This window comes from Pseudomonas citri, assembly GCF_025336485.1.
GTDB lineage: Bacteria > Pseudomonadota > Gammaproteobacteria > Pseudomonadales > Pseudomonadaceae > Aquipseudomonas > Aquipseudomonas citri.
In genome coordinates this window covers 1-106,593 of record NZ_JAODAB010000021.1, presented here as the reverse complement: position 1 = coordinate 106,593, position 106,593 = coordinate 1, and the positions used below count along the sequence as shown (strand labels likewise).

General features: G+C 61.1%; 96 protein-coding genes and 3 pseudogenes. 35 read left to right on the top strand and 64 right to left on the bottom strand.

From position 1 onward, the window contains the following. Positions 1-34 precede the first annotated feature (34 nt). From N4Q37_RS20820 to choW, 13 genes are all read right to left on the bottom strand, one after another. A complete protein-coding gene (locus tag N4Q37_RS20820) occupies positions 35-1,180 on the bottom strand; it encodes an aromatic ring-hydroxylating oxygenase subunit alpha (protein ID WP_260961475.1) in 1,146 nt (381 codons plus the stop codon). Positions 1,181-1,314: 134 nt separating this feature from the next. Next, positions 1,315-2,418, bottom strand: coding sequence for a mandelate racemase/muconate lactonizing enzyme family protein (locus N4Q37_RS20815; protein WP_260961474.1), 1,104 nt, complete (start codon positions 2,416-2,418; stop codon positions 1,315-1,317). A 124-nt stretch (positions 2,419-2,542) separates the two neighbouring features. Then, complete coding sequence (locus N4Q37_RS20810; protein ID WP_260961473.1) at positions 2,543-3,424, bottom strand: DMT family transporter; 882 nt, start codon at positions 3,422-3,424, stop codon at positions 2,543-2,545. Between the two features lie 202 nt (positions 3,425-3,626). After that, positions 3,627-4,499, bottom strand: coding sequence for a glycine betaine ABC transporter substrate-binding protein (locus N4Q37_RS20805; protein ID WP_260961472.1), 873 nt, complete (start codon positions 4,497-4,499; stop codon positions 3,627-3,629). Positions 4,500-4,611: 112 nt separating this feature from the next. Beyond that, positions 4,612-5,937: an NAD(P)/FAD-dependent oxidoreductase gene (locus tag N4Q37_RS20800; RefSeq protein WP_260961470.1), complete on the bottom strand. Its 1,326-nt coding sequence runs from the start codon at positions 5,935-5,937 to the stop codon at positions 4,612-4,614. A gap of 16 nt (positions 5,938-5,953) precedes the next feature. Next, positions 5,954-6,847, bottom strand: coding sequence for a dihydrodipicolinate synthase family protein (locus N4Q37_RS20795; RefSeq protein ID WP_260961468.1), 894 nt, complete (start codon positions 6,845-6,847; stop codon positions 5,954-5,956). Positions 6,848-6,851: 4 nt separating this feature from the next. Further along, on the bottom strand, positions 6,852-8,348 hold the full coding sequence (locus N4Q37_RS20790; RefSeq protein WP_260961466.1) for an aldehyde dehydrogenase: 1,497 nt from the start codon (positions 8,346-8,348) through the stop codon (positions 6,852-6,854). A 316-nt stretch (positions 8,349-8,664) separates the two neighbouring features. After that, positions 8,665-9,642: a LysR substrate-binding domain-containing protein gene (locus N4Q37_RS20785; protein ID WP_260961465.1), complete on the bottom strand. Its 978-nt coding sequence runs from the start codon at positions 9,640-9,642 to the stop codon at positions 8,665-8,667. A 180-nt stretch (positions 9,643-9,822) separates the two neighbouring features. Continuing rightward, complete coding sequence (locus N4Q37_RS20780) at positions 9,823-10,956, bottom strand: hybrid-cluster NAD(P)-dependent oxidoreductase (protein ID WP_260961464.1); 1,134 nt, start codon at positions 10,954-10,956, stop codon at positions 9,823-9,825. Positions 10,957-10,965: 9 nt separating this feature from the next. Then, positions 10,966-12,222: an aromatic ring-hydroxylating oxygenase subunit alpha gene (locus N4Q37_RS20775; protein WP_260961463.1), complete on the bottom strand. Its 1,257-nt coding sequence runs from the start codon at positions 12,220-12,222 to the stop codon at positions 10,966-10,968. Positions 12,223-12,359: 137 nt separating this feature from the next. After that, complete coding sequence (locus N4Q37_RS20770; protein WP_260961462.1) at positions 12,360-13,289, bottom strand: LysR substrate-binding domain-containing protein; 930 nt, start codon at positions 13,287-13,289, stop codon at positions 12,360-12,362. Positions 13,290-13,341: 52 nt separating this feature from the next. After that, on the bottom strand, positions 13,342-14,565 hold the full coding sequence (gene choV / locus N4Q37_RS20765; RefSeq protein ID WP_260961461.1) for a choline ABC transporter ATP-binding protein: 1,224 nt from the start codon (positions 14,563-14,565) through the stop codon (positions 13,342-13,344). Further along, positions 14,562-15,410, bottom strand: coding sequence for a choline ABC transporter permease subunit (gene choW, locus N4Q37_RS20760; protein WP_260961460.1), 849 nt, complete (start codon positions 15,408-15,410; stop codon positions 14,562-14,564). The genes choV and choW overlap by 4 nt, the downstream gene beginning before the upstream one ends. A gap of 386 nt (positions 15,411-15,796) precedes the next feature. On the opposite strand from choW, the gene N4Q37_RS20755 reads away from it, so the two are divergent. Continuing rightward, positions 15,797-16,495 carry a TetR/AcrR family transcriptional regulator gene (locus N4Q37_RS20755; protein WP_260961459.1) on the top strand — a complete coding sequence of 233 codons (699 nt, stop codon included), beginning with the start codon at positions 15,797-15,799 and terminating at the stop codon, positions 16,493-16,495. Beyond that, entirely contained in the window at positions 16,492-17,277 is a 786-nt protein-coding gene (locus N4Q37_RS20750) for a pyrroline-5-carboxylate reductase family protein (RefSeq protein WP_260961458.1), read from the top strand. The genes N4Q37_RS20755 and N4Q37_RS20750 overlap by 4 nt, the downstream gene beginning before the upstream one ends. Before the next feature lie 43 nt (positions 17,278-17,320). Here N4Q37_RS20750 and N4Q37_RS20745 read toward each other — a convergent pair whose 3' ends face one another. Genes N4Q37_RS20745 through N4Q37_RS20735 form a run of 3 tightly spaced genes read right to left on the bottom strand, consistent with a single transcriptional unit; the run spans position 17,321 to position 20,962 of the window. Then, positions 17,321-17,704 (bottom strand): VOC family protein, encoded by a 384-nt coding sequence (locus tag N4Q37_RS20745; protein WP_260961457.1) that lies wholly within the window; start codon positions 17,702-17,704, stop codon positions 17,321-17,323. Positions 17,705-17,741: 37 nt separating this feature from the next. Then, positions 17,742-18,866 (bottom strand): S-(hydroxymethyl)glutathione dehydrogenase/class III alcohol dehydrogenase, encoded by a 1,125-nt coding sequence (locus tag N4Q37_RS20740; RefSeq protein WP_260961456.1) that lies wholly within the window; start codon positions 18,864-18,866, stop codon positions 17,742-17,744. 59 nt (positions 18,867-18,925) lie between these two features. Then, entirely contained in the window at positions 18,926-20,962 is a 2,037-nt protein-coding gene (locus N4Q37_RS20735) for an NADH:flavin oxidoreductase (protein WP_260961454.1), read from the bottom strand. 199 nt (positions 20,963-21,161) lie between these two features. Here N4Q37_RS20735 and N4Q37_RS20730 point away from each other — a divergent pair, with 199 nt between their 5' ends. The 5 genes from N4Q37_RS20730 (at position 21,162) to N4Q37_RS20710 (ending at position 25,070) form a co-directional block, all read left to right on the top strand. Continuing rightward, a complete protein-coding gene (locus N4Q37_RS20730) occupies positions 21,162-21,911 on the top strand; it encodes an electron transfer flavoprotein subunit beta/FixA family protein (protein ID WP_260961452.1) in 750 nt (249 codons plus the stop codon). Continuing rightward, positions 21,911-22,846 carry an electron transfer flavoprotein subunit alpha/FixB family protein gene (locus N4Q37_RS20725; protein WP_260961451.1) on the top strand — a complete coding sequence of 312 codons (936 nt, stop codon included), beginning with the start codon at positions 21,911-21,913 and terminating at the stop codon, positions 22,844-22,846. The genes N4Q37_RS20730 and N4Q37_RS20725 overlap by 1 nt, the downstream gene beginning before the upstream one ends. Before the next feature lie 208 nt (positions 22,847-23,054). Next, a complete protein-coding gene (locus tag N4Q37_RS20720; RefSeq protein ID WP_260961450.1) occupies positions 23,055-23,945 on the top strand; it encodes a glycine betaine ABC transporter substrate-binding protein in 891 nt (296 codons plus the stop codon). Between the two features lie 206 nt (positions 23,946-24,151). Further along, a complete protein-coding gene (locus N4Q37_RS20715) occupies positions 24,152-24,796 on the top strand; it encodes a dimethylsulfoniopropionate lyase (protein WP_260961449.1) in 645 nt (214 codons plus the stop codon). A 34-nt stretch (positions 24,797-24,830) separates the two neighbouring features. Continuing rightward, entirely contained in the window at positions 24,831-25,070 is a 240-nt protein-coding gene (locus tag N4Q37_RS20710) for a transcriptional regulator (RefSeq protein ID WP_260961448.1), read from the top strand. A 51-nt stretch (positions 25,071-25,121) separates the two neighbouring features. Here the strand turns inward: N4Q37_RS20710 and N4Q37_RS27950 are convergent. Further along, positions 25,122-25,658: pseudogene (locus tag N4Q37_RS27950) on the bottom strand (methyl-accepting chemotaxis protein); the annotation flags it as partial. Positions 25,659-25,982: 324 nt separating this feature from the next. Then, positions 25,983-27,065, bottom strand: a pseudogene (locus N4Q37_RS27945) (HAMP domain-containing protein); the annotation flags it as partial. Between the two features lie 273 nt (positions 27,066-27,338). On the opposite strand from N4Q37_RS27945, the gene N4Q37_RS20700 reads away from it, so the two are divergent. After that, on the top strand, positions 27,339-28,376 hold the full coding sequence (locus tag N4Q37_RS20700; RefSeq protein ID WP_260961446.1) for a GlxA family transcriptional regulator: 1,038 nt from the start codon (positions 27,339-27,341) through the stop codon (positions 28,374-28,376). A 78-nt stretch (positions 28,377-28,454) separates the two neighbouring features. Here the strand turns inward: N4Q37_RS20700 and N4Q37_RS20695 are convergent, their stop codons facing one another. The 3 genes from N4Q37_RS20695 to N4Q37_RS20685 all read right to left on the bottom strand — a co-directional run bounded on the left by N4Q37_RS20695 (position 28,455) and on the right by N4Q37_RS20685 (position 30,235). Then, positions 28,455-28,640, bottom strand: a complete 186-nt coding sequence (locus N4Q37_RS20695; protein WP_260961445.1) for a hypothetical protein — start codon at positions 28,638-28,640, stop codon at positions 28,455-28,457. A 238-nt stretch (positions 28,641-28,878) separates the two neighbouring features. Next, positions 28,879-29,280, bottom strand: coding sequence for a hypothetical protein (locus N4Q37_RS20690; RefSeq protein ID WP_260961444.1), 402 nt, complete (start codon positions 29,278-29,280; stop codon positions 28,879-28,881). Positions 29,281-29,512: 232 nt separating this feature from the next. Continuing rightward, a complete protein-coding gene (locus N4Q37_RS20685; RefSeq protein ID WP_260961443.1) occupies positions 29,513-30,235 on the bottom strand; it encodes a pirin family protein in 723 nt (240 codons plus the stop codon). Between the two features lie 233 nt (positions 30,236-30,468). Between N4Q37_RS20685 and N4Q37_RS20680 the strand changes: the two genes are divergently transcribed. Both N4Q37_RS20680 and N4Q37_RS20675 read left to right on the top strand, forming a co-directional pair. Then, on the top strand, positions 30,469-31,419 hold the full coding sequence (locus tag N4Q37_RS20680; protein ID WP_260961442.1) for a GlxA family transcriptional regulator: 951 nt from the start codon (positions 30,469-30,471) through the stop codon (positions 31,417-31,419). A 183-nt stretch (positions 31,420-31,602) separates the two neighbouring features. Beyond that, positions 31,603-33,060 (top strand): ATP-binding protein, encoded by a 1,458-nt coding sequence (locus tag N4Q37_RS20675; RefSeq protein ID WP_260961441.1) that lies wholly within the window; start codon positions 31,603-31,605, stop codon positions 33,058-33,060. On the opposite strand, the gene N4Q37_RS20670 is transcribed toward N4Q37_RS20675, so the two are convergent. After that, positions 33,007-35,817, bottom strand: a complete 2,811-nt coding sequence (locus tag N4Q37_RS20670) for an ATP-binding protein (protein ID WP_260961440.1) — start codon at positions 35,815-35,817, stop codon at positions 33,007-33,009. The genes N4Q37_RS20675 and N4Q37_RS20670 overlap by 54 nt on opposite strands. A gap of 223 nt (positions 35,818-36,040) precedes the next feature. Here N4Q37_RS20670 and N4Q37_RS20665 point away from each other — a divergent pair, with 223 nt between their 5' ends. From N4Q37_RS20665 to N4Q37_RS20635, 7 genes and pseudogenes are all read left to right on the top strand, one after another. Beyond that, the gene (locus N4Q37_RS20665; RefSeq protein WP_260961438.1) at positions 36,041-36,862 is read left to right on the top strand and encodes an alpha/beta fold hydrolase; all 822 of its coding nucleotides are present in this window, start codon (positions 36,041-36,043) and stop codon (positions 36,860-36,862) included. A 65-nt stretch (positions 36,863-36,927) separates the two neighbouring features. Further along, a complete protein-coding gene (locus tag N4Q37_RS20660; RefSeq protein WP_260961436.1) occupies positions 36,928-37,875 on the top strand; it encodes a LysR substrate-binding domain-containing protein in 948 nt (315 codons plus the stop codon). Then, positions 37,872-38,285, top strand: a complete 414-nt coding sequence (locus N4Q37_RS20655) for a DoxX family protein (protein WP_260961434.1) — start codon at positions 37,872-37,874, stop codon at positions 38,283-38,285. Before N4Q37_RS20660 ends, N4Q37_RS20655 begins: the two co-directional genes overlap by 4 nt. Next, complete coding sequence (locus tag N4Q37_RS20650) at positions 38,278-38,916, top strand: antibiotic biosynthesis monooxygenase (protein WP_260961432.1); 639 nt, start codon at positions 38,278-38,280, stop codon at positions 38,914-38,916. The genes N4Q37_RS20655 and N4Q37_RS20650 overlap by 8 nt, the downstream gene beginning before the upstream one ends. A 118-nt stretch (positions 38,917-39,034) precedes the next feature. Continuing rightward, a pseudogene (locus tag N4Q37_RS20645) lies at positions 39,035-40,875 on the top strand (amidohydrolase). Positions 40,876-40,963: 88 nt separating this feature from the next. Continuing rightward, complete coding sequence (ycaC, locus tag N4Q37_RS20640) at positions 40,964-41,584, top strand: isochorismate family cysteine hydrolase YcaC (protein ID WP_260961477.1); 621 nt, start codon at positions 40,964-40,966, stop codon at positions 41,582-41,584. Positions 41,585-41,821: 237 nt separating this feature from the next. Continuing rightward, the gene (locus tag N4Q37_RS20635) at positions 41,822-42,700 is read left to right on the top strand and encodes a LysR family transcriptional regulator (RefSeq protein ID WP_260961431.1); all 879 of its coding nucleotides are present in this window, start codon (positions 41,822-41,824) and stop codon (positions 42,698-42,700) included. 54 nt (positions 42,701-42,754) lie between these two features. Here N4Q37_RS20635 and N4Q37_RS20630 read toward each other — a convergent pair whose 3' ends face one another. Next, a complete protein-coding gene (locus tag N4Q37_RS20630; protein ID WP_260961430.1) occupies positions 42,755-43,225 on the bottom strand; it encodes a hemerythrin domain-containing protein in 471 nt (156 codons plus the stop codon). A gap of 202 nt (positions 43,226-43,427) precedes the next feature. Further along, positions 43,428-44,537: an NAD(P)/FAD-dependent oxidoreductase gene (locus N4Q37_RS20625; RefSeq protein ID WP_260961429.1), complete on the bottom strand. Its 1,110-nt coding sequence runs from the start codon at positions 44,535-44,537 to the stop codon at positions 43,428-43,430. A gap of 127 nt (positions 44,538-44,664) precedes the next feature. Here N4Q37_RS20625 and ltnD point away from each other — a divergent pair, with 127 nt between their 5' ends. The 5 genes from ltnD to otnI all read left to right on the top strand — a co-directional run bounded on the left by ltnD (position 44,665) and on the right by otnI (position 50,006). Continuing rightward, the gene (gene ltnD, locus N4Q37_RS20620) at positions 44,665-45,615 is read left to right on the top strand and encodes an L-threonate dehydrogenase (protein WP_260961428.1); all 951 of its coding nucleotides are present in this window, start codon (positions 44,665-44,667) and stop codon (positions 45,613-45,615) included. Between the two features lie 9 nt (positions 45,616-45,624). Next, complete coding sequence (otnK, locus tag N4Q37_RS20615) at positions 45,625-46,917, top strand: 3-oxo-tetronate kinase (RefSeq protein WP_260961427.1); 1,293 nt, start codon at positions 45,625-45,627, stop codon at positions 46,915-46,917. Beyond that, entirely contained in the window at positions 46,914-47,552 is a 639-nt protein-coding gene (gene otnC / locus N4Q37_RS20610) for a 3-oxo-tetronate 4-phosphate decarboxylase (protein WP_260961426.1), read from the top strand. The genes otnK and otnC overlap by 4 nt, the downstream gene beginning before the upstream one ends. A gap of 187 nt (positions 47,553-47,739) precedes the next feature. Next, complete coding sequence (locus N4Q37_RS20605; RefSeq protein ID WP_260961425.1) at positions 47,740-49,200, top strand: GntT/GntP/DsdX family permease; 1,461 nt, start codon at positions 47,740-47,742, stop codon at positions 49,198-49,200. Positions 49,201-49,223: 23 nt separating this feature from the next. Next, positions 49,224-50,006 (top strand): 2-oxo-tetronate isomerase, encoded by a 783-nt coding sequence (gene otnI / locus N4Q37_RS20600; RefSeq protein WP_260961423.1) that lies wholly within the window; start codon positions 49,224-49,226, stop codon positions 50,004-50,006. Positions 50,007-50,061: 55 nt separating this feature from the next. Here otnI and N4Q37_RS20595 read toward each other — a convergent pair whose 3' ends face one another. From N4Q37_RS20595 to N4Q37_RS20480, 24 genes are all read right to left on the bottom strand, one after another. After that, a complete protein-coding gene (locus N4Q37_RS20595) occupies positions 50,062-50,865 on the bottom strand; it encodes a DeoR/GlpR family DNA-binding transcription regulator (RefSeq protein WP_260961422.1) in 804 nt (267 codons plus the stop codon). Between the two features lie 240 nt (positions 50,866-51,105). Further along, positions 51,106-51,474, bottom strand: a complete 369-nt coding sequence (locus N4Q37_RS20590) for a DUF6124 family protein (RefSeq protein ID WP_260961421.1) — start codon at positions 51,472-51,474, stop codon at positions 51,106-51,108. 427 nt (positions 51,475-51,901) lie between these two features. After that, positions 51,902-53,365 (bottom strand): NADH-quinone oxidoreductase subunit NuoN, encoded by a 1,464-nt coding sequence (gene nuoN, locus N4Q37_RS20585; protein ID WP_260961420.1) that lies wholly within the window; start codon positions 53,363-53,365, stop codon positions 51,902-51,904. Positions 53,366-53,372: 7 nt separating this feature from the next. Then, entirely contained in the window at positions 53,373-54,905 is a 1,533-nt protein-coding gene (gene nuoM, locus N4Q37_RS20580; RefSeq protein ID WP_260961419.1) for an NADH-quinone oxidoreductase subunit M, read from the bottom strand. Between the two features lie 39 nt (positions 54,906-54,944). After that, positions 54,945-56,798, bottom strand: a complete 1,854-nt coding sequence (gene nuoL, locus N4Q37_RS20575; protein WP_260961418.1) for an NADH-quinone oxidoreductase subunit L — start codon at positions 56,796-56,798, stop codon at positions 54,945-54,947. Continuing rightward, positions 56,795-57,103: an NADH-quinone oxidoreductase subunit NuoK gene (nuoK, locus tag N4Q37_RS20570; protein ID WP_003180046.1), complete on the bottom strand. Its 309-nt coding sequence runs from the start codon at positions 57,101-57,103 to the stop codon at positions 56,795-56,797. Before nuoK ends, nuoL begins: the two co-directional genes overlap by 4 nt. Positions 57,104-57,107: 4 nt before the next feature. Next, the gene (gene nuoJ, locus N4Q37_RS20565; protein WP_260961417.1) at positions 57,108-57,608 is read right to left on the bottom strand and encodes an NADH-quinone oxidoreductase subunit J; all 501 of its coding nucleotides are present in this window, start codon (positions 57,606-57,608) and stop codon (positions 57,108-57,110) included. A 9-nt stretch (positions 57,609-57,617) separates the two neighbouring features. After that, entirely contained in the window at positions 57,618-58,166 is a 549-nt protein-coding gene (nuoI, locus tag N4Q37_RS20560; RefSeq protein WP_260961416.1) for an NADH-quinone oxidoreductase subunit NuoI, read from the bottom strand. Between the two features lie 11 nt (positions 58,167-58,177). Next, positions 58,178-59,185, bottom strand: a complete 1,008-nt coding sequence (nuoH, locus tag N4Q37_RS20555; RefSeq protein WP_260961415.1) for an NADH-quinone oxidoreductase subunit NuoH — start codon at positions 59,183-59,185, stop codon at positions 58,178-58,180. Beyond that, positions 59,182-61,896, bottom strand: coding sequence for an NADH-quinone oxidoreductase subunit NuoG (gene nuoG, locus N4Q37_RS20550; protein ID WP_260961413.1), 2,715 nt, complete (start codon positions 61,894-61,896; stop codon positions 59,182-59,184). The genes nuoH and nuoG overlap by 4 nt, the downstream gene beginning before the upstream one ends. A 137-nt stretch (positions 61,897-62,033) precedes the next feature. Continuing rightward, on the bottom strand, positions 62,034-63,389 hold the full coding sequence (gene nuoF / locus N4Q37_RS20545; RefSeq protein ID WP_260961411.1) for an NADH-quinone oxidoreductase subunit NuoF: 1,356 nt from the start codon (positions 63,387-63,389) through the stop codon (positions 62,034-62,036). Then, the gene (gene nuoE / locus N4Q37_RS20540) at positions 63,386-63,883 is read right to left on the bottom strand and encodes an NADH-quinone oxidoreductase subunit NuoE (protein ID WP_260961410.1); all 498 of its coding nucleotides are present in this window, start codon (positions 63,881-63,883) and stop codon (positions 63,386-63,388) included. The genes nuoF and nuoE overlap by 4 nt, the downstream gene beginning before the upstream one ends. Before the next feature lie 2 nt (positions 63,884-63,885). After that, complete coding sequence (gene nuoC / locus N4Q37_RS20535) at positions 63,886-65,670, bottom strand: NADH-quinone oxidoreductase subunit C/D (RefSeq protein WP_260961409.1); 1,785 nt, start codon at positions 65,668-65,670, stop codon at positions 63,886-63,888. Positions 65,671-65,743: 73 nt separating this feature from the next. Continuing rightward, entirely contained in the window at positions 65,744-66,418 is a 675-nt protein-coding gene (locus tag N4Q37_RS20530; protein WP_260961408.1) for a NuoB/complex I 20 kDa subunit family protein, read from the bottom strand. 10 nt (positions 66,419-66,428) lie between these two features. Then, positions 66,429-66,842 (bottom strand): NADH-quinone oxidoreductase subunit A, encoded by a 414-nt coding sequence (locus N4Q37_RS20525; protein WP_003180067.1) that lies wholly within the window; start codon positions 66,840-66,842, stop codon positions 66,429-66,431. Between the two features lie 674 nt (positions 66,843-67,516). Beyond that, positions 67,517-68,842, bottom strand: a complete 1,326-nt coding sequence (gene aceA / locus N4Q37_RS20520) for an isocitrate lyase (protein ID WP_260961407.1) — start codon at positions 68,840-68,842, stop codon at positions 67,517-67,519. 484 nt (positions 68,843-69,326) lie between these two features. Beyond that, positions 69,327-70,088: a secretin N-terminal domain-containing protein gene (locus N4Q37_RS20515; protein ID WP_260961406.1), complete on the bottom strand. Its 762-nt coding sequence runs from the start codon at positions 70,086-70,088 to the stop codon at positions 69,327-69,329. A gap of 182 nt (positions 70,089-70,270) precedes the next feature. Further along, positions 70,271-70,696: a GNAT family N-acetyltransferase gene (locus tag N4Q37_RS20510; RefSeq protein WP_260961405.1), complete on the bottom strand. Its 426-nt coding sequence runs from the start codon at positions 70,694-70,696 to the stop codon at positions 70,271-70,273. Next, positions 70,689-71,855 (bottom strand): ribosomal protein uL16 3-hydroxylase, encoded by a 1,167-nt coding sequence (locus tag N4Q37_RS20505; RefSeq protein ID WP_260961403.1) that lies wholly within the window; start codon positions 71,853-71,855, stop codon positions 70,689-70,691. Before N4Q37_RS20505 ends, N4Q37_RS20510 begins: the two co-directional genes overlap by 8 nt. An 83-nt stretch (positions 71,856-71,938) precedes the next feature. After that, on the bottom strand, positions 71,939-73,309 hold the full coding sequence (purB, locus tag N4Q37_RS20500; RefSeq protein WP_260961402.1) for an adenylosuccinate lyase: 1,371 nt from the start codon (positions 73,307-73,309) through the stop codon (positions 71,939-71,941). Positions 73,310-73,433: 124 nt separating this feature from the next. Continuing rightward, positions 73,434-74,057, bottom strand: a complete 624-nt coding sequence (gene hflD, locus N4Q37_RS20495; protein WP_260961401.1) for a high frequency lysogenization protein HflD — start codon at positions 74,055-74,057, stop codon at positions 73,434-73,436. Beyond that, a complete protein-coding gene (gene mnmA, locus N4Q37_RS20490) occupies positions 74,054-75,178 on the bottom strand; it encodes a tRNA 2-thiouridine(34) synthase MnmA (protein WP_260961400.1) in 1,125 nt (374 codons plus the stop codon). The genes hflD and mnmA overlap by 4 nt, the downstream gene beginning before the upstream one ends. A 59-nt stretch (positions 75,179-75,237) precedes the next feature. Beyond that, entirely contained in the window at positions 75,238-75,684 is a 447-nt protein-coding gene (locus N4Q37_RS20485) for an NUDIX hydrolase (RefSeq protein ID WP_260961399.1), read from the bottom strand. An 81-nt stretch (positions 75,685-75,765) separates the two neighbouring features. Further along, complete coding sequence (locus tag N4Q37_RS20480; RefSeq protein WP_260961398.1) at positions 75,766-77,991, bottom strand: NADP-dependent isocitrate dehydrogenase; 2,226 nt, start codon at positions 77,989-77,991, stop codon at positions 75,766-75,768. A gap of 481 nt (positions 77,992-78,472) precedes the next feature. Here N4Q37_RS20480 and icd point away from each other — a divergent pair, with 481 nt between their 5' ends. Beyond that, a complete protein-coding gene (gene icd, locus N4Q37_RS20475; RefSeq protein ID WP_260961397.1) occupies positions 78,473-79,729 on the top strand; it encodes an NADP-dependent isocitrate dehydrogenase in 1,257 nt (418 codons plus the stop codon). Positions 79,730-79,808: 79 nt separating this feature from the next. Here icd and cspD read toward each other — a convergent pair whose 3' ends face one another. Then, entirely contained in the window at positions 79,809-80,063 is a 255-nt protein-coding gene (gene cspD, locus N4Q37_RS20470) for a cold shock domain-containing protein CspD (protein ID WP_260961476.1), read from the bottom strand. 241 nt (positions 80,064-80,304) lie between these two features. Between cspD and clpS the strand changes: the two genes are divergently transcribed. Continuing rightward, positions 80,305-80,667 carry an ATP-dependent Clp protease adapter ClpS gene (gene clpS, locus N4Q37_RS20465; protein WP_260961396.1) on the top strand — a complete coding sequence of 121 codons (363 nt, stop codon included), beginning with the start codon at positions 80,305-80,307 and terminating at the stop codon, positions 80,665-80,667. A gap of 29 nt (positions 80,668-80,696) precedes the next feature. Further along, positions 80,697-82,967, top strand: coding sequence for an ATP-dependent Clp protease ATP-binding subunit ClpA (gene clpA / locus N4Q37_RS20460; RefSeq protein WP_260961395.1), 2,271 nt, complete (start codon positions 80,697-80,699; stop codon positions 82,965-82,967). 149 nt (positions 82,968-83,116) lie between these two features. On the opposite strand, the gene infA is transcribed toward clpA, so the two are convergent. The 4 genes from infA to trxB form a co-directional block, all read right to left on the bottom strand. After that, positions 83,117-83,335, bottom strand: coding sequence for a translation initiation factor IF-1 (gene infA, locus N4Q37_RS20455; protein ID WP_002553999.1), 219 nt, complete (start codon positions 83,333-83,335; stop codon positions 83,117-83,119). Positions 83,336-83,578: 243 nt separating this feature from the next. Further along, positions 83,579-84,286, bottom strand: a complete 708-nt coding sequence (locus N4Q37_RS20450; RefSeq protein WP_260961394.1) for an arginyltransferase — start codon at positions 84,284-84,286, stop codon at positions 83,579-83,581. Positions 84,287-84,343: 57 nt separating this feature from the next. After that, positions 84,344-85,024, bottom strand: a complete 681-nt coding sequence (gene aat, locus N4Q37_RS20445) for a leucyl/phenylalanyl-tRNA--protein transferase (protein ID WP_260961393.1) — start codon at positions 85,022-85,024, stop codon at positions 84,344-84,346. 108 nt (positions 85,025-85,132) lie between these two features. After that, positions 85,133-86,092 carry a thioredoxin-disulfide reductase gene (gene trxB / locus N4Q37_RS20440; RefSeq protein WP_260961392.1) on the bottom strand — a complete coding sequence of 320 codons (960 nt, stop codon included), beginning with the start codon at positions 86,090-86,092 and terminating at the stop codon, positions 85,133-85,135. Positions 86,093-86,349: 257 nt separating this feature from the next. Between trxB and N4Q37_RS20435 the strand changes: the two genes are divergently transcribed. From N4Q37_RS20435 to cysG, 6 genes are all read left to right on the top strand, one after another. Then, on the top strand, positions 86,350-88,815 hold the full coding sequence (locus N4Q37_RS20435) for a DNA translocase FtsK (RefSeq protein WP_390897950.1): 2,466 nt from the start codon (positions 86,350-86,352) through the stop codon (positions 88,813-88,815). 56 nt (positions 88,816-88,871) lie between these two features. After that, a complete protein-coding gene (gene lolA / locus N4Q37_RS20430) occupies positions 88,872-89,495 on the top strand; it encodes an outer membrane lipoprotein chaperone LolA (protein ID WP_260961388.1) in 624 nt (207 codons plus the stop codon). 242 nt (positions 89,496-89,737) lie between these two features. After that, positions 89,738-91,063 (top strand): replication-associated recombination protein A, encoded by a 1,326-nt coding sequence (locus N4Q37_RS20425; RefSeq protein WP_260961387.1) that lies wholly within the window; start codon positions 89,738-89,740, stop codon positions 91,061-91,063. Then, positions 91,060-91,437, top strand: coding sequence for a fluoride efflux transporter CrcB (crcB, locus tag N4Q37_RS20420; protein ID WP_260961386.1), 378 nt, complete (start codon positions 91,060-91,062; stop codon positions 91,435-91,437). The genes N4Q37_RS20425 and crcB overlap by 4 nt, the downstream gene beginning before the upstream one ends. A gap of 13 nt (positions 91,438-91,450) precedes the next feature. Next, entirely contained in the window at positions 91,451-92,731 is a 1,281-nt protein-coding gene (gene serS, locus N4Q37_RS20415) for a serine--tRNA ligase (protein ID WP_260961385.1), read from the top strand. Beyond that, positions 92,732-94,126, top strand: a complete 1,395-nt coding sequence (gene cysG / locus N4Q37_RS20410; protein WP_260961384.1) for a siroheme synthase CysG — start codon at positions 92,732-92,734, stop codon at positions 94,124-94,126. A 99-nt stretch (positions 94,127-94,225) separates the two neighbouring features. Here the strand turns inward: cysG and N4Q37_RS20405 are convergent, their stop codons facing one another. From N4Q37_RS20405 to tusD, 6 genes are all read right to left on the bottom strand, one after another. After that, complete coding sequence (locus N4Q37_RS20405) at positions 94,226-95,212, bottom strand: glutathione S-transferase family protein (RefSeq protein WP_260961383.1); 987 nt, start codon at positions 95,210-95,212, stop codon at positions 94,226-94,228. Between the two features lie 87 nt (positions 95,213-95,299). Beyond that, positions 95,300-96,301 (bottom strand): glycosyl transferase family protein, encoded by a 1,002-nt coding sequence (locus N4Q37_RS20400; protein WP_260961382.1) that lies wholly within the window; start codon positions 96,299-96,301, stop codon positions 95,300-95,302. Continuing rightward, positions 96,298-96,633, bottom strand: coding sequence for a TusE/DsrC/DsvC family sulfur relay protein (locus N4Q37_RS20395; RefSeq protein WP_260961381.1), 336 nt, complete (start codon positions 96,631-96,633; stop codon positions 96,298-96,300). The genes N4Q37_RS20400 and N4Q37_RS20395 overlap by 4 nt, the downstream gene beginning before the upstream one ends. Further along, the gene (gene tusB / locus N4Q37_RS20390) at positions 96,630-96,923 is read right to left on the bottom strand and encodes a sulfurtransferase complex subunit TusB (RefSeq protein ID WP_260961380.1); all 294 of its coding nucleotides are present in this window, start codon (positions 96,921-96,923) and stop codon (positions 96,630-96,632) included. The genes N4Q37_RS20395 and tusB overlap by 4 nt, the downstream gene beginning before the upstream one ends. Then, entirely contained in the window at positions 96,923-97,285 is a 363-nt protein-coding gene (gene tusC, locus N4Q37_RS20385; protein ID WP_260961379.1) for a sulfurtransferase complex subunit TusC, read from the bottom strand. The genes tusB and tusC overlap by 1 nt, the downstream gene beginning before the upstream one ends. Further along, complete coding sequence (tusD, locus tag N4Q37_RS20380) at positions 97,285-97,677, bottom strand: sulfurtransferase complex subunit TusD (RefSeq protein WP_260961378.1); 393 nt, start codon at positions 97,675-97,677, stop codon at positions 97,285-97,287. The genes tusC and tusD overlap by 1 nt, the downstream gene beginning before the upstream one ends. A gap of 91 nt (positions 97,678-97,768) precedes the next feature. On the opposite strand from tusD, the gene N4Q37_RS20375 reads away from it, so the two are divergent. Continuing rightward, on the top strand, positions 97,769-98,119 hold the full coding sequence (locus N4Q37_RS20375) for a hypothetical protein (RefSeq protein ID WP_260961377.1): 351 nt from the start codon (positions 97,769-97,771) through the stop codon (positions 98,117-98,119). Positions 98,120-98,177: 58 nt separating this feature from the next. Here the strand turns inward: N4Q37_RS20375 and N4Q37_RS20370 are convergent, their stop codons facing one another. Continuing rightward, complete coding sequence (locus N4Q37_RS20370; RefSeq protein ID WP_260961376.1) at positions 98,178-98,609, bottom strand: GNAT family N-acetyltransferase; 432 nt, start codon at positions 98,607-98,609, stop codon at positions 98,178-98,180. A gap of 208 nt (positions 98,610-98,817) precedes the next feature. Here N4Q37_RS20370 and N4Q37_RS20365 point away from each other — a divergent pair, with 208 nt between their 5' ends. Continuing rightward, positions 98,818-99,351: a cysteine hydrolase family protein gene (locus N4Q37_RS20365; protein WP_260961375.1), complete on the top strand. Its 534-nt coding sequence runs from the start codon at positions 98,818-98,820 to the stop codon at positions 99,349-99,351. Between the two features lie 44 nt (positions 99,352-99,395). On the opposite strand, the gene N4Q37_RS20360 is transcribed toward N4Q37_RS20365, so the two are convergent. Then, positions 99,396-100,253 carry a CAP domain-containing protein gene (locus N4Q37_RS20360; RefSeq protein WP_260961374.1) on the bottom strand — a complete coding sequence of 286 codons (858 nt, stop codon included), beginning with the start codon at positions 100,251-100,253 and terminating at the stop codon, positions 99,396-99,398. Positions 100,254-100,639: 386 nt separating this feature from the next. Between N4Q37_RS20360 and N4Q37_RS20355 the strand changes: the two genes are divergently transcribed. After that, the gene (locus tag N4Q37_RS20355; protein WP_260961373.1) at positions 100,640-101,731 is read left to right on the top strand and encodes an SMP-30/gluconolactonase/LRE family protein; all 1,092 of its coding nucleotides are present in this window, start codon (positions 100,640-100,642) and stop codon (positions 101,729-101,731) included. A 97-nt stretch (positions 101,732-101,828) separates the two neighbouring features. Here the strand turns inward: N4Q37_RS20355 and N4Q37_RS20350 are convergent, their stop codons facing one another. Continuing rightward, on the bottom strand, positions 101,829-102,485 hold the full coding sequence (locus N4Q37_RS20350; RefSeq protein WP_260961372.1) for a polysaccharide lyase family 7 protein: 657 nt from the start codon (positions 102,483-102,485) through the stop codon (positions 101,829-101,831). A gap of 255 nt (positions 102,486-102,740) precedes the next feature. On the opposite strand from N4Q37_RS20350, the gene N4Q37_RS20345 reads away from it, so the two are divergent. Then, complete coding sequence (locus N4Q37_RS20345) at positions 102,741-103,076, top strand: hypothetical protein (RefSeq protein WP_260961371.1); 336 nt, start codon at positions 102,741-102,743, stop codon at positions 103,074-103,076. A gap of 73 nt (positions 103,077-103,149) precedes the next feature. Here N4Q37_RS20345 and N4Q37_RS20340 read toward each other — a convergent pair whose 3' ends face one another. Both N4Q37_RS20340 and N4Q37_RS20335 read right to left on the bottom strand, forming a co-directional pair. Next, positions 103,150-104,913 carry an L-lactate permease gene (locus N4Q37_RS20340; protein ID WP_260961370.1) on the bottom strand — a complete coding sequence of 588 codons (1,764 nt, stop codon included), beginning with the start codon at positions 104,911-104,913 and terminating at the stop codon, positions 103,150-103,152. 607 nt (positions 104,914-105,520) lie between these two features. Beyond that, positions 105,521-105,874: a DUF6124 family protein gene (locus N4Q37_RS20335; protein WP_260961369.1), complete on the bottom strand. Its 354-nt coding sequence runs from the start codon at positions 105,872-105,874 to the stop codon at positions 105,521-105,523. Positions 105,875-106,593 lie beyond the last annotated feature (719 nt).

Genomic DNA, 106,593 nt, shown 5'->3' with positions numbered 1-106,593 from the left:
ACATCGACTCTCTTTCCGCCCCCAGGGATTGTTTTCAGGTGAATCTGGAGAGGCGACAACTATCCTGACACCGGGGGGTAACACCAAGTTGGGCACCTTCGACGAGGCGGCGATCCTGATCATTGGTCGCCATCCAGACTTTGGTTAGACGATCAATATCGTAATCAATACCTTCTTGCGCCTCTTTGGGAACGAGCCACTTCGTCGTCACGACTGTTTCACCCGGGCCAACCGGCAGTACGCGGAAGCTCAACGCATGGTCGCCCAGGAAATGGTTCCAGGTGGACGGGTAATTGAAATAGAGCAACGCGCCGATGTTCCCGACACCGCTGCGATCCAGGCGACGAGAGACCGCCGGTTGGCCATCCATTGTGTAGCTGCTGGCTCCTGGATTGAGGGGGATCCGAGTCATCCGGAACTGGCCGTCAGGATCCATCACCATGCGGCTTGCAAGCCCCGCTGCCTCGCAGGTATCACAGTGCTCTGCAAGTACAGGGTCTTCGGCGCCGACGCCTTGGACGGATGCCAGCTCGGTGTAGGAGCTCAACAGCTCGGGGTGAGTGCCGTCACAGTGGTAGCATTCGCGGTTGTTTTCAAACACCAGTTTCCAGTTACCTTTTTCTGTCAAATTGGCCTCAAAGGCAACTTTGCAGTCTTCCAGGTAGTGCGGGCCGATAAAGGGGGAAACGGCGCTGCGGAATTTTTCGAAGTCTGGAGCCGTCTTGGCTACGCAGACGTAGATGTAGCTGTGCACGATCTCGCAATGAACGGGAGAGAGGTTGTGTTCGCCTGGGTTGAATTCAGTGCCCATATTGCCGGCGAAGAGCAGTTTTCCGTCCAGGTCGAACGTCCACTTGTGGTAAGGGCATACCAACTTCGCCACTTTACCTTTAGCCTCGGTACAAACTTTGGAACCACGGTGACGGCAAGCGTTGTGGAAGGCGCGAATTTCCCCATCTTTGCCTCGCACGACAGCGACTGGATATTCGCCAATCTGAAGGGTCAAGTACTGACCTGGCTTTTCAAGCTCAAAGGTGTGACCGGCGAAAATCCACTCCTTGTACCAAATCTGCTCCAGATCTTGTTGGTACAACTCCGGATCTTTATAGGCTGCGCCAGGCAGGCCATATTGTGGTTGCCGTTGCTTGATCAAGTCTAATACATCGGTGTACTTGCGCATTTCTTGTTTGACTCCTGAAACGAAGCTTATTGCATTTGCAATGTGCAGCTTGGATTTAGTCTAGAGACGGCTTGTCCGTGAAAAAATCGATTTTTTCTGAAATGTATTGATGACTAGACGTCATCATCAGCTACTCAGAAACTTGCTACCGGAGAGCCGAACTGCTCTTTATCCGGGACGATTCCCAGGCCGGGACCTTGGGGAAGGGCGATATGACCACCCTCAATGCGAACGCCGGCCTTTTCGTCGTAATGACCTTCAATATAAGGGGCTGCAATCCATGCACCTTCGTTCAGGTCCGGGCGCACGGTTGCGCCCAAGTGGACGCAAGCTGCCGCAATGATGTCGCCACCCCAGGCGTCGTCGCTTGTGTGTGGCAGATTCCGGGCGGCGCAGATGTCGCGGAAGGTACGCATCTGGTGGAGGCCGCCGATCCGGGTGACTTTCATGCCGAAACCATCAACGAGACCTGTTCCGGCGGCGGTGATCACGGTGCTGAGATTGACGCCGTTTTCGTCCATGTAGATCGGGTGTTGAATCACTTCTCGAAGGACGGTCAGTTCTTCAATGGTGTTGCAGGGTTGTTCCAGCACGAACGGAATATCCGTGCATTCCCGGCTCAGGCGAATGGCGTCCCGGGTGTTCCAGCCGCGATTGCCATCTGCCGCCAGGCGCATGCCAGATCCACGAATCACTTCCCAGACTTTGCGCAGCGTGGCGATATCTGCATCTACGCTGCGACCGCCCAGCTTGATCTGAATGCGAGGATAGCCCTCACTCAGGCGTTCCTTGGCGATACGGGCAATTTCGTCTGGTTCGCCAACGCCGGTAGAGTAATAGGTCGGCACGCTTTCAGTGGTTACGCCGCCCAGAAGATCGGCAACACGTACACCCAGTTTTTTGCCGATCAGGTCGTGGGCGGCGATATCGATGGCGGCTTTTGCATAATGGTGGCCGTTGAGCAACGAGTCCATTCTACGGTGCAATGCTACAGGCCAGAGTTCCGCTCCAATCAGACCAGGAGCCATCTCTTCGAGGGCCGCACGAGCACCTTTGGCATGGGCCTCAGCATAGGTAGAACCAACAGGGCATGTTTCACCCCATCCTTCCAGGCCGCATTCGGACACGATGCGGACCAATGTAGTATCCAGCGACCAGACAGTGCCGCTGGACATGACACGAGGTGGATTTTTTACTGGCAAATCATGAGCGTAGATGTGAATTTCGCGGATCTTCATTTCTTACCAGTCCCTAGATTAGCGAGCGCTAAGTTATATTTGTACGGTGTGCGCAAGGAAACATCCGCTTCTGCTCTCAAAGCCTTAACGCCTTGCTCCGCTGAGTGTGATGTTCCATTTGCCTCTACGGTTTGCCAGTCATTTTGAAAGATAATAATCCGCCGGCCACTACCAATGCGGCACCTGCTACTAAGAACAAGTCGACCTTTTCCTGGAACCAGAAAACACCGATAAGAGATGCGAATACGAGTAGGGAATAGTTGAACGGTTGTAGTGTCACCGCTGGCGCATATTTCAATGCTTGTATAAGTAACATCTGCGCGATGATTCCGGTCATGGAAAGCACCATCATCATCAAGGATTGAGTTGCGGTAGGTGTCACCCATTGTGGTAAACCCAGGAGGCTGGAGGTTATTGCACCTCCTAACCCCATATACAGCATGTTGGTACCAAAACTGTCATCGCTGCCAATCTTGCGGCTTAAAATTGAAAAGCTCGCGAACATCAAGGCCGCGATCAATGGAATGCCAGCTGCCGCGCTGAAGACGCCCAGGCCTGGGCGCAGAATGATCAGGGTGCCAGTGAATCCGATCAGGCCGGCGATCAACTGCAAGCCGGTTATTTTTTCCCGTAAAAAAACTCCAGCCATGGCGATGGTTATCAACGGGAAAATAGCGTAAATGGCATGTGTCTCTGCCAAGCCCAGAAACTTCAAGGCGAGTCCAAAAATGGTAATTTCGACAATGCCAAGTATTGATCGACTGATTTGTAGTGTGGGGTGTTGACTTTTTATGGAGTTTTTCAATCCGCCATTGAGGGATGTGTACAAAACTCCAAATAGCAGGAAAAACCAGTACCGCACCATGATAAGTTGCGAAATGGGCAGGTTTTCAACGAGTGTTTTTGTGATTCCATCTTGTGCAGCGAACACAAACATCGACAGCAGAATCAGGAGAATTCCCGTGCGCGTGCCGTGTTCAGTCAATGGTTGTGTCGCTGCATTCATTGGTAACAACTCCGGTGAAAAAATGTTGAGTGGATAGGGCTGTTTACCCCAATACCACTTTGAATACGCGCGCCCATTTCACGCGTTTCGTTATTGTTCCTGGGCCGCGTTCGGCACATGAACGATCGTGGCATTTTCCAATGAACGCCTCGGCCCAGGATCAATCGACAGTTATGCAGCGGGCGGCATGGCGTCGATATCCTTACTGCAGCATCGCCGCAAAGGTCGCTTTGTTGGCTTCGTAGTAGTCCAGCACGACCTTATCGACCGCCGCATCGGAGCCGCCCGCTTCACGAGCATCGTTCATCATTTTTTCCAGATCGTTCTGCTTGAGTTTGTAGTGGCGGAAAAAGTTGGCCACTTTCGGGTTCTGTTCGGCGAAACCTTTACGGGCGACCACATGGATTTCCTCAGGACCGCCATACACGCCCTTGGTGTCGGTCAGGTAGCGCAGGGGCCACTTGGCGAACATCCAGTGGGGGCTCCAGGCGTTGATCAACGACCATTCGTTACGCTTGAGCCGACGATCCAACTCGGTGAGCATCCCGGTTTCGGAGGAGGCAACCAGCTTCCAGCCGTCGAGGTTGTAGTCTTTGATAGCCTGCTGTCCCAGTTTGTACTGGCCATTGCCGGCCTCGGACGTCAGCAGCATGCCGCCGAATTTTTCTTTCATGCCTGGCTTGTTCAGGTCGTCGATGGTGGCGACTTCGCTCTCGGGCACGATGGAGGGCACCGCAACGCCGACCTTGCCCTGATACTCGACACCCAGATCATCGAGCTTGTCCTTGTAATTGGCCCAGAGTTCTCCATGAGAGGTTGGTAGCCAGACCATCGGCACGATATCGATGGTGCCATTGGCGATCGCCTGGAAATGGATGCCGATGCTTGCCGATTGCAGTGTTACCGGTTGATTGGCCTCTTTTTCCAGGACTACCTTGGCCAGTTTGGCGGCGATCTCGGCGTCGGCCCACTTTACCCAGCCGATCTTCACCGGCTCTGCGGCCTGGGAAGAAAGGCTGATCACAGCCAGAGCCAATCCGGACAGCCAGCCGCCGATCCCGTTGTTGTGTCTCATAGGTGTACCCTCGCTTTTGATTGTTGATTTTCTCGTAGGTGCGTACAACGCAAGCCTCTGCTTCGAGGCCTGGATTCACTTCGGCAAACAGGCAGATGAATGGGCTTTCGTATCACTCTCTCCCTGCGCGCCATTCGCGCAATTTCAGATCGGCTTTGGCACCGATACTCAGGAAAGGCTGCGGTGGAAGTTTTTTCGCAGCCTCGTAGCTGGAAAGAATGTCCACGAGAATGGATTTCTGGCTCATTGCCGCCTCCGCGGCAGCGATGCCGGCGGCGCTGGATTTGGAAGCGCCCAAGCCGTTACACGCACAGGCAGAAAACAGACCCGGTTCGATCTCGCCGAACAGCGGCACGCTGTTCCAGGTCAAGGCCATCGGCCCGCCCCAGCGATATTGCATTTTCAGATCGGACAGGCCTGGGAAGCGATCGGCGAACTTGCCGTCATGCACCCGGCCGGCACTCTGTACGTCACCATCAGTGATCTCGAGACCGGCATGGTAGGAGTAGCGTGACCGAATCAATAGACGATCCCCGTCGGTACCACTTACCCGTCTGACGGTGGTGCCCATGGGCAGCGCAGGGGTCGCGGCCCAGTCGCGCTTACCCGTCAGGCGCGAGGGATCGAACGGCTCCGTCATGGAGGCGTAAGTAAAGACATGCAGCATCTGGTTGGGGAAAAGACCAAAGCTTTGAGCATGGCCGTTGGTGGCCAGGATGATGCGTTTGGCCGTTACCGAGCCCGTTCTGGTCTTGAGCAACCAGCCTCCGGACTGTTTTTCGAATGACAGCACGGCAGAGTTTTCATAAAGGTCGATGGGGCTTTTCAGGCTGTCGGCCACCGCTCGGATGTAGGCCGCGGGTTGCACCATGACCGTGCCAGGCATGTACAGGCCCGAGGTGTAGATCTTGCTCCCGGTGACGTCGTAGATACCGTTGGCATCAAGGATCTGATGCGGCTCGCCCAGCCCTTTGAGCTGTTTGGCGTAGGTCTCTATATGCGCGTCGCCTTTTTTACTGATGGCGACGCTGTAGCGTCCGCAGGGGTCCAGAATTTCCTTGCCCCATCCGAACTCCCGGGCCATGTCCGTGGCCATGCCGATCGCAGAGCGATAGAGCGTGATGTCCCGTCTGGCACGTTCGGTCGAGGTGTCACCAAAATCCTCGGAGCTGACCTCGTGGGGCAGGTCAATGATGAACCCTGAATTGCGCCCGGTCGCGCCGTCGCCCACCACACCGGCTTCCAGCACTGCCACCTTTAGCTTGGCATCCAGCTGGGACAACCGGCGCGCGGCCGACAGGCCGGCGAAGCCCGCGCCGATAACCGCTACATCCACCGTGACCGCGCCATTGAGTGGCGGCGTGGCCCTGCGGCGGGGCAGCAAGGCGACCCAGGCCGACAGGCTGTCATTTTTTGGGAATTTCTTGGCCACGTACATGCACGTACTCCAACCGTCAGGCGAGTTCCGACTCGAAAGCAATCAAAGGTTCCAGAGCGGCCTTGAGCGCGCCGATCTTGTCCTGGCTCAGGCGTGCCAACGGACGGCGGGGCTCGCCAGCACCGTAGCCGGCGAGTTCCGCTCCGGCGTAGACAGATTGCACATAGTCGCCCTGCCAGATCAGCGACATGACCGGCTCCAGTGCCCGCCAGATCTCACGGGCGCGGCTCCAGTTCTGCTTCTGGGCAGCCTTCACCACGGCGACACAGGCTTTTGGCGCCATGTTCGCACCGCCCCAAATCAGGCCGGCGGCACCGGCGAAGAGCGCATAAGGCACTAACGGATCGGCGCCGTTCATGGTCGGCAGGCCGGTGCGGATCAACGATGCCTGGGCGGCCAGATCACCGCTGCTGTCTTTTACCGAAACGAAGTTCGGAATCTCGGCCAACTGTTTGAACAGCGTTGGGGTGATTTCCACGCCGACGGCCTGGGGCACGTTGTAGCCAATGATCGGCAGCCCCGCTTCGGAAACGGTGGAGTAGAAATCAATGATGCCCTGATCGTCGGTCGGGCCTTCGAAGAACGGTGGCAGCACCATGACCCCGTCGGCGCCGCAGTCGGCGGCATGGCGAGTGCGCTCCAGTACATCGTCCGCCAATAAGGCCGAAGTCTGCACAATCACCCGGGCGCGACCGCTGATGGCTCTGGCCCCCACGGCAACCAGTTCCTTGGACTCCTCCTTGCTCAGGTACACATGCATGCCAGTGCCGGAGCTCAGGACGAAACCGTTCACGCCGGCGGCGATATAGCGTTCGATCAGGCTCTCGAAACGGGCGTGATCGATCTTGCCTTGTGCGGTGAACGGCGTGGTGATCGCCAGGTTGATGCCGGAGAAAGCGAATGCAGACATTGAATCAAACCTCTTCTTCGTCGCTGGAGAGATCCAGCCAGATGGTTTTCAGTTGGGTGTACTGGTCGTGGGCATGGACAGAGTTGTCGCGGCCCCCAAAACCGGATTGCTTGTAGCCGCCGAACGGCGTGGTGATATCGCCTTCGCCGAATGAATTCACAGTGACTGTGCCGGCCCTGAGCGCTCGGGCAACCCGCACGGCGCGCTTGGCGTTGGTGGTGAACACCGAAGCAGCCAGTCCGTACTCGGTGTCGTTGGCGATCGCCACGGCTTCTTTCAGGCTGCTGACGGTGATGACACTGAGCACCGGGCCAAAGATCTCTTCCCGGGCAGGTCTTGCATCATTGCCGGAGACTTCGAGGATGGTCGGGTGTACGTAGCGGCCAGCGCTGGTTTCGCCGCCGTAGAGCACCTTCTCGCCATGGCTCAGGTACGAACTGACTTTTTTGAAATGCTCGGTGGAGACCAGCGGTCCGATCCTGTGGGCCGGGTTCAGCGGTTCGCCGACATGCCACTCGCTGGCCAGCTTGTAGACCTGTTCAAGCAACGGTGCCTTCACCGTTTCATGCACGATGAGGCGGGAAATGGCGGAGCAGTTCTCGCCCATGTTCCAGAACGAGCCATTAACGATGTGCGCAGCCACGCCCTCGAAATCATTGATGTCGTCGAGCACGATGCAGGGGTTTTTACCGCCCATCTCCAGGGTGACTTCCTTGAGATTGCTCTCCGATGAATACTTGAGGAAGCGGCGTCCAGTGTCGGTCGAACCGGTGAACGACACGACATCGATGTCTGGATGCCGGCCGATCGGCTCGCCGACTTCAGCGCCTCCCCCTGTGACGACGTTGAATACACCTGCGGGAATACCGGCCTGGAGGGCCAATTGGGCCACGCGTAACGTGGTGAGTGAGGTCTCCTCGGCAGGCTTCACGACCAGCGAGCAGCCAGCCGCCAGCGCCGGCCCGATCTTCCAGGCCAGCATCAACAATGGGAAGTTCCAGGGCAGGACCAGACCGACCACGCCGGCCGGTTCACGCACGACTAAAGCCATGTGGGCGTCGGAAGCCGGTGAAACCTGATCGTAGATCTTGTCGATGGCTTCAGCGTGCCATCTCAGGCAATTAAGGGTTTCCGGTACATCGACCGTCACGCAATCGAATATGGTCTTGCCGCTGTCCAGGCTTTCCATGACCGCCAGTTCGACGGCATGTTCTTCGATCAATCCGGCCAACTTGAGAATGGCGTGCTTGCGCGCCGAAGGATGAAGTCTTGACCAACGACCGTCGTTAAAGGCGTCGCGCGCGGCAACTACCGCGGCATCTACATCAAGGGCAGAACAGGCGGCGACATGCGCCAGGCTTTCACCGTTGGCGGGGTTCACCGTTGCAAATGTGGCGCCTGAAATAGCAGATACTTGCTCACCGCCGATAATCGCTTTTGTGGGGAAATCCAGATGTCCGGCGATGGCCTGGTATTCTTCGTAAGTCTTAAGTTGCGTCATCGCTATTTCGCCTGTTGATAGTTTTTTTATTAGAAACCGTGCGCTACGGGCACTCGGAGACCGCCCGTAGTTTCAGGGATGAATATCCGAAATAAAGTCGAAAAATAAGTTCGAAACCAATGAAGCCGGACTTATCTGATCTGTGAGTTCATCATGCGAGACTTATTGTTATTGTCCGGTATTAGACAACCAGAGTTTGGTTCGCATAATGCTGTCCTTCACCTCTAAGAGCGAATGTCAGCCGTCGAGGTGAAGGATAGAACGAGAGGGAAAAGCAGGAAAACGACTTTTACGCGCAGCTATTGATGAGCCTGGCTCATGATCGGTCAGGCGCCAGGGATCTTGCGAATTGCTCTATCAGCCAGTCACGCAATTTGCAGCAACTGGGATCGCGGGCCTTGTCTTCATTGAAATTGAGATAGTGGAGCGTCTCCCGATGCACCAATTCTTCCCGGACCGGGCGCACGAGCAGGCCTTCCTTGATCAGGGGTGACACCAGGTAATGCCATCCCAATGCGACACCCTGGTGACGCAAGGCCAACTGGATGAGCAGGTTGTAATCGTTGGCGTTGAAGAAATGGGGGGTGTCGCTGGAGCGCTCCTTGAGGTCGATGTTGTGACAGGCAAACCACATGCGCCAGTCAACGTGCTCGGCAACCTGCGACCGGCCATAAGGGCTCAGATTGAGCAGCGCTGCGTCAGGCAAATGCTCGAGGGATGAGAGTTGTGGGTGTTTCTCCAGGTATTGCGGTGTGCACACCGGGTAAATCACGTCGCACATCAGTGGCTGGCTGTGATAACCGTCGTGACTCTTCTTCAGCTTGCAAATGATCAGGTCTGGGTGGACACCGGTTTCCATCGACAGGAAGTTCTGGGTCACCACCAGATTCAGATCGATCTCAGGATACGTCTCGAAGAAATCCGGGAGCCTTGGCGCCAACCAGAAATTGGCAAATGCATGAGAGCAGCACAACGTCACGACATGCTTTGAGTCGCTATTGCTACGAATGCGCTCGGCGGCTTCGCCAATGTTGGTGAAGGACAGCTGGACCACATCGAAGAAGATCGAACCGGTCGCCGTCAGTTCGACCGCACGTCCGGCCCGGGTGAACAGCTCGGTGCCAAGATGCTCTTCCAGCTCGCGAATCTGGCGGCTGATGGCGCCTTGGGTAACACACAGGGCTTCCGCGGCCCGGGTGAAGTTCTGGTAGCGGGCAGCCGCGACAAACGCTTTGACCGCGCGTAGCGAGGGCAACTTGATGAGGTTTTGATCGGGATCAGTCGCTTTAGCCATTACCAAATCTCATCAGTAGCTTTCGAGGACATTGGTTCTTCATTCACGCCCCGTCTCTATACAACATTTGACCAGCATTGTCAGACGAGATCGTTGAGTTGCCCAGCCAGGCTGGGCATGTATGGTGGAGGTGAGCAGGGGGGGGACGTCCAACGCAGCATGAACGTTTTCATATAGAGCCTAAAGATCGATCACCAGATCGGAAGTAGGCTTGCTGCAGCAAAGCAAACGCAGGCCCTTGTCGATTTCACGTTGCCGGATGCCGCCGTTGTGATTCATGTCCACCGTGCCTTTGAGCAGCGCGGTCTTGCAAGTACCACAAACGCCCTGGCTGCAGGAGGAAGGCACGATTGCGCCGGCTTTTTTGGCCGCCGCCAGCACGGTCTGGCTGCCCGACATGGTGAAGGTTTTCCCCGAGCGGGACAGGGACACCGTGAACACCTGTTGATCAACCGAAGAGGGCGGCTCGCTCGGCGTTTCCTCCCGCAGTGCGGCGATATCGAAGCTTTCCTGGTGGTAGTGGCCGAAATCGAAAGCCGCTTCCCTGAGCAGCGATTTGATCGCCTCCATGTAGCCCTGCGGGCCGCAGGTAAAGATTTCCCGGTCCATGAAGTCCGGCACTTGCTGGCGTAGCAAGGCCAGGTCGAGTCGACCGATCGGCTGCTGCCAGTCGACGGTATCGCCGGAGCCTTCACAAACGTTGATGACCCGCAGCTTGGTCATGCCGGCCTGCATGCGGTTCAATTCGTCGTGGAAGATGATGTCCGCGGGCGTGCGGGCGCTGTGCACGAAGACGATGTCCAGGTTGCCGGCCATGTCGGCGGCGGCGCGAGTCATCGACATCAGGGGCGTCACACCGGAACCGGCGGACAGGTACAGCAGCCGGGTGGCTGGACGGTCCACCGGAGTAAAGCTGCCCGATGGGCCGGACGCCCCTAGCTGATCACCCGGCTTGAGGTTGTCGTGCAGCCAGTTTGACACTGTGCCGCCGGGTACGCGCTTGACCGTGATGGAGAAGGCGAACGGGCGGGTGGGGGAGGATGACAGGGTATAACAGCGAGCAATGACCTGCCCGCCGATGACGGGGGAAATCGTGATGAACTGACCCGGTTCGAAACTCAGCGCGCTGAAGTCCGCACAACGAAAGATGAACGTTTTGACGTCATGGGTTTCCTGGCGCACGGCGCAACATTGCAGGGTCTTCTGTTCACCGCTGTTCCATTGGGCGCCGAACGCGCCCCAGGTCTGCGGGTCGGTAAAGCGTTGAATGGCGCTGGTATGCGCAGGCAATGCCAACGTTTCGTAAGTCGTCATGTCCATTCCTCACACGCCGTGGGCGGCCAGACGCGCGGAATACCACCGGGAGAACTGGTCGACATAGGATTCGGTGAACGCCGAGAACGGTCCGGGTGTGTAGGCCGGGTCCTGGGTTCCGCTGTGGGTAATGCCGACGAGGCTGGCGTCTTGCAGGTTGGTCGCGGCCCAGACTTCGGTCAGCGTATCCAACTGGTAATCAACGCCCTCGACCGCATCGGCGTGGACCAGCCATTTGGTGCGCACCAGGGTTTTATCCGGCGCCAGCGGGATGATGTAGGAGATGACGGCGTGGTCGCTCATGACGTGGGTCCACGAGTTGTGCGTCCACAGATGCACGTCGCCGAGGTCGCGGCGAGTCAGCTCGCCAAACAACCGGGTGCACGCCACGCGGGTATCGAGGGTCTGGGATTCGCCATTACCGGCAATGACCAGGCGCTGGGAGCGGAACTGAGTCACGCTGTCTTCACCCAGGTATTCGATGGCATCGCAGATATAGCCTTCGCTCTCCCAGTCCTGCTTGGTGTCGGCATTGCGGCGGTGATATTCGTCCAGTGCCTGAAGTGAGTCCTCGCTGAGCCCGTCGGTGCAGAAGCCAAAATCCTCCGGCAGGAAAGAAGCGGTCAGTTCAGGGTGAGTGCCGGCGCAGTGATAACACTCGCGGTTGTTTTCGATTACCAGCTTCCAGTTGCCGTTCTCGATGATTTCCGATTCGTGGGCGATCTTCGAGCGGGTGATATCGAATTGAGCGAAACGCGGCGTCATGACCTGCTCAAGGTGCTGGATGTCTTGCGGCGGCTCGTCGCTCAAACAAACGAAAACATGGGTGCCGATGACACGTGTATGCACAGGCAGCAGGCTTTTGCATTTGGAGTCAAAGCCCTGGCCCATGTGCGCGGCGTGTTTCAGGCTGCCATCCAGGTCGTAGGTCCATTGATGATAAGGGCAGACCAGCATGCCCACCGTCGACTTGCCCGCCGGCTTCAAGCGCGCACCGCGATGCCGGCAGACATTGTGAAACGCCTGCACCTGTTCATCGTCATCGCGTACCAACAGGATGGACGACTTGCCGATATCGATTGTGGAAACATCACCGGGCTCGGGAATATCGCTGGTGACACCGACCAGAATCCAATGCTTGCTGAAAAAGATATCGACGTCGGTTTCAAAGATATCCTGGCGACCAAATATGCCGCCCGGCATCCCGTGCCCGGGTATACGGTCGGTGAGAAGTTCACGGTGGGTTTTCACGGTATCGATGGCCATTCTTATTCTCGCTCAACTTCAAAGTCGGTAGTGGTGGCGGGAACAGTATCGAAAGGCGAAAAAATACCGTCAATGCGCTTTATTTTCACGCTCGCATAACTATGGGTTATGCCAAGTAAGGCAAACTTTTCAACGAGTTAGAAGTTATCGTCACGTAACCAATCGATGAGCGCATGGGTAATGGGGTCCGGCTCCCGACCGGTGGGAACGACCATGTAATAGGCGTCTTTTGGCTTGACGGTGTAGGGCGTTATTCTGACCAGCTCTCCTGCATTGATCAGATGCGTCACCAGGCGCCCCCAACCGAGGGCGATGCCGTAGCCTTGTAGGGCGGCCAGGATCGCATCGTTGTAGGCGCTGCAACGAAGCGAGTAGTTGAGCTTGGGGCGCGCATCGCCGAGTTCCCGGCACCAGCTGTTCCAGGTCATCCAGCCCTCCAGCGTCGAATCCGAGTCAATCAACGCCGTCTCCGGAAACTCATCGAGTGACGTCGGTGCCGGGTGTGCGGCAAGCCAGGCAGGCGAACAGACGGGAAACACTTCCTCATCGAACAGGAAAATGGAGCTTCCATCCTCCCATTTGCCGTTGCCGAAGCGGATCGCGAGATCGACGTCGTCGCGGTATGCCCCCGGAGACAATGAAGGCGTGATCAGGCGCAGTTTCAGTTCGGGCTGCAGCGTGCGTAACGCGAGCAGCCTGGGAAGTATCCTCATATTGGAGAAGGCCCCTGTGCAGGCAAGGGTGATTTCCTGCTCACCGATGCCTTCGGAGATCTTGTCGAATACGCTTGCCATCCGATGGATGGATTCCGCCACGACCGAATGAAGGATATAGCCTTCACGGGTAAGTTTGATTGCCCGATGCAGTCGATGAAAGAGTTTGGTTCCCAGGGTGTCCTCCAACAACCTGATCTGCTTGCTGACGGCCGCCTGGGTGACACCCAGCTCCTGGGCGGCCAGGGTGAAACTGGCAAGCCGCGCCACGGCTTCGAACTCCAATAGCGCCGTCATGGACGGTATCAGCCGTCGATAGCCTTTGACTTTCTTGTCCATCTCGCTGGGTTGCATGGGGTGGTCCGGAACTGATGCCAATTACGATTGAATGAGCGTAGCTGCCCGGTCAGGCCATCGAAGGCTCTTTGACCGATGCGGTTGGGGCCGGGTGCGAGACGTTCTGCCCGAGAAGCGCGCGATACAGCTCGGCATCGCCCAGGACGCCAGAGACCGTATGGTCATCATCTTGCACGATGAGCGGGTGGCCCGTCTCGTAGCGAATCTGCAGTGCGTCTCGCATCGTGGTATCCGGTGGCACCACGGTGACTTGTCGTTGCAGCGTGTCGATGCTGTTTGCGGGACTCCAACGTTGAATGTTCGCTGCCACGGAGCCACGTCGAATTTGAGTCAGGCGCCGGGATGGGTCCACGCTCATCCACAGATTCTGCACGGCATCCAGGCAATATTCGTCATCGGCGTACAGGCACTGATCCAGCCGGGTCATCAGGCTTTTCGCACACAGCACATTCAGCGGGTTGGTGTGGGCGACGAAGTTACGTACGTAATCGTCGGCCGGGTTCAGCACGATCTCTTCGGGCTTGCTGTACTGGATGATCTTGCCGTCTTTCATGATGGCAATGCGCGTGCCCAGCTTCAGCGCTTCATCCAGGTCATGGCTGACGAACACGATGGTCTTGTGCAGTTTGCGCTGCAGATCGAGCAGTTCATCCTGAAGGCCCTGGCGGATCAGCGGGTCGAGGGCCGAGAACGGTTCGTCCATCAGCAGGATGTCGGCGTCCATCGCCAGGGCGCGGGCCAGGCCGACGCGCTGCTGCATGCCGCCGGACAACTCATCCGGCTTCTTGTTGCGCCATTGGGTCAGGCCTACCAGCTCGAGTTTCTCGTCCACCAACTTGCGCCGCTCACTCTCCGGACGGCCCTGCATCTCCAGGCCGAAGCTGATGTTCTCGCGCACCGTCAGCCAGGGCATCAGGGCGAATTTCTGGAACACCATGGCGATGCGCTGGGTGCGCATCATCTTCAGTTCGGCGGGGGAGCAGGAGGCGATGTCGATCTGCCGGCCGTCGTGTTCGACGAACAGCTTACCGCGGCTCACGGTGTTCAAGCCGTTGATGCAGCGCAGCAGGCTGGATTTGCCGGAGCCTGACAGGCCCATCAGCACGCAGATCTCGCCTTTGTTTATTTCCAGGTTGGCTTTTTCCACGCCCACGATCAGGCCGGTCTTCTGGAGAATGTCCGGGCGGGAGAAGCCTTGGTCAAGCAAGTCCAGCGCGGGCTTCGGACGGGCGCAGAAGATGACGTCGACATCTTCGAAACGGATGATGCTCATGCGTCACCTCTCTTGACGGTTTCACGTTGTTTGCAGATGCGGTCGAGAATGATCGCCAGCAGCACGATTGCCAGGCCGGCTTCGAAGCCCATGGCGATGTCGGCGGTATTCAGTGCGTTGACCACCGGTTTACCCAGGCCGTCGGCGCCCACCAGTGCGGCGATCACCACCATGGACAACGACAGCATGATGCACTGGGTGATACCGGCGGCGATGCTGGGCATGGCGTGGGGCAGCTCGATGCGGGCCAACAGCTGGCGACGCGAGCAACCGAAGGCCTTGCCGGCGTCCATCAGTTCCTCGGGGACATCACAGATGCCCAGGTAGGTCAGGCGGATCGGCGCGGCAATGGCGAAGACCACCGTGGAGATCAACCCCGGGACGACGCCCAGGCCGAACAGCGTCAGGGTCGGGATCAGGTAAACGAAAGTGGGCACGGTTTGCATCAGGTCGAGTACCGGGCGCAAGGTTGCGTAGAACCAGGGGCGATGGGCGGCGACGATGCCCAGGGGGACACCGATGATCACGCACACGAGGGTGGCGAATGTCACCTGGGCCAGGGTTTCCATGGTCTCTTGCCAGTAGCCGAGGTTAAGTATCAGCAGGAATGAAAGGGCGACAAAGAGGGTCAGGCTTACTTTGCGCTGGATGTAGTAAGCGAGGAGGGCGAACAAGGCGATCAAGCCCAGGGGGTTGAACCAGACCAGGGCCTGGGCGAAGACCGTTATGACGCCGGAAAGGGCAAGCGATATGGCGTCGAATATCCCGGCGCCGTGTTGAGTCAACCAATCGACATAGCGGGCAATGTGTTCGCCCAACGGAAGTTTCTCTTGTGTAATCCACATATCACTGATCCGGTTGGTGGATGAAATGACGCGCGAATACAACTACCCGGGTACAGGACAGCCCCATCACGCGGTGTACTTGAAAACCTGATTGTCGTCGGGTGATGCCAATGACCTATCGAAGTTCGGGCAGGGAATGAGTCAGGGATGGAACGTGTCGCAAAGCCGGTTTCTCGCTGTTTTTCTTGTCGGCTGTCGAACGGCTTTCGGAAAGAGGTACTGCAAGTTTCATGAGGGCGGCCCGTTGTTATTCTTGGTTGGGAGACTCTGCCTAGGGGCGCATGATGCGCGAACTATACTGTAAGGTCAACAAAATGTACGCATGTGTACATTGTTCATATGGCAGAGTACATTCTCTACAGTGTTTTTGCAGAAGGTGAAGCGAGATGTCCCAGGTGGGGAAGGCACGTAAGGCCCAGGACACAGGCTGGCGGGGTTCGCCGGAAGGGTGGTTGGAAGCCGCCTACGATGTGCTCAAGGAGTCAGGCATCGATGCGGTTCGGATCACGCCGCTGGCCAAGCGCCTCGCTCTGTCGCGAACGAGTTTCTACTGGTTCTTCGAGGACCGCGAACAACTGCTGGCCGCCCTGCTGTCCCGTTGGCGGGAGACGAACACGGGCGGTTTGATCGGCCAATGTGAAGCCTATGCGGAGAGCATTTCCGAGGCGATCCTGAATGTGTTCGAGTGTTGGTTGAACCCACGACTCTTCGACTCCCAATTCGAGTTTGCAGTACGCAGTTGGGCGCTCCAGTCGAGCGAAGTGGCCCAGGAGGTTGCCGCCGCAGACGAGCAGCGGATGAACGCCCTGATGAGCATGTTCAAGCGTTTTGGTTATGACAACCAGGGGGCCGACACGCGGTCCCGAACGATTTACCTGACCCAGATCGGCTATATCACCATGAACACCAGTGAGCTGATCACGACGCGTTTTGAGCGTATTCCTCATTACGTGAGCATTTTCACCGGAAAAGCCCCCAAGCAACGCGAGCTGGATCGTTTCTATGGGAAATTCGGTTATGCCGAAAAGGAGCCAGGGGTTTTCGTGCCCTTGACCGACACTTTCGAAGAAACCTCTGAAAAATGATCGGCCAGACGCTGGGCATCATCGGTGGAACGGGCTGGTTGGGCGGGGCGATAGCGCAGGCGGTGCTGGCGAAGGCCTTGCTGCCTGCCGGCAATCTGATTATCTCCAACCGCTCGGGCAGTCATCCGCTGGCACAGCAAGGCGTTCGCCTGGTCACGGATAACCAGGCGCTGGTGGAGCACTGTGATGTCATCGTCATTGCGGTTCGACCCGAGCACTTCGCCAGCCTGGGCATCGATGCGACCGGCAAGACGGTCATTTCCCTGATGGCCGGGATCACGGCCCGGGCGATTGCCACGCAGACTTCGGCTTCGCGGGTCGTGCGGGCGATGCCCAACGCGGCGGTGGAAATCGGACAGTCCTTCACGCCCTGGTTTTGCCTGGGCGAGACGGATGCGCAGACGAGGGATCTCGTGCAGCGCCTGTTTGAATCCGTGGGGACTGCGGCTGAGGTCCAGGAAGAAAGTTTCATCGACTATCTTTCCGCGCTGTCGGGCACCGGTCCTGCGTTTCCGGCCCTACTGATGACGGCGTTGAGCAATCAGGCGATGGCTGCCGGCATACCTGCCGATATCGCGCAGCTCGCGGCAAAAAACGTGGTGGTGAACAGCAGCCAACTGCTGGCCCATCACGATGCGCAACAGATGATCGATGCCCTGGTTGCCTATCGGGGGGTGACCGCGGCCGCTCTGCAAGTGATGACCCAAGGGCATTTCGAGGGGCAGATCGGCAAGGCGCTGCAAGCAGGCGCTGCCGTTGCCCGCAAAGGGTTGCACACCTGAAAAGCCGAAGCCCCCGGTCAAGGGGGCTTCGGTAAGCGTCGGATTATTCTGCCTTGAAGCAGTAAACCGCCAGCTTGTTCCCATCCAGGTCCCGAGCGTAGGCGGCATAGGCATTTTCAGCCCAGCCACGTGGTCCCGACAGACCTTCGCAGACCCCACCGTTCGCCAGTGCCGTGGCATGGAATGCATCGACAGCGGCGCGGTTCGGCGCCTCGAAGCTCACGGTCACGCCGTTGCCGACACAGGCAGGGCTACCGTTGGCTGGTTTGAGGACGAAAAACGAAGGCTTGTCGACGCCCCAGATAGAACCGTTTTCATTGAGATCGGCGACGCGCTTGAGGCCGATCTCTTTCAAGGTGGCGTCGTAGAACGCACGGGCTTTTGCCAGGTCATTGGTGCCAACGGTTACATGGGTAAAAACGGACATCGTGGTTTCCTTCTTGTGTGAGTAATGGATCGTTGGATCAGAAATGGATGACGGTACGAATGCTCTGCCCGGTGTGCATCAGCTCGAATGCCTCGTTGATCTCTTCCAGGGGCATGGTGTGGGTGATGAAGGTTTCCAGCGGGATTTCTCCGCGACCGGCTTTTTCCACGTAGCTGGGCAGCTCGGTGCGGCCCTTCACTCCGCCGAACGCGCTGCCGCGCCATACGCGGCCGGTGACCAGCTGGAAGGGGCGGGTGCTGATTTCCTGGCCCGCGCCGGCGACGCCGATGATGACCGACTCGCCCCAGCCCTTGTGGCAGCATTCCAGCGCTGCGCGCATCAGTTGCACATTGCCGACGCACTCGAATGAGTAATCCACGCCGCCGTCGGTGAGTTCGACGATGACGTCCTGGATCGGCTTGTCATATTCCTTGGGATTGATGAAATCCGTCGCGCCCAACGACAGGGCAACGTCGCGCTTGGCCGGATTGATATCGATGGCAATGATGCGTCCGGCATTGGCCATTTTGGCGCCGATGATCGCAGCAAGGCCGATACCACCCAGGCCGAAGACCGCAACGCTGGCGCCGGCTTCCACCTTGGCGGTGTTGAGCACCGCGCCGATCCCGGTGGTCACCCCGCAGCCGAGCAGGCAAACCTGCTCCAGGGGCGCATCCTTGGGAATCTTCGCCAGGGAAATTTCCGGCAATACGGTGTATTCGGAAAATGTCGAGCAGCCCATGTAGTGGAACAGCGGCTGGCCTTCATAGGAAAAGCGCGAAGTGCCGTCGGGCATCAGGCCTTTGCCCTGGGTGGCCCGGACGGCCTGGCAGAGGTTGGTCTTGCCGGAGAGACAGAATTTGCACTGGCGGCATTCGGCGGTATAGAGCGGGATCACGTGGTCGCCGACTTGCAGCGAGGTCACGCCTTCGCCGACGGCTTCGACGATGCCGCCGCCTTCGTGCCCCAGCACGCTGGGGAAAATGCCCTCGGGATCGCTGCCCGAAAGGGTAAAGGCGTCGGTATGGCAGACGCCGGTGGCAACGATGCGAACCCGTACTTCGCCGGCTTTGGGCGCTGCCACGTCGATGGTGACCAGTTGCAGCGGTTCATTCGGGGCGAACGCGACGGCAGCCCTGGATTTCAAGGTCTGTGCTGACATGGAGAATCTCGTGTTGAAGGTGGAAATTGCCCCTGACGGTTGACGTCAGGGGCATGGCTTCAGATGTCTTTGAGCAAGCGCAGTGCATCGTAGATGGCGGCATGGGTATTGCGTGCCGACACCGCGTCGCCGATCCGGAACAGTTGGAAGCGACCGTCAGGGTTGGTCACGATGTTCTGGGTTTTCCCGGCGATCAGATCATGCTGTTCAACCGCGCCGTTGTTGCGCGAATGGGGACGCAGCTCGAAGTACAGGTCGTCGAGGGGAATGGTGCCGTGGTTGATCACCACCTGATCGACCACCCGCTGTTTGTGCACCTGGCCATAATCGCTGCCAAAGTTCGCCACCAATTGCCCGTCGCGTTTCTCTACGGAGTCGACGCGATAGGTGACGGTGAAGGTGACGTTCAGATCCTGCAGGCTGCGCATGTAGGGCACCAGGTTCATCGCCATCACTTCTGGCGCGAACGAGCGGTCCGGCGTGACGATCTCCAGTTTCGCGCCGCTGTTGGCGATGACCTCGGCCGCTTGTAGCGCCGCGTGGTCACCCGCATCGTCGAAGATCAGCACGTTCTGGCCGGGCTTTACGTCGCCGGAAATGATGTCCCAGGCCGACACCACCAGTTCATTGCCGTGCTTGAGCACTTCGGTGTGGGGCAAGCCGCCGGTGGCGACGATCACCACGTCCGGATTTTCCGCCAGCACCGTCTCGGCCTCGGCCCAGGTGTTGAAGTGGAACTTCACGCCCAGGCGTTCGCATTGCGCCATGCGCCAATCGATGATGCTGATCATCTCGCGGCGACGCTCGCTCTGAGCGGTCAAGCGGATTTGCCCGCCGGGCTGGTCGGCCACTTCGAACACAGTGACGTCATGCCCGCGCTCACCGGCGACCCGTGCCGCCTCCAGGCCCGCAGGGCCGGTGCCGATCACCACCACCTTGCGTTTGGTCGGAGCCTTGGGGATTTCGTGGGGCATGGTAGTTTCGCGCCCGGTGGCGGCGTTGTGGATGCAGTATGCGGCGCCGCCCTGATAGATGCGGTCCAGGCAATAGTTGGCGCCTACGCAGGGACGGATCTCTTCTTCGCGCTTCTCGATGATCTTGCGCACGATGTGCGGGTCGGTCATGTGCGCCCGGGTCATGCCGATCATGTCCACTTTGCCGGAGGCGATGGCATGCCGTGCGGTGGCGACGTCCGGGATCTTGGCGGCATGGAAGGTGGGGAAGCCGGTGGCCGAGCGGATCTCGCCGGCAAAATCCAGGTGCGGGGAATTGCGCATGCCCTGGATCGGAATCACATCGGTGAGGCCGGCATCGGTATCGATGTGGCCGCGAACGACGTTGAGGAAGTCCACCAGGCCACTGTCCTTGAGCATGCGGGAGATCTGGATGCCGTCTTCGGCGCCAAAGCCACCGGGCAGGTCTTCGTCACCGGTATAACGAACCCCGAGCAGGAAATCTTCGCCACAGCGCTGGCGAATGCCGCGCAGGATATCGAAGGTGAAGCGCAGCCGGTTTTCCAGTGGACCACCATAAGGGCCGTCGAGCTCGTTGGTCAGGGGCGACCAGAACTGGTCCATCAGGTGTCCGTAGGCCTGCAATTCCAGGCCATCGAGACCGGCGGCCTTCATGCGTTCGGCGGCGTCCACGTAGTCCTTGATGATGCGGTCGATGTCCCAGTCTTCCATCTTTTTTGGAAAGGCCCGGTGGGAGGCTTCCCGGCGATGGGAAGGCGAGACGACCGGCAACCAGTCGGCCTTGTCCCAGCGCGTACGTCGCCCCAGGTGGGTCAACTGGATCATCACCGCTGCGCCATGCTCATGGCATTCGTCAGTCAGGTCTTTCATCCATTTGACCACTTCATCCTTGTACGCCAGCACGTTGTTGAACACCGGCGGGCTGTCGCGGGAAACGGCGGCGGAACCTGCGGTCATCGTCAGCGCTACACCGGCCTTGGCCCGTTCGACGTGATAGGCCCGGTACAGATCCTTCGGCATGCCGTCGACCGGATAAGCGGGCTCATGGGAGGTGGTCATGATCCGGTTTCTGAGGGTCAGGTTCTTGATTTTATAGGGTTGCAGCAAGGGATCAGTGGACATGGTGTTGCGCTCCGGGAACAGAACATCAGGCTTGGTTTGACGTGACGGTATGCCAAATGTACATAGTCGTCAATTACTGAAACGCATGTGTACATTTTGCTTGCGTGGTGAAAAAGCCCGACATAAGATCCGCTCGAAACAGGGGGCGGCTCGTCCTGACCCGTTACCCCATGCATCGATCCATGAGTGCGAGGAAACTATGAAGGTGCTCGTAGCGGTGAAGCGCGCCATTGACCCGAACGTGAAAGTGCGGGTGAAAGCCGACGGTTCGGATGTCGAACTCAATGGCGTGAAGATGGCCTTGAACCCTTTCTGCGAAATTGCCGTGGAAGAGGCGATTCGGCACAAGGAAAAAGGCCTGGCGAGCGAGGTGGTGGTCGTTTCGGTGGGCACCTCTGCCGCGCAGGAACAGTTGCGCACGGCACTGGCGCTCGGCGCGGACCGGGCGCTTCTGGTCGAGACGAACGAAGTGCTCGAACCACTCAACGTGGCCAAGTACCTGAGCAAAGTCATCGACAGCGAACAGCCGCAACTGATCCTGTTCGGCAAGCAGGCGATCGACCAGGAGAACAATCAGACCGGGCAGATGGTTGCCCAGTTGACGGGAAGCGGTCAGGCCACCTTTGCGTCCGTCATCAATCATGTCGATGGCCAATGGCTGGTCGAGCGCGAGGTTGATGGCGGCAGCCAGGTTGTCGCTCTTTCGATACCCGCCGTGGTGACTTGCGATCTGCGCCTGAATGAACCGCGCTATGCCTCCTTGCCGAACATCATGAAAGCCAAGAAAAAGCCGCTTGAAGTGATCGCCGCCGACAGCCTGGGAGCGAGCGTGAAGAGCCACGCCCGGCTGCTGGGGGTGGCGCCGCCTGCGGTGCGTCAGGCCGGGATCAAGGTCGGTTCGGTAACCGAGCTGGTGGAAAAACTGAAAAACGTTTCGGGGGTGATTTGATGCGCACACTGGTTATCGCCGAGCACTCGGCAGGTCAACTGACGGCAGGCACCTTGAGCGCGGTCACCGCTGCCCAGGACCTGGGGGGCGAGATCGATCTGCTGGTGATCGGTGGCGTGGACGCGGCAGCCGTTGCGCAACAGGCCGCGCTGACGAAAGGTGTGCATCAGGTTCTGCTCGCGCAGGGCTCGCTGTTCGAAAAGCCATTGGCGGAGACCGTTCAACCGCTGGTCACCGCGCGGGTGAACGGCGGTTATACCCATGTACTGACCGATGCCAGCAGCATGGGCCGCAATGTACTGCCTCGGGTGGCGGCGAGCCTGGATGTCGGCATGCTTTCCGATGTTACCGGCGTGGTGTCGGCGGATACTTTCCAACGGCCGATTTATGCAGGTAATGCAATTGCCACGGTGCAGTCTCTGGATCCGGTCAAATTACTGACCGTTCGCGCTTCGGCTTTCGAGCAAGCCTCGTACCACGAGACTCGCTGTGCGGTGGTGGCGGTTGAAGGCGGCACACCCGCGACGAATGCCCGATTCGTCAGCGAACAGTTGTCGATCAGTGCACGGCCGGAGTTGTCCAGCGCCCGTGTCGTCGTCTCCGGTGGTCGTGGGATGCAGAGCAAGGAGAATTTTGCCCTGGTCGAGCGTGTGGCGGACAAGCTGGGCGGCGCCGTCGGTGCATCGCGCGCCGCCGTGGATTCCGGGTTTGCCCCCAATGACCTGCAGGTCGGGCAGACCGGCAAAATCGTCGCGCCAGAACTGTATATCGCCGCGGGCATCAGTGGCGCCATCCAGCACCTGGCGGGCATGAGCGGTTCAAAAGTGATCGTCGCGATCAACCAGGACGCCGAGGCACCGATTGCCCAAGTGGCCGACTACATGTTGGTTGCAGATCTTTTCGAAGCATTGCCGGCACTGGAAAAGGCGTTGTAAGTGATGCTCGATCACATATGACATTAATTTTCGCCCTGGGGCGGAGGAGGGCCGAGCGACCCGAATACTTAAAAGTTCGTATAACTAAAGCTTATTCAGACATAGCCTTAATGACCTTATGGACCAAGAGCCCGTTTTGCTCTCATGAGAAAATTTTATTCTTCTGCTGCCCTGCCAATAACTATTAATACAGTACGCGGAGATGCACATGATGACGTTATCCAGTAAAAATCTCGTCGGCTGGTTCGCCGGGTTGGCCATGGCCTCCTGCAGCCTGCTCGCCCATGCCGAGGAACCCACGCCCATCCGGATCGGATGGGTGAATTGGTCGGATACGGAAATCGCTGTAAAACTGGCGGATACGGCACTGCGAGACCATCTGAAACAACCGGTCAAGCTGGTGCTGGCCGATATCGGTATTCAGTTCCAGGCGCTCGCCAACGGCAGTATCGACCTGATTCCGATGGTCTGGCTGCCGAGTACTCACAAGTCGTTCTACGACAAATACAAAGACAGGCTGGAAGATCTCGGCACGTTGTATGAAGGTCGCATCGGCATGGCGGTGCCGACATCCATTCCGACCAGTGAGATTGCCAGTGTCGAAGACCTCAACAAGCCGGAAGTGAAGGAAAAACTGGGTGGCAAGATCCTCACTTCGGAAGTGGGTAACGGTCAGTACAAGCTGACGGAAAAAGCCATTCAGGAATATAAGCTCGACGGCTACAAGATGGTCGCCTCTTCGGAGTCCGGCATGCTGAGCGAGCTGGATCGTAACCTCAAGCGTGACAAATGGTCATTGATCAATGCCTGGAGCCCGCATTGGATGTTCTCCAAGTGGTCGCTGCGCTACCTGGATGATCCCAAGCAGATTTTCGGTGGCGCCGAGCAGATCCACGCAGTTGCTCGCAAGGGTTTCAGTGCGGAGCATCCCGATGTCGCCCGATTCTTCGCCAACTTCAAGATCCCTCAGGCTGACCTTGAGAAGTTGATGGCGACTGCACGCGACAGTTCGGCCGATAAGGTCGTGGCTGAATACTACGCGGCCAACAAGCCGCGCTTTGAGGCCATGTTCGGCGAGAAAACCGCCGCGGCCCGGTAACGCTCAGCGCTTTTCCGTACAAAGCCGAATCATGCTACGACCGATGCCCTTCATGAAAAGTGAGGGGCATCGGTCGTATCGATTGTAATGTGCAGGTCCGTACTCCTGAAAACCGCAGCCGATACAGGTCGGGGCGGGGGCGTCGGCACTCGATGGTCGATGCACACAGAGATGGGCTCAGTCTGTCGCAAGCGAGGTCGAAAGCGATGATCGATAACACGGAAAACCGGACTGCGGATCCTGTTTGGTTCGCAAGCGGGCGGTCGCTTCAGCGAGCGCTTCACCGCGTTCTGTCGGACAGCCTGCGGGTGTCGGATGGGGTGCCCGATTCGATCGGGGCGTTCGTGGCCTCCCTCAATAGTGCTGAATGGCTGATGAACGAACCCTCGCAGGCTCTGCGGGAACTGCCGGCTTCTTTGCAGCCATGTTTATCCCAGGCACTGGAAAGTGCGCCAAGGGACAGCGAGCCGCTGGTCGCGGTGCTGGATGCCCTCGGCATCCTTTTACCCCATGCCAGCTGGATAGAACGCCAGGCCGGTCCCGGTCAGGACGATAGGTTTGTGCAAAGGCATCGCCATGGCCTCATCACCGGTCCCGGAGGGCTCTTCGAGTGTCCGACCTTGAGCCTTGGGGTGGCGATCATGGCGGCGGATACTTGTTACCCCTATCACCAGCACCCTCCGGCCGAGTTCTATCTGGTCTTGTCCCAGGGCGAATGGTATCGGGAGGACGTGGGTTGGTGGAGTCCCGGGGCCGGGGGCGTTGTCCTCAACCCGGAGAATTGCGTGCATGCAATGAGATCGGCAGAAGCGCCACTGCTGGCGCTGTGGGGCTTGATTCATCCTCGTTAAAAGAGGCACACCAGGGTTGTTTGGAGAGTGGGTTATGTCAGTGACAACGATGGGTATCAAGCTCGATGCCCAAACACGTGCAAGGTTGAAAGCGGTGGCGGCAAGGTTGGATCGTTCTTCTCACTGGTTCATGAAGAAGGCGATCCTGGGGCTCATTGAAAAGGTTGAAGCCGGGGCGGGTATCGAAGAAGTCGTGGGTATCGCTTCGTTGGAAAGGGATACGTTGCGTCACAGCATCGCAAGGCGGACCCATAAAGACGATCGCCCCCAATAGGGGGGCGAACGTAAAAGCCTTGAGCCGTCCCTGGCTCCCAGGACATACCGCTTAGAACTTGAACCGTCCCACCAAGCCCCTCAGCTGACCGGAAATATCCGTCAGGCGGCCCGAACCGGTCTGCGCCGAGTGGGCAAACTCCTCGACCAACTGCGCATCGGCATGAATCTGCGCGATGTGCCGGTTGATGTCCTCGGCCACCTGGTGCTGTTCTTCGGCTGCGGTGGCGATCTGGGTGTTCTGGTCGCGGATCGAGTCCACCGAGCTGCGGATCTTGTCGAAGCTGTCGCGGGCCTGCTGGATGCGTTCCACGCTGGTCTGCGACACCTGCAGGCTGCTCTGCATCTGCTGGGTCACTTCCTGAGTACGGCGGGCCAGATTGCCCAGCAGGCTGTCGATCTCACCAGTGGAGTCGGCGGTGCGTCGGGCCAGGGCCCGGACCTCGTCGGCGACCACGGCAAATCCACGTCCCTGGTCGCCGGCCCGTGCGGCCTCGATGGCGGCGTTGAGCGCCAGCAGGTTGGTCTGCTCGGCGATCGAACGGATGGTGTCGAGGATGGTGTTGATGTTCTTGCTGTCTTGCTCGAGGGCCTGCATGGTCTGGGTCGACTGCTGCAGGTCTTCGCTCAGTTTCAGCACGCTGCCGGTGGCTTCGCCGATGTGATGCTGGCCGTCGTGCACGTCACGGTAGCCGGTGTCCGCGCTGGAAGCGGCCTGGCTGCAGGAGCGGGCCACTTCGTTGGCGGTGGCGACCATTTCGTTGAAGGCGGTACTCACCAGTTCCACCGCCTGGCGCTGGCGGCCGGCAGCTTCGTTCATGTTGGAGGCGACTTCGCTGGTGTCGGCCGCAGCGTTTTGCAGGTCGGAGGAGGCACTGCCGATTCGCTGTACCAACTGCGCGATCATGCCCAGGAACTGGTTGAACCAGCTTGCCAGGGTGGCCGTTTCGTCCTTGCCTTGTACAGAAAGTTGACGGGTGAGGTCGCCTTCACCTTCGGCGATTTCCTGCAAGCCATTTGCAACGCCGCGAATCGGTCGCACGATGACGCTGGCGAAGCTGGCGCCGACCACGGCGAAGATCGCCGCCAGTACCGCCGCGATAATGGCGATCAACCAGGTCAGGCTGGAGGCCCCTGCCATGACTTCATCGCTTTTGATCAGGCCTATGAAGCGCCAGCCCAGGGTCTTGGAGGTCACGACGTTGACCATGTAGGAAACGCCATCGATCTCGATCTGGGTCATGCCGTCGCTGCTCTTGGCCAGCGCGGCATAGTTCGGGCCGAGGTCGGCCAAAGGCTTGAAGTTGTGCTTGGCATCGCTGGCGTCGACCAGCACGTTGCCGTTCCCCTCGACCAGCATCAGGTAACCGCTTTCGCCCAGCTTGAGTTGCTTGACCAGTTCGGTCAGTTGCTTGAGCGATACGTCCAGGCCGACGACGCCGATCACATTGCCGCTGGCGTCGTTGACGGTACGCACGGTGCAGATCAGGGTGACATCGTCCGGTGCCCAATAATAGGCGTCGGTACGGGCGGTGACACCCGGTGAGGCCATGGCGGTCTTGTACCACGGACGTACCCGTGGGTCGTAGTTCGCCAGTTTCTGGTCGTCAGGCCAACTGGCGTAGCCGCCGTCGGTCTGGGCCACGGACAGATAGGCCGTAGTCGGATGGGTCTTGGCGAACCCATCGAAAATCGCCAGGAGCTGTTGATTGATTTCCGGCAGTGGGGTTTTGGTGACATCGGCACCGGAGTAGTTCTTCAATCCCTTGGCGGCAAGGATCCGCGGATCCTTGGCGAACTGCTCGACGTTCTGGCTGATGCCGTCGAAGAACGTCTTCATGCCATTGTCGATCTGGCGGATTTCACGGCCGCTGCTGTCGAGGAAGTTGGCTTTCGCTGCGTCGCGCAGGTTCAATACGACCAGCACCGCCACCAGGATAACCGGGAGGCAGGCGATGGCCGCGAACGCCCATGTCAGCTTCTGTTTGATATTCATGACTTCTCCCGCGGGTATTTTGTCGGTATTGGAACGGCGGAAACAGTAGCGATGCGCGTTGCGTGTCTTTGGAAGGGGAAAGCGCTCGTGCCACTTCCAGCATATCGACCAAAGTCGCATTCACTTTAGGAAAGCACAGATGTTGTCGGTCCTACGATTGCAGCCGATGTGGCTAATCTGGAAGATAGGGGGGTGTTCTGTATGCCCGCGTTTGTTGGCCGCGGCGAGAGCATCAGGCAAGTCCCGATCGTCTTCATGTCATAACGAGGCCCTATGCCAAGCGCATTCGAGAGCGTACTTAAGAACAAGAACATGGCTTATCGGCCGATCGGGTCGGGCGCCGACCAGGCGCCGATCCGCGTCGCGTTCGTGTTGATGGATAATTTCTCGATGATGTCCTTTACCGGTGCGGTAGACGCGCTGGTGACCGCCAACCTGATGAGCGACAGGCCCCTCTACGAGGTGCTGACGGTCGGGGTTTCGGGAGGGCAGGTGACCAGCGATCTGGGCATCGTGATTTCGACCGACATCGAGATCGGGCAATTGCCGGAAAACCAGGACGTGCTGATCGTCGCCGGTGGTTTTCGGGTGAAACTGCAAGGCAATCCGCTGTTGCGCCGCAAACTGCGCGCCAACGCCGCCTCGGGGGCAATCCTGGGAGGGCTGTGGAACGGGGTCTTTTTTGTCGCCGATGCCAACCTTCTGGACGGTTTCGAATGCGCGGTCCATCCGGAAAGCCGGGCCATGATGGCTGAGGTCTTTCCCCATGTGAAGGTGTCCAGTCGCGCCTACGTCGTGGACCGCGAGCGGATCAGTTGTGCAGGTGCCAACAGCTCGCTGCGCATGATGCTTCAGTTGATCCGCCAGACGGGCGGCGCGGCGTTGGTGGGTGCCATCGAGGAAATCCTGCGCTGCGATGAGTCGGGCGATGCGACGGACTTGCCGCCCGTCTTCGTCGAGACGGACCCGACCCTGCCGGAAAGCCTGAAGCTGGCGCTGGAACTGATGTGGCAAAACGTCGAAGAGCCGCTGACGGTCGACGAACTGGCGGCCTGCGTGAAGATTTCCAAACGACAGTTGGAGCGGCGCTTCTGCCGCTTCCTGGGCGCGACCCCGACGCGCTATTACCTGGAGCTGCGGCTGACGCGGGCGCGGCAGCTCATCCAGCAGACCAATCGGTCCGTGACAGAAATAGCCGTGGCGACAGGCTTTGTCAGCTCGCCGCATTTTCAGCGGCGTTTCCGGGATTTCTTCGGTGTTCCGCCGGGCAGTTATCGGTCGACGTTCGAGCGTAAACAGGCGTCGCGGTGAGGCTGCGTCGTCAAGGCAGGAGTGGTTTCGTTAACCGCGAAGGGGACTTGTCCGTTGCTGAAGTGGACAAGCCCTTCGTCATGGACGGTCGGTCGAGCGCGTCTTCTGGACCGTATACAGGACGATGCAACCTGTCGCGCACATCCAGATGATCGATCCTGTCGCGGCCACGATCAAGGCGAGCTCGGAGCCTTCTTCAAGCATTTCCGGAACGGCATAGGCGAACCACAGTAGCGAGAGCAGGGTGTAAAACACTACCGACATCAATAACTCGAATATCTTTCTTGCGTGCATAAGTATTCCCAACCCGCTTGACGAAAGCGGGTACTTCAGGCTATGGATCAGGTTTACCTCTCTCTGTCTGTGCAGAAATAAGGTGTCTTTTGTGCGTTGACCGACGAGCCTCGTCATTCAACCCACAGACATCCATGTCAGAGTCATCGCTCTGTAATGACACTCGCACTTCGGCGAAAATTGACGCCGCAAGGCAGCGGCGTTGGGGTCAGCTTCTATCGTTGGCTTGTTCGTCTGCCGACAGATCCCCGGCCTGCGAGGCAGTCAACGTACCTTTGCAGAGCAGCTTGCCGACTTCATCGGCGATCGAACCCTCGACGATGCGCCCTTGCATCTGGTCGAACGGAGCTTTTTCCAGACTCTCCAGACTGTTGTACATACCCATGTGGCGAACATTTCGATGGGGGCAGTCAAGTTCAACTTTTGTATAGCTGGTGAAATAGGTGCCCGCTCTTTGCACGATGGCCTGGATGGCGGTATCGCTTTCACTGAACGAAACAATCGAGTACTCGGCATCCGAGTCATCGTAGGCGTATTGGATTTTCTGGATCTCGGCAGTCGTAAGACCTGTCACACACAGGGCAGCGAGCCCAATAACAACCTTCTTCATGCTTTTCATCCATGAAACCAGAACTCTGGAAAGAGTGATGGCAAATTGAAATTATTTTGCCTGGGTGTGTAACAGTTCGTCAACAATGGGCGAGGCAAGTATCAGCGACCGCTGATCAGAATTACATTCTGAAACGGAACTTTATAGATCGTCGGTGTCGCTGACAACACGCAAACGCCCGCGACCAAGCTTTGAAACCTGGTCGCGGGCGCTTGCACACGGGGCTTTCGCCTCACGGCATCTGCGGCAGTTCATGGGGCCGCAGGTCAAAGACCAGCACCTCGGCATCCACGCCATTGCTCAAGGTCAGTGTCTGCTCCTCGCGCACCCGCACCCCATCACCTTGTTGTAGCGACAGGCCGTTCAGCTCGACGTTGCCTCGGGCTACATGCACGTAGGCGTAGCGATCGGGTGCCAGCGTCAGCGTCGCGTTTTGCTGTCCGTCGAACAGCCCGGCGTAGACCCGTGCGTCCTGGCGGACCTGGAGCGAGCCATCGGCGCCGTCCGGCGAAATGATCAGTTGCAGGCGACCGCGCTTGTGTTCCGCGCTGAAGTGCTGCTGTTGATAGCGCGGCGTGGCGCCACTGACGTTGGGCACGATCCAGATTTGCAGAAAGTGCACCCCTTCGTCCGCGCTGTGGTTGAACTCGCTGTGGGCCACGCCGCTGCCGGCGCTCATCAGTTGCACGTCGCCGGGGCGAATGACTGAGCCCGTGCCGAGGGTGTCCTTGTGCTCCAGCGCACCTTCGAGCACATAGGAAAAGATCTCCATGTCCCTATGCGGGTGCTGGCCAAAACCCTTGGCGGGGGCGACGCGGTCGTCGTTGATGACCAGCAGGTCGGAGAAACCCTGTTGGTTGAGGTCACGGTAATTGGCAAAGGAAAAGGTGTGGAACGAGGTCAGCCAGCCGTGACGAGCGATACCGCGGTCCGAAGCTTTGCGAAGGGTCAGCATGGTGATTCTCCTGGTGTCTGTGGGCGACGGGGTAGGCCGTTCGCCGGGTTCAGAAGAAGATTAATGGTTATCCGTGCGTTCAATAAGTAGGTTGAATACGAAAAACTGTCCTTTTGTAGTGGACAATCTGGCCTCCCTATCAGCAGGCGCATCGCTTCGACATAATGCTGGGGCTTTGGCTACCCAAACCTGTGGGGTCCCCCCAGGTTCCGGATTATTTGGTGTATTTGCCCATGAAAACCGTTGCAATGGTGTTGTTCCCGGATTTTTTGCTGCTCGACATGGCCGGGCCCATGGAGGTGTTTTCCATCGCCAATCGTTATCTCGAGCCCCAACACCAGTATCAATTGCTGACCCTGGGGACCGAGCGTGGCCCCCTGCGCGCATCCAATGGCGTGACGGTGCAGGCCGACGTCCATATCGACCAGGCCTGGGCAGCTTATGACGTGCTGCTGGTGCCAGGCGGCCCGGGGGCCTATAACGACCAGCATTCGGGGTTGCACATCTGGCTGCGGGCCGCGGCGCAACGGGCCACGCGTTATGGCTCCATCTGCACCGGCGCGTTTGTGCTTGGCGAGGCGGGATTGCTGGACGGCTACCGGGTCACCACCCACTGGCACTACACCGAACGCCTGGTCCGGCGTTTTCCCAAGGCCTTGGTGGAAACCGACAAGATCTTCTTGCAGGACCGGCGCCTGATCACGTCCGGTGGTGTGACGGCCGGTATCGACCTGGCCCTGTCGATTGTCGCGCATGACCATGGCCGTAATGTGGCGCTGGATGTGGCCAAGGTGTTGCTGGTGGTGATGAAACGCCAGGGTGGGCAGGCACAGTTCAGTCCCCTGGTGGCGGCCGTGGCGGCACAGGAGTCGGCAATCACCCGGGTCCAGCACCACGTCATGGAGCACTTGGACGAACCGTTCACGGTAGAGCGCATGGCGGAGCTGGCGGCCATGAGCTCGCGGCATTTTGCGCGGATGTTCGTCAAGGAAGTGAACATGACGCCCATGGAGTTCCTGCAAGGCGCGCGCATCGACAGGGCCCGCCAGTTGCTGGAAAGCACGGACTTGCCCCTCAAGACCGTAGCGTTTCGCAGCGGTTTCGGCAGCGTGCGGCACATGCGTTCGCTGTTCAGTGAGAAACTCGGGCTGACGCCGGCGCAGTATCGCCAGCAGTTCAGTTGAGCCCTCGGTGTCCGTCCAGGGCACCGTGATGTCCGTGATGCGCCCTGTGCCAGCATTGTCCTGTCGCCCGCGCCTGCCAAGATAACGGCGAACCCTCTGGAAAGGATGCGCAGGCGCCGGGGCAGACGCGGTCGGTGAGCCGTAGCGCCACGCCCGGACCGGCACCCCGGTGCTCGATCGCCTATGAACAGTTTCGTCAAACCCGATACCGAGGCGGCGGTGGGCTTCGGTCCGTTTGCCTTTTACCGGCAGCAGCGGCTGGTCACCTGTGACGGCGTCCCCCTCGCGCTGGGTGGACGGGCCCTGGACATTCTTCAGGTGCTGGTCGAACACGCCGGCACCTTCGTCAGCAAGCAGGCGCTGATTGCCCGCGTCTGGCCGGACAGTGTGGTCGAGGCGATCAACTTGCGCGTGCACATCGCGGCGCTGCGGCGGGCCTTCGGTGACGGCGGTCGTTACATCCTCAATCATCCCCGACAGGGCTATTGCCTGGCTGTACCCCTGGCCTTGCAGACAGGCGGCGAACGGCACAACCTGCCTGTGCGCCTGAGCCCGATAGTGGGGCGCGATACGCTGCTCGGCCGGCTATTGAGGGAAGTGCCTCGCCAGCGCCTGGTCACGGTGGCGGGCCCCGGCGGTGTCGGCAAGACCACGGTGGTGTTGCGGGTGGCTGAACTGTTGCTTGAGCACTTTGCCGAGGGTGCCTGGTTCGTTGACCTGAGCGCTGTCGACGATCCTTCGCAGGTGATCGTGCAGGTGGCCGGCGTGCTCGGCGTCGAGCCCGGGGCATTGGGCCAGCGGCTGGCGCATTGTCGGATACTGCTGGTACTCGATGGCTGCGAGCAGGTGATCGAAGCCTGTCGGGAGCTGGCGCAGATGCTGCGCGAAACGGCTTGCGGAGTGACCTTGCTGTTGAGCAGTCGCGAACCGTTGAATCTGGTCCCGGAGCATATTGTGCAACTGCCGGGCCTGGCGTTGGCCTCGCCCCATGAGGCGGGGTACCCGATGGCGGTGTGTCCGGCGGTGCAGTTGCTGGTCGAGCGCATTGCCGCGCGCCAACAGGGGTACGCGCCCAGTGAGCGGGACCTGGCGATCCTCGCCTTGATCTGCGAGCGCCTGGACGGATTGCCATTGGCGTTGGAGCTGGCGGCGGTGCAGGTCGATGCCTTGGGCCTGGCCGGGGTGCTGGAACAATTGGAGTGCGGTTTGTCGCTCTTGAGCCATGGACGACGTACCGCGGTGGCTCGCCACCGAAGCCTGCAAGCGGTGCTGGACTCAAGTTTCGAACGCCTGAGCGCCGAGGAACAAATGGCCTTGCAGCGCCTGGCGGTGTTCGACGGGCCGTTCACCCTCGAGACGGCGATGGCTGTAATCAGTTGTACGCAGTTGAGTGTCGGGCAAGTGCCGCGGCTGCTGTCGGGACTGGTCAATGTATCCCTGGTCATGGTCCAGCGGTGTGCAGGCGTGGAGCGGTTCCATCTGCTCCATACCACCCGCGCTTATGCCCTGGAAAAACTGCGTGGCAGTGGTCAATGGCAGTTGTTCCATCGACGTTACCGGTTGCAAGAGGCGTGGGATACTCCGCGTTCAAGCGTCCAGTCGTCGCGCCAACAGCCCCAGCATTGCGCTGGCCTCTTGTAATCCGGGGGTGTCGAACCCTTCGCTGAAGCGCTGGTAGAGTGGTCCGAGCACATCCTGCGCGGCCTGGTCCTGTCCTCGTCGATGCCACAGGCGGGCCAGGGACACGGCACTGCGCAGTTCCCAAGCCAGGGCATGATGCCCACGGGCCACGGCCAGGGCCTCCAGCAGGAGCGCTTCGGCTTGTTCCTCCTGCACCGGGTCGTCGTGCGCCAGCGCGGTTTCGGCCGCCGCCCGCAGGACTTCCGCCGTGCACCAGCCGGCAGCGCCGGTGCGGGCGCGTTCGATTTGCGCAGCGCTGACGGTGTCGGCGCGCAAGGTGACGACGATGTCCTGGATCAGCCCGTGGCTCGATTTCGCCTTCACGGGCGCGCCTTCGAATGCATCTTCGTAGTGACAGGCCCAGTCATGGAACAGCAACACCCCGTGCTTGCTGGCCTGTTGCTTGAGCAGATCGAGTCGTTCCCGGGCAGTGGCGTGATCGCCGTTGTAATGGGCAATGACACAGCCGGCCAATGCCAGGGTGTAGCAGATCGAGATGCCATGGTTGATCTGCAAGGCAATTTGCAGGGCCAGGTCAGCTGTGCGCCGGGCCTTTTCGGCAAAACCCTGTAGCCAGAGTATGCGGGCCAGCACCGTCAGCGCGGCCACGCTCTGATCGTATTGCACGCCGAAACCGTGGGTGAAACGGCTCAGATGACCGTTTTGGGCCAGGCGCTGGATCACCTGTTCGGCTTCGCGTCGGGCGGCGCGCTGGTCGCCGGTGAAATGCAGCGCCAACACCCGCAAGCGTTGCGTGCTCAAGGACAGCGTCGGATCGCCTGGCGGGCCCAGCCGGTCGAAGTCCTGGCTGTGCTCCAGGGCCTGCTGGTAGTGGCCGCGACTGAGGTCGGTGGTCATGTGTCCCGACACGGCGCGCAATTCACCGGTCAGATCCTGGCATTGCCGCGCCAGCGTCCGGGCGGTGGTGAACGCGGCAATGGTGGCCGGGCTACTGCCTTCGGTATGGTAGTTGAACGTGGCCCGCGCCAGCTCCAGCGCAAGGCTCAGGCGTGGACAGGGCATGGGGTTGGCCCGCAATAACGCCAGCGCCTTGTTCACATACAACCCGTGTTCCTTGAGCAGCGACAGTTCCTGCCAGAGGGGCAGGGTGCTCGCCGCCAGGCGGATCGCCACCGCGTGTGCGCCCTGTGGCCCCAACCCTCGGTCAAGGGCGGCGCGGATATCGTCGCGATAGCTGGCGTACCGCGCGATCCAGAGCTGGGTGGGGGTGTTCTCCCACTCCGCTTGCGCCAGTTCCATGAGCGTCAGGCAACGCTCGGCGTGGCGCTCTCGAGTGGCGGCCAACTCGCCGGACTCGGCCAGTTTTTCCAGGGCGTAGCGGCGGGTGGTGTCCAGCAGGCGATAGCGCACTTCTTCATCGCCGATCTCGACGTTGAGCAATGATTTGGCAACCAACTGGCTGACGGACACCAGCACCTGGTCGGGGGCGACAGGCTGATCGACGATCACGCTCGTGGCCGAGGCCAGGTTGAAACTGTCCATGAACACGCCCAGTCGTCGCAAGCAGGTCTGCTCGCATGGGGTGAGCAGCGCGAAGCTCCAGTCCAGCGTGGCGTGCAAGGTCTGTTGGCGGGGCGTGGCGTCGTCTTTGTCGTGGTGCAGCAGAGCGACACTGTCTTGCAATTGTCGATGAAGCTCCGTCAGCCCCAGACGGTCGATCTGCGCCGCCGCCAGTTCGATGGCCAGGGGGATGCCGTCCAGCCGCTGGCAGATATCGACCACCAGGGGCAGTTCGCGGTCGGTCAGCTCGAAGCCTTCATGACTGGCCATCGCCCGCTCGGCGAACAGTTGCAGGGCCGGGTATTGCAGCGCCGGATAGTCATCGACGGGCATTTCCCGGGGTGGGAACGCCAGGGCGTCCAGGCGCTGCACGTATTCGCCCTCGGCCCGCAAGCTTTCGCGGCTGGTGGCCAGGATATGCAGGTGGGCCGCACTGCGCAGCAAGGTTTCGCAAAGCACCGCGACGTCGTCGATCAAATGCTCGCAATTGTCGATCACCAGCAACAACTGCCGGTCCTTGAGCTGTCGGGCGATGCTGTCCAGCGGGTCGACACCCAGTTGCGGGAGGTCCAGCACGGCCGCCAGATTGGGCGCGATCAGCGCAGGATCGTTGAGCGATGCCAGGTCCAGCAGGTACGTGCCATCGCGGTAGTGGCCGATCAACCGTTCGGCCACCCGCAGGGCCACGGTGGTCTTGCCGATGCCGCCGGTGCCGACCAGGGTGATGAAGCGTTTGCGCGGCAATTGGGTTATCAGGCTTTCCACCAGGGCGTGTCGTCCGATCATTCGACTGCGGCGCGGTGGCAGGTTGTGTGCCGGTGAGGGGGGCAGGATCTGCGCCACCTGCTCGACGGCGGCGGATAAGAGCGGCGCGACAAAACTGTAGCCGCGCTGGGCCACGGTCACGATATAGCGCTGGTCGTCCTGGCCATCCCCCAAGGCTTTGCGCAACGCGGCCACGTGCACCCGCAGGTTGATGTCTTCCACCACACTTTTGGGCCAGACGCGGGCGATCAGCTGTTGCTTGCTCACCACCTCTGGGGCGTGTTCGAGCAGCACCAGCAGGATGTCTACCGCCCGTCGCCCCAGGCGCAGCGGCTGCTCGCCCTCCAGCACCAGGCGTTGGCGCGGATGGACCCGGTACGGGCCGAAATGCACGGTCTGTTCGACGGGCAAGTCGAGGGGGTAATGGCTCATGTCGCTCTCAAGGTCTGGTCCTGGTGCCTGGGTTTACCCGAGCATGTTCCTCAGGTTTTGCTTCAAGCGCAACGGCGAGAGGTTTCCACATCCATCCCGCCAATCGCCGATCCTTGTGGCGAGGGAGCACGCCAGTTCCGAAAAAATTAACAACGTTTAACTCACGCCAATCCGCCTTCCGAACAGACCATGAAGCGATCCACCCACCTCAAGGAGTCACGTCATGAGCACCTTCATCACCCGCGATGGCACCGAGATCTATTACAAGGACTGGGGCAGTGGTCAACCGGTGGTCTTCAGCCACGGCTGGCCGTTGAACTCGGACAGTTGGGAAGCCCAGATGATGTTCCTGGCGTCCAACGGTTACCGGGTGATCGCCCATGACCGCCGCGGGCACGGGCGCTCCAGCCAGCCCTGGAGCGGCAATGACATGGACACCTACGCCGATGACCTGGCCGAGCTGATCGAGCGGCTGGATTTGAAGAACGCCGTGTTGCTTGGCTTCTCCACCGGCGGTGGCGAAGTAGCACGCTACATCGGCCGCCATGGCGCGGCGCGCGTCGCCAAGCTGGGCCTGATCTCGGCGGTGACGCCGCTGATGCTCAAGACCGCCGCCAACCCTGGCGGCTTGCCTATCGAGGTGTTCGACGGCTTGCGCCAGGGCTCCCTGGCTGACCGTTCTCAGCTATACAAAGATGTGGCCAGTGCGTTTTTTGGCGCCAACCGTCCGGGCTCCAAGGTGTCCCAGGGCATGATCGACTGGTTCTGGATGCAAGGCATGCTCGCCGGCCACAAGAACACCTATGACTGCATCAAGGCGTTTTCGGAGACCGACCTTTCCGAGGACTTGCGTGGCATCGACGTGCCGACCCTAGTGGTCCACGGCGATGACGACCAGGTGGTGCCCATCGAAGCCGCCGGCATTGCCGCCGCGCAGTTGCTCAAGCATTCGCAGTTGCTGGTCTACCCGGGTGCGCCCCACGGCCTGACCGACACCCACAAGGAGCGGCTGAACGCGGACTTGCTGGCGTTCATCCAGGGCTGACCAGGCCACACGACCTGGGGGCGCGAATTCGCTCCCATCCCTGGCGTTCAACAGGACTTACACCCATGAACCGCAACGACTTGCGCCGTCTCGACATGAACCTGCTGGTGATTTTCGAGGCGTTGATGTTCGAGAAAAACCTGACCCGTGTCGCCGAAAAGCTGTTCATGGGCCAGCCGGCGGTGAGCGCGGCGCTGGGACGACTGCGGGACCTGTTCGATGACCCGCTGTTGATCCGTCATGGCCGTGGTATGGAGCCGACGCCGCGGGCCCTGGTCATCCTGCAAGAGCTGCAACCGGCCATGGACACGATTTCCAGCGCGGTCAGTCGGGCCAAGGCGTTCGACCCGTCGACCAGTTGCGATGTGTTCCGCATCGGCTTGTCCGACGACGCCGAGTTCGGCCTGTTCCCACCGTTGCTCAGCCAACTGCGCGAAGAAGCGCCGGGGATCATCGTGGTGGTGCGCCGGGCCAATTATCTGCTGATGTCATCGCTGCTGGGCAGCGGCGAAATCAGCGTCGGCGTCAGCTACACCACCGATTTGCCGGCTAATGCCAAGCGCAAGAAGTTGCGGGACATTCCCTGCAAGGTCCTGCGTGGCGACAAGCGTCCGGGGCCGCTGACCCTGGACGAATATTGCGCGCGACCTCATGCAATGGTGTCGTTCTCGGGTGACCTGAGCGGCAACATCGACCTGGACCTGGCCCGCATCGGCCGGACCCGCAAAGTGGTGCTGGGGGTGCCGCAGTTCAGTGGGCTGCGGGCCTTGCTCGCAGGCACCGAACTGATCGCCACCGTGCCCGACTACGCCGCCTGCGCGCTGGTGGAAGGCTGTGCGTTGCGTGCCGAAGACCCGCCGTTCGAGATCAATGCCGCCGAATTGTCGATGGTCTGGAGTGGCGTGCATGACAACGACCCGGCCGAGCGCTGGCTGCGTTCGCGTATTGCCACCCACATGTCCCAACCGTTGCCGGCCGCAGCCTATGCGGATTCGGTCGGAGACCACCGATGAACAGTATCGATGAGCGTCCGTGGCAGGACCTGGGCTTGTTGTTCCTGCGCCTGAGCGGTGCGCTGTTTCTGCTCTGGGTCCATGGGCTGCCGAAGCTGTTGCATTACAGCGTCGAGCTGACCCGTATCGAAGACCCGTTCCACCTTGGCGCGGCGCCGACCCTGGTGCTGGCGATTTTCGCCGAGGTGTTCTGCCCGCTGCTGATTGCCGCGGGTGTCCTGGTACGCCTGGCGTGCCTGCCCATCCTGTTCTTGCTGACCGTGGCGCTGCTGGTGGTGCACCCGCAATGGAGCTTGGAGGAAGGGCAGTTCGGTTGGTTGCTGTTGATCCTGTTTACCAGCGTATTCATTGCCGGGCCCGGATGCCTGGCGATGAACGCGCGTTTTGCTGGAGTGCTCCGTCATGTCTGAACCCCAAGCCGTTGAACCTGTAGCGGACGCCGCCAAACCCGGCTTCGACGAAATCGTCACCCTGGTGGTCAAGCACCGGATCAAGGCCGGTCAGGACGTGGCTTATGAAGCCTGGCTGCGTCGCATCGTGAGCGTGGCCGGCCAGTGGCCAGGTCACCTGGGTGTGGATGTGGTCCGGGGCAAGCAGGGCGGGTTGTCGCTGTTCACCTGCGTGCTGCGTTTCTGCTCCACTGAAGCCATGCAGCGCTGGCTGGATTCGCCCGAGCGCCGGGAACTGGTGGAGGAGGCCACGCCCTTGCTGGCCGACGGCGACCAGACCGAAGTCGCGCCGCACAAGGAGTTCTGGTTCGCGCCGTTGGCCGATGCCGCCACACCGCCGCCGCGCTGGAAGCAGGCCGTGGTGACCTTGCTGGTGATCCTGCCGCACACCTTGCTGGTGCCGCTGATCTGGGGACCGGTGCTGCAACTCAATACCTTTCTCTCCAATTACGTGGTGGCCACGTTCCTGATCACCCTGACCATCGTGCTCTCGGTCTGTTACGTGTGCATGCCGCTGGCGACACGTCTGTTCGCCCCGTGGCTGGAAGCCTCGAAAGCCCATGAGCACCTGGAGCCCGGCGATGGCCAATAAGGACGACCCAACTGACCTGCGGCGCCGCCAATTGCTCGCCGCCGGATCCTTGCTCAGCGCTGCGGCGGCTTTCTGGCCGCGGCTGTCCCTAGCCTCTACTCATCCAGAAGGAAACCCTATGAACGCCGATCTGATTCTGTTCAATGGCCAGTTCCATACCGTCGACCGTGAGAAACCCCGCGCCAGTGCGGTCGCCATCAGCCAGGGGCGCTTCGTCGCAGTAGGCACCGATGCCGAGGCCATGGCCTTGCGCGGCAGTAGCACACCCAAGTGATCGACCTCAAGGGCCGCACCGTGATCCCGGGGCTCAACGACTCGCACCTGCACCTGATTCGCGGCGGCCTGAACTACAACCTGGAACTGCGCTGGGAAGGCGTGCCGTCCCTGGCCGATGCGTTACGCATGCTCAAGGATCAGGCCGACCGCACACCGACGCCGCAATGGGTTCGCGTGGTGGGCGGCTGGAACGAATTCCAGTTCGCCGAAAAACGCATGCCGACCCTGGAAGAACTCAACCAGGCTGCGCCCGACACCCCGGTGTTCGTGTTGCACCTGTATGACCGCGCCTTGCTCAACCGCGCCGCGCTGCGTGTCGCTGGCTATACCCGCGACACGCCGAACCCGCCGGGTGGCGAGATCGTCCGTGACAGCAAGGGCGAACCCACCGGCATGCTGGTGGCGCGCCCGAACGCGATGATCCTCTACTCGACACTGGCGAAGGGGCCGAAGCTGCCGCTGGAGTACCAGGTCAACTCCACGCGCCAGTTCATGCGTGAGCTCAATCGCCTGGGCCTGACCAGCGCCATCGACGCCGGCGGTGGTTTCCAGAATTACCCCGACGACTACGCGGTGATCGAGCAGTTGGCCCGGGAAGAACAGTTGACGGTGCGCATCGCCTACAACCTGTTCACCCAGAAACCCAAGGAAGAACTCACCGATTTCAAAAACTGGACCGGCAGCGTCAAGCTGCACCAGGGCACCGATTTCCTGCGGCACAACGGCGCCGGCGAGATGCTGGTGTTTTCGGCTGCCGACTTCGAAGACTTCCTGGAACCGCGCCCGGACCTGCCGCCCGGCATGGAGCAGGACCTGGAACCGGTGGTCCGGCACCTGGTGGAACAGCGCTGGCCGTTCCGCTTGCACGCCACCTATGACGAATCCATCAGCCGCATGCTCGACGTGTTCGAGAAGGTCAACCGTGACATCCCGTTCAACGGCCTGCCGTGGTTCTTCGACCACGCCGAGACCATCACGCCGAAGAACATCGAACGCGTACGGGCGTTGGGGGGTGGTATCGCGATCCAGGACCGCATGGCGTTCCAGGGTGAGTACTTCGTCGACCGCTACGGCGCCAAGGCCGCCGAAGCCACACCGCCGATCAAGCGCATGCTGGCCGAAGGCGTGCCGGTGGGCGCCGGCACCGACGCGACCCGAGTGTCGAGCTACAACCCCTGGACCTCGCTGTACTGGATGGTCAGCGGACGCACGGTCGGTGGCCTTTCGTTGCACGAGGAAGGCCTGCCGCGCCTGACCGCCCTGGAGTTGTTCACCCATGGCAGCGCCTGGTTCTCGTCCGAACAAGGCAAGAAAGGCCAGATCAAGGTCGGCCAACTGGCGGACCTTGCTGCGCTGAGTGCGGACTTCTTCAGCGTCGAGGAAGAGGCCATCAAGTGGATCGAGTCGGTGCTGACGGTGGTCGACGGCAAGGTGGTGTACGCCGCCGGCGACTTCGAAAAGCTCGGCCCGGCCAGCGTTCCGGTGCTGCCCGACTGGTCGCCGGTGGTCAAGGTCCCCGGCCACTGGCGCCCGACTTCACCGTTGCAGGCCCAGGTCCACCAATGCAGCGGCCCGTGCACTGTGCATGCCCACAGCCACGAACGGGCGCGCTTGTCGAACGTCCCGGTCAGCGATTTCCAAGGCTTCTGGGGCGCGTTTGGTTGCTCCTGCTTTGCCTTTTGACGCACACACCGATTTCCCTGTGGAGGCGAGCAACGCTCTTCCACAGGTTGTGTAACATCCCATCCAAAGGAGTCATCCCATGAGCAACATGCCTGCGTACAACCGCCTGAACAAAGACGACGCGGTGGTCCTGCTGGTCGACCACCAGACCGGCCTGATTTCCCTGGTACAGGACTTCTCGCCCAACGAGTTCAAGAACAACGTCCTGGCCCTGGCCGATCTGGCGAAATTCTTCGAACTGCCGACCATCCTGACCACCAGCTTCGAGAAAGGCCCCAACGGCCCGCTCGTGCCGGAACTCAAGGAGATGTTCCCGGACGCGCCGTACATCCCGCGTCCAGGCCAGATCAACGCGTGGGACAACGAGGACTTCGTCAAGGCGATCAAGGCCACCGGTCGCAAGCAACTGATCATCGCGGGCGTGGTGACCGATGTCTGCGTAGCGTTCCCGACCCTGTCGGCATTGGCTGAAGGTTTCGACGTGTTTGTCGTGACCGATGCCTCGGGCACCTTCAACGAAACCGTGCAACAAGCCGCCTGGGTGCGCATGACCGCCGCCGGCGCGCAGATGATGAACTGGTTCTCGGTGGCCTGTGAGCTGCACCGCGACTGGCGCAACGACATCGAAGGCCTGGGCAACCTGCTGTCCCAGCGCATTCCGAACTACCGTAACCTGATGAACAGCTACGCGGCGCTGACGGCCAAGTAAGCGGTCCATGCTCAATGACGCCCGCCTTGTGCGGGCGTTTTTGTATCTGGCATTGGCGCCTCGCAAGCTGTGCCACCGCTATCGCGAGCAAGCTATGCTCCCACAGGTTTGCCCACAGATCCGATGTGGGAGCAAAGCTTGCTCGCGATGACGGTGGCACATCCCAGCTAGGAAATATGACTCACCTGGACCACAATGCCAAACCGACCAAAATGACTGTCCACCCCATGAGTGACAATGAACCCCTTCGAAGAAATGCGCATCTTTGCCCAGGTCATGGAATCGGGCAGTTTCACGGCGGCGGCGGATAAGCTCGGGCTGTCCAAGCAGTTTGTCAGCCGCAAGCTCATGGCGCTGGAGCAACGCCTGGGCGTGCGCCTGCTCAATCGCTCGACCCGTCGACTGGACGTCACGCCCCTGGGCCAACGCTACTATGAATCAGCCCTGCGCCTGCTCGGTGAAGTCGAGCAGCTGGAGCAGGGCATCAGCGGCCAGACCGACGAACCGCGCGGCACCATCCGCCTCAGTGCGCCGCTGTCCTTCGCCGTGGCGCACCTGGGCAGCCTGCTGCCGCTGTTCCTGCAACGTCATCCTGGGGTCAGCGTGGAAGTGGACTTGAGCGATCGCTCGGTCGATCTGCTGGGGGAGGGTTATGACCTGGCACTGCGCATCGGCGTGCTGGAGGATTCGACCTTGATTGCCCGGCGTATCGCGACCATCGAACGGGTGTATTGCGCGAGCCCCGACTATCTGGCCCGACGGGGCACGCCTTCGCGCCCCGAGGACCTGCGCGAACATGACTGCCTGCCTTATGGACACAGTCGCCAAGTCCAATGGCGGTTCGCCGGTGCCGGGCGACCGTTGACCCTGGAGGTCGCAGGACGCATGCGCGCCAACAACGGTGAGCTGCTGCGCGAGGCCGCCATTGCCGGCATGGGCGTGACCTATTTGCCGACCTTCATCGTGGCCGATGCGCTGGCCGACGGCCGCTTGAGCCAGGTCCTGGCAGGCTTTGAAACCGAGCCGCTGACGCTGTCGGCGGTGTACCCGCAACATCGGCAGAGTGCTCGTCCGGTGCAAGCATTGGTGGCGTTCCTGCGCGACCAGATGCAATAACCCGGCACGGCGCCTTCAGCCGTCGCGCGACGGCTGAAGCACCCTGTGCGCCGGTCAGGCGGCGAGGTTGCCGAGTTCTTTCTTGAACTGCGCTTTCATGGTTTCCATTTTTTCGCCCAGGGTATCCAGCTTCGCCTTGCCCAGCAGTTTCCTGGCCTGGGGGAACATCTCTTTCTCTTCTTCCTGGATGTGGTGCTCCAGCAGTTCCTTGACCACCTTCACCCGACCGGCGAATTCCGGCTGGGACGGGTCGGTGGCTTTCAGGTCGGGTAGTACCAGCGAATCGACGGTCCGGTGTTCTTCCTTGGCCTCGTAGTACATTTCGGCCACCTCCTTGCCGCCGGCTTGCTTGAAGGCCGGGTAGAGGATGTCTTCCTCCAGGCGGGTGTGGATCGAAACTTCCATCTCCAGCTTGGCCAACAGGTCGGTGCGCTTCTTGATCGCGCGATCGGTGGATTCGCTCAGTTGGGTCAGAATGGCCTTGACGTGTTCATGGTCGGCTTTCAACAGGTCGATAGCGTTCATAAGTAGCTCCTGGCAATTCACGGTTGCGGGCAGGCTGTAGGTGCCGACGCCGCGTAAGGGCTGAATTGCATCAGCCGTGCCAGTCGCGCAGGCCTGGAAAAGCGTTGGAAAACAGCCGGTTGGATGGACGGTATGTTTCCCCCTTCGTGCAAGCTGCATGAGGTCCGGGTAAATCCCGTTGCACTTTGCGCTGCCCCGTTGATTAGTCCCTTTCGATCAATTGCCGAACGCGCCCGGCAATCGCCAGGCACGAAGTCAGCCCGGGTGATTCGATGCCGAACAGGTTGATCAGTCCCGGCACGTGGTGCTCGGTTTCGCTGCTGATCAGAAAGTCCCGGGCAGGCTCCTCAGGGCCGCTGATTTTGGGGCGGATGCCGCTGTAGGCCGGTTGCAGGCTTTGCTCCGGCAGGCCCGGCCAGTAATCGCGGATCGCCTGGTAAAAGGCCTCGGCCCGGGTTGGGTCGACGTGGTAGTGCTCGTGCTCGATCCATTCGACGTCCGGGCCGAAACGCGCCTGGCCCGCCAGGTCGAGGGTCATGTGGATGCCCAGGCCGGCGGCTTGCGGGGCGGGGTAGACCAGGTGCCGGAACGGCGCCCGTCCGGCCAGGGCGAAGTAGTTGCCCTTGCACAGGTAATCCTGGGGAATCGAGTGCGACGTGAGCCCGTCGATACGGCGGGCGACCGCCGGGGCCTGGAGCCCGCAAGCGTTGATCAGTTGTCGACAGGACAGGCTCATCTGCGCCGTGCCGGCCAACGCCAGCACGAAACCTTCGGCGGTGACACGCGCACCCGACAGCGGCGTGTGGAAGGCGAGGGTCGCACCGGCCGCCTCGGCGTCGCCCTGCAGGGCGAGCATCAGTGCATGTGAATCGACGATACCGGTGGACGGGGAGTACAACGCGCCGACGCAGGCCAGCTCCGGTTCCAATGCCTGTGCTTGTTCTTGATCGAGCAGACGCAGGTCGTCCACGCCGTTGAGCAAGCCACGGGCCAGTAAGGTTTGCAGCCCGGCTAACTGCGCCTGGTCCTTGGCCACGATCAGTTTGCCCAGCCGGCGGGTCTCGACGCCGTGGCTGTCGCAATAGTCGTACAACCGCCGCCGACCGTCGACGCACAGCTGCGCCTTGAGGCTGCCTGGCGGGTAATAGAGTCCGGCGTGGATGACTTCGGAATTGCGCGAGCTGGTGCCCGTGCCGATGGCTGCACCGGCTTCGATCACCAACACTTCGCGACCGGCCCGGGCCATTTCCCTGGCGACGGCGAGGCCGACCACACCGGCGCCGGCCACCACACACTCGATATCGACATTCAACCCGGTTTCTCCTTCAGGGCCCCGTTGGCGGGTTCAGGATAGTCCTGCCATGAGGTCAGGTGTGCAAGATTCTGGCGATGTTAAAAAATGTTAGATTGAAAAAATACTTCACAAGATCGGTTCATTGGTGGATGATCGGTGGCAACCTGTAGGACAACCCTCGGAGTGCCCCATGAATAACAAGAATGTCGGTGTGATCGGTCTGGGCGCGATGGGCCTGGGCATCGCCCGCTCGCTGTTGCGTGCCGGCTTCAATGTGCATGCCTGTGATGTGCGCACCGCTGTCACCGAACAATTTGCCAGTGAAGGCGGGGTGGCCTGTTCGTCCCCTGCGCACATGGCGGCGCATTGCGATGTGGTGATTACCGTCGTGGTGAATGCCGAGCAAACCGAAGCCGTGCTGTTTGGCGAGGAGGGGGTCGTGAAGGCGCTGGCCGAGGGCAGCCTGGTGATCGGCTGTGCCACCGTGGCGCCGACTTTTGCCGTCGAGCTGGGCCAGCGCCTGGCGCAGTCCGGCCTGTTGTACCTCGACGCGCCGATTTCCGGTGGCGCGGCCAAGGCCGCCGCGGGTGAGATGACCATGATGACCTCCGGCCCGGCGCCTGCCTATGCCAAGGCCGAAGCGGTCCTGGCGGGCATGGCGGGCCAGGTCTATCGCCTGGGCGAGGCCCATGGCCTGGGCTCCAAGGTCAAGATCATCAACCAGTTGCTGGCCGGCGTGCACATCGCCGCTTCGGCCGAAGCCATGGCCCTGGGCCTGCGCGAAGGTGTCGATGCCGAGGCGCTGTACGAGGTGATCACCCACAGCGCCGGCAATTCCTGGATGTTCGAAAATCGTGTGCCGCACATTCTCAAGGCCGACTACACGCCGCTGTCGGCGGTGGACATCTTCGTCAAGGATCTGGGCCTGGTGCTCGATACCGCCCGCGCCAGCAAATTCCCGCTGCCGTTGTCGGCCACCGCCCACCAGATGTTCATGCAGGCCTCCAGTGCCGGTTTCGGCCGTGAGGACGACTCGGCGGTGATCAAGATTTTCCCGGGCATCGAACTGCCGACCGCCAAGCCTGAATCGATCTGAGGACGCCACATGACGACTTCCCACGCGCGCCCGCTGCTGGGCTGCATCGCCGACGACTTCACCGGCGCCACGGACCTGGCCAACATGCTGGTGCGCGGCGGCATGCGCACGGTGCAGAGCATCGGCATTCCGGGCGCCGAATCGGCCGGGGCACTGGCCGCCGATGCGATTGTCATTGCCCTCAAGTCGCGGACCTTGCCGGCGGCCGAGGCCGTCGAAGAGTCCCTGGCGGCGCTGGCCTGGCTGCGTGAGCGCGGCTGCCGGCAGATCTTCTTCAAGTATTGCTCGACCTTCGATTCCACCGCCGCCGGCAACATCGGCCAGGTGAGCGACGCGTTGCTCAATGCCCTGAACGCTGATTTCACACTGGCCTGCCCGGCGTTCCCGGAAAACGGCCGGACGATTTTCCGCGGTCACCTGTTCGTGCAGGATCAGTTGCTGAGCGAGTCGGGCATGCAGCATCACCCGCTGACGCCGATGACCGATGCCAACCTGGTGCGGGTGCTGCAAGCCCAGACCTCGCGCAAGGTCGGCCTGTTGCGCTATGACAGCGTCGCCCAAGGCGTCGATGCGGTGCGGGCGAAGCTGGCCGAGCTGCGCAGCCAGGGTGTCGGCATGGCCATCGCCGATGCGTTGTCGGATGCCGATCTGTACACCCTCGGCGCGGCCTGTGCCGATCTGCCGTTGCTGACTGGCGGTTCCGGGCTGGCCTTGGGCTTGCCGGAAAATTTCCGCCGGGCCGGGTTGTTGCGCGACTTCGATGTGGCGACCTTGCCGTCGGTGTCCGGTGGCGAAGTGGTGTTGGCCGGCAGTGCCTCGGTCGCCACCAACGGTCAGGTGGCGGCCTGGCTCGAGGCCGGACGCCCGGCCATGCGTATCGACCCGCTGGCGCTGGCGGTCGGTGAGCCGGTGGTCGAGCGGGCCCTGGCCTTTGCCCAAGGGGCGGCGGGCACCGTGCTGATCTACGCCACCAACACGCCCGATGAAGTCAGGGCCGTGCAACAACGGTTAGGAGCCGGACGGGCCGGTGCCCTGGTGGAGACTGCGCTGGGGGACATCGCCCAGGGCCTGCGTGAGCAAGGCGTGCGCCGGTTCGTGGTGGCCGGCGGCGAGACTTCCGGGGCGGTGGTCAAGGCCTTGGGCGTCACCCTGTTGCAGATCGGCGCACAGATCGATCCGGGCGTACCCGCCACCGTCAGCAGCGGTGACGAGCCGTTGGCCCTGGCGCTCAAGTCCGGCAATTTCGGTGGCCGCGATTTCTTCGCCAAGGCGCTCAAGCAACTGGCCGGAGACGTTCGATGAGCCAGGAAAGCGCCTTGCGCGAAGAGATATGCGAAGCAGGCCGCAGCCTTTATGAGCGCGGCTACACGGTCGGCAGCGCCGGTAACATCAGCGCGCGGCTCGACGATGGTTGGCTGATCACTCCCACCGATGCGTGCCTGGGGCGCCTCGATCCGGCGCACATCGCCAAGGTCACGGCGGCTGGGGAATGGGTGTCCGGGCACAAACCGTCGAAGACCCTGGCCCTGCATCGCCAGGTCTATGACCGCAACCCCACGGTCGGTGGGGTGGTGCACACCCATTCCACCCATCTGGTGGCGCTGACCCTGGCCGGTGTCTGGCGAGCCGACGACATCCTGCCGCCGCTCACGCCGTACCAGGTGATGAAGGTCGGGCACATCCCGTTGATCGGTTACCAACGCCCCGGCTCGCCCGACGTGGCCGAACAGGTGGCGCAACTGGCCAACCGTGTGCGTGGCGTGATGCTCGAACGCCTGGGCCCGGTGGTCTGGGAAAGCACGGTGTCCCGGGCCAGCTATGCGCTGGAAGAATTGGAAGAAACCGCACGGCTCTGGCTGATGTGCAACCCCAAGCCCGAACCGCTCGATCAAGCAGCACTGGATGAGCTGCGACAGGTCTTCGGCGTCGAGTGGTAAGACGCCGGAATTAACCGGATACACAACTGCAGGTTTTGCCCGGGAGACGCGTTGCGACTCTTGAGGGCCCGGCTTGCCTGAAAAACAATAACAACAGGATCCATTTCCCCATGACTCACCTCGACTGCAGTGTTTGTCGCGTCAATCCGTTGTGCCTTGTACCGAGCTGGCAGGGAGGGGCGCGTCCATGAGCCCGCTCATCCTGATGGCTACGGCCGGTGCCGGGATTGCGCTGCTGCTTTTTCTGGTTCTCAAGTACAAGTTCCAACCCTTTGTGGCGCTGATGCTGGTGAGCATCCTGGTGGCGTTGGTGGCCGGGGTGAAACCGGCGGACCTGGTGGCGACGATCGAAGGCGGCATGGGCAAGACCCTCGGCCACATCGCGATCATCATTGCCCTGGGCGCGATGATCGGGCGGATCATCGAACTCTCCGGCGGCGCCGAGGCCCTGGCGAAAAGCTTGATCGAGCGCTTCGGCAATACGCGCACGCCACTGGCCCTGACCATCGCCGGCTTCATCATCGGCGTGCCGGTGTTCTTCGAGGTAGGGGTGATCATCCTCATGCCGCTGGCCTATGGCGTGGCTCGCAGCGCACGCAAGCCGTTGCTGGTGTTCGCCTTGCCGATGTGCGCGGCGCTGCTCACCGTGCACGCCTTCCTGCCACCGCATCCAGGTGCAGTGGCGGCGGCCAGCCAGTTGGGCGCCGACCTGGGGCGGGTGCTGATGTTCGGCCTGCCCTTGACCGCGTTCCTGTGTCTGGTCGGCTATAAAGTGGCCGGGCGCATGACCCGGCGCTTCTACCCGATGACCGATGATATCCGCGCCGAAGTCTATGGCCCGCACGTGACCAACGAAGACCTGCTCGCCTGGACCAATGGCAATGCCAAGGACCCGGTCCAGGCCGCCATCGCCGTCTCCCACATGGGCCTGGAAGAGTCCACCGGCAGCCTGGTGGCCAAGTTGCCGCCAGCGCCGCCGCCGGGGTTCGGGTTGATCGTGGCGCTGATCCTGTTGCCGATCGTGCTGATCCTGCTGGGTACGCTGTCAACGACATTGCTGCCGGCGGAGTCCTCGGTGCGTGGTGTCATGACGGTGCTGGGCGCGCCGCTGGTGGCGCTGTTGCTCGACACCTTGCTCTGCGCCTGGCTGCTGGGGTCGCGCCGGGGCTGGAGTCGCACGCAAGTGTCCGACGTGATCGGCTCGGCATTGCCGGGCGTGGCGATGGTGATCCTGATCGCCGGTGCCGGCGGGGTGTTTGGCAAGGTGCTGGTGGACACCGGGATCGGTGCCGTCGTCTCCGACATGCTGCGCACCACCGGGCTGCCGGTGCTGGCGCTGGGTTTCCTGCTGACCATGCTGCTGCGCGCCGTGCAAGGCTCGACGACGGTGGCGCTGGTGACCACGGCCGGTATCATCAGCCCATTGATCGCCACGCTCGGCCTGACCCCCAATCACCTGGCGCTGTTGTGCCTGGCCATGGGCGGTGGCGGGCTGGCGATGTCCCACATCAACGATGCCGGCTACTGGATTTTCACTAAACTGGCCGGGCTCAACGTGGGCGATGGCCTGCGCACCTGGACCGTGATCACCACCTTGCTCGGCACGCTGGGCTTCGCTATCACTTTGTTGATCTGGCCTTTTGTCTGACCTTTTGTCCAAGGAGTACCCGCATGCCCCGTTTCGCCGCCAACCTCAGCATGCTGTATCCGCAACATGATTTCCTGGACCGTTTCGCTGCCGCGGCGGCCGATGGTTTCGATGCCGTGGAGTACTTGTTCCCCTACGAATACACCCCCGGGGAACTCAAGCGGCGACTGGACGACAACGGCCTGGTCCAGGCCCTGTTCAATGCCCCACCCGGTGATTGGGCGGCGGGGGAGCGGGGCATTGCAACGTTGCCGGGACGCGAGCAGGCGTTCCGTGATGGCTTCGAGCGCGCCCTGGAGTATGCCGCGGTGCTGGGCAATTCAAGGGTGCACGTGATGGCCGGTTTGCTGCCGTCCGAAGCCGAGCGCGCCAGGCACCATGACGTGTACCTGGAAAACCTCGCCTTCGCGACTGTCCAGGCGGCGAAGGTGGGGATCACCGTGTTGCTGGAGCCGATCAACACCCGCGACATGCCGGGCTTTTTCCTGAATCGCCAGGACCAGGCCCACGCCATTTGCCGGGAAGTCGGTGCGCACAATCTCAAGGTACAGTTCGATTGCTACCACTGCCAGATTGTCGAAGGTGACCTGGCGAGCAAACTCCGGCGCGACTTCGGCGGTATCGGGCATATCCAGATCGCCGGCGTACCGGATCGTCATGAACCGGACGTGGGGGAAGTGAATTATCCCTTCCTGTTCCGGTTGATGGATGAACTGGGCTATGACGGTTGGGTCGGCTGCGAATACCGCCCCCGGGGCGATACCTCGGCAGGCCTGCAATGGCTGCGGGACTGGAAGGCTCGCTGAGCCCCTGCAATACAGAACCGGAGCGGCGTTGGACGCGTCTCTCTCCATCGCTCAATCAAGGCAACAGCAACTCGACGCCCTGCTTGCGGATGCCATCGGCCGCCGCCGGAGCCAGGGCGTTGTCGCTGATGATGAAGTCGAACTGCTCCAGGCCGGCGATGCGGTACATGCTGAACGTGCCGTACTTTGAACTGCTGGCCACCAGCACCACTTGCGATGCCGACTGCATCGCCACTTGCTTGACCTCTACCTTCAACGCCGACGGTGTGGTGATGCCCCGTTGCAGATCCCAGGAACTGGTGGACATGAAGGCGATGTCTGTCACGATCTGACGCAAGGTCGCCACCGCCAGCCCACCGACGCAGGAATGATTGGAATGATCCAGCTGTCCGCCGGTATGGATCACCGTCACCTGTGGCGCCTCCATCAGGGCCTGGACCACGCCGAAGTCGTTGGTCACCACCGTCATCCCCGACAGCGCCTTGATGTAGGGCACGATCTCCAATGTGCTGGTGCCGGCATCGAGGTACACCGTCATGTCATCTTTCAACAACCCGGCCGCCAACTTGGCCATCGCCTGTTTTTGCGGCAGTTCCACCACGGCCTTGGACTGATGGCTGGGTTCGCTGTGCAATTGGCTGGCGATGCGCACCCCACCGGTCACTGAGTAGGCCCGGCCTTCCTGCTCCAGCAGCGCGATGTCGCGGCGCACGGTCATGTGCGAGCAATCGAACATCTCCATCAACTGATGGACGCTCAACACCTGGTGCTTGCGCAACTGACGCAGGATCTGCTCCCGGCGCTGCTCGGGAATCATCGGTGCGGGGCTGTCGCTGGCAATGTCCTTGGGGGTGGGCATCGGTGTGGGCTCGGTGACTGATAGGGCAGGGGAATAGTAGCGAATCTGCAAGCAATGGACGAGGCGCAACTATGAATGCAACCCCAATCCCTGTGGCGAGGGAGCTTGCTCCCGCTGGGCTGCGAAGCAGCCCAAAACCGGCCAGCGCAAAGGAAACTGACAGGGCGCGGCAATCCTGCAACTTGGGGGCCGGATCTGTCAGGTTAAAGGGCGTCGCCTGCTAGGCTTTTCGTACAGAGCCTAGGGAGCAGCCTCTTGAGGCTCCATGTCCTCCAACGCTCGGTTTGCCAGTAATGAACCCAGTTCGACCAATTGCTGAATCCCTAACGCCACATGTCGTCGAGAACCCTCCAGCTCAAACGCCAGGTCACTGACCATTGCATTGGCCGAGGCGAGGGTTTCGCTGAGAGTGGTCAACACCGATTCCGTGTCGATGCCTGGAACTACTGAAAAGACCTGCCCGTCCTGGGTGTCGGGCTTACTTGGGGTAGATGGAGATAAATGTACACTCAGCGCCCGATCGGCTGCTTCGCGAAGCTTTTTTGTATCGAGGGTAGTGTAGGCGGAAAGGTTTTCAGCCTTTGGGGGATTGGGGGTTACCTTGACCATGGTGAAGCTCCTGACTTGGAAGTGGCGCTCATTCCCCTCGTGACCAAACGAGGGTGGTGGGCGGTACGCAGGTTGGTCAACCGGGAAGTCAGGCACCCGGCGCACTCGAAAGTGCCCCGCGCACAGCCCACCGCAAAGCATACCGACAAAAGCGCCGCCACGCTGAGGTTGGCGCATATGCGCCTGACATTGGACAGGTGACCAAACCTGGTCGCTGAATTTGCAACGACCCGCAAAGCCTATCTGCGCGCCTTCCGAACCGGCAACCGCCGCGACTCGTCAGAAAATTCCTGTTCTGCAAATTTCTTGTAGAAACACCATGCCTTGTGGCGAGGGAGCAAGCTCCCTCACCACGATTATCTTTCCACAGGCATAAAAAACCCGCATCTCGCGATACGGGTTTTTCGTGGCTACACCCTCCGGGCAATCAGCCCGTCAGGCCGGCCTGTTGAGCCAGGGTCAGCAATGGCTGCGGGTACACGCCGAGGAAGAAGGCGAGTACGGCGATGGCCAGCAGCATCACGCCGCCTGCTTTCTGTTCCCAGTGCAGTTGCGCATCGTGGCGACGCAGGTTGGGTTCCATCAGGTACAGGGTGACCATGACGCGCAGGTAGTAGAACACGCCGATGGCGCTGCCCAGTACCAGGGAACCGACCAGCCACCATTGGTGAGCTTCGACGCCGGTGGCGATGATGTAGAACTTGCCGATGAAGCCGGCGGTCAGCGGGATGCCGGCCAGGGACAGCATCATCACGGTCAGCACGGCGGTCAGGTACGGACGACGCCAGAACAGGCCGCGGTACTCGTACAGGGCGTCGGCGTCGCGGCCGTTGTACGGCGAGGACATCAGGGTGATCACGCCGAAGGCGCCGAGGCTGGTGATCACGTAGGTGACCAGGTACACGCCGATGGCTTCCACGGCCAGGCCCTTGCTGGCGATCAGGGCGATCAGCAGGTAGCCGAAGTGGGCGATGGACGAGTAACCCAGCAGACGCTTGAGGTTGCTCTGGGTCAGCGCCAGCAGGTTACCGAACAGGATCGACGCGATGGCGATGATCGTCAGCACGTTGCTCAACACACCGCTGCTGGCCACTGGCGAGATCTGGAACAGACGCACCATGACCGCGAACACGGCCACTTTCGACGCGGTGGCCAGGAACGCCGCCACCGGTGCCGGAGCACCTTCGTAGACGTCCGGGGTCCAGAGGTGGAACGGTACCAGCGACAGCTTGAACGCCAGGCCGATCAGCATCATGCCCAGGCCCAGTTGCGCGATCGGGCTAGGCAGGCCGGTGGCCGCCAGGGCCTGGCCGATGCCGACGAAGCTCAGGGTGCCGGCTTCGGCGTAGAGCAGGGCCATGCCGAACAACAGGAACGCCGAGCCGGCTGCCGACAGCACCATGTACTTGATGCCGGCTTCCAGGGAGCGCTTGTTGAAGAAGGCGTAGGCCACCAGGCCGTAGACCGGTACCGACAGCAGTTCCAGGCCGATGAACAGGCTCGCCAGGTGCTGCGCGCTGACCAGGACCAGGCCGCCGGCGGCGGCCATCAGGATCAGCAGGTACAGTTCTTCGCGGTTGCCCGGGTAGCCCGAACCGCCATCGCCCAGGTAGGCGTGGGCGAGGGTGACGCAGGCCAGGGTGGCGACCAGGATCAGCGCCATGTACAGGCAAGCGAAGCTGTCGATCTGCATCAGCGGGGTGACCGCCAATGGTGCGACTTTCAGGGCCGGCAGGATCGACAGCAAGGCCAGGTTCAGCCCCGCCACCGACAGCAGGAAGGTCTGTGAGTGATTGCGCCGCCAGGCGATCGCCAGCATCACCACGATGATCGTGGCGCTGGTGATCAACAGCGGTGCAAGCGCGATAAAGTGTTGAATCGTGAATTCCATAGCGCTCTTACCGTGCCGAAGCGAGTTGAGAGAAGGCGGTGCCGAGCCACTGCTGCACGCCATGCATCGTGGCGGCGGAAGTGTCGAGGAACGGTTGCGGGGACACGCCGAGGTAAACCAGCAAGGCTGCCAGACCGGTCACCATGATCAGCTCGCGACCATCCATGCCACGCAGGAGTGCGTCCGATTTGGCCGGGCCGAAGTAGGCACGGTGGACCATGATCAGCGAGTAGACCGAACCGAACACCAGGCCGGAAGTGGCGATGGCGACGATCCACGGCGAACTGGCGAACGTGCCGATCAGGATCAGGAACTCACCGACGAAGTTGCCGGTGCCCGGCAGGCCCAGGGAAGCGGCTGCGAAGAACAGGCTGAGGGCCGGCAAGTAAGCGATTTTCGACCACAGGCCACCCATCTCGCGCATGTCGCGGGTGTGGGTGCGCTCGTACAACTGGCCGCACAGGATAAAGAGTGCCGCCGCCGACAGACCGTGCGCGAGCATCTGTATCACTGCGCCTTGCAGGGCCAGTTGGCTGCCGGAGTAGATGCCGATCAGTACGAAGCCCATGTGGGAAACGGACGAAAAGGCGACCAGACGCTTGATGTCGGTCTGGGCGAACGCCAGGAACGCACCGTAGAAAATCCCGATCAGGCCCAGGGTCATGGCGATTGGCGCAAACTCGGCCGAAGCATTGGGGAACATCGGCAGGGCGAAGCGCAACAGGCCATAAGCCGCGGTCTTGAGCAAGATACCGGCCAGGTCCACGGAACCTGCGGTCGGCGCCTGGGCGTGGGCGTCCGGCAACCAGGAGTGGAACGGCACCACCGGCAGCTTCACCGCGAAGGCGATGAAGAAGCCGAGCATCAGGATGAACTCGGTGCCCGCCGACATCCTGGTCTTCAACAGGTCGGCGTAGTTGAAGGTAATCACGCCTGTGTCGTTGAAGTTGACCAGCACCAGGCCAAGGATCGCCACCAACATGATCAGGCCGGAAGCCTGGGTGAAGATGAAGAACTTGGTCGCCGCGTAGATCCGGGTTTTCTTGCCGTCCGAGGAACTGTGACCCCAGAGCGCGATGAGGAAGTACATCGGCACCAGCATCATTTCCCAGAAGAAGAAGAACATGAACAGGTCCAGCGCCAGGAACACGCCGACGACACCGCCCAGGATCCACATCAGGTTCAAGTGGAAGAAGCCGACGTGGCGCTGGATCTCTTTCCAGGAGCAGAGGACCGAGAGGATACCCAGCAGGCCGGTCAGCAGGATCATCAGCAGCGACAGGCCGTCGAGGGCCAGGTGCACGCTGATGCCAAAGCGCGCGATCCACAGGTGCTTGAATTCAAGCGCCCAGGTCGGATTGGCGCCAGGGGCCGGAGCGAATGAATAGTCGCCGGTCGCCCACAGCCAGAGGCCGAGCGCGAGTTCCAGGGACATGGTCAGCAGCGCAATCCAGCGCGGGAGCGTGGAGCTGGAACGCTCCGCGATCCAGCACAGCAGGCCGCCGATAAAGGGGATCAGGATTAGCCAGGGCAGAATCATGACGGGCTCGTTTCCTTTCGCAAGTTCGCAAGGTTCATATCAGACCGCTACCAGCACGATGGCGCCGATAACCAGCACGGCGCCAGACGCCATGGAAGCCGCATACCAACGCAATTGACCGGTCTCGGTACGGCTCAGGGCAGTGTGGCCGCCCTTGGCCATGCGCGGGATCAGGCCAATGGTCTGGTCGAGCGGGTCTTTGCGCAGAATGTGGCTGATCGCAAGGTATGGCTTGACGAACAGTTTGTCGTAGATCCAGTCGAAGCCCCAGGCAGCGAACCACCAGGCCGAAAGGACACGGCCGAGGCCGCTATTGGCGATCGCCGTGACGAAACGACGCTTGCCGAGGAACAGCAGGGCGGCCAGCAGGATGCCCGACAGGGCGATGGCGCCCGAGGCGATTTCCAGGCTGTGCTTGGCTTCGCCGCCGGCATGGCCGACGCTTTCCGGCAGGACACCGTGCAGTGGCGGAACGATCATGGCACCGACGAACGTCGACAGCACGATCAGCACCGACAGCGGCAGCCAGTGGGCAATGCCGTGGCCAGCGTGGGCTTCGGTCTTGGCCTCACCGTGGAACGCGATGAAGATCAGGCGGAAGGTGTACAGCGAGGTCATGAACGCACCCACCAGGCCGGCATACAGCAGGCCCTGGTTACCGCTGGCGAACGCTTCCCAGAGGATCTCGTCCTTGGAGTAGAAACCGGCGGTGACCAGTGGCAGGGCCGCCAGGGCCGCGCCGCCGACGATGAAGCTGGCGTAGGCCAGCGGCAGTTTCTTCCACAGGCCACCCATCTTGAAGATGTTCTGCTCGTGGTGGCAGGCAACGATCACCGCACCGGAGGCAAGGAACAGCAGGGCCTTGAAGAAGGCGTGGGTCATCAGGTGGAAGATCGCGCCTTCCCAGGCGCCAACGCCCAGGGCCAGGAACATGTAGCCGATCTGGCTCATGGTCGAGTAGGCGAGGATACGCTTGATGTCGGTCTGCACCAGTGCCGCGAAACCGGCCAGCACCAGGGTCACGCCGCCGACGATGCCCACCAGGTGCAGGATGTCCGGCGCCAGGGCGAACAGGCCATGGGTACGGGCGATCAGGTAGACGCCCGCGGTCACCATGGTCGCGGCGTGGATCAGTGCCGAGACCGGGGTAGGGCCGGCCATCGCGTCCGCCAACCAGGTTTGCAGCGGCAGTTGCGCGGACTTACCGACGGCACCGCCCAGCAGCATCAGGGTCGCCAGGACGATCCAGAAGTCACCGGCCTTGAAGTGCTCGGGCGCACGCACCAGCAGTTCCTGGATGTTCAGCGTGCCCAGTTGCTGGAACAGGATGAACAGGCCGATGGCCATGAACACGTCGCCGATCCGGGTCACGATGAAGGCCTTGAGGGCGGCGTTACCGTTGTTGCGGTTGCTGTAGTAGAAACCGATCAACAGGTACGAGCACAGGCCCACGCCTTCCCAGCCGAAGTACAGGAACAGCAGGTTATCGCCCAGCACCAGGAACAGCATGCTGGCGATGAACAGGTTGGTGTAGGCGAAGAAGCGCGAATAACCGGCTTCACCGCGCATGTACCAGGAGGCGAACAGGTGGATCAGGAAACCCACGCCGACCACCACGCCGAGCATGGTCACCGACAAGCCGTCCAGGTACAGGGCGAAGTTCGGCGCGAAGCCTTCTACCGCCATCCAGCGCCACAGCACTTGTACGTACGCGCCACCTTCGGGTGGGGCGACGTTGAACTGCCAGATCACGTAGGTCGTGACGATGGCAGACAGGCCGATGGAACCGACGCCAACCAGCGCCGAGAGGTTTTCCGACCAGCGTCCACGGGAGAACGACAGCAACAGGAAACCGATGAGGGGGAATACGAAAGTCAGGAAGAGTAGGTTCATCCGCGCATCTCGCTGGCAGCGTCGATATCGAGAGTGTGGAAGCGGCGATACAGCTGCAACAGGATCGCCAGGCCGATACTGGCCTCGGCGGCTGCAAGGCTGATCACCAGGATGAACATGATCTGTCCATCCGGTTGCGCCCAGCGAGCGCCCGCGACGATGAAGGCCAGGGCGGAGGCATTCATCATGACCTCCAGGCTCATCAGCACGAACAGAATGTTGCGGCGGACCATCAGGCCAACCAGACCGAGACAGAACAGGATGCCGGCAACGGCCAGACCATGCTCGAGAGGGATAGCAGGCATGTGATTACTCCTTCGCCTCGTTACGGCCCAAGTGGAACGCCGTGACGGCTGCGGCAAGCAGCAGCATCGAGGCGAGTTCGACCACCAGCAAGTACGGGCCGAACAGGCTGATGCCCACGACCTTGGCGCCTACGGTGGTTTGGCCGATGGCCTGGCCGCTCTGGTGGGCGAACAGCACATACAGCAGTTCAGCCAGCAGCAGGGCGGCGAGAATCACCGGCCCCGCCCAGATGCCGGGCTTGAGCCAGTTGCGCTCCTGCTGGACCGCGGCCGGGCCCAGGTTGAGCATCATCACCACGAACACGAACAGCACCATGATGGCGCCGGCGTAGGCGATCACTTCCAGGGCCCCGGCGAACGGTGCGCCCAGGGCGAAGAACGTCATGGCCACGGCAATGAGCGAGACGATCAGGTAGAGCAGGGCATGTATGGGGTTGGTGTTGGTGACCACACGAAGCGTGGACACCACCGCGATACCCGATGCGAAATAGAAAGCGAATTCCATCTTTCTTCCTTAAGGCAGCAAGCTCTTCACGTTGATCGGTTCGGCTTCATTCTGCGCGGCGCCTTTCGGCTTACCGTCGATGGCCATACCTGCAACACGATAGAAGTTGTAATCAGGGTTTTTACCGGGACCGGAAATCAGCAGGTCTTCTTTCTCGTACACCAGGTCCTGACGTTTGAAGTCGGCCATTTCGAAGTCCGGCGTGAGCTGGATCGCGGTGGTCGGGCACGCTTCCTCGCACAGACCGCAGAAAATGCAGCGTGAGAAGTTGATGCGGAAGAAGTCCGGGTACCAGCGACCGTCTTCGGTTTCGGCTTTCTGCAGGGAAATGCAACCGACCGGGCAGGCCACGGCGCACAGGTTGCAGGCCACGCAGCGCTCCTCACCGTCGGGGTCACGGGTCAGGACGATGCGGCCGCGATAACGCGGGGCCAGGTAGACCGGCTCTTCAGGGTATTGCAGGGTGTCGCGCTTGCGAAAGCCATGGCCGAAGATCATGACCAGGCTTCGCAGTTGGGTACCGGTACCCTTAACGATGTCGCCAATATATTTGAACATGGGTCAAATCCTCACTGAACCGCGGCCGCAGGCGTGTTCATCAACACGATCGCAGCGGTCACCAGCAAATTGATCAGGGTCAGTGGCAGGCAGAACTTCCAGCTGAAGTCCATCACCTGGTCGTAGCGCGGACGCGGGATGGAGGCGCGCAGCAGGACGAACAGCATGATGAAGAACGCGGTCTTCAGGGCGAACCACACGAAGGACAGTTGCGGCAGGATGTCGAACGGACCGTGCCAGCCGCCGAAGAACAGCGTGACCAGCAGGGCCGAGATCAGGACGATGCCGATGTACTCGCCGACGAAGAACATGCCCCATTTCATGCCGGCGTATTCAATGTGGTAACCGTCGGCCAGTTCCTGTTCCGCTTCCGGTTGGTCGAAGGGGTGACGGTGAGTCACCGCCACGCCGGCGACGAAGAACGTGCAGAAGCCGAAGAACTGCGGAATGATGAACCACAGGTTCTGCGCCTGGTACTCGACGATGTCGCGCATGTTGAACGAACCGGCCTGGACCACCACGCCCATGAGCGCCAGGCCCATGAACACTTCGTAGGACACGGTCTGGGCCGAGGCCCGCAGGCTGCCCAGCAGGGCGAACTTGTTGTTGCTCGACCAACCGGCGAACAGCACCGCGTACACCGACAGGCCGGCCATGGCGAAAAAGAACAGCAGGCCGATGTTCAGGTCCGCCACACCCCAGGTCGGGGTGATCGGGATGATCGCGAAGGCAATCAGCAAGGCGCTCATGGCCACGACCGGTGCCAGGGTGAAGATCACCTTGTCGGCAAACGGTGGCGTCCAGTCTTCCTTGAAGAACATTTTGACCATGTCGGCGGCGATCTGGAACATGCCGTACGGGCCGACGCGGTTAGGACCGTAGCGGTCCTGCCACCAGCCCAGCAGGCGACGTTCGACGAAACTCAGCAACGCGCCGCAGACCACCACGGCCAGCAGGATCACGATGGCCTTGAGGACCGTCAGGATCACCTCGATCACTTCGGGGGTGAACCAGCTCATTGCGCTGCCTCCTGCAGACCGTCGACAGACTTGCCGAATACCGCCGGTGGGATACCCGCCAGTCCTGCTGGCAAGGCGACCAGGCCGGCGCCCAGTTCTTCATTGATACGCAGCGGCAGGCGCAAGGTCTGGCCGGCCACGTTCAGGCTGAGCAGGGCACCATCGTTGACACCCAGGCGATCGGCTTCGGATTTGGCCAGCGACACGTAGGCGGCCGGGATGCGTTCCTGCACTGGCGCGGCCTTGGAAGAGTTCTCTTCGCTGCCGAACAGGTGATGGAACGGCACGACCTGCCAGGTGCCCGGGGCCGGGTTGAAGGCGCGCGGCACGCTGGCGAACCAGCCCAGGCCATCGCCCTGGCTTTCGATCAGGCGGGTGCCCGGGTCGCCAGCACGCAGGTGACCACCGACTTCGTCCTGGAACTTGTTCCAGGCTTGCGGCGAGTTCCAGCCCGGCGACCAGGCGAACGGCACTTGCGAGCGCGGTTCGGCAGAGCCCGAGTAACCTTCCATGGAGAAGGCGAAAGCGGTGTCCTGGTCTTGCGGGGTGCGCGGTTCATGCACGCTGACGTTGGCGCGCATCGCGGTGCGGCCGGAATAACGCAGCGGTTCACGGGCCAGTTTCAAGCCCTTGATGCGGAACGAGGCGGACGGCGCAGCGTCGACGATACCGGCCAGTTGCACGTTGCTCGAAGCGACGGCGGCGGTCACGTGGTCCAGTTGCGTCCAGTCGATCGGCTGGTTCAGCAAGGTGGCGCGTAGGGCATGCAGCCAGCGCCAGCCTTCGTGGACCAGGATGCTGGCGTCCATGTATTGCGGGTCGAATACCTGGAAGAAGCGCTGGGCACGGCCTTCCTGGCTGACCAGGGTACCGTCGCCTTCGGCGAAGCTCGCCGCCGGCAGCACCAGGTGGGCGCGGTCGGTGGTGGCGGTTTTCTGGTGGTCGGCGACGATCAGCACTTTCGCGGCGTTCAGGGCGGCGTCCACACGAGCCTTGTCGGTGCGGGTGTACAAGTCGTTTTCCAGCACCACGATGGCGTCGGCGCTGCCGTCGATGACGGCTTGCAACGCGGCGTCAACCGATTCGCCACCGAGCATGGCCAGGCCGAGGCTGTTGGCTTCCGGCACGATCAGGCTGATGGAACCGTTCTTCTCGCGCAGCTTCAAGGCCTTGGCGATGTTGGCGGCGGCTTCGATCAGCGCCTTCGAGGCCAGGGAAGTGCCGGCGACGATCAGCGGACGCTTGGCGGCCAGCAGGGCATCGGCGATGCGCTGGACCAGGGCAGTCGCTTCGCTGTCCAGGCCTTCGACGGCCGGGGCGCTGGCGTCCAAGGCATGGGCGACGGCGAAACCGATGCGGGCCAGGTCGTCCGGTGCCGCGTGGACGCATTCTTCGGCCACGTCGTCGAGCTTGGTTTCAGCGAGGCTGGCAATGAACAACGGGTTCAGCGCGTGCTGGCCGATGTTCTTCACCGCAGCGTCGAGCCATGGCTGGACGCGCATGGCGTCGGCCATTTCCTCGGCCTTGCCCTTGACCGACTGGCGCAGGGCCAGGGCCATGCGAGCGGCGGTCTGGGTCAGGTCTTCACCCAGGACGAACACGGCGTCGTGGTTTTCGATGTCGCGCATCGTCGGCACGGGCAGCGGACTGTCCTTGAGCACTTGCAGCACCAGGCGGATGCGCTCCAGCTCACCGGCTTCGATGCCGCTGTAGAAGTGTTCGGCTCCGACCAGTTCACGCAGCGCGTAGTTGCTTTCCAGGCTGGCCCGCGGCGAACCGATGCCGACGATGTTGCGACCGCGCAGCAGTTCGCTGGCCTTGTCGAGGGCCTCGTCAACGTTCAACTTGGCGCCGTCCGCCAGCAATGGCTGGCGTGGACGGTCGGTGCGGTTGACGTAGCCGTAGCCAAAGCGGCCGCGGTCGCACAGGAAGTACTGGTTCACCGAACCGTTGTAGCGGTTTTCGATACGACGCAGTTCACCGTAGCGCTCGCCCGGGGAAATGTTGCAACCACTGGAGCAGCCATGGCAGATGCTCGGCGAGAACTGCATGTCCCATTTGCGGTTGTAGCGTTCGGAGTGCGTCTTGTCGGTGAACACACCGGTCGGGCAGACCTCGGTGAGGTTGCCCGAGAACTCGCTTTCCAGGGTGCCGTCTTCGACGCGACCGAAGTACACGTTGTCGTGGGCGCCGAATACGCCCAGGTCGGTACCGCCGGCGTAGTCCTTGTAGTAGCGCACGCAGCGGTAGCAGGCGATGCAGCGGTTCATCTCGTGGGAAATGAACGGCCCCAGTTGCTGGTTCTGGTGGGTGCGTTTCTTGAAGCGATAACGGCGCTCGTTGTGGCCGGTCATCACCGTCATGTCTTGCAGGTGGCAGTGACCGCCTTCCTCGCAGACCGGGCAGTCGTGCGGGTGGTTGGTCATCAGCCATTCGACGACACTGGCGCGAAACGCCTTGGATTCTTCATCGTCGATGGAGATCCAGGTGTTGTCGGTGGCGGGGGTCATGCAGGACATGACGATCCGACCACGGGTGTCGTTCTCGTCGGTGTATTGCTTGACTGCGCACTGGCGACAGGCGCCGACGCTGCCAAGGGCGGGATGCCAGCAGAAATAAGGAATGTCGAGGCCCAGCGACAGACATGCCTGTAACAGGTTGTCTGCCCCGTCGACTTCGAGCGCTTTGCCGTCTACGTGGATAGTGGCCATGGTTCAAAGTTCTTCGTTGGCCCGGTGTCAGCGGGCGTGGCTAATGGAATCTTGTCATTCGCGTGAATCAACACAGCCGTTTACGGCGTCATCACACGAGAAGACGAAGGGTACGGACCCTTCGCCTTTTTAAGCGTTTACGCGCCGACTACGATCGGCTTTGCCAGAGGCGGGACGGCGGCGCTGGTAGGCGCGATGCCGGCCTCGAACTCGGGACGGAAGTATTTGATTGCGCTGCCCAATGGTTCGACGGCACCCGGTGCGTGAGCACAGAAGGTCTTGCCTGGGCCGAGGAAGCCCACCAGGCCCAGCAGGGTCTCGATGTCGCCGGGCTGGCCCTGGCCGTTCTCGAGGGCCATCAAGAGCTTGACGCTCCATGGCAGGCCGTCGCGGCAAGGGGTGCAGAAACCGCAGGATTCGCGGGCGAAAAACTGCTCCATGTTGCGCAGCAGGGACACCATGTTGACGCTGTCGTCCACCGCCATGGCCAGGCCGGTACCCATACGGGTGCCCACCTTGGCGATGCCGCCGGCATACATTTGTGCGTCCAGGTGTTCCGGCAACAGGAAGCCGGTACCGGCGCCGCCAGGCTGCCAGCACTTGAGCTTGTAGCCGTCGCGCATGCCGCCGGCGTAGTCTTCGAACAGCTCGCGACCGGTGACGCCGAAGGGCAGTTCCCACAGGCCGGGGTTCTTGACCTTGCCGGAGAAGCCCATGAGCTTGGTGCCCATGTCTTCGCTGCCGTCGCGGGCCAGGGATTTATACCAGTCGACGCCGTCGGCGATGATCGCCGGGACGTTGCACAGGGTTTCGACGTTGTTCACACAGGTCGGCTTGCCCCACACGCCGACGGCGGCAGGGAAGGGCGGCTTGGAACGCGGGTTGGCGCGGCGGCCTTCCAGGGAGTTGATCAGCGCGGTTTCTTCACCGCAGATGTAGCGTCCGGCACCGGTGTGGACGAACAGCTCGAAATCGAAGCCCGAACCCAGGATGTTCTTGCCCAAGAGGCCTGCGGCCTTGGCTTCTTCCACGGCACGGTTCAGGTGCTTGGCGGCGGTGGTGTATTCGCCGCGCAGGAAGATGTAGCCACGGTAGGTTTTCAGCGCACGGGCACTGATCAACATGCCTTCGATCAGCAGATGGGGCAGTTGCTCCATCAGCATGCGGTCTTTCCAGGTGTTGGGCTCCATTTCGTCCGCGTTGCAGAGCAGGTAGCGGATGTCGATGGACTCGTCCTTGGGCATCAGGCCCCACTTCACGCCAGTGGGGAAGCCCGCGCCGCCACGGCCCTTGAGGCCTGAGTCCTTCACGGTCTGGACGATGTCGTCCTGGGCCATCTGGGTGAAGGCCTTGCGTGCGGCGGCATAGCCGTTCTTGGCCTGGTATTCGTCCAGCCACACCGGTTCGCCGTCGTCACGCAGGCGCCAGGTCAGGGGATGGGTTTCGGCCGAACGCTGGATACGGTTGGCGGGCCCGAAGGAAGTCAGGGTCATACGTAGCCCTCCAGCAGTTTGGCGACACCGTCCGGCGCAACGTCGCCAAAGGTGTCGTCGTCGATCATCAGTGCCGGCGCCTTGTCGCAGTTGCCCAGGCAGCACACCGGCAACAGCGTGAAGCGGCCGTCGGCGGTGGTTTGGCCCAGGCCGATGCCCAGCTTGCTCTGGATCTCGCTGACCACGGACTCGTGGCCGCCGATGTAGCAGACCATGCTGTCGCAGACGCGAATGATGTGGCGTCCCACCGGCTGGCGGAAAATCTGGCTGTAGAAAGTGGCGACACCTTCAACGTCGCTGGCCGGGATGCCGAGGATCTCGCCGATGGCGTAGAGCGCGCCGTCAGGCACCCAGCCACGTTCCTTCTGGACGATCTTCAGGGCTTCGATCGACGCCGCGCGCGGGTCTTCGTAGTGATGCAGCTCGTGCTCGATGGCCGAGCGCTCGGTTTCGCTCAGGGCGAAACGGTCTGTCTGGATAAGCGTGCTGTTCATGCTTAGCGGTCCACGTCGGCCATAACGAAATCGATACTACCCAGGTACGCAATCATGTCCGCGACCATGCTGCCTCTGATCACCGAAGGGATCTGTTGCAGGTGCGGATAACTTGGGGTGCGGATCCGGGTGCGGTAGCTCATGGTGCCGCCATCGCTCGTCAGGTAATAACTGTTGATACCCTTGGTCGCTTCGATCATCTGGAAGGATTCGTTGGCCGGCATGACCGGGCCCCACGAAACTTGCAGGAAGTGCGTGATCAGGGTTTCGATGTGTTGCAGAGTGCGCTCTTTAGGCGGCGGCGTCGTCAGCGGGTGATCCGCCTTGTACGGGCCTTCCGGCATGTTGCGCAGGCATTGTTCGATGATCTTGACGCTCTGGCGCATTTCTTCGACGCGAACCATGCAGCGGTCGTAGGCATCGCCATTGGCTGCCAGCGGGACTTCGAATTCGAAGTTCTCGTAGCCGGAGTAAGGGCGCGCCTTGCGCAGGTCGAAATCGCAGCCGGTGGAACGCAGGCCTGCACCGGTGACGCCCCATTCCAGGGCTTGCTTGGTGTTATAGGCAGCGACTCCGATGGTTCGACCCTTGAGGATGCTGTTCTGCAACGCCGCCTTGGTGTATTCGTCCAGGCGCTTGGGCATCCACTCGACGAAGTCCTTGACCAGTTTTTCCCAGCCGCGCGGCAGATCGTGGGCGACGCCGCCGATGCGGTACCAGGCCGGGTGCAGGCGGAAACCGGTGATGGCTTCGATCACGGTGTAGGCTTTCTGGCGGTCGGTGAAGGTAAAGAACACCGGTGTCATGGCGCCCACGTCCTGGATATAGGTGCCCAGGAACAGCAGGTGGCTGGTGATACGGAAGAACTCGGCCATCATGATGCGGATGACGTCGACCTTTTCCGGCACCTTGATCCCGGCCAGTTTCTCGACCGAGAGCACGTACGGCAGGTTGTTCATCACGCCGCCGAGGTAATCGATGCGGTCGGTGTACGGGATGTAGCTGTGCCAGGACTGGCGTTCGCCCATCTTCTCGGCGCCACGGTGGTGGTAGCCGATGTCCGGGACGCAGTCGACGATCTCTTCGCCGTCCAGCTGCAGGATGATACGGAACGCACCGTGGGCCGAAGGGTGGTTCGGACCTAAGTTGAGGAACATGTAGTCCTCGTTCGCCCCGGAGCGCTTCATGCCCCAATCTTCGGGCCGGAAGCGCGCGGCTTCTTCCTCGAGTTGTTGCTTGGCCAGGGACAGGCTGAACGGATCGAATTCGGTGGCGCGGGCCGGGAAGTCCTTGCGCAGAGGGTGACCTTCCCAGGTCGGCGGCATCATGATGCGCGTCAGGTGCGGGTGGCCGGGGAAGTCGATGCCGAACATGTCCCAGACTTCACGCTCGTACCAGTTGGCGTTCGGCCAGATGCCGGTCACGGTCGGTACGCTGAGGTCGCTCTCGGACAAGGCGACCTTGATCATTACGTCACTATTACGCTCGATCGACAGCAGGTGGTAGAACACGGTGAAGTCGACGCCCTCGGGCAGCCCCTGGCGCTTGGTGCGCAGGCGCTCGTCCACGCCGTGCAGGTCATAGAGCATGACGTATGGCTTGGGCAGGTTGCGCAGGAAAGTCAGGACTTCGATGAGTCGGGCGCGGGCAACCCACAGCACCGGCATGCCGGTGCGGGTCGCCTGGACGGTGAACGCGTCGGCGCCGAAACGGTTGTTCAGTTCGACGACCACATCCTGGTCGTCTGCCTTGTAAGGCGGGATGTACAGAGCACTGCCTGTAGTCATGGTTATTTATCGCTTTCGGTCAACGTAAAGAATGAAGCCAGGTTCTCGTTTCTTGTTCAGGAACAGAGCTGGATCAGACTTCGTCGGGGCTGCGCAGGTTGGTGACTGCGATACGCTGTTCGCGGCGCTGTTCCTTTTGCGACGGCATCTCGGCGCGATAGACGCCTTGATCGCCGACGACCCAGGACAGTGGGCGACGCTCCTGGCCAATCGACTCCTGCAACAGCATCAAGCCTTGCAGGAAAGCTTCGGGGCGAGGCGGGCAGCCGGGCACGTAGACGTCCACGGGCAGGAACTTGTCCACCCCTTGAACGACGGAATAGATGTCGTACATGCCACCGGAGTTGGCGCACGAACCCATGGAGATAACCCACTTCGGCTCGAGCATTTGCTCGTAGAGACGCTGGATGATCGGCGCCATCTTGACGAAGCAGGTACCGGCGATAACCATGAAGTCCGCCTGGCGCGGTGATGCCCGGATGACCTCGGCGCCAAAGCGCGCGATGTCGTGGGGCGCCGTGAAGGCGGTGGTCATTTCCACGTAGCAACACGAAAGGCCGAAGTTGTACGGCCACAGGGAGTTCTTGCGACCCCAGTTGACCGTGCTGTTCAGCACGTCTTCGAGCTTGCCCATGAAGATGTTCTTGTGGACCTGATCCTCTAACGGATCGGCGACGGTCTCCCGTTTGCCGATCGGGTACTGCTCGTTAGGAGCATCGGGGTCGATTCTGGTGAGATTGTATTGCATTGCCAAAGCCTCATTGTTTCAGCTTCGCTTGCCGCTTGCGCCGAGCTTCCGGAGCCCAATCAAGTGCCCCCACCCGGTATAGGTAGACAAGACCTGCCAACAGAATTGCTATGAAAACGAGTGCTTCGACGAATCCGGTCCAGCCGCTTTCGCGGACGGACACAGACCAGGCAAAGAGAAAGAGGGCTTCGATATCGAAGATCACGAATAGCATCGCGACCAGATAGAATTTGGCTGAGAGCCGCAAGCGGGCGCCACCGGTAGGCAGCATGCCGGACTCGAACGGTTCGTTTTTGCTACGGCCCCAGGCTCGTGACCCGAGTAGGCTCGATACACCGAGCATGAAGGCACAAAGGCCGACAACACCCAGAAGGAAAATGGCAAAGCCCCAGTTGTGGGCCATGAGTCCTGTCGCTTCGGGCATGCTGGAAATCCTTAACAGAGAGCAAAGGTCTCTGAGCTTGAAAAGAAATAACGCAGTGACGATATGTCGCAGCAATCAATCGCGGTGATTTTATGGCTAAACACCGGACAAGTAAAATTCCTATAGCGAGATTATTTATTGGAATAAGCACATAGCACACCCCCATGAGCCCATGGCCCCGGCCCGGCGGGCATTGGCCGTTTATTCGTCAATAATATTTTCTGCTGGATGTAACAAAGTAGCGGATCACCTAAATGATAATTGTTTTTGTTTGTCCGGATTTTTGTGAATAACCCGGTGCACTGGCTGGGAACTTGTCTGGCATCGCCGTTACTGCAATTGTCGGCGCCGCCGTTTTACGCTTATTCAGACGGTCCGATACTGCGTTTGATCAATTTTTTTATCGACTCACGGATTTTTTTGCACAGGGCTGCCTCTGTGGGAGCAAAGCTTGCTCGCGATACCGGCGACGCGGTGGTCCTGGCAGGTCGCGTGATCGTTCATCGCGGGCAAGCCTTGCTCACAGGCCTTGCTCCTGCAGATTTGTTCCTGAAGGTGAGTGTGTTGCCTGTCAAAGCCTAGGCGAAAAAAAGCCCCGAGCCAGTCGGGGCGTCCAGATCGTTGGCCTTGCGGTTAGCTTTGATTCGGTCCGCAAGGGCCGTTTACCGCGTGGATCAGTGGAACTGTTCTTCTTCGGTCGAACCGGTCAGTGCGGTCACCGACGAAGCGCCACCCTGGATCACGGTGGTCATGTCGTCGAAGTAACCCGTGCCCACTTCCTGCTGGTGCGCCACGAAGGTGTAGCCCTTGGCCGCGTCGGCGAATTCCTGCTCTTGCAGCTTCACGTAGGCGGTCATGTCGTTGCGGGCGTAGTCGTGGGCCAGGTTGAACATGCTGTGCCACATGTTATGGATGCCGGCCAGGGTGATGAACTGGTGCTTGTAGCCCATGGCGGACAGTTCGCGCTGGAATTTGGCGATGGTCGCGTCGTCCAGGTTTTTCTTCCAGTTGAAGGAAGGCGAGCAGTTGTACGACAGGATCTGGTCCGGGTACTCCTTCTTGATCGCTTCGGCGAAGCGGCGGGCTTCGTCCAGGTCCGGCTTGGCGGTTTCGCACCAGATCAGGTCGGCGTACGGCGCGTAGGCCAGGCCACGGGCGATGGCCTGGTCGAGGCCGGCGCGCACTTTATAGAAGCCTTCCGGGGTGCGGTTGCCGGTCACGAACGGCTGGTCGTACGGGTCGCAGTCGGAGGTCAGCAGGTCAGCGGCGTTGGCGTCGGTGCGGGCCAGGATGATGGTCGGTACGCCAGCAACGTCGGCAGCCAGGCGGGCAGCGGTCAGCTTCTGCACGGCTTCCTGGGTCGGTACCAGCACCTTGCCGCCCATGTGGCCGCATTTCTTCACCGAGGCCAATTGGTCTTCGAAGTGAACGCCTGCGGCGCCGGCTTCGATCATGCTCTTCATCAGCTCGTAGGCGTTCAGCACGCCGCCGAAACCGGCTTCGGCGTCAGCCACGATCGGTGCGAAGTAGTCGATGTAGCCTTCGTCGCCCGGGTTCTTGCCGGATTTCCACTGGATCTGGTCGGCGCGACGGAACGAGTTGTTGATGCGCTTGACCACGGTTGGAACCGAATCCACCGGGTACAGCGACTGGTCGGGGTACATCGATTCGGCGGAGTTGTTGTCCGCCGCCACTTGCCAGCCCGACAGGTAGATGGCCTGGATCCCGGCCTTGACTTGCTGCACGGCCTGGCCGCCGGTCAGGGCGCCCATGCAGTTGACGAAATCCTTGTCGGGACGGAAGGATGGCTTGGCGCCCTGGGTCACCAGTTTCCACAGCTTGTCGGCGCCCATTTTTGCAAGGGTGTGCTCAGGTTGGACCGAGCCACGCAGGCGGACGACGTCAGCGGCGGAGTAGTTGCGCTTCACGCCTTTCCAGCGCGGGTTTTCAGCCCAGTCTTTTTCAAGGGCTGCAATTTGCTGTTCGCGTGTCAGTGCCATGGAAATAAACCTCGTCGCGTCTTGTATGAAAGTCAGAAACCTGCCTGCCGTCTGCCAATCATTTGGTAGAGGGCTGCTCGCTGACCAGGGGCTGTCAAAGTCGGTTCAGGCGGGGAGGCGACGGGATGAACGATGGGCTCGAGGGGAAAGTGAGCAGGTAGGGGCGGACTGCGGGCGCATTCGGGCGTCGTGGGCCTTCATGTGAACTCAGAGTGATGCCGGGTTACCTAGTTACGCTTCCGTCCCTCGGGACAACTTCGTTCCAGTCGCAACCTCGTCAAACACACCTTGTGGGCGGTACAGACACGAATCGGCTCGCAGGGTGGTTGCAAGCGTCGACCCGAAGGCCCTTGCCAGGGCCCCTGATTAGCGGGAGCGAGGCCATCATGCCTTCGGTTTTTTAGCGCGTCAAACGTTTTGTAGTGCTTTTTTTGTGGCACTACATCTTTGGTCTAATACGACTCATCAGTCAGTTTTTGGTGCTTCAGTTCAGGGTATCGACCTTGACCCGCAAAATCATGTCGTCGCGGCCCTGGGTCGAGTAGCTGCGGGTCAGGCCCTGTTTGTCGGCTTGAGTCTGGCGATTCACGCCGGCCAGGGTGATCCATTCACCCAGGCGTCCGCTGACGGTTGTGTCGGTACTTTGAACGTTCACTACATCGGGACGTTCCTGGCTCATTCGGTCACGATTGGTGCTGATGCTCAGGTGGACGATCTCTCCGGTGACACTGGCGGTGACATAGAAACCCTGGGTGACGTTGCGGTACTCGGTCTGGCTTTGCAGGCGACCGTAGTTGTCGGTCTGGCTGCTGGTGAACGGCACGCTCTGGCCGACCTGGATCAGCGCCGGCTGGCCTTCGCTGGCTTGCACCTGCTGCACGCCGCCGTCACGGCTGGCAGTGCTGCGGTTGATAATGCGGGTCTGGCTGGGTGCGGCTCCGTTGATCGAATAACCCTGGTCGCCCTGCAGGTTGTTTTCGTTGGTGTCGACCGTGATCAGCAGGCGCTTGGGCGCGGTGTCCAGTTGGGCGAGGAACTGCCGGAGTTCTTCGATCTTGCCCGGGTCGGCGTTGACGATCAGTTGGTTGCCGTAGGCGCTGACCTGGCCGTCCTTGCCGATGAAATTCTGCGCCACCGGCAACAGGTCGGCGCTGGTGCGGTAGTTCAAGGGCACGACTTGCGTGTCGGCCATGACCGACAGGCTGCAGCCAAGCAGTAGGGTGGTCAGCAGGGTGCGTAGGGACATGTCCATTTCTCCGCGGGACAAAGGCTTGATATTGCCAGTTTGTCGGCCCCGGGTGGGGCAAGTTGAATGGTAGACGGCAAAACGCCCCGGCATCGGAGGATGGCGGGGCGTTTTGGGGGTTGCATGATGCTTTTGTGGCGAGGGGATCCTTCAGCCAAAGATTAAATCCTCAGGCCACTGCTTCAAGCCGAATGTCGCACCATGTCCACATGGGGAATCCCGGCTTCGAGGAATTCCTCGCTCGTGATGGCAAACCCCAGTCGCTCATAGAACGGCGTGGCATGCACCTGGGCGCTGAGCATCTGTTGCTGGAGTCCGCGTTTCTCGGCCTCTGCAATCACCGCGTGCATCAGGGCGTCACCCACCTTCAGACCGCGCCAGTCCTTGAGTACCGAGACGCGACCGATGTGGCCGTCGGTCAGCAGGCGGGCGGTGCCGATGGGAAAGTCGCCTTCGTACGCCAGGAAATGCACGGCGCCCTGGTCATCGGCGTCCCACTCCAGTTCAGGTGGGACGCACTGCTCGACAATGAACACGCTCTCACGAATGCGCCGTATCTCGGCGTTATCCTTTTGCCAGTCTGCGACACGAACGTGGATTTTATTCATCGGCGAACCCCAGGCTACCTTGCTTGACCAATTCGCAGATCAGGCCGCGACCGTCTTCGTCGGCCAGCCACGGGCCAAGGTTCTCGATGTGCAGGGCGTCGGCGGCGCAGATCATTTTCAGCAGCTCGCGCAGCTTGCCCGGCAGGTAGCGGCTCTGGCCGCTGGCGAACAACAGCAGGTCGTCATCGACTTCCGACCACGCCAGGCGGGCGCTTGGGTTGCGGATGATCACGGCGCCTTGTTCCAGGCCGGCCAGCAAGTCGTCTTCTTCCAGCTCCGGGCCGGTCACCAGTTCCGGGTAGCGAGGTTCGGTCATGAACTGGCCGAACCAGGTCAGCAACAGGCGTTCGTCGCTCATGTGTTCGGCCAGCAGGCCCTTGAGACGGTCGAGGGCGTCGTGCTGAATCTGGTGCGGGTCGGCCACCGGGCGCGCATCGGCATCGGTGTAGCGCTCTTCATCCGGCAGGAACTGGCTGAGGAAGTCGGTGAAGTGGGTCAGCACTTCGGCGGCGCTTGGCGCACGGAAGCCCACGGAGTAGGTCATGCAGTCGTCCACGGCTACGCCCCAATGAGCCAGGCGCGGTGGCAGGTAGAGCATGTCGCCCGGTTCCAGGGTCCACTCATCGGTGCCGTCGAAGCCGTCGAGGATACGCAGGTCGGCATGCTCCAGCAGCGGGCTTTCGGAGTTGCACATCTGGCCGATTTTCCAGTTGCGCTTACCCTGGCCTTGCAGCAGGAAGACGTCGTAGTTATCGAAATGCGGACCCACGCTACCACCCGGTGCGGCAAAGCTGATCATCACATCGTCGATGCGCCAGCTCGGCAGGAAGCGGAAGTGCTCCAGCAGTTCGCTGACCTCGGGGACGAACTGATCGACGGCCTGTACCAGCAAGGTCCAGTCGCGCTCGGGCAGTTTGCTGAACTCGTCTTCGGCGAACGGGCCGCGACGCAACTCCCAGGGGCGCTCGCCATGTTCGATCACCAGGCGCGATTCGACCTCGTCTTCCAGGGCCAGGCCGGCCAGTTCATCGGCATCGATCGGGCTTTCGAAGTCAGGGATCGCCTGACGGATCAGCAGGGGCTTTTTCTGCCAGTAGTCGCGCATGAACTCCCGTGCCGTGATGCCGCCGAGGAGTTGCAGAGGAATATCAGGATTCATGTGTAACCTATTGAAAAAATATACTTTTCAGACGCGAATAAAAACGCCCGGCGCGGCCGGGCGTCTCAGGGCGGCGCGATGGATCAGATGCGCTTGGCTTGTGCCGCCGCGTTACCGATGTAGCTGGCCGGGGTCAGCTTTTTCAGCTCGGCACGGGCTTCGGCAGGCATGTCCAGGCCATCGATGAAAGTCTGCAACGCTTCAGGGCTGATGCCTTTGCCACGGGTCAGTTCTTTCAGCTTTTCATACGGGTTTTCGATGTTGTAGCGACGCATCACGGTCTGGATCGGTTCGGCCAGGACTTCCCAGCAGGCGTCCAGGTCGGCGGCGATCTTCTGCGCGTTCAGCTCCAGCTTGCCGATGCCCTTGAGGCTGGCTTCGTAGGCGATGACGCTGTGGGCGAAGCCCACGCCCAGGTTGCGCAGCACGGTGGAGTCGGTCAGGTCGCGCTGCCAGCGGGAGATTGGCAGTTTGCTCGCCAGGTGCTGGAACAGCGCGTTGGCGATACCCAGGTTGCCTTCGGAGTTCTCGAAGTCGATCGGGTTGACCTTGTGCGGCATGGTCGAGGAGCCGATTTCGCCAGCGATGGTCTTCTGCTTGAAGTAACCCAGGGAGATGTAGCCCCAGATGTCGCGGTCGAAGTCGATCAGGATGGTGTTGAAGCGCGCGATGGCGTCGAACAGCTCGGCGATGTAGTCGTGCGGCTCGATCTGGGTGGTGTACGGGTTGAAGCTCAGGCCCAGCTCGTCTTCGATGAAGGCGCGGGCGTTGGCTTCCCAGTCGATGTCCGGGTAGGCCGACAGGTGGGCGTTGTAGTTGCCTACGGCGCCGTTGATCTTGCCCAGCAGCGGCACGGCGGCCACTTGGGCGATCTGGCGCTCCAGGCGGTACACCACGTTCGCCAGCTCCTTGCCCAGGGTGGTCGGCGAAGCGGGTTGGCCGTGGGTGCGCGACAGCATCGGGACGTCGGCGAAGCGGATCGCCAGTTCGCGGATGGCTTGGGCGATCTGGCGCATCAGCGGCAGCAGCACCTCGTCGCGGCCTTCACGCAGCATCAGGGCGTGGGACAGGTTGTTGATGTCCTCGCTGGTGCAGGCGAAGTGGATGAACTCGCTGACGTTGGCCAGTTCCGGCAGCTTGGCCGCCTGCTCCTTGAGCAGGTATTCGATGGCCTTGACGTCGTGGTTGGTGGTGCGCTCGATTTCCTTGACGCGTTCGGCGTGCTCCAGCACGAAGTTCTCGGCCAGGGTGTTCAGTACTGCGTTGGCTTCGGCGGAGAACGCCGGGACTTCGCTGATGGCAGGGTGAGCGGCCAGGCGCTGGAGCCAGCGCACTTCCACCAGGACGCGGGCACGGATCAGGCCGTACTCGCTGAAAATCGGGCGCAGGGCCTGGGTTTTGCCGGCGTAGCGGCCGTCTACAGGGGAAACCGCAGTGAGCGAAGAGAGCTGCATGGGGTGTTCTCGGACAGTCGGGCAACGAAATGGGGCGCGTATCATACATGAAAACAAGCGCCGGTCCGTCGCCAACTGACCGGCGTGTTACGCGTAACAAGGTACAAAAGCAGGTTGAAGCGACTTATTCGTTGCGCATCAATGGGTAAAGCTCTTTCAGCAATTTGCGTCGGCTGATCACCAACTGCCAGCGATGACCGCCCAGTTGCCGCCACAAGCGTGCCGAACGAATCCCGGCGAGCAGCAGGGCACGGATCTTCGAGGCGTTGCTCGGTTGCTGCAGGTTGCGCATGTCGCCATGCACCTGGATGCGTTGGCGCAAAGTGCTCAGGGTGTCCTGGTACAGCGCGCCGCAGGCAGCGACGACGTTTTCGTGGGCGGGGCCGAAATGTTCGACCTGGGACTGGATCTGCGGCAAGCGCTTGCCGATGGTGTCCAGCAGGTCGTCACGCTTGGCCAACTGGCGCTCCAGGCCCAGCATCGACAGGGCATAACGCAGCGGTTCGCGCTGCAGGGCGCTGGGGTCGCGCTCCAGGGCGCCGATCAGGGCACGATAACCGTCACGCAGGTTCAGGTCGTCGCCGCCGTAGACTTCCAGGGTGTCCTTGGGGTCGCGAACCAGCAGGCTGCCGAGCATGCAGGCCAGCCCTGCTTCGGTGGCCTGGCCGGTCTTGGCGATCCTGTCCACCAGCACGGCGGCGAGAAACACGCCGCCCAGTGCCGTCAGTTGTTCCTGGATGGGGCTCATGCCTGGCTGCTCCAAGGTTCGGCGATTTCGATCACGCCGCCGCCCAGGCAGATCTCGCCGTCATAGAACACCACGGACTGGCCGGGCGTGACCGCTCGCTGCGGGTCATCGAAGGTCGCGCGGTAGCCCGTGGCGGTTTTTTCCAGGGTGCATGGCTGATCGCTCTGGCGGTAGCGAACCTTGGCCGTCAGGCGGCGCGGCTCACTGAGGTCGATCGGGTTGACCCAATAGATGTCGGAGGCGAGCAGGGCGCGGGAGAACAGCCACGGATGGTCGTTGCCCTGGCCGACGATCAGTTCGTTGTGTTCCAGGTCCTTGACCAGTACGTACCACGGCTCTTCGCCGGCGTCTTTCAGGCCGCCGATGCCCAAGCCCTGGCGCTGGCCGATGGTGTGGTACATCAGGCCGTGGTGGCGGCCGATGACTTCGCCTTCCGTCGTCTTGATCTCGCCTGGCTGGGCCGGCAGGTATTGCTTGAGGAAGTCGCTGAAACGCCGTTCGCCGATGAAGCAGATCCCGGTGGAGTCTTTTTTCTTGGCGGTGGCCAGCGCATGCTTTTCAGCGATTGCGCGTACTTCAGGCTTTTCCAGTTCGCCCACCGGGAACAGGGTCTTGGCGATCTGCTCGCCGCCGACCGCATGCAGGAAGTAGCTCTGGTCCTTGTTCGGATCCAGGCCCTTGAGCAATTCGGTGCGGCCGTCGACATCGCGGCGGCGCACATAGTGGCCGGTGGCGATCAGGTCGGCGCCGAGCGTCATGGCGTAGTCGAGGAACGCCTTGAACTTGATCTCGCGGTTGCAGAGGATGTCCGGGTTCGGCGTGCGGCCGGCCTTGTATTCGGCCAGGAAGTGCTCGAACACGTTGTCCCAGTACTCGGCCGCGAAATTGGCGGTGTGCAGCTTGATGCCGATCTTGTCGCACACGGCCTGGGCGTCCGCCAGGTCGTCCATGGCGGTGCAGTATTCGGTACCGTCGTCTTCCTCCCAGTTCTTCATGAACAGGCCTTCCACCTCATAACCCTGCTCGATCAGCAGAAGGGCGGAAACGGAAGAGTCCACGCCGCCGGACATGCCGACAATGACGCGCTTCTTTTGTGTGTCAGAAGGGACTGGATCACGCATAGGGATTCAACGAGTGTCTTGAAAAAGGACGAGATTCTATCAGGCCCGGGCGCGCAAGGCTAAAGAGAAGGACGGATCAGTGCCAGGTCGTGGCGATGGCCGGCCAGATAATCGTCGATGCAACGGATGATCAGCTCGCTGCGCCAGTGGTCGCGCCGTTCGAGCAGTTCGTCGCGGGTCAGCCATCGAGCGCCCAGGATGCCGTCGTCCAGCTGATAGTCGGGGTGGTGTTTCAAGGCCTTGGCGGCGAAACACACCCGCTGGTAGGTCACGCCGTTGCTGGGGGCGGTGTACAGGTAGATGCCGATCACGTTGGTGAGCTCGACGTCCCAGCCGGTTTCTTCCAGGGTTTCACGCACGGCGGCGTCGATCAGCGTTTCGTTCGGGTCCAGGTGACCGGCGGGCTGGTTGAGCACCGCGCGTCCGCCCTGGGATTCTTCCACCATGAGGAAGCGGCCGTTGTCCTCGACAATGGTGGCGACGGTGATGTGGGGTTGCCAGTCCATGGGGTTCCTCAATTTCAATGTGGGAGTCTGTAAACACAAACCCCGGCACAAGGCCGGGGTTCGTGGTGCTTCCTTGCAACCTTACACCAGCGCAGCAATCGCCGCGTTGAAGGTGCTGCTCGGGCGCATGGCTTTGCTGGTCAGCTCCGGGTTGGCGAAGTAGTAGCCGCCGATGTCCACTGGCTTGCCTTGGACGGCATTGAGCTCGGCAACGATTTTTTCTTCGTTGTCGGTCAGGGTCTTGGCCAATGGAGCGAACTGGGCCTTGAGGGCAGCGTCGTCGTCTTGAGCGGCCAGTGCCTGGGCCCAGAACAGGGTCAGGTAGAAGTGGCTGCCGCGGTTGTCGATGCCGCCGACCTTGCGCGAAGGCGACTTGTTGCGGTCCAGGAACTCACCGGTGGCCTGGTCCAGGGTCTTGGCCAGCACCAGCGCCTTGGCGTTGTCGTAGGTCACGCCCAGGTGTTCGAGGGACGCGGCCAGGGCCAGGAACTCGCCCAGGGAATCCCAGCGCAGGAAGTTCTCTTCCAGCAGTTGCTGGACGTGCTTCGGCGCGGAACCACCGGCGCCGGTTTCGAACAGGCCACCGCCGTTCATCAAAGGCACGATCGACAGCATCTTGGCGCTGGTGCCCAGTTCCATGATCGGGAACAGGTCGGTCAGGTAGTCGCGCAGCACGTTGCCGGTCACCGAAATGGTGTCTTTGCCTTCGCGGGTGCGAGCCAGGGTGAACTTCATCGCCTCGACCGGCGACATGATGCGGATGTCCAGGCCGGAGGTGTCGTGGTCCTTCAGGTATGCCTGGACTTTCTCGATCACCACGCCGTCGTGGGCGCGCATTGGGTCCAGCCAGAAGATTGCCGGAGTGCTGCTGGCGCGAGCACGGTTGACGGCCAGTTTGACCCAGTCCTGGATCGGTGCGTCCTTGGTCTGGCACATGCGGAAGATGTCGCCCGCTTCGACGTTCTGTTCCAGCAGGGTGCGGCCGCTGCTGTCCGAAACGCGTACCACGCCGTCGACCTTGATCTGGAAGGTCTTGTCGTGGGAGCCGTACTCTTCGGCTTTCTTGGCCATCAGGCCGACGTTCGGCACGCTGCCCATGGTGGTTGGATCGAACGCGCCATTGGCCTTGCAGTCTTCGATCACGGCCTGGTAGATGGTGGCGTAGCAGCGATCCGGGATCACGGCCTTGGTGTCGTGCAGTTGGCCGTCGGTGCCCCACATCTTGCCGGAGTCACGGATCATCGCTGGCATCGAGGCGTCGACGATGACGTCGCTTGGCACGTGCAGGTTGGTGATGCCCTTGTCGGAGTTGACCATCGCCAGTGCTGGGCGAACAGCGTAGACCGCCTGGATGTCCGCTTCGATGGCAGCTTGTTGCTCGGCCGGCAGGGCCTTGATGCGAGCGTACAGGTCGCCGATGCCGTTGTTCAGGTTGAAGCCGATCTGCTCCAGAACCTGGGCGTGCTTGGTCAGGGCGTCCTTGTAGAACTCGGCCACGATCTGACCGAACATGATCGGGTCGGAGACCTTCATCATGGTGGCCTTGAGGTGAACCGACAGCAGCACGCCTTGTTGCTTGGCGTCTTCGATTTCAGCGGCGATGAAGTCGCGCAGGGCGTTCTTGCTCAGTACGGCGCAGTCGAGGATCTCACCGGCTTGTACGCTGGTTTTTTCCTTCAGGATGGTGGCGGTGCCGTCCTGGGCGATCAGCTCGATTTTCACGCTGCCGGCGGCGTCGATCAGGGCGGCTTTTTCGCTGCCGTAGAAATCACCGCTGTTCATGTGGGCGACGTGGGACTTGGAGTCCGCAGCCCAGGCGCCCATCTTGTGCGGGTGCTTGCGGGCGTAGTTCTTGACCGACAACGGCGCGCGGCGGTCGGAGTTGCCTTCACGCAGGACCGGGTTCACGGCGCTGCCCTTGACCTTGTCGTAACGAGCGCGAGCGTCTTTCTCGGCGTCGGTGGTCACGGTTTCCGGGTAGTCTGGCAGGGCGTAGCCCCGGGCCTGCAATTCCTTGATCGCGGCCTGCAGTTGCGGTACCGAGGCGCTGATGTTCGGCAGCTTGATGATGTTGGCTTCAGGCGTAACGGCCAGGTCGCCCAGTTCGGCGAGGTGGTCGGCTACGGCTTTGTCGCCCAGTTGCTCGGGGAAGCTGGCCAGGATGCGCCCTGCGAGGGAGATATCACGGGTTTCCACGGCGATATCGGCCGAAGCGGTAAAGGCTTCGACGATTGGCAGCAATGAATAGGTGGCGAGGGCAGGGGCTTCGTCGGTGAAGGTGTAGATGATCTTCGAGCGGGTGGGCATATTCGGATTAACTCTCTTCTTTGCTAAAGCATGCGCAGAAACTCGAGGGGCGCCGGGTAAGCGCGTTCGTTCAAAGTCATCCGTGAGCCGAATGTCGAGGTTTCTTCGCGGTGATGTTAGGTGCATCAGTCGAGCGTCAAGCGGTCGGGCCGCGGTAACGGTCCGGCTTTTAACGGGCGGAAAGTCGTGTCTTAGAGCTGTCAGCCGTCGTGACCCTGTGGTCAGCGGCGGCATTATACATAGGTAGCTGGCAATCTGCCGATGGTTCATAGACGTTCGTACACGTCCATTGGTCTAAACGTCGCAGTCCACCGGAAGCAGGCTATGCTCAAGTTTGGCGTTTTTCTCTTGGTTTTCAGGCTTGTACGCAGCGAATTGCATCGTTTTGTCGAAGATGCGTCTAACGTAGGGTTTGCGCGTCGATTCAACTGGGGTACGCTCGAACGCAGCCAGATGTTCAATCCAAGCAATGGAGTTCAGCATGGGGTATCAAAAGATTCAGGTTCCAGCCGTCGGTGACAAAATCACCGTCAATGCAGACCATTCTCTTAATGTTCCCGACAACCCGATCATCCCCTTCATTGAAGGCGACGGCATTGGCGTCGATATCAGTCCGGTCATGATCAAGGTTGTGGACGCTGCAGTTCAGAAGGCCTATGGCGGCAAGCGCAAGATTTCCTGGATGGAAGTGTATGCCGGGGAGAAAGCGACCCAGGTCTACGACCAGGACACCTGGCTACCCCAGGAAACCCTGGACGCGGTCAAGGATTACGTGGTGTCCATCAAGGGGCCGCTGACCACGCCGGTGGGCGGTGGTATCCGTTCGCTGAACGTGGCCCTGCGCCAGCAACTCGACCTGTATGTATGCCTGCGTCCGGTGCGTTGGTTCGAAGGCGTGCCAAGCCCGGTCAAGAAGCCTGGCGACGTGGACATGACGATCTTCCGCGAGAACTCCGAAGACATTTATGCCGGCATCGAGTGGAAAGCCGGTTCGGCCGAGGCCACCAAGGTCATCAAGTTCCTTAAAGAAGAAATGGGCGTGACCAAGATCCGTTTCGACGAGGATTGCGGCATCGGCGTCAAGCCGGTTTCCAAGCAGGGCACCAAGCGTCTGGCTCGCAAGGCCCTACAATATGTGGTGGACAATGATCGCGATTCGCTGACCATCGTGCATAAAGGCAACATCATGAAGTTCACCGAAGGTGCCTTCAAGGAATGGGCCTACGAAGTGGCCGCCGAGGAGTTCGGCGCAACCTTGCTCGATGGCGGCCCATGGATGCAGTTCAAGAACCCCAAGACCGGCAAGAATGTGGTCGTCAAGGACGCCATCGCCGATGCAATGCTCCAGCAGATCCTGTTGCGTCCGGCTGAATACGATGTAATCGCGACCCTCAACCTGAACGGTGACTACCTGTCCGATGCCTTGGCCGCGGAAGTGGGCGGTATCGGTATCGCGCCGGGCGCCAACTTGTCCGACACCGTGGCGATGTTCGAAGCCACCCACGGGACCGCACCCAAGTATGCCGGCAAGGACCAGGTCAACCCGGGTTCGCTGATCCTCTCGGCGGAAATGATGTTGCGCCACATGGGCTGGACCGAGGCGGCCGACCTGATCATCAAGGGCACCAACGGCGCGATCTCGGCCAAGACCGTGACCTATGACTTCGAACGCCTCATGGACGGTGCCAAACTGGTGTCATCCTCGGGCTTCGGCGATGCGTTGATCTCGCACATGTAAGCGGATTGGCGCCCAATACAAATGCCCGGCTCGAGTGATCGAGCCGGGCATTTGTATTCTGGGGGAGGCTTGGAGGCCGTCAATGGGCCTCGAAGACCCTGGTGTCGACCGGGGCTGGCGCGTCTTCGATTTTGATCGGCTCGATATTGACCGCGTGTAGACCCTTGGGGCCCTGGATGACCTCGAACTTGACCGGCTGGCCTGCCCTCAAGGTTTTGTAGCCTTCCATCTGGATAGCCGAGTAATGGGCGAACAGGTCTTCATCGTCCATACCGGCTGCGATAATGAAACCGAAGCCCTTGGCATTGTTGAACCACTTCACCTTGCCACTCATCTTGACGACCGACATAAATCATATCCCTCTGCAATGCACTCCATCACTGGAGTATCATCCAGTCCATCCGCAGGCTAATCTTGTAAACAGGATAGATTCCACGGACCTTTTTAACCCACGATGGGCTCTATTGGTTGTAACACCGATTTGCCGATAGTCAAGGTGGCCGGGTGGTCGTGGTTGAAATCACCCTCAAGCGCCCCCATCACTGTATTCGCCAACTAAACGAACCTTTCTTTCCATGCATGCAGTCAGCCAGATTCGACTAACATTCAATCAGGATCGCCCGGATCTACACGACGACGATTCCGCCGGCGTTGCTGTTCAGGAAGCAAAGCCGGCATTGCAGGCGCCACCGATGTACAAGGTGGTTTTGTTCAACGATGACTACACACCGATGGATTTCGTCGTCGAAGTGCTCGAGGTGTTTTTCAACCTGAATCGCGAGCTGGCGACCAAGGTCATGCTGGCCGTTCATACAGAGGGACGGGCAGTATGTGGAGTGTTTACCCGCGACATCGCCGAGACAAAGGCCATGCAGGTCAACCAGTACGCCCGGGAAAGCCAGCATCCGCTACTCTGTGAAATCGAGAAGGACGGTTAACGCCGACCACTTGGGTATGAGGTGAAGCTATGTTAAACCGCGAGCTCGAAGTCACCCTCAATCTTGCCTTCAAGGAGGCTCGTTCGAAGCGTCATGAATTCATGACCGTCGAACACCTGTTGCTGGCCCTATTGGATAACGAGGCCGCTGCCACCGTTTTACGGGCCTGCGGCGCGAACCTCGACAAACTCAAGCATGACCTGCAGGAGTTCATCGACTCCACCACGCCACTGATCCCCGTTCATGACGAAGATCGGGAAACCCAGCCAACCCTGGGCTTCCAGCGTGTCTTGCAGCGTGCTGTCTTTCATGTACAGAGCTCGGGTAAGCGGGAAGTCACCGGTGCCAACGTGCTGGTCGCCATTTTCAGTGAACAGGAAAGCCAGGCGGTGTTCCTGCTCAAGCAGCAGAGCGTTGCGCGCATCGATGTCGTCAACTACATCGCCCATGGCATTTCCAAGGTGCCGGGGCATGGCGATCATTCCGAGGGTGAGCAGGACATGCAGGATGAGGAGGGCGGAGAGTCTTCTTCATCGGGTAATCCGCTGGACGCCTATGCCAGTAACCTGAATGAGCTGGCGCGCCAGGGCCGTATCGATCCGCTGGTCGGGCGCGAGGCCGAAGTCGAGCGCGTTGCGCAGATCCTGGCCCGGCGGCGCAAGAACAACCCGTTGCTGGTGGGCGAGGCGGGCGTAGGCAAGACCGCCATTGCCGAAGGCCTGGCCAAGCGCATTGTCGACAACCAGATCCCGGACCTGCTGGCCAACAGCGTGGTGTATTCCCTGGACCTGGGAGCCCTGCTGGCCGGTACCAAATACCGCGGCGATTTCGAGAAGCGCTTCAAGGCGTTGCTCGGCGAGCTTAAAAAGCGTCCGCAGGCGATCCTGTTCATCGACGAGATCCACACCATCATCGGTGCCGGGGCGGCGTCGGGTGGTGTCATGGATGCTTCGAACCTGCTGAAGCCGCTGCTTTCGTCAGGCGACATCCGTTGCATTGGTTCGACGACATTCCAGGAATTTCGCGGGATCTTCGAGAAAGACCGTGCCCTGGCCCGGCGTTTCCAGAAGGTCGATGTGTCGGAGCCTTCGGTGGAGGACACCATTGGTATCCTGCGCGGCCTGAAAGGGCGTTTCGAGCTGCACCACAACATCGAATACAGCGATGAAGCCCTGCGCGCGGCGGCTGAGCTGGCCTCGCGTTACATCAACGACCGGCACATGCCGGACAAGGCCATCGATGTGATCGACGAAGCGGGTGCCTATCAGCGCCTGCAACCTGCGGAAAAACGCGTCAAGCGCATCGAGGTACCCCAGGTCGAGGACATCGTGGCGAAAATCGCGCGGATTCCACCGAAACATGTCACCAGTTCCGACAAGGAACTGCTGCGTAACCTGGAACGCGATCTCAAGCTGACAGTGTTCGGCCAGGATGCGGCCATCGACTCGCTGTCGACCGCCATCAAGCTGTCCCGCGCCGGTCTCAAATCGCCGGACAAGCCAGTGGGTTCGTTCCTGTTCGCCGGTCCTACCGGTGTCGGCAAGACCGAGGCCGCGCGGCAACTGGCCAAGGCGATGGGGATCGAGCTGGTACGGTTCGACATGTCCGAGTACATGGAGCGCCACACTGTATCGCGTCTGATCGGTGCGCCTCCGGGCTATGTCGGTTTCGACCAGGGTGGCCTGTTGACCGAGGCCATTACCAAGCAACCGCATTGTGTGTTGCTGCTCGATGAAATCGAGAAGGCGCATCCGGAAGTCTTCAACCTGCTCCTGCAGGTCATGGATCACGGTACGCTGACTGACAACAACGGGCGCAAGGCGGACTTCCGCAACGTCATTCTCATCATGACCACCAACGCCGGTGCCGAAACCGCGGCGCGTGCTTCGATCGGTTTCACTCATCAGGATCATTCGTCCGATGCGATGGAAGTGATCAAGAAGAGCTTCACGCCGGAGTTCCGCAACCGCCTGGACACCATTATTCAATTTGGTCGCCTCAGCCATGAGGTCATCAAGAGCGTGGTGGACAAGTTCCTCACCGAACTCCAGGCGCAGCTCGAAGACAAGCGGGTCCTGCTGGAAGTTACCGATGCGGCGCGCAGCTGGCTGGCCGAAGGTGGCTACGATACGGCGATGGGTGCGCGGCCGATGGCTCGCCTGATCCAGGACAAGATCAAGCGTCCGCTGGCCGAAGAAATCCTCTTCGGCGAACTGGCCGAGCATGGCGGTGTGGTGCACATCGATATCAAGGACGGCGAGCTGACCTTCGACTTCGAAACCACGGCCGAAATGGCTTGATCGTTAGCTGTAATAAAGCAGAAGGCGCCGAAAGGCGCCTTTTTGCTGTTCCAGGCCCTGGTTTGTCCTGGTGGGCACTGGATTGAGTTCGCCGCCAATTCCGACAAACAAAAACGCCCGGCATTGGCCGGGCGTCTTGTATTGACTTGTTAGCGAGCGCGGTAAGTGATGCGCCCTTTGCTCAAGTCATAGGGCGTCAGCTCGACGCGCACTTTGTCGCCGGTAAGAATACGGATGTAGTTCTTGCGCATCTTGCCGGAGATGTGCGCGGTTACGACGTGCCCGTTTTCCAACTCCACGCGAAACATGGTGTTGGGCAGGGTGTCGACGACAGTGCCTTCCATTTCGAAGCTGTCTTCTTTCGACATGCAGTAAAGCCCTCGGTATCCAATGAATGGCCCGGTGCAACTGCGCCAGGCAAAAGCGGCGTGCATTGTGCCCGAAAAAGGGGGTGCAAGCCAAGAGGTTCTAGGTTTTGCACGAAAAGTGCCTGCGCGACGATCATGCTGCGTTGAAAACAGGCTCGGAATGCTCATGTACTCCAGTACACTCCGCTTCCTCGCCTGTTTTCGCCTTGCCTGATCGCCACTCGGCGACTTTTCGTACAAAACCTAGTTAAGGACAACCCAGCGCTGGTTAATCAGCAGTTCGATAGGGCGGTATTGGGTCTTGTAGTTCATCTTCTTGCAGTTCTTGATCCAATAGCCCAGGTACACCGCGTCCAGCCCGAGTCGCCGGGTTTCATTGATCTGCCAGAGGATGGCAAAGCGCCCCAGGCTGCGTCGCTCTTCGTCCGGCTCATAGAACGTGTACACCGCTGAAAGCCCATTGGGCAAAAGGTCTGTGACGGCAATGGCCACCAGCCTTCCTTCGAGGCGGAATTCGTAGAAGCGGGAAAACGGCAGGTCGCGCACCAGGAAGGTCGAGAACTGATCGCGGCTGGGCGGGTACATGTCGCCGTCGGCATGTCGCTGCTCGATGTAGCGTTGGTACAGGTCGAAGTATTCCTCGTTGAATTGCGGCTTGGTCGGCCGTACCTGCAGGTCGGCGTTGCGCTTGAAGATGCGCTTCTGCTGGCGGTTGGGGGTAAATTGAGCCACGGGGATGCGTGCCGGAACGCACGCATTGCAATGTTGGCAATGGGGCCGGTAGAGATGATCGCCGCTACGACGAAAGCCCATTTCCGACAGGTCTGCGTAGACATGCACATCCATGGGCTGGCTAGGGTCGAGGAACAGCGTCGTGGCCTGCTCCTCGGGCAGGTAACTGCAAGAGTGGGGTTGAGTGGCATAGAACTTCAAGCGCGCCAACTCGGTCATGATCAACCCTCGGGATAAGCTTTGAATTTAATTGTAAGCCACGCGCGCCAATGTCGCTCAGCAAACCCATGTCGCGTGGTTGGGCTGGTCCAGATGTGCCTTGAGGTAGTCGGCAAATGCCTGGCGTGGGATCGAGCGAGCGCCCAGGCTGTGCAGGTGCTCGGTGGGCATCTGGCAGTCTATCAGGACAAAACCGGCCTCCTTGAGGTGTTGGACCAGGGTGGCGAAGCCGAATTTCGACGCATTGTCGGCCCGGCTGAACATGGACTCGCCGAAAAACAGCTGGCCCATCGCCAGGCCGTACAGGCCGCCCACCAACGCGCCATGGTCCCAGACCTCCACCGAATGGGCGAAGCCACGGCGATGCAATTCCAGATAGGCGGTTTGCATGGCCTCGGTGATCCAAGTGCCTTCGGCATACTCGCGCGGTGCCGCGCAGGCCTTGATGACCGCGGCAAAGTCCTTGTCGAAGGTCACTTCGTAGCGGCGCTTGCGCAAGAGCTTGCCGAGGCTGCGCGAGACGTGCAATTCGTCGGGAAACAGCACCGTGCGCGGATCCGGTGACCACCAGAGAATGGGCTGGCCCTCGGAGAACCAGGGAAAGCAGCCGTGGCGATAGGCCTGGATCAGTCGGTCGGCAGACAGATCGCCGCCGGCGGCCAGCAACCCGTTAGGGTCGCGCATGGCTTTTTCCAAGGGTGGAAAAGCGAACGTGTTGCGTTGTAACCAAGTCAGCATCGTTGTCCGGACATGCAGGAGGGGAGGGCGGTGGGCTCTTGCGCGGATGATTTATAGCAAGGGGGTGAGCCCCCTCGCCATAAATCAGCGCTTGTCCAAAGATAACCGTCAAACGGCTGGAATGTCATCGAGATACTTCTCGGCATCGAGCGCGGCCATGCAGCCGGCGCCGGCCGAGGTGACAGCCTGGCGATAGATGTGGTCGGCCACGTCGCCCGCGGCGAACACCCCGTCGATGTCTGTGGCGGTGGCGTTACCCTCGCTGCCGCCGCGTACACGCAAGTAACCGTTGTGCATCGTCAGCTGGCCCTGAAACAAGTCGGTGTTGGGTTTATGACCGATGGCGATGAATACCCCGGCCAGGTCCAGCGTGGTGGTTTCACCGCTCTGGCTGTTACGCAGGCGCGCGCCGGTCACGCCACTGGCATCGCCCAGGATTTCATCCAGGTTCTGGTTCCAGTGCAGTTGGATGTTGCCGTTGGTCGCCTTGTCGAAGAGTTTGTCCTGCAAGATCTTCTCCGAACGCAGCTTTTCGCGGCGGTGGATCAGGTGCACTCGCTTGGCGATGTTGGACAGGTACAGGGCTTCCTCGACTGCGGTATTGCCGCCACCGACCACGGCCACCACCTGGTTGCGGTAGAAAAAACCGTCGCAGGTTGCGCAGGCGGAAACGCCTTTGCCGGCGAAGGTTTCTTCCGAGGGAAGGCCCAGGTATTGGGCCGACGCGCCGGTGGCGATGATCAGCGCATCGCAGGTATAGGTGCCGCTGTCGCCAATGAGTTCGAACGGGCGTTGCTGCAACTTGGCAGTGTGGATGTGGTCGTAGACGATCTGTGTGTCGAAGCGCTCGGCGTGCCGTTGCATGCGCTCCATCAATACCGGGCCGGTCAGGCCCTCGACATCGCCGGGCCAGTTGTCGACTTCCACCGTGGTGGTGAGTTGACCGCCGGCTTGCAGGCCGGTGATGACAACGGGTTTGAGGTTGGCGCGGGCGGCATAGACGGCAGCGCTGTAGCCGGCTGGGCCGGAACCGAGAATGATCAGGCGTGAATGCTTCACTTCGCTCATAAAAAACACCTCATAAGCCTTTGTCACAAAAGACAATGCATGCTCCAATTGGGGCTTGCGCATTCCGTTTTTGGCTATGCTGGTAGCCAGGCGTGCGGGCAATGCCTTGGGGCCGACAAACCCGTACAATGCTTGAGTTTTGAACGCAGGATGGGCTAAAGATCACAACCTTCGGCAACACCTGCGGTTTTCGGGATGACTGCCACAGTGGTAAAAGTAGTACCGGTTGTGCGCATTCACTTTTTTTACCTGCTCGGATGAGCAGTTTTTTATCGTCGTTCAACAGATGGACGCGCCGTTGGCGCAGGAAAAGAAGCGTTTTGAAGAAATCCACCGCAGCACCCAAAACAGTCGTTCCGCTCTGGCGCCAGCAACTGCACTACCGGCTCAAGGAAGGTGCATTGATCGCCATCGGAGCCTTGTGCCTGTTCCTGATGATGGCCTTGCTGACCTACGGCAAGGACGATCCGGGCTGGAGCCACAACAGCAAGATCGACGACGTGCAGAACTTCGGCGGTCCGGCCGGTTCCTACAGCGCCGACATCCTGTTCATGGTGCTGGGTTACTTCGCCTACATCTTCCCGCTGCTGCTGGCGATCAAGGCCTATCAGATCTTCCGCCAGCGCCATGAGCCGTGGCAGTGGAGCGGCTGGCTGTTCTCCTGGCGCCTGATCGGCCTGGTGTTCCTGGTGCTGTCGGGGGCCGCGCTGGCCCATATCCATTTCCATGCCCCCACTGGCTTGCCGGCCGGGGCGGGTGGGGCGTTGGGGGAAAGCCTCGGCGACCTGGCCCGGAACGCCCTGAATATCCAGGGCAGCACGCTGCTGTTCATCGCCTTGTTCCTGTTCGGCCTGACGGTGTTCACCGACCTGTCGTGGTTCAAGGTCATGGACGTCACCGGCAAGATCACCCTGGACCTGATCGAGCTGATCCAGGGCGCGCTGAACCGCTGGTGGGCAGCGCGCACCGAGCGCAAGCAACTGGTGGCGCAACTGCGTGAAGTCGACGACCGGGTCCATGACGTGGTGGCCCCGATCGTGCCGGACAAGCGCGAGCAGGCCAAGGTCAAGGAGCGCCTAATCGAGCGCGAACAGGCCTTGAGCAAGCACATGTCCGAGCGCGAGAAGCAGGTGCCGCCCGTCATCGCCATGGCCCCGGCCAAGGCCCCGGAGCCGAGCAAGCGCGTGCAGAAAGAAAAACAGGCGCCGTTGTTCGTCGACAGCGCCGTGGAAGGCACCTTGCCGCCGATCTCCATCCTGGACCCGGCCGAGAAGAAGCAGCTCAACTATTCCCCCGAATCCCTGGCGGCCGTCGGCCACTTGCTGGAGATCAAGCTCAAGGAGTTCGGGGTCGAGGTCGCGGTGGATTCGATCCATCCAGGCCCGGTCATCACCCGTTACGAAATCCAGCCGGCCGCCGGCGTGAAAGTCAGCCGCATCGCCAACCTGGCGAAGGACCTGGCGCGTTCCCTGGCGGTGACCAGCGTGCGGGTGGTGGAAGTGATTCCTGGCAAGACCACGGTGGGTATCGAGATTCCCAACGAGGACCGGCAGATCGTGCGCTTCTCCGAAGTGCTGTCGACGTCCGAGTACGACAATCACAAGTCGCCGGTCACCCTGGCCCTGGGGCACGACATTGGTGGCAAGCCGGTCATCACCGACCTCGCGAAAATGCCCCACCTGCTGGTGGCCGGTACCACCGGTTCCGGTAAGTCGGTGGGTGTGAACGCGATGATCCTGTCGATCCTGTTCAAGTCCGGCCCGGAAGACGCCAAGCTGATCATGATCGACCCGAAAATGCTCGAATTGTCGATCTACGAAGGCATTCCGCACTTGCTGTGCCCGGTGGTCACCGACATGAAGGACGCCGCCAACGCCTTGCGCTGGAGCGTCGCCGAGATGGAGCGCCGCTACAAGCTGATGGCCAAGCTGGGGGTGCGGAACCTGTCGGGCTTCAATGCCAAGGTCAAGGAAGCCGAGGAAGCCGGCACGCCGCTGAGCGACCCGCTGTATCACCGCGAGAATATCCACGACGAAGCGCCATTGCTGCACAAGCTGCCAACCATCGTGGTGGTGGTCGACGAATTCGCCGACATGATGATGATCGTCGGCAAGAAGGTCGAGGAACTGATCGCCCGTATTGCCCAGAAGGCCCGTGCGGCGGGTATTCACCTGATCCTCGCTACGCAGCGGCCGTCGGTGGACGTGATCACTGGCCTGATCAAGGCCAACATTCCGACCCGCATGGCATTCCAGGTGTCGAGCAAGATCGATTCGCGGACCATCATCGACCAGGGTGGCGCCGAGCAACTGCTCGGTCACGGTGACATGCTCTACATGCCACCGGGCACCAGCTTGCCGATTCGGGTCCACGGTGCGTTCGTGTCCGACGACGAGGTCCATCGCGTGGTGGAAGCCTGGAAACTGCGCGGCGCGCCGGAGTACAACGACGACATCCTCAACGGCGTCGAGGAAGCCGGCAGCGGCTTCGAGGGCGGCGGCGGTGGCGACGAAGATGCCGAAACCGATGCGCTCTACGACGAAGCGGTGCAGTTCGTCCTGGAAAGCCGCCGGGCTTCGATTTCAGCGGTCCAGCGCAAGCTGAAGATCGGCTACAACCGCGCCGCACGCATGATCGAGGCCATGGAAATGGCCGGGGTCGTGACGGCCATGAACACCAATGGCTCGCGCGAAGTATTGGCGCCGGGCCCTATGCGCGACTAACGACCGGACAGCCTGGAAACAGGCTGCTCGCCCCCCAAGACTTCATGAGGACTCCCATGCGCCTGATTCGCATGTTGCTGTTGCCCGTACTGGCCCTGACCACCTTGTCGGCCCACGCCGAGGAAAAGGACGTGGCCCGCCTGACCCAGTTGCTGGACGGTTCCCGGACCCTGACCGCACGTTTTTCCCAACTGACCCTCGATGGCAGCGGCACCCAGTTGCAGGAAACCGCCGGCGAGATGGCGGTGCAGCGTCCTGGCCTGTTCTATTGGCACACCGATGCGCCGGCCGAACAACTGATGGTGTCCGATGGCAAGAAGGTTTCCCTGTGGGACCCGGACCTGGAGCAGGTCACCATCAAGACCCTCGACCAGCGCCTGACCCAGACCCCGGCGCTGCTGCTTTCCGGGGACATTTCCAAGATCAGCCAGAGCTTCGACATCAGTGCCAAGGAGGCCGGCGGCGTGATTGATTTCACCCTCAAGCCCAAGACCAAGGACAGCCTGTTCGACAGCCTGCGCCTGTCGTTCCGCAACGGCCTGGTCAACGACATGCAACTGATCGACAGCGTCGGCCAGCGCACCAATATCCTGTTCACCGGGGTCAAGGCCAACGAGCCGATCGCCGGGTCCAAGTTCAAGTTCGACATCCCCAAGGGTGCGGATGTGATCCAGGAGTAAACCCAAAGCACCTGTCGGAAATGACTTGTGGGAGCAAAGCCTGTGGGAGCAAGGCTTGTAGGAGCAAGGTCTGTGGGAGCAAGGCTTGCCCGCGATACAGACACCTCGGCGCATCAGATAGACCGAGGTGATGCAATCGCGGGCAAGCCTTGCTCCCACAGATCTGCTCCCACAGGTCTCCCACAGATCTGCTCCGACAGAGAGTATCGGCACCAGGACCAAGTGAGGTTGCATAAGCAGTGATGGACCTGTTTCGAAGCGCCCCGATAGCCCAGCCACTGGCCGCTCGCCTGCGCGCGACCAACCTGGATGAGTATGTCGGCCAGGAGCACGTGCTCGCCCGCGGCAAGCCCTTGCGTGAAGCGCTGGAGCAGGGAGCGCTGCATTCGATGATCTTCTGGGGGCCGCCGGGTGTGGGCAAGACCACCCTGGCGCGGTTGCTGGCGGAAGTCTCGGATGCGCATTTCGAAACCGTGTCGGCCGTGCTCGCCGGGGTCAAGGAGATCCGCCAGGCGGTGGACGTGGCCAAGCAGCAGGCTGGCCAATACGGCAAGCGCACGATCCTGTTCGTCGACGAAGTGCACCGTTTCAACAAGTCCCAGCAGGACGCGTTCCTGCCTTATGTCGAAGACGGCACGCTGATCTTCATCGGCGCGACCACCGAAAACCCCTCGTTCGAACTCAATAACGCCTTGCTGTCGCGGGCGCGGGTCTATGTGCTCAAGAGCCTCGACGAGGCCGCGATGCGCAAGCTGGTGCATCGGGCGCTGACCGAGGAGCGCGGCCTGGGCAAGCGCCAGTTGAGCCTGAGCGACGAAGGTTTCCAGATCCTGTTCAGCGCCGCTGATGGCGATGGCCGACGCTTGCTCAACCTGTTGGAAAACGCCTCGGACCTGGCCGAAGATCACGGCGAGATCGGCGTCGAGCTGCTGCAAAGCCTGCTGGGTGATACCCGCCGGCGTTTCGACAAGGGCGGCGAGGCGTTCTACGACCAGATTTCGGCACTGCACAAATCCATTCGCGGTTCCAACCCCGATGCGGCCCTGTATTGGTTCGCACGCATGATCGACGGCGGTTGCGATCCGCTGTACCTGGCGCGGCGGGTGGTGCGCATGGCCAGCGAAGATATCGGCAATGCCGATCCGCGGGCACTGAGCCTGTGCCTGGCGGCGTGGGATGTGCAAGAGCGCCTTGGCAGTCCGGAGGGCGAGCTGGCCGTGGCCCAGGCCATCACCTACCTGGCCTGTGCTCCGAAAAGCAACGCGGTGTACATGGGCTTCAAGGCGGCGATGCGCAGCGCAGCCGAACATGGCTCCCTCGAAGTGCCGCTGCACCTGCGCAACGCGCCGACCAAGCTCATGAAGCAATTGGGTTATGGCGAAGAATACCGTTATGCCCACGATGAACCGGATGCCTATGCCGCTGGTGAAGATTATTTCCCCGAAGAACTCGAGCCCCAGCGCTTCTATCAACCGGTGCCTCGTGGGTTGGAATTGAAGATCGGTGAAAAGCTCAATCACCTGGCACAACTGGATCGCCTGAGCCCACGACAGCGGAGAAAACCTTGATCCCTTTGGTCCTTGCAGTCTCCGCCGGCGGCATTGCCGGCACCCTGGTACGTTTCGCCGCCAGCAACTGGGTCAGCGCAAATTGGCCACGGCACTTCTATACCGCGACGCTGGCCGTTAATATCGTGGGCTGTCTGCTGATCGGCGTTCTATACGGCCTGTTTTTGATCCGCCCGGAGGTGCCTGTCGAAGTGCGCGCCGGGCTCATCGCCGGCTTCCTCGGCGGCCTGACGACGTTTTCATCCTTTTCACTGGATACGGTGCGCCTGCTGGAAAGCGGGCAGGTGCCGCTGGCCCTGGGCTATGCGGCCATCAGCGTATTCGGCGGGCTGATCGCCACCTGGGCCGGCCTGTCCCTGACCAAACTTATCTAAACGAGAGACCGACATGCTCGATTCCAAACTGTTACGTAGCAACCTTCAGGACGTAGCGGACCGCCTGGCATCCCGTGGCTTCGCCCTGGATGTCGCGCGCATCGAAGCGCTGGAAGAGCAGCGCAAGACCGTCCAGACCCTTACTGAAAAGCTACAGGCCGAGCGCAATGCGATCTCCAAGAGCATTGGCCAGGCCAAGCAGCGCGGCGAAGACATCGCACCGTTGATGGCGAACGTCGAGAGCATGGGCACCGAGCTGAACGACGGCAAGCTTGCCCTGGACAAGATCCAGAGCGAGCTGGACTCGATCCTGCTGGGTATTCCGAACCTGCCGCACGAGTCGGTGCCGGTGGGTGAGGATGAAGAGGGCAACGTCGAAGTGCGTCGCTGGGGCACACCGAAGGCCTTCGACTTCCCGGTGCAGGACCACGTGGCCCTGGGCGAGAAGTTTGGCTGGCTGGACTTCGAAACCGCCGCCAAGCTGTCCGGCGCCCGTTTCGCCCTGCTGCGCGGCCCGATTGCCCGTCTGCATCGCGCCCTGGCGCAGTTCATGATCAACCTGCACGTCACCGAACACGGTTACGAGGAAGCCTACACGCCGTACCTGGTCCAGGCCCCGGCGTTGCAGGGCACCGGCCAGTTGCCGAAGTTCGAGGAAGACCTGTTCAAGATCGGTCGCGAAGGCGAAGCCGACCTGTACCTGATCCCGACTGCCGAGGTCTCGCTGACCAACATCGTGGCCGGCGAGATCGTCGATGCCAAGCAACTGCCGATCAAGTTCGTCGCCCACACGCCATGCTTCCGCAGCGAAGCCGGGGCGTCGGGCCGCGACACCCGCGGGATGATCCGCCAGCACCAGTTCGACAAGGTCGAGATGGTGCAGATCGTCGAACCGTCGAAATCCATGGAAGCCCTGGAAAGCCTGACGGCCAACGCCGAGAAAGTCCTGCAACTGCTGGAGCTGCCGTACCGTACCCTGGCGCTGTGCACCGGTGACATGGGCTTCAGCGCGGTCAAGACCTACGACCTGGAAGTCTGGATCCCGAGCCAGGACAAGTACCGCGAGATTTCGTCGTGCTCCAACTGCGGCGATTTCCAGGCCCGCCGCATGCAGGCGCGTTTCCGTAACCCGGAAACCGGCAAGCCGGAACTGGTCCACACCCTCAACGGCTCGGGCCTGGCGGTGGGACGTACCCTGGTGGCGGTGCTGGAAAACTACCAGCAGGCCGACGGCTCCATTCGTGTGCCTGAAGTCTTGAAGCCGTACATGGGTGGTATCGAGGTCATCGGCTAAATGGACTACTTGCCACTGTTCCACAACCTGCGCGGCCGTCGCGTGCTGGTGGTTGGCGGCGGGGAGATCGCCTTGCGCAAATCCCGCCTGCTGGCCGACGCCGGTGCGCTGCTGCGGGTGGTCGCACCGCACATCGAGCCGCAATTGCGGGAGTTGGTCGGTGGCAGCGGTGGCGAGTGCGTGCTGCGCGGTTATCTTGAGGCGGACCTGGACGGCTGTGGCCTGATCATCGCCGCCACCGACGACGAGTCGCTTAATGCCCAGGTCTCGGCCGATGCCCACAAGCGTTGCGTGCCGGTCAATGTGGTGGACGCGCCGGCCCTGTGCAGCGTGATCTTCCCGGCTATTGTCGATCGCTCACCGCTGGTGATCGCGGTTTCCAGTGGCGGCGACGCGCCGGTGCTGGCGCGGCTGATCCGGGCCAAGCTGGAAACCTGGATCCCCGCAACCTACGGGCAATTGGCCGGTCTGGCGGCGCGTTTTCGCAACCAGGTCAAAGGTTTGTTTCCGGACGTGCAGCAACGCCGGGCGTTCTGGGAAGACGTTTTCCAGGGCCCCATCGCCGACCGCCAACTGGCCGGCCAGGGCGCCGAGGCCGAGCGCCTGTTGCAGGCGAAGATCGCCGGCCAGGCGCCGGACGCGCCGGGGGAGGTCTACCTGGTCGGCGCCGGCCCGGGTGATCCGGACCTGCTGACCTTCCGCGCCTTGCGCCTGATGCAGCAGGCGGACGTGGTGCTGTACGACCGCCTGGTGGCGCCAGCGATCCTCGAACTGTGCCGGCGTGACGCCGAGCGGATCTACGTCGGCAAGCGGCGCGCCGAGCATGCGGTGCCCCAGGACCAGATCAACCAGCAACTGGTGGACCTGGCCCGGCAGGGCAAGCGTGTGGTGCGGTTGAAGGGCGGCGATCCGTTCATCTTCGGCCGCGGGGGTGAAGAGATCGAAGAACTGGCGGCCCAAGGCATTCCGTTCCAGGTCGTCCCCGGCATCACCGCCGCCAGTGGTTGTGCGGCCTACGCGGGTATCCCGCTGACCCATCGCGACTACGCCCAGTCGGTACGTTTCATCACCGGTCATCTCAAGGACGGTACCAGCGACCTGCCTTGGGCCGACCTGGTGGCGCCGGCCCAGACGCTGGTGTTCTACATGGGACTGGTGGGACTGCCGGTGATCTGCAGCGAGTTGATCAAACACGGTCGCGCCGCGGATACGCCGGCGGCGTTGATCCAACAGGGCACCACTTCAAACCAGCGGGTGTTTACCGGCACCCTGGCGGACTTGCCGTTGTTGGTGGCCGAGCATGAGGTTCATGCGCCGACGTTGGTGATCGTTGGGGAAGTGGTGCAGTTGCGTGAGAAATTGGCGTGGTTTGAAGGGGCTCAGGGGCAGGTCTAGAAAGATTGCCTCGTCTCTGATCGACGAACCGCCGCCCGCAGCAGGCTCGTCCCACCGTGTGGGCGCGGGCCTGTTTGCGACTGGCCTTCAAATCCCGGATCAGCTCTCAACCCCACGCCAGATCCCTTTCCCCTGCAACCGCTCCCGATCATGGGCAACCCCGAAGTCCTGCCACGGCCCCTTGGGCACGATGCCATTCGGATTGATGGTCTTGTGACTGCCGTAGTAATGCCCCTGGATGTGGGTGAAGTCCACCGTCTCGGCGATGCCCGGCCACTGGTACAACTCCCTCAGCCAGTTCGACAGGTTCGGGTAGTCGGCGATGCGTCGCAGGTTGCACTTGAAGTGACCGAAATACACCGCGTCGAAACGAATCAGGGTGGTGAAGAGGCGGATGTCGGCCTCGGTCAGGTATTCGCCGGCCAGGTAGCGCCGGGTTTGTAAGAGCGCGTCCAACCGGTCCAGCTCGGCAAACAGCTCGTCGAAGGCGGTTTCATAGGCGGCCTGGGCGGTGGCGAAGCCGGCGCGATACACACCGTTGTTCACCGCCGGGTAGATACGCTCGTTGAGTGCGTCGATGGTGCTGCGCAGGTGTTCGGGGTAGAGGTCGAGGTGGTTGCCGGTCAAGCCATCGAAGGCGCTGTTGAACATGCGGATAATTTCCGCCGACTCGTTGTTCACGATGCGTTGCTGGTGCTTGTCCCACAACGCCGGCACCGTGACGCGACCGGTGTAGTGCGGTGTGTCGGCGGTGTAGCGCTGGTGCAGGAAGCTCAGGTTGTCGAGTTTGTCGCCGGTCGAGCCGTGGGCCTTGTCGAAGGTCCAGCCGTTTTCCAGCATCAGGTAACTGACCACCGAGACATCGATCAGGTCTTCCAGGCCCTTGAGCTTGCGCAAAATCAGCGTGCGATGGGCCCAGGGACAAGCCAGGGACACGTACAAATGGTAGCGTCCGGCCTCGGCGGCAAACCCGCTGCTGCCGTCCTTCGTGATCCAGTTACGGCGTTGCGCTTGTTCGCGCTGGAACGTGCCGTCCTTGCTCTCATACCACCGGTCCTGCCAGCGGCCCTCGACTAACAATCCCATCTCGATCTCCTCGCCAATAAACGTTGGAGACGAGTCTATTCGGATAGGTTCGAACTAAAAGCGCAAAGGTTGGGCGTTTATGATCGATCAAATCGATCTATCCCGCGCCTCCCAATACTGCCGGGCCTGCTCGAACGCTGCTTCGCGAGCCAGGCCCAGGCCACGCAAGGCCAGGGCCATGGTGGCGATCAAGGCCAGTTGCGGGTAGCTGTCCTCGACGTCACCGCGCCAAATGGCTTTCAAGTGCTCGGGGTCAAGGTTGTCCGGTTTGACGTGGCGCTGCTCGGCCAGTCGCGGCCATTCCTCGTCCCAGCTCACGCCGCCCGTGGTGCCGTACAGATGGCTGTCGGCGTCCGGGTTGATCTCGATTTCGCCGCCGTCGCCCTTGATCACGATGGCGGTGTCGCCCAGTAGACCGCTGGCCTCGCGATGCACGGCCTGGTAGCCCGGATGGAAGATGCTTTGCAATCCGCAACGGGCGCCCAACGGGTTGAGGATTCGCGCCAGGGAGTGGATCGGCGAGCGCAGGCCCAGGGTGTTGCGCAAGTCGATCATGCGCTGCATCTGCGGTGCCCAGTCCACCAGCGGCATGAAGGCCAGGCCGCCCTTGTCCAGGGCGCTGGCGACCTGTTGCCAGTCGCGGCACAGCGGAATCTGCAAGAACGCCAGCAGTTGCTCGGTGTAAAGCCGCCCGGCCGTGTGGGCGCCGCCGCCGTGCATGAAGATCCGCACGCCATTCTGCCCAAGGCATTTGGCGGCCAGCAGGTACCACGGCAGGTGGCGTTTCTTGCCGGCGTAGGTCGGCCAGTCGAGGTCCACCGCCAGCGCCGGGACCACCAGTCGCTCGCGCAGGGCCTCGGTGAAACCGGCCATCTCCTCGGCGCTTTCTTCCTTGTGCCGCAACAGCATCAGGAAGGCGCCGAGCTGGGTGTCCTCGACCTTTTCGTCGAGCACCAGGCCCATGGCCTCGCGCGCTTCTTCGCGGGTCAGGTTGCGGGCACCGCGCTTGCCTTTGCCAAGGATGCGCACGAACTGGGCGAACGGGTGTTCGGCCGGGGTATCGAGGGTCAGCGAGGGAAGGTCGGTCATAAGCAATTCGTCGGTTTGGGCAGGCCCGCAAGCTTGGCGGCGAGTTTGGCGGGTGTGCCTTTGAACAGTCGGTTCAGGTGCAGGCTGTTGCCTTTGTCCGCGCCCAGTTTCAGCGCGGCGTACTTGATCAGCGGCCGGGTCGCGGGAGACAGCTGGAATTCGTCGTAGAAGCCGCGCAGCAGTTCGAGGATTTCCCAGTGCTCGGGGCTCAGTTCGATGTCTTCGGCGGCCGCCAGGGCGGTCGCTACGTCGGTCGACCAGTCGTTCCGGTCGGCCAGGTAGCCGTCCTTGTCCAGCGCGAGGGCGCGTTCGCCCACGTTCAGCGTCTTCATAGCCAGGTGTTGACCTTGTCGTGCTCGATCGATAACTCGACGAAGCCCGCGTAGTTGATGGCTTCGGCCCAGTCCGGCGTGTCCAGGGCGCGGGCTTGGAGGTCTTCGGCGAGTACGAACAGGTTCGCCCCGGCGGCCAGCAGCGTTTCGAACGGTGGGCTGCCCGGCTGCAGCGCATACGTCGCGTCGCCGCACAGCAGCAATGCATCCTGTTTGCCCAGTACCCGCAGGCAACTGGCGAGGCGGTTATCGCCGAAGGGCGAATGAGACAACACATGCAAAGTCGACATCAGAGGGTAATCACCTGATCGTAGCGGTCAATGAGCGCGGCGATGTCCGGCGCGGTCAGCACGGCCACGCCGTCCAGCGCCAGGGTATCGGTGGCGATGGCGCGTTCGGCGGCGCTGTCGGCACAGAGGAACAGGTCCTCGACGCCGAACATCGGCAACGCCTGCAGGTTGGCGCTCAAGTCCTTTTGCTGCACAGCCTTGGCACTTTGGCCGGCTGTGAGCTGGAACACGCCGTCATCGAGAAACAGCAGGCCGATGGGCAAGTCGAAGGCGCCGCCGGCCAGGACGATGTCCAGCGCTTCCCGGGCACCCGGGCCGGACCATGGGGCCTGGCGGCTGATGAGCAGTATAGATTTGGCCATCATGCACCTCCAAAGCAGATCAGGCGGTCGGCGTCCTGGATCGCATCGTGCAACTGGCCGAGCCCGGACAAGGTCCACGGTGCTTCGACGCTGACAGCCGAGCGCTGGTAGCGCTGCGCCTCTTCATCGTTCAGCACGCCACGGCGCAGCGCCGCCGCGATGCAGACCACGCCGTCGAGCTGGTTGTCGCGCACGAAGGTGCGCCACTGCTGGGGGAGGTCTTGTTCGTCCTGTGGCGTGACGACACTGGCGCAGGCGTTATAGACGCCGTCCTGATAGAAAAACAGCCGCACGATCTCATGTCCGCCCGCCAGCGCCGCCTGGGCAAACAGCAAGGCACGGCGCGAGGAGGGCGCATGGGCGGCGGAAAACAGCGCGATGGCGAATTTCATGACAGACCCGGTCAGCAAAACTGCGGCCATGATAAAGCTTTATGGGCGGGCGCAGTGCTACAGTCCGCTTTTTTCTCGGTGAGTGAATGCAATGCGAACGTTGATGGTGGCCCTGGTTGCGACCCTGTTGGCCGGTTGCGCGGGGTCGGCGATGAACGAGGCCAGGACCCAGGCCCCCTACAAGACGTTGACCTCCGACAAACCGGAGCAGAACGTTGCCCAGTGCGTGAAGTTCGCCTGGGAAGACGAAGCGGTGTTCGGCGTGGATGCCGGTGCTTACCTGCAACCGGGCAAGAAAGGCGGGTCGACGGTGTACACCCGCTCCGCCGAATCGTTTGTCGACCTGGCGACCGATGCCAGCGGCACCACGTTGAGCTATTACGCCAAGCATGACGACTTCATGGCCAAGCGCCGGTTGGCAGCGTTGGCGACGTGTCTATAGGCGGATAGAGCGAGGCGTCGGCTATCGCGAGCAGGCTCGCTCCCACAGGGTTTGTGTTTCAGTCGGCGGGCGCCAGGTGCTTCTGGAAGAAGAAGCGCTGGTGCCCCGGCGGGTAGTCGTTGATGTGGCCGATGGGTGTGAAGCCGTGCTTGCGGTAGAACTCCGGCGCCTGGAAGTCGAAGGTGTCCAGCCAGATGCCCACGCAGTTTTTCTCCTTGGCCAGCGCTTCGGCCATCTGCATCAGGGTCGAGCCTGTGCCCTGGCCCCGGGCCTGCTCCGGCACCACCAGCAACTCGATGTACAGCCAACGAAAAAACACCCGACCGTAGAGCCCGCCGACGATGGCGTCATGTTCGTCACGCACCAGCCAGGCGACCAGTTCGGGCGTCGATCCACCCGCTTTGGCCGTGTTGTAGGCGCGCAATGGCGCGAGGATGGCCTGGCGTTCTTCGTCGGTGGGGGCGTCCGTGCGTTCGATGCGTAGCGTCATGGGTGATGTCCTTATTCGTGAGGAAGCAACCGCTGGAGCCTATCCCAAAGGGCGACCCTGACGTAACCCGCTCGACAAGAAACGGGCGCATTACGCAAACCGGGTCATACTGCCTATTGCCGTTGAAGCGCTTCTCGTCACGATATAGGGGCGGCGCTGGGTTATCGAGTCGCTGGACGGCAGCGATACTGTTTGAAGAGGGAAGGTCATGAACACCGCATTGCTGATCATCGATGTGCAGAACGCGCTGTGCAGTGGCGAAGAGGAATGCTTCGACATCCAGCGCGTTATCCGGACCATCAACGACCTCAGTGCCAAGGCCAGGGCGCTCGACTTGCCGGTGATCCTGATCCAGCACGAAGAACTGCAAGGTGCGCTGGTGCACGGCACGGATGCCTGGCAACTGGCCGAGGACCTGCTGACCGCTGCCCGTGACCTGCGGGTGCGCAAGACCACGTCGGACGCCTTTTACCAGACCGACCTGCAACCGCTGCTGCAAGCTCGAAGCATCGACCGGTTGGTGGTGTGTGGGCTACAGACTGACTACTGCGTCAACGCCACCGTGCGCCAGGCCCACGCGCTGGGCTACGACGTGGTGCTGGCCGCCGACGCCCATTCCACCGTGGACAACGGCAGCCTGGCGGCAGAGCAGATCATCGCCAACCACAATGATCGGCTGGGACGCTTGAGCAGCGCGGTGTCGCGGATCGATGTGGTGGCGGCGGCGGAGATCCATCTGTAGCGGCTCCCTCGCCACAACATCACATGACTCATGATTGGCGGCGCTCAAGGCGCGCCGAATACCATTGTCCAGTAGATCCCCGCATCGCTGCGCGAGTCGGTCGCGGACGCTGCGCCCATCTGGGTGAACATCGGGTTCATCAGGTTCGCGCAATGGCCGGGGCTGGCGAGCCAGTCGCGCATGGCCTGGTTCGGCGAGCCTTGTCCGGCGGCGATGTTCTCGCCCAGCTTGCGGCCGCGAAAACCGGCGCTCTTGGCGCGGTCGGCGACTGAGCGCCCATCCGGGTCCTGATGGGCGAAATAGTTGCCGCGGGCCATGGCCCGGCTATGCCCTTGCGCGGCGGTGCCGAGGGCGCCATTCCAACTCAGCGGCCGTGCGGCGGCAAAGCGCTGGCGGCCACACAGGCGAGACTGTGCCCTGGCGGCATTGACCTGGGCCAACAGCGTTTTGTTGGCCGAGGCCGCGTCGGTCATCCGGCCGCCCATGGACTGTGCCAGCACCACGCGCCATTCATCGCCGACCCGGTTGACGCCGATGTCGGTGTATTGGTTATCCAGCAGGGCGGCGCAATGTTCATCCGCCAACATGTCGAAGGCTTCCTCGGCGTCCCGCGCATCCGTCAGGCGAATGCTGCGCACGGAGCGGGCCTGGTAGCCGGCGTCCTTGAGACTTTCGCGCAGGCCACCCCGAAAGCCGATCGGCAGCTCCAGGCTGGACCGCAGCGCCAACGGCGGGGATGCGCGCACGGTGCGCCATTCGCATCGGCGGGACTGGCTACGGTAGTCGTTGATGGCGTCCGCCAGTTGCCGTTCGCCACGGGCGTGGGCGGGGCTGGCAAACAAAGGAAACAGGGCGAGCAGGCACAGCGAAACGAAACGGCAAGAGCGAACAGGGTGGCGCATGGGGCGAACGGCTCAAGAGGGGAATTGCCAGGGCGCCAGGCTTGGCACCAATCAACCGGAAAACGCCTCGCCGTGGGCCGGTGAGGTTTTCTCGGCTGGGGTAGGACTGCGGGTTTGGGGACAAGTTTCACTTCGCCGCAATCACTGGCGCCTTGGCCCGTTTGACCTGGCACGTAGCGATGATGTCATCGTACGACTTGATGGTTTTTGTGTGACGACCCTGGTAAGCGATACCTTTCGATCTCGCATGAACTGCTTGATATGCAAGCAATACGTCAGTGAGTGGAACCCTCGACTCAATCAAGTATGCAACTTGTCTTGTATGACGTCTTATCAGATAGTAAAACAGTGTCCCCGTCCAAAAATAATTAACGGAGAGACACACGATGGATGCTTCGCATGCTGCAACCGGCGCCAATCAGGGCCGTCGGGTCTTCCTGAAAAAATCCCTGGTGGTCTCGGCCGCGGCCGCCACCTTGGGCAACTTGCCGGGGTTCGCCGAGGCTGAGCCCTTGAGCCAGCGTTACCCCGACCCGCTGATCAATATCCTGGACCCCAGTTTCATGGACCTGCGCCTTTTCAACGCCAGCGTGGAAAAGCTCGCCACCGGCCTGCGCTGGGCGGAAGGACCGGTGTGGATTGGTGACGGTCGCTACTTGCTGGTCAGTGACATTCCCAACAACCGCATCGTGCGCTGGGATGAAGTTACCGGTGGCCTGTCGGTCTACCGGGAGAACTCGAACTTCTCCAACGGCATGTGCCGCGATCGCCAGGGGCGGCTGTTGGTCTGCGAAGGCTCGACCACGTTAAGTGAAGGTCGGCGCATCACCCGCACCGAGCACAACGGCAGTCTCACGGTGCTGGCGGACAGTTTCGACGGCAAGCCTTTCAATTCGCCCAACGACATCGTGTGCAAACGCGACGGTTCGGTCTGGTTCACCGACCCGCCATTCCAGACCGGCAACAACTATGAAGGGCACAAGGTCACGCCGTCCCAACCCCACGCGGTGTACCGCATCGACGGCGAAACCGGCAAGGTCAGCCGGGTGATCGACGACCTGGCGGGGCCGAACGGGCTGTGTTTTTCCCCGGACGAAAAGATCCTCTACGTGGTCGAAGGCCGGGCTAAGCCCAACCGCCTGATCTGGGCGATTACCGTGAAGGACGACGGCACTCTGGGCGAGCGCCGCAAGCACATCGAAGGCTTGGATTACGCGGCCATCGATGGGATCAAGTGTGATGAGAGCGGTAACCTCTGGTGCGGCTGGGGCGGTAACGGTGACCCCAAGGCCGACCTGGAAAAGCTCGACGGCGTGCGGGTGTTCAACCCTGAAGGCAAGGCCATCGGGCACATTTCCCTGCCGGAACGCTGCCCCAATATCTGCTTCGGTGGCCGGGAAGGTAATCGGCTGTTCATGGCCGGCAGCCACTCGTTGTATTCGCTGTTCGTGAATACCCGTGGGGCGACGTTTGCCTGAGTGAAGTGAACTCAGGCATTGCTGTTCATTGTGGCGAGGGAGCTTGCTCCCGCTGGGCTGCGAAGCGGCCCTCGCTTTTGCGGTCGAGTGGTGTCAGTCATTTATGACTGACGTCCAGTTTGGTGTAGGTCACTTTCCCGCCTTCATTCGAATAGCCGACATTGTCCAGGGTGTAGACGCCAGCCTTGAAATAGAAGTTGTAGGCATACCAGGACGGATCTAGCTTTATTTGCTTGCCCAGGTTGTTGAGCAGCACCGTCAGCTTGCCCTGCTTGTCCATCTGCAAGGAGTAGGTGAAGACCTTGTTCAGCGCCATGTTCGGCACGCTGAAGATCACCGGACTCTTCAGGTCCTTGGGCTTGACTCGATATTCCACGTCGATGTTGCCGGTGCCCTTGGTGTAGCGGTACACCAGTTTCAACAACGGCGCGGGAGCATCCTTGGCGTGGATCTGCGCCGCCACCACACGGCCTTCGGAAGGTACCTGGTTCACTGACAGCGTGCCCTTGAGGGTGTTGACGCCGCTGTTGTAACGCCAGTTGCGCAACTGGCCGTCTTTGCTGGTCTCGCGTAGCTCGGAGCGCGGAAACTTGCTTTTGCCGGTATGGGAACCGGTGACCGGTGCCCAGAAGACGATCCGCTGGCCGTTATTGTCGAAATACGGGTTTTTCAGGGTCGGCATGGCTTTGGTTGCCACGACCTGCGCCGGGGTTTGTACGGGAAGGGTTATGTTCCAGATAGTCAGGTCAATCATGATCAAACGCTCCAACGGCATTTGCCGTTGCTCATCGGTTTTCGGCCTGCACGGGCCGTACTGCCTTCCCTGGCGCTGTGTTCATGTTATCGACGAGGGTCTGTTTCTCTGGATGGGCAACTGACGGACGGCTCTGGGATGCGCCTCGTGGCCGGTTTTGCTGGGGGACGTGCAAATGATGTCAATTTGATGCTGATCGGGTAGAGTACCGCCGCCCGAGAGATGGATCCCGGGCGTCTTCTCATGGAGTATTCAATGAACCACCTCAGCAAAGTTGTCGCCAGCGCATTGCTCGGCCTGGCCCTGGCGGGTTGCACCGGCACCCCGATGAAAACCCAGCAGTACGACAGCAGCCAATACACCGTCATCGGCCACAGTGAAGCCAAGGCCACCGGCCTGATGCTGTTCGGCTTGATCCCGATTCGTCAGAACAGCCGTTTCGTGCGTGCCCAGGATGAGGCGATCAAGGCGAAAGGCGGCGACGCCATGATCAACACCCAAGTGCAGGAAAGCTGGTTCTGGGCCTGGGTCCTGAACGGCTACACCACCAAGGTGTCCGGTGATGTGATCAAGCTGAAGAGCGTTCAGTAAAACCTGCTTCAGAGGTAGGTGAGCTTATCTGTGGTGAGGGAGCAAGCCCCCTCGCCACACAAGATGCTCCCCATCAATGTCCTCCCACCACCATATGACTGAACGGCGCCACATACGCCTGCAACGTCACCAGCCCGCCCACCAGAATCGCCAGCACCACCGAGTGGAAAAACACGTAGCGCAGGATTTCCCCTTCATGGCCGTACCAGCGGGTGGCGGTGGAGGCGACCACGATCGACTGCGCATCGACCATCTTGCCCATCACCCCGCCGGAACTGTTGGCCGCCGCCATCAGCACCGGGCTCAGGCCCAGCTGTTCGGACGTGACCCGTTGCAGGCCGCCGAACAGCACGTTCGAAGCCGTGTCCGAACCGGTCAGCGCCACGCCGAGCCAGCCCAGCAGCGTGCCGAACATTGGATAGAAAATGCCCGTGGCGGCGAAGGCCAGGCCCATGGTCGCGTCCAGGCCGGAATAGCGCGTGAGAAACCCCAGCGCCAGCATTGCCACGATGGTGATCAGCGAATAACGCACCACCCATAGCGTGCGCAGGTAGTGATGCAGCAATTGCGGGATGGAATAGCCCATCAGCAAGCCACCGAGAATCGCTGCCAGGAAGATGCCGCTGCCGGTGGCGGTGAACCAGTTGAACTTGTAGATCGCTTCCTCGGTTTTAGGCTGGGGCACCACCGGCGGGACTTTCTCGATCTGCTGGTGGATGGTGGTGAAGGTCAGCAGGGGCGAGAAGACCGGGTTCGCTTCACGCATCGGCTTGCCTTGTGGGTCGAGCTTGGCCGATTGGGTCTGCGGGGCGAGCGCTGGGCGGGTGTCGAAGAGGTTCTTGAAGCCTTGGGTGCCCCAGGCGAACACGAACACCGTGAGGATGATCCACGGCATCCAGGCCCGCAGCACGGCGGGGTGGGTGTCGCTGGAAAAAGCGCCGCTGGCAACGGGTTTTTCATCCTCGCTAGCCTCGACTTTCGAGTCATCGTGTCGCCCTGACAGCGCGGCGGACGTGTGCACTGTGGCCGGCTTCCAGACCTTGAGGAACAGGGTGAGGCAAGCCATGGAAATCAGCGCGGCGATGACGTCCACCAGCATCGGCCCGTGGTAGTTGGAGACCAGGAATTGCGGGATGGCGAAGCTGACGCCGGCCACCAGGATCGCCGGCCAGATCTCCAGCATCTTGCGCCACCCGGCGAACGCCCAGATCAACCAGAACGGCACGATCACCGAAAAAAACGGCAGCTGTCTTCCCACCATCATCGACAGTTCCATTTCATCCAGCCCGGTGACCTTGGCCAGGGTGATGATGGGTGTGCCCAGGGCGCCGAATGCCACCGGTGCGGTGTTGGCGATCAGCGCCAGGCCCGAAGCCGCCAGGGGCGAAAAACCCAGGCCGATCAGGATCGCGCCGGTCACCGCCACCGGAGTGCCGAAGCCCGCCGCGCCCTCGAAAAAGGCACCGAAACAGAAGGCGATCAGCAGCAATTGCAGGCGTCGGTCGTCGGTGATGCGCGCCAGGGAGTCCTGCAAGACCTTGAACGAGCCGTTCTCGGTGGTCAGCCGGTGCAGGAAGATGATGTTGAGCACGATCCAGCCAATGGGCAGCAGCCCGTTGGCCGCGCCATAGAGTGCCGCCGAACCGGCCATGCCGGCAGGCATGCCGAAGGCGAAGATCGCGATCAGCAACGCCGAGGCCAGGGCCAGCAATGCCGCCAGGTGCGCCTTGACGTGAAAGAACGCCAGGGACGCCAGCATCACCACCACCGGAACCGCCGCCAGGAGCGTCGACAGCACCGCATTACCGAAGGGATCGTAGACTTGTTGCCAGACCATGTTCCACCTCTGCTTTTTATTGTTGGAAGTGCAGGCCCGCGGGGGGATTGGCAGAAGAGTATAGGCGGGAGATCCGGCGGGGGATGGAGGTAGGGAATATGTCCCGCCTGCCAGGTCGGTTTCGGTGAAGTGGAAGGTGGTGCCGCGCTGGGCGGTGTAGGTGCCGGGTTTGAGGATGTGGAGTGGGTTCATGAGGCTGCGTTTGATCGAGATGGTTTGTGCAGTTTCGGGTCTTCGGAGGGGGAAGGCTTCTAATCAGGATTAGGGAGGTGGTGCCCCGAGGTTGGCGTGGTTGAGGTGGGTTCAAAACGGCAGCGGGAGACACGAACGTGTGCGAGCAGACGTTGGCCTTGAGGGAAGCATTGGGGTTGATCGCGGATGACGAGGTCGGCTGCTGAGGGGCAAGGTCTCTGAAGCGATTTATAACGTATTTATGCCGAGGATCTGAAGTTGACCCCGGTCAACGTGAGTTAGGCATGATGCATGCGGGTGATATGAGCTTATAGCGCTTAGCGGCTCAACGCACCCGTGCCGGTTCGGCGAGTCGGCGGCCTGTAGACTGGGGGGCTACAAAGATCCGACTCGGCCTTACGTTACAGGCTGGGTGCTAGCGTGGATCGACGTTATCCAACGCCCGATTTGCCAACAGCTCGCTCAACTCGATGACTTGTTGAATACCCAGCGCAACATGTCGTCGCGACCCTTCCAGGTCGAACGCCAGGTCGCTGATCATGGCGTTGGCTGAGGCCAGGCTTTCGCTGAGGTTGGCGAGTAGACTTTCGGTGTCGATGCCGGCGATGACGGTGAAGAGCTGGCCCGGTGGTGGGGCGGTTTTGGCGTCGGTGCCTTTCGGGTTCAGATAGAAATCCAGTGCCCGATCGGCGGCCTCTTGGACTTTTTTTGGATCGAGGCCGTTGCAGCTGGGGTCCGGTTGCGGAGGGTTGGGGGTTACTTTGAACATGATGACGCTCCTATGGGGAATGGGAGTCGCCAAGACCTGTCGCTAAACAGAATGGTGGCGACTGCACGCAGGTTAGCGAACCGGACATAGGCACCCGGTAGACCCGAAGGTCTCCTACATACAGCCGCCATAACGTCATTGCAGTTAGATCCCGCAACGAAGCATGGACGCTTATGTGCCTACGGTTCGGGTCGCTAAACCCGATCACTGATGAGCAGTGACGGAAACCAAGCTACCGGTACGGACCGGGACACACAATCGGGCGGATTCTGTCTTAGTTGTAGGCAAAGGCGCAAGGTGATGTAGCCTCGGGACTAGGGGACGGTGTTGCGGAGTATGTATGGCTGGAGGGCTCGATCCGCCGGATAAAATGGATGACCTTCTCCGAAGTTGTAGGCAAACTCCGATAGTTGCGTAGGAGGTGCCTTTTACGGTGTTTTTTTAATCGTAGCTCCCTTGATGGCCAGCTCTTCACCGGGATAGTTTCTTCAGGTCGCTGCAAATTCAGCGACCGGGATTGGTAACCCGATGAGTTACGCAACAGCGCCATTCTCAAGGGCTAGTTCGTTACGCCTGCAACATTGTTATGGCGGCTGTGCGTGGGACGCTCTCGGGCGTGCCGGTTTCCTTGACTCCCGGTTTACGAGGGTGTCAGAAATTTTGTGTTCGGGCATAACATGAGTAAGAGGTGCATGTATGCCAACCAAAAAGAAACCGCT

Bases quoted from the DNA above. Each gene is read 5' to 3' on its own strand.
- N4Q37_RS20355 (WP_260961373.1), top strand. From the start codon at position 100,640: ATGGATGCTTCGCATGCTGCAACCGGCGCCAATCAGGGCCGTCGGGTC.
- N4Q37_RS20395 (WP_260961381.1), bottom strand. From the start codon at position 96,633: ATGAAGACGCTGAACGTGGGCGAACGCGCCCTCGCGCTGGACAAGGAC.
- N4Q37_RS20745 (WP_260961457.1), bottom strand. From the start codon at position 17,704: ATGTCCGTTTTTACCCATGTAACCGTTGGCACCAATGACCTGGCAAAA.
- N4Q37_RS20635 (WP_260961431.1), top strand. From the start codon at position 41,822: ATGAACCCCTTCGAAGAAATGCGCATCTTTGCCCAGGTCATGGAATCG.
- nuoF (WP_260961411.1), bottom strand. From the start codon at position 63,389: ATGACCCTGACTTCCTTCGGGCCCGCCAACCGTATCCAGCGTTCGGCC.
- N4Q37_RS20340 (WP_260961370.1), bottom strand. From the start codon at position 104,913: ATGGTCTGGCAACAAGTCTACGATCCCTTCGGTAATGCGGTGCTGTCG.
- N4Q37_RS20715 (WP_260961449.1), top strand. From the start codon at position 24,152: ATGATCGATAACACGGAAAACCGGACTGCGGATCCTGTTTGGTTCGCA.
- cspD (WP_260961476.1), bottom strand. From the start codon at position 80,063: ATGAGTGGCAAGGTGAAGTGGTTCAACAATGCCAAGGGCTTCGGTTTC.
- N4Q37_RS20345 (WP_260961371.1), top strand. From the start codon at position 102,741: ATGAACCACCTCAGCAAAGTTGTCGCCAGCGCATTGCTCGGCCTGGCC.
- N4Q37_RS20755 (WP_260961459.1), top strand. From the start codon at position 15,797: ATGTCCCAGGTGGGGAAGGCACGTAAGGCCCAGGACACAGGCTGGCGG.
- N4Q37_RS20515 (WP_260961406.1), bottom strand. From the start codon at position 70,088: ATGTCCCTACGCACCCTGCTGACCACCCTACTGCTTGGCTGCAGCCTG.
- N4Q37_RS20480 (WP_260961398.1), bottom strand. From the start codon at position 77,991: ATGCCCACCCGCTCGAAGATCATCTACACCTTCACCGACGAAGCCCCT.
- tusB (WP_260961380.1), bottom strand. From the start codon at position 96,923: ATGTCGACTTTGCATGTGTTGTCTCATTCGCCCTTCGGCGATAACCGC.
- N4Q37_RS20660 (WP_260961436.1), top strand. From the start codon at position 36,928: ATGAACCGCAACGACTTGCGCCGTCTCGACATGAACCTGCTGGTGATT.
- N4Q37_RS20735 (WP_260961454.1), bottom strand. From the start codon at position 20,962: ATGTCCACTGATCCCTTGCTGCAACCCTATAAAATCAAGAACCTGACC.
- tusC (WP_260961379.1), bottom strand. From the start codon at position 97,285: ATGGCCAAATCTATACTGCTCATCAGCCGCCAGGCCCCATGGTCCGGC.
- N4Q37_RS20425 (WP_260961387.1), top strand. From the start codon at position 89,738: ATGGACCTGTTTCGAAGCGCCCCGATAGCCCAGCCACTGGCCGCTCGC.
- choW (WP_260961460.1), bottom strand. From the start codon at position 15,410: ATGTGGATTACACAAGAGAAACTTCCGTTGGGCGAACACATTGCCCGC.
- N4Q37_RS20785 (WP_260961465.1), bottom strand. From the start codon at position 9,642: ATGGCTAAAGCGACTGATCCCGATCAAAACCTCATCAAGTTGCCCTCG.
- N4Q37_RS20530 (WP_260961408.1), bottom strand. From the start codon at position 66,418: ATGCAATACAATCTCACCAGAATCGACCCCGATGCTCCTAACGAGCAG.
- N4Q37_RS20400 (WP_260961382.1), bottom strand. From the start codon at position 96,301: ATGACCGACCTTCCCTCGCTGACCCTCGATACCCCGGCCGAACACCCG.
- N4Q37_RS20405 (WP_260961383.1), bottom strand. From the start codon at position 95,212: ATGGGATTGTTAGTCGAGGGCCGCTGGCAGGACCGGTGGTATGAGAGC.
- N4Q37_RS20795 (WP_260961468.1), bottom strand. From the start codon at position 6,847: ATGTCTGCATTCGCTTTCTCCGGCATCAACCTGGCGATCACCACGCCG.
- ycaC (WP_260961477.1), top strand. From the start codon at position 40,964: ATGCCTGCGTACAACCGCCTGAACAAAGACGACGCGGTGGTCCTGCTG.
- N4Q37_RS20485 (WP_260961399.1), bottom strand. From the start codon at position 75,684: ATGGACTGGCAACCCCACATCACCGTCGCCACCATTGTCGAGGACAAC.
- N4Q37_RS20335 (WP_260961369.1), bottom strand. From the start codon at position 105,874: ATGTTCAAAGTAACCCCCAACCCTCCGCAACCGGACCCCAGCTGCAAC.
- N4Q37_RS20700 (WP_260961446.1), top strand. From the start codon at position 27,339: ATGCCAAGCGCATTCGAGAGCGTACTTAAGAACAAGAACATGGCTTAT.
- N4Q37_RS20680 (WP_260961442.1), top strand. From the start codon at position 30,469: ATGAAAACCGTTGCAATGGTGTTGTTCCCGGATTTTTTGCTGCTCGAC.
- N4Q37_RS20790 (WP_260961466.1), bottom strand. From the start codon at position 8,348: ATGACGCAACTTAAGACTTACGAAGAATACCAGGCCATCGCCGGACAT.
- N4Q37_RS20590 (WP_260961421.1), bottom strand. From the start codon at position 51,474: ATGGTCAAGGTAACCCCCAATCCCCCAAAGGCTGAAAACCTTTCCGCC.
- N4Q37_RS20780 (WP_260961464.1), bottom strand. From the start codon at position 10,956: ATGACGACTTACGAAACGTTGGCATTGCCTGCGCATACCAGCGCCATT.
- N4Q37_RS20695 (WP_260961445.1), bottom strand. From the start codon at position 28,640: ATGTCGGTAGTGTTTTACACCCTGCTCTCGCTACTGTGGTTCGCCTAT.
- N4Q37_RS20450 (WP_260961394.1), bottom strand. From the start codon at position 84,286: ATGACCGAGTTGGCGCGCTTGAAGTTCTATGCCACTCAACCCCACTCT.
- nuoK (WP_003180046.1), bottom strand. From the start codon at position 57,103: ATGCCTGCTATCCCTCTCGAGCATGGTCTGGCCGTTGCCGGCATCCTG.
- nuoH (WP_260961415.1), bottom strand. From the start codon at position 59,185: ATGAGCTGGTTCACCCCCGAAGTGATCGAGGTGATCCTGACGGTCCTC.
- N4Q37_RS20350 (WP_260961372.1), bottom strand. From the start codon at position 102,485: ATGATTGACCTGACTATCTGGAACATAACCCTTCCCGTACAAACCCCG.
- nuoI (WP_260961416.1), bottom strand. From the start codon at position 58,166: ATGTTCAAATATATTGGCGACATCGTTAAGGGTACCGGTACCCAACTG.
- N4Q37_RS20375 (WP_260961377.1), top strand. From the start codon at position 97,769: ATGCGAACGTTGATGGTGGCCCTGGTTGCGACCCTGTTGGCCGGTTGC.
- N4Q37_RS20365 (WP_260961375.1), top strand. From the start codon at position 98,818: ATGAACACCGCATTGCTGATCATCGATGTGCAGAACGCGCTGTGCAGT.
- otnC (WP_260961426.1), top strand. From the start codon at position 46,914: ATGAGCCAGGAAAGCGCCTTGCGCGAAGAGATATGCGAAGCAGGCCGC.
- nuoG (WP_260961413.1), bottom strand. From the start codon at position 61,896: ATGGCCACTATCCACGTAGACGGCAAAGCGCTCGAAGTCGACGGGGCA.
- N4Q37_RS20775 (WP_260961463.1), bottom strand. From the start codon at position 12,222: ATGGCCATCGATACCGTGAAAACCCACCGTGAACTTCTCACCGACCGT.
- aat (WP_260961393.1), bottom strand. From the start codon at position 85,024: ATGCTGACTTGGTTACAACGCAACACGTTCGCTTTTCCACCCTTGGAA.
- nuoN (WP_260961420.1), bottom strand. From the start codon at position 53,365: ATGGAATTCACGATTCAACACTTTATCGCGCTTGCACCGCTGTTGATC.
- infA (WP_002553999.1), bottom strand. From the start codon at position 83,335: ATGTCGAAAGAAGACAGCTTCGAAATGGAAGGCACTGTCGTCGACACC.
- N4Q37_RS20370 (WP_260961376.1), bottom strand. From the start codon at position 98,609: ATGACGCTACGCATCGAACGCACGGACGCCCCCACCGACGAAGAACGC.
- N4Q37_RS20505 (WP_260961403.1), bottom strand. From the start codon at position 71,855: ATGAATCCTGATATTCCTCTGCAACTCCTCGGCGGCATCACGGCACGG.
- N4Q37_RS20750 (WP_260961458.1), top strand. From the start codon at position 16,492: ATGATCGGCCAGACGCTGGGCATCATCGGTGGAACGGGCTGGTTGGGC.
- N4Q37_RS20525 (WP_003180067.1), bottom strand. From the start codon at position 66,842: ATGCCCGAAGCGACAGGACTCATGGCCCACAACTGGGGCTTTGCCATT.
- hflD (WP_260961401.1), bottom strand. From the start codon at position 74,057: ATGAGCCCCATCCAGGAACAACTGACGGCACTGGGCGGCGTGTTTCTC.
- N4Q37_RS20725 (WP_260961451.1), top strand. From the start codon at position 21,911: ATGCGCACACTGGTTATCGCCGAGCACTCGGCAGGTCAACTGACGGCA.
- N4Q37_RS20630 (WP_260961430.1), bottom strand. From the start codon at position 43,225: ATGAACGCTATCGACCTGTTGAAAGCCGACCATGAACACGTCAAGGCC.
- N4Q37_RS20710 (WP_260961448.1), top strand. From the start codon at position 24,831: ATGTCAGTGACAACGATGGGTATCAAGCTCGATGCCCAAACACGTGCA.
- N4Q37_RS20655 (WP_260961434.1), top strand. From the start codon at position 37,872: ATGAACAGTATCGATGAGCGTCCGTGGCAGGACCTGGGCTTGTTGTTC.
- purB (WP_260961402.1), bottom strand. From the start codon at position 73,309: ATGCAGCTCTCTTCGCTCACTGCGGTTTCCCCTGTAGACGGCCGCTAC.
- nuoM (WP_260961419.1), bottom strand. From the start codon at position 54,905: ATGATTCTGCCCTGGCTAATCCTGATCCCCTTTATCGGCGGCCTGCTG.
- icd (WP_260961397.1), top strand. From the start codon at position 78,473: ATGGGGTATCAAAAGATTCAGGTTCCAGCCGTCGGTGACAAAATCACC.
- N4Q37_RS20810 (WP_260961473.1), bottom strand. From the start codon at position 3,424: ATGAATGCAGCGACACAACCATTGACTGAACACGGCACGCGCACGGGA.
- nuoL (WP_260961418.1), bottom strand. From the start codon at position 56,798: ATGAACCTACTCTTCCTGACTTTCGTATTCCCCCTCATCGGTTTCCTG.
- N4Q37_RS20595 (WP_260961422.1), bottom strand. From the start codon at position 50,865: ATGCCCACCCCCAAGGACATTGCCAGCGACAGCCCCGCACCGATGATT.
- choV (WP_260961461.1), bottom strand. From the start codon at position 14,565: ATGAGCATCATCCGTTTCGAAGATGTCGACGTCATCTTCTGCGCCCGT.
- lolA (WP_260961388.1), top strand. From the start codon at position 88,872: ATGCGCCTGATTCGCATGTTGCTGTTGCCCGTACTGGCCCTGACCACC.
- nuoJ (WP_260961417.1), bottom strand. From the start codon at position 57,608: ATGGAATTCGCTTTCTATTTCGCATCGGGTATCGCGGTGGTGTCCACG.
- N4Q37_RS20670 (WP_260961440.1), bottom strand. From the start codon at position 35,817: ATGAGCCATTACCCCCTCGACTTGCCCGTCGAACAGACCGTGCATTTC.
- mnmA (WP_260961400.1), bottom strand. From the start codon at position 75,178: ATGCGTGATCCAGTCCCTTCTGACACACAAAAGAAGCGCGTCATTGTC.
- N4Q37_RS20650 (WP_260961432.1), top strand. From the start codon at position 38,278: ATGTCTGAACCCCAAGCCGTTGAACCTGTAGCGGACGCCGCCAAACCC.
- cysG (WP_260961384.1), top strand. From the start codon at position 92,732: ATGGACTACTTGCCACTGTTCCACAACCTGCGCGGCCGTCGCGTGCTG.
- N4Q37_RS20360 (WP_260961374.1), bottom strand. From the start codon at position 100,253: ATGCGCCACCCTGTTCGCTCTTGCCGTTTCGTTTCGCTGTGCCTGCTC.
- N4Q37_RS20605 (WP_260961425.1), top strand. From the start codon at position 47,740: ATGAGCCCGCTCATCCTGATGGCTACGGCCGGTGCCGGGATTGCGCTG.
- N4Q37_RS20435 (WP_390897950.1), top strand. From the start codon at position 86,350: ATGAGCAGTTTTTTATCGTCGTTCAACAGATGGACGCGCCGTTGGCGC.
- tusD (WP_260961378.1), bottom strand. From the start codon at position 97,677: ATGAAATTCGCCATCGCGCTGTTTTCCGCCGCCCATGCGCCCTCCTCG.
- otnK (WP_260961427.1), top strand. From the start codon at position 45,625: ATGACGACTTCCCACGCGCGCCCGCTGCTGGGCTGCATCGCCGACGAC.
- N4Q37_RS20690 (WP_260961444.1), bottom strand. From the start codon at position 29,280: ATGAAGAAGGTTGTTATTGGGCTCGCTGCCCTGTGTGTGACAGGTCTT.
- trxB (WP_260961392.1), bottom strand. From the start codon at position 86,092: ATGAGCGAAGTGAAGCATTCACGCCTGATCATTCTCGGTTCCGGCCCA.
- N4Q37_RS20805 (WP_260961472.1), bottom strand. From the start codon at position 4,499: ATGAGACACAACAACGGGATCGGCGGCTGGCTGTCCGGATTGGCTCTG.
- N4Q37_RS20815 (WP_260961474.1), bottom strand. From the start codon at position 2,418: ATGAAGATCCGCGAAATTCACATCTACGCTCATGATTTGCCAGTAAAA.
- N4Q37_RS20720 (WP_260961450.1), top strand. From the start codon at position 23,055: ATGATGACGTTATCCAGTAAAAATCTCGTCGGCTGGTTCGCCGGGTTG.
- N4Q37_RS20730 (WP_260961452.1), top strand. From the start codon at position 21,162: ATGAAGGTGCTCGTAGCGGTGAAGCGCGCCATTGACCCGAACGTGAAA.
- nuoE (WP_260961410.1), bottom strand. From the start codon at position 63,883: ATGAACAGCACGCTTATCCAGACAGACCGTTTCGCCCTGAGCGAAACC.
- N4Q37_RS20820 (WP_260961475.1), bottom strand. From the start codon at position 1,180: ATGCGCAAGTACACCGATGTATTAGACTTGATCAAGCAACGGCAACCA.
- N4Q37_RS20770 (WP_260961462.1), bottom strand. From the start codon at position 13,289: ATGCAACCCAGCGAGATGGACAAGAAAGTCAAAGGCTATCGACGGCTG.
- N4Q37_RS20685 (WP_260961443.1), bottom strand. From the start codon at position 30,235: ATGCTGACCCTTCGCAAAGCTTCGGACCGCGGTATCGCTCGTCACGGC.
- clpA (WP_260961395.1), top strand. From the start codon at position 80,697: ATGTTAAACCGCGAGCTCGAAGTCACCCTCAATCTTGCCTTCAAGGAG.
- otnI (WP_260961423.1), top strand. From the start codon at position 49,224: ATGCCCCGTTTCGCCGCCAACCTCAGCATGCTGTATCCGCAACATGAT.
- N4Q37_RS20675 (WP_260961441.1), top strand. From the start codon at position 31,603: ATGAACAGTTTCGTCAAACCCGATACCGAGGCGGCGGTGGGCTTCGGT.
- N4Q37_RS20740 (WP_260961456.1), bottom strand. From the start codon at position 18,866: ATGTCAGCACAGACCTTGAAATCCAGGGCTGCCGTCGCGTTCGCCCCG.
- N4Q37_RS20665 (WP_260961438.1), top strand. From the start codon at position 36,041: ATGAGCACCTTCATCACCCGCGATGGCACCGAGATCTATTACAAGGAC.
- N4Q37_RS20510 (WP_260961405.1), bottom strand. From the start codon at position 70,696: ATGAATAAAATCCACGTTCGTGTCGCAGACTGGCAAAAGGATAACGCC.
- N4Q37_RS20800 (WP_260961470.1), bottom strand. From the start codon at position 5,937: ATGTACGTGGCCAAGAAATTCCCAAAAAATGACAGCCTGTCGGCCTGG.
- serS (WP_260961385.1), top strand. From the start codon at position 91,451: ATGCTCGATTCCAAACTGTTACGTAGCAACCTTCAGGACGTAGCGGAC.
- clpS (WP_260961396.1), top strand. From the start codon at position 80,305: ATGCATGCAGTCAGCCAGATTCGACTAACATTCAATCAGGATCGCCCG.
- aceA (WP_260961407.1), bottom strand. From the start codon at position 68,842: ATGGCACTGACACGCGAACAGCAAATTGCAGCCCTTGAAAAAGACTGG.
- nuoC (WP_260961409.1), bottom strand. From the start codon at position 65,670: ATGACTACAGGCAGTGCTCTGTACATCCCGCCTTACAAGGCAGACGAC.